Annotated in this window: 96 protein-coding genes, 1 tRNA gene and 1 pseudogene (1 of these 98 running past the window's edge); 57 read left to right on the top strand and 41 right to left on the bottom strand. The window is 56.4% G+C overall.

Annotation, left to right across the window (positions count from 1 at the left end; genetic code table 11):
* Positions 1 to 177 precede the first annotated feature (177 nt).
* The gene (locus tag ACR0NF_RS13605) at positions 178 to 1,170 is read left to right on the top strand and encodes a helix-turn-helix domain-containing protein (protein ID WP_480472018.1); all 993 of its coding nucleotides are present in this window, start codon (positions 178 to 180) and stop codon (positions 1,168 to 1,170) included.
* A gap of 178 nt (positions 1,171 to 1,348) precedes the next feature.
* Here the strand turns inward: ACR0NF_RS13605 and ACR0NF_RS13600 are convergent, their stop codons facing one another.
* A complete protein-coding gene (locus tag ACR0NF_RS13600; protein WP_480778418.1) occupies positions 1,349 to 2,284 on the bottom strand; it encodes a LysR family transcriptional regulator in 936 nt (311 codons plus the stop codon).
* A gap of 435 nt (positions 2,285 to 2,719) precedes the next feature.
* Here ACR0NF_RS13600 and ACR0NF_RS13595 point away from each other — a divergent pair, with 435 nt between their 5' ends.
* The 14 genes from ACR0NF_RS13595 to ACR0NF_RS13530 all read left to right on the top strand — a co-directional run bounded on the left by ACR0NF_RS13595 (position 2,720) and on the right by ACR0NF_RS13530 (position 18,226).
* Positions 2,720 to 3,721, top strand: a complete 1,002-nt coding sequence (locus ACR0NF_RS13595) for a Gfo/Idh/MocA family protein (protein WP_480472016.1) — start codon at positions 2,720 to 2,722, stop codon at positions 3,719 to 3,721.
* Positions 3,721 to 5,292 carry an acyl CoA:acetate/3-ketoacid CoA transferase gene (locus tag ACR0NF_RS13590; RefSeq protein ID WP_480472015.1) on the top strand — a complete coding sequence of 524 codons (1,572 nt, stop codon included), beginning with the start codon at positions 3,721 to 3,723 and terminating at the stop codon, positions 5,290 to 5,292. Before ACR0NF_RS13595 ends, ACR0NF_RS13590 begins: the two co-directional genes overlap by 1 nt.
* Positions 5,289 to 6,056, top strand: coding sequence for an enoyl-CoA hydratase/isomerase family protein (locus ACR0NF_RS13585; protein ID WP_480472014.1), 768 nt, complete (start codon positions 5,289 to 5,291; stop codon positions 6,054 to 6,056). The genes ACR0NF_RS13590 and ACR0NF_RS13585 overlap by 4 nt, the downstream gene beginning before the upstream one ends.
* A 3-nt stretch (positions 6,057 to 6,059) precedes the next feature.
* Entirely contained in the window at positions 6,060 to 7,583 is a 1,524-nt protein-coding gene (locus ACR0NF_RS13580) for an aldehyde dehydrogenase family protein (protein WP_480778417.1), read from the top strand.
* Positions 7,584 to 7,641: 58 nt separating this feature from the next.
* Entirely contained in the window at positions 7,642 to 8,892 is a 1,251-nt protein-coding gene (locus ACR0NF_RS13575) for an ABC transporter substrate-binding protein (protein WP_480472012.1), read from the top strand.
* 100 nt (positions 8,893 to 8,992) lie between these two features.
* On the top strand, positions 8,993 to 9,886 hold the full coding sequence (locus ACR0NF_RS13570) for a carbohydrate ABC transporter permease (RefSeq protein WP_480472011.1): 894 nt from the start codon (positions 8,993 to 8,995) through the stop codon (positions 9,884 to 9,886).
* A complete protein-coding gene (locus ACR0NF_RS13565; protein ID WP_068340098.1) occupies positions 9,886 to 10,767 on the top strand; it encodes a carbohydrate ABC transporter permease in 882 nt (293 codons plus the stop codon). The genes ACR0NF_RS13570 and ACR0NF_RS13565 overlap by 1 nt, the downstream gene beginning before the upstream one ends.
* A 6-nt stretch (positions 10,768 to 10,773) precedes the next feature.
* On the top strand, positions 10,774 to 11,886 hold the full coding sequence (locus ACR0NF_RS13560; RefSeq protein ID WP_480668001.1) for an ABC transporter ATP-binding protein: 1,113 nt from the start codon (positions 10,774 to 10,776) through the stop codon (positions 11,884 to 11,886).
* Positions 11,883 to 13,373: a GMC oxidoreductase gene (locus ACR0NF_RS13555; RefSeq protein ID WP_480668002.1), complete on the top strand. Its 1,491-nt coding sequence runs from the start codon at positions 11,883 to 11,885 to the stop codon at positions 13,371 to 13,373. Before ACR0NF_RS13560 ends, ACR0NF_RS13555 begins: the two co-directional genes overlap by 4 nt.
* Positions 13,370 to 14,128 (top strand): 3-ketoacyl-ACP reductase, encoded by a 759-nt coding sequence (locus ACR0NF_RS13550; protein ID WP_480668003.1) that lies wholly within the window; start codon positions 13,370 to 13,372, stop codon positions 14,126 to 14,128. The genes ACR0NF_RS13555 and ACR0NF_RS13550 overlap by 4 nt, the downstream gene beginning before the upstream one ends.
* A 16-nt stretch (positions 14,129 to 14,144) precedes the next feature.
* Complete coding sequence (locus ACR0NF_RS13545; protein ID WP_480778416.1) at positions 14,145 to 15,737, top strand: GMC family oxidoreductase; 1,593 nt, start codon at positions 14,145 to 14,147, stop codon at positions 15,735 to 15,737.
* Positions 15,734 to 16,042: a Dabb family protein gene (locus ACR0NF_RS13540; protein ID WP_480778415.1), complete on the top strand. Its 309-nt coding sequence runs from the start codon at positions 15,734 to 15,736 to the stop codon at positions 16,040 to 16,042. The genes ACR0NF_RS13545 and ACR0NF_RS13540 overlap by 4 nt, the downstream gene beginning before the upstream one ends.
* Positions 16,043 to 16,046: 4 nt before the next feature.
* Positions 16,047 to 17,216 carry a dihydrodipicolinate synthase family protein gene (locus tag ACR0NF_RS13535; protein WP_480778414.1) on the top strand — a complete coding sequence of 390 codons (1,170 nt, stop codon included), beginning with the start codon at positions 16,047 to 16,049 and terminating at the stop codon, positions 17,214 to 17,216.
* Between the two features lie 5 nt (positions 17,217 to 17,221).
* Positions 17,222 to 18,226, top strand: a complete 1,005-nt coding sequence (locus ACR0NF_RS13530; RefSeq protein ID WP_480778413.1) for a LacI family DNA-binding transcriptional regulator — start codon at positions 17,222 to 17,224, stop codon at positions 18,224 to 18,226.
* A 40-nt stretch (positions 18,227 to 18,266) separates the two neighbouring features.
* On the opposite strand, the gene ACR0NF_RS13525 is transcribed toward ACR0NF_RS13530, so the two are convergent.
* The 12 genes from ACR0NF_RS13525 to ACR0NF_RS13470 form a co-directional block, all read right to left on the bottom strand.
* On the bottom strand, positions 18,267 to 18,962 hold the full coding sequence (locus ACR0NF_RS13525; RefSeq protein WP_480472003.1) for an RraA family protein: 696 nt from the start codon (positions 18,960 to 18,962) through the stop codon (positions 18,267 to 18,269).
* A complete protein-coding gene (locus ACR0NF_RS13520; RefSeq protein ID WP_480778412.1) occupies positions 18,955 to 19,659 on the bottom strand; it encodes an alpha/beta fold hydrolase in 705 nt (234 codons plus the stop codon). Before ACR0NF_RS13520 ends, ACR0NF_RS13525 begins: the two co-directional genes overlap by 8 nt.
* 9 nt (positions 19,660 to 19,668) lie before the next feature.
* Positions 19,669 to 20,790, bottom strand: coding sequence for a cobalamin-independent methionine synthase II family protein (locus tag ACR0NF_RS13515; RefSeq protein ID WP_480472001.1), 1,122 nt, complete (start codon positions 20,788 to 20,790; stop codon positions 19,669 to 19,671).
* A 77-nt stretch (positions 20,791 to 20,867) separates the two neighbouring features.
* The gene (locus ACR0NF_RS13510) at positions 20,868 to 21,830 is read right to left on the bottom strand and encodes a cupin domain-containing protein (protein ID WP_480472000.1); all 963 of its coding nucleotides are present in this window, start codon (positions 21,828 to 21,830) and stop codon (positions 20,868 to 20,870) included.
* A 151-nt stretch (positions 21,831 to 21,981) separates the two neighbouring features.
* Positions 21,982 to 22,953 carry a nuclear transport factor 2 family protein gene (locus tag ACR0NF_RS13505; protein ID WP_480471999.1) on the bottom strand — a complete coding sequence of 324 codons (972 nt, stop codon included), beginning with the start codon at positions 22,951 to 22,953 and terminating at the stop codon, positions 21,982 to 21,984.
* Entirely contained in the window at positions 22,950 to 23,966 is a 1,017-nt protein-coding gene (locus ACR0NF_RS13500) for a LacI family DNA-binding transcriptional regulator (protein ID WP_480472896.1), read from the bottom strand. Before ACR0NF_RS13500 ends, ACR0NF_RS13505 begins: the two co-directional genes overlap by 4 nt.
* Positions 23,963 to 24,727, bottom strand: coding sequence for an SDR family NAD(P)-dependent oxidoreductase (locus ACR0NF_RS13495; RefSeq protein WP_480778411.1), 765 nt, complete (start codon positions 24,725 to 24,727; stop codon positions 23,963 to 23,965). The genes ACR0NF_RS13500 and ACR0NF_RS13495 overlap by 4 nt, the downstream gene beginning before the upstream one ends.
* Positions 24,727 to 25,776, bottom strand: coding sequence for an ester cyclase (locus ACR0NF_RS13490; protein WP_480471997.1), 1,050 nt, complete (start codon positions 25,774 to 25,776; stop codon positions 24,727 to 24,729). The genes ACR0NF_RS13495 and ACR0NF_RS13490 overlap by 1 nt, the downstream gene beginning before the upstream one ends.
* Before the next feature lie 3 nt (positions 25,777 to 25,779).
* Positions 25,780 to 27,108 (bottom strand): histidinol dehydrogenase, encoded by a 1,329-nt coding sequence (hisD, locus tag ACR0NF_RS13485; RefSeq protein ID WP_480471996.1) that lies wholly within the window; start codon positions 27,106 to 27,108, stop codon positions 25,780 to 25,782.
* Positions 27,109 to 27,117: 9 nt separating this feature from the next.
* Positions 27,118 to 28,065, bottom strand: coding sequence for an ester cyclase (locus ACR0NF_RS13480; RefSeq protein ID WP_480471995.1), 948 nt, complete (start codon positions 28,063 to 28,065; stop codon positions 27,118 to 27,120).
* Complete coding sequence (locus ACR0NF_RS13475; protein ID WP_480471994.1) at positions 28,065 to 28,601, bottom strand: ester cyclase; 537 nt, start codon at positions 28,599 to 28,601, stop codon at positions 28,065 to 28,067. Before ACR0NF_RS13475 ends, ACR0NF_RS13480 begins: the two co-directional genes overlap by 1 nt.
* Before the next feature lie 69 nt (positions 28,602 to 28,670).
* Positions 28,671 to 29,717: an ABC transporter ATP-binding protein gene (locus ACR0NF_RS13470; RefSeq protein ID WP_480471993.1), complete on the bottom strand. Its 1,047-nt coding sequence runs from the start codon at positions 29,715 to 29,717 to the stop codon at positions 28,671 to 28,673.
* A 285-nt stretch (positions 29,718 to 30,002) separates the two neighbouring features.
* Between ACR0NF_RS13470 and ACR0NF_RS13465 the strand changes: the two genes are divergently transcribed.
* The 4 genes from ACR0NF_RS13465 to ACR0NF_RS13450 all read left to right on the top strand — a co-directional run bounded on the left by ACR0NF_RS13465 (position 30,003) and on the right by ACR0NF_RS13450 (position 34,293).
* Positions 30,003 to 31,232: an ABC transporter substrate-binding protein gene (locus ACR0NF_RS13465; protein ID WP_480471992.1), complete on the top strand. Its 1,230-nt coding sequence runs from the start codon at positions 30,003 to 30,005 to the stop codon at positions 31,230 to 31,232.
* Between the two features lie 71 nt (positions 31,233 to 31,303).
* Positions 31,304 to 32,335: a carbohydrate ABC transporter permease gene (locus tag ACR0NF_RS13460; RefSeq protein ID WP_480471991.1), complete on the top strand. Its 1,032-nt coding sequence runs from the start codon at positions 31,304 to 31,306 to the stop codon at positions 32,333 to 32,335.
* Between the two features lie 2 nt (positions 32,336 to 32,337).
* Positions 32,338 to 33,222 carry a carbohydrate ABC transporter permease gene (locus tag ACR0NF_RS13455; protein WP_480471990.1) on the top strand — a complete coding sequence of 295 codons (885 nt, stop codon included), beginning with the start codon at positions 32,338 to 32,340 and terminating at the stop codon, positions 33,220 to 33,222.
* Between the two features lie 78 nt (positions 33,223 to 33,300).
* Positions 33,301 to 34,293: a nuclear transport factor 2 family protein gene (locus tag ACR0NF_RS13450; RefSeq protein WP_480668012.1), complete on the top strand. Its 993-nt coding sequence runs from the start codon at positions 33,301 to 33,303 to the stop codon at positions 34,291 to 34,293.
* A gap of 59 nt (positions 34,294 to 34,352) precedes the next feature.
* Here ACR0NF_RS13450 and ACR0NF_RS13445 read toward each other — a convergent pair whose 3' ends face one another.
* Positions 34,353 to 35,549, bottom strand: coding sequence for a nuclear transport factor 2 family protein (locus ACR0NF_RS13445; protein ID WP_480471988.1), 1,197 nt, complete (start codon positions 35,547 to 35,549; stop codon positions 34,353 to 34,355).
* 162 nt (positions 35,550 to 35,711) lie between these two features.
* On the opposite strand from ACR0NF_RS13445, the gene ACR0NF_RS13440 reads away from it, so the two are divergent.
* The 8 genes from ACR0NF_RS13440 (at position 35,712) to ACR0NF_RS13405 (ending at position 46,393) form a co-directional block, all read left to right on the top strand.
* Positions 35,712 to 36,389 (top strand): ester cyclase, encoded by a 678-nt coding sequence (locus ACR0NF_RS13440; protein WP_480668013.1) that lies wholly within the window; start codon positions 35,712 to 35,714, stop codon positions 36,387 to 36,389.
* Between the two features lie 15 nt (positions 36,390 to 36,404).
* Entirely contained in the window at positions 36,405 to 36,728 is a 324-nt protein-coding gene (locus ACR0NF_RS13435; protein ID WP_480471986.1) for an ester cyclase, read from the top strand.
* A 517-nt stretch (positions 36,729 to 37,245) separates the two neighbouring features.
* Positions 37,246 to 39,252 carry an alginate lyase family protein gene (locus tag ACR0NF_RS13430; protein WP_480778410.1) on the top strand — a complete coding sequence of 669 codons (2,007 nt, stop codon included), beginning with the start codon at positions 37,246 to 37,248 and terminating at the stop codon, positions 39,250 to 39,252.
* Between the two features lie 115 nt (positions 39,253 to 39,367).
* Positions 39,368 to 40,948, top strand: a complete 1,581-nt coding sequence (locus tag ACR0NF_RS13425; RefSeq protein WP_480778409.1) for an ABC transporter substrate-binding protein — start codon at positions 39,368 to 39,370, stop codon at positions 40,946 to 40,948.
* Between the two features lie 149 nt (positions 40,949 to 41,097).
* A complete protein-coding gene (locus tag ACR0NF_RS13420) occupies positions 41,098 to 42,663 on the top strand; it encodes an ABC transporter substrate-binding protein (RefSeq protein ID WP_480778408.1) in 1,566 nt (521 codons plus the stop codon).
* Between the two features lie 88 nt (positions 42,664 to 42,751).
* Positions 42,752 to 43,729, top strand: a complete 978-nt coding sequence (locus ACR0NF_RS13415; RefSeq protein ID WP_480471982.1) for an ABC transporter permease — start codon at positions 42,752 to 42,754, stop codon at positions 43,727 to 43,729.
* Complete coding sequence (locus tag ACR0NF_RS13410; RefSeq protein ID WP_480471981.1) at positions 43,726 to 44,676, top strand: ABC transporter permease; 951 nt, start codon at positions 43,726 to 43,728, stop codon at positions 44,674 to 44,676. The genes ACR0NF_RS13415 and ACR0NF_RS13410 overlap by 4 nt, the downstream gene beginning before the upstream one ends.
* Positions 44,677 to 44,680: 4 nt before the next feature.
* Positions 44,681 to 46,393 (top strand): ABC transporter ATP-binding protein, encoded by a 1,713-nt coding sequence (locus tag ACR0NF_RS13405; protein ID WP_480471980.1) that lies wholly within the window; start codon positions 44,681 to 44,683, stop codon positions 46,391 to 46,393.
* 297 nt (positions 46,394 to 46,690) lie between these two features.
* On the opposite strand, the gene ACR0NF_RS13400 is transcribed toward ACR0NF_RS13405, so the two are convergent.
* The 5 genes from ACR0NF_RS13400 to ACR0NF_RS13380 form a co-directional block, all read right to left on the bottom strand.
* A complete protein-coding gene (locus tag ACR0NF_RS13400; RefSeq protein ID WP_480668017.1) occupies positions 46,691 to 48,754 on the bottom strand; it encodes a hemopexin repeat-containing protein in 2,064 nt (687 codons plus the stop codon).
* 3 nt (positions 48,755 to 48,757) lie between these two features.
* Positions 48,758 to 49,114 carry a hypothetical protein gene (locus tag ACR0NF_RS13395; protein WP_480471979.1) on the bottom strand — a complete coding sequence of 119 codons (357 nt, stop codon included), beginning with the start codon at positions 49,112 to 49,114 and terminating at the stop codon, positions 48,758 to 48,760.
* A 479-nt stretch (positions 49,115 to 49,593) separates the two neighbouring features.
* Positions 49,594 to 50,391, bottom strand: coding sequence for an iron chelate uptake ABC transporter family permease subunit (locus tag ACR0NF_RS13390; protein ID WP_480668018.1), 798 nt, complete (start codon positions 50,389 to 50,391; stop codon positions 49,594 to 49,596).
* Entirely contained in the window at positions 50,391 to 51,131 is a 741-nt protein-coding gene (locus tag ACR0NF_RS13385) for an ATP-binding cassette domain-containing protein (RefSeq protein ID WP_480471977.1), read from the bottom strand. Before ACR0NF_RS13385 ends, ACR0NF_RS13390 begins: the two co-directional genes overlap by 1 nt.
* A gap of 2 nt (positions 51,132 to 51,133) precedes the next feature.
* Entirely contained in the window at positions 51,134 to 51,646 is a 513-nt protein-coding gene (locus ACR0NF_RS13380) for a Fur family transcriptional regulator (RefSeq protein WP_480471976.1), read from the bottom strand.
* 56 nt (positions 51,647 to 51,702) lie between these two features.
* Between ACR0NF_RS13380 and ACR0NF_RS13375 the strand changes: the two genes are divergently transcribed.
* Entirely contained in the window at positions 51,703 to 52,770 is a 1,068-nt protein-coding gene (locus tag ACR0NF_RS13375) for a zinc ABC transporter substrate-binding protein (RefSeq protein ID WP_480778407.1), read from the top strand.
* A 106-nt stretch (positions 52,771 to 52,876) separates the two neighbouring features.
* On the opposite strand, the gene ACR0NF_RS13370 is transcribed toward ACR0NF_RS13375, so the two are convergent.
* Entirely contained in the window at positions 52,877 to 55,285 is a 2,409-nt protein-coding gene (locus ACR0NF_RS13370; RefSeq protein ID WP_480778406.1) for a YbcC family protein, read from the bottom strand.
* Between the two features lie 14 nt (positions 55,286 to 55,299).
* On the bottom strand, positions 55,300 to 56,850 hold the full coding sequence (locus tag ACR0NF_RS13365) for an NADH-quinone oxidoreductase subunit L (protein ID WP_480471973.1): 1,551 nt from the start codon (positions 56,848 to 56,850) through the stop codon (positions 55,300 to 55,302).
* Between the two features lie 112 nt (positions 56,851 to 56,962).
* On the opposite strand from ACR0NF_RS13365, the gene ACR0NF_RS13360 reads away from it, so the two are divergent.
* From ACR0NF_RS13360 to ACR0NF_RS13350, 3 genes are all read left to right on the top strand, one after another.
* On the top strand, positions 56,963 to 57,853 hold the full coding sequence (locus tag ACR0NF_RS13360; protein ID WP_480471972.1) for a LysR family transcriptional regulator: 891 nt from the start codon (positions 56,963 to 56,965) through the stop codon (positions 57,851 to 57,853).
* Between the two features lie 366 nt (positions 57,854 to 58,219).
* Positions 58,220 to 58,296 (top strand) — tRNA-Pro (locus ACR0NF_RS13355).
* Positions 58,297 to 58,517: 221 nt separating this feature from the next.
* Entirely contained in the window at positions 58,518 to 58,934 is a 417-nt protein-coding gene (locus ACR0NF_RS13350) for a hypothetical protein (protein WP_480778405.1), read from the top strand.
* A gap of 437 nt (positions 58,935 to 59,371) precedes the next feature.
* Here ACR0NF_RS13350 and ACR0NF_RS13345 read toward each other — a convergent pair whose 3' ends face one another.
* Entirely contained in the window at positions 59,372 to 59,677 is a 306-nt protein-coding gene (locus ACR0NF_RS13345; RefSeq protein ID WP_480778404.1) for a tyrosine-type recombinase/integrase, read from the bottom strand.
* Positions 59,678 to 60,106: 429 nt separating this feature from the next.
* Between ACR0NF_RS13345 and ACR0NF_RS13340 the strand changes: the two genes are divergently transcribed.
* Positions 60,107 to 61,120, top strand: a complete 1,014-nt coding sequence (locus tag ACR0NF_RS13340; protein ID WP_480472888.1) for a nucleotidyltransferase family protein — start codon at positions 60,107 to 60,109, stop codon at positions 61,118 to 61,120.
* A gap of 171 nt (positions 61,121 to 61,291) precedes the next feature.
* On the opposite strand, the gene ACR0NF_RS13335 is transcribed toward ACR0NF_RS13340, so the two are convergent.
* Both ACR0NF_RS13335 and ACR0NF_RS13330 read right to left on the bottom strand, forming a co-directional pair.
* On the bottom strand, positions 61,292 to 61,597 hold the full coding sequence (locus ACR0NF_RS13335) for a hypothetical protein (RefSeq protein WP_480778403.1): 306 nt from the start codon (positions 61,595 to 61,597) through the stop codon (positions 61,292 to 61,294).
* A gap of 98 nt (positions 61,598 to 61,695) precedes the next feature.
* Entirely contained in the window at positions 61,696 to 62,811 is a 1,116-nt protein-coding gene (locus tag ACR0NF_RS13330) for a THUMP domain-containing class I SAM-dependent RNA methyltransferase (protein WP_480472861.1), read from the bottom strand.
* A gap of 298 nt (positions 62,812 to 63,109) precedes the next feature.
* Between ACR0NF_RS13330 and ACR0NF_RS13325 the strand changes: the two genes are divergently transcribed.
* Genes ACR0NF_RS13325 through nqrF form a run of 6 tightly spaced genes read left to right on the top strand, consistent with a single transcriptional unit; the run spans position 63,110 to position 68,970 of the window.
* Positions 63,110 to 64,453, top strand: coding sequence for a Na(+)-translocating NADH-quinone reductase subunit A (locus ACR0NF_RS13325; protein WP_480472859.1), 1,344 nt, complete (start codon positions 63,110 to 63,112; stop codon positions 64,451 to 64,453).
* A 5-nt stretch (positions 64,454 to 64,458) separates the two neighbouring features.
* Positions 64,459 to 65,667 carry an NADH:ubiquinone reductase (Na(+)-transporting) subunit B gene (locus tag ACR0NF_RS13320; protein WP_480472857.1) on the top strand — a complete coding sequence of 403 codons (1,209 nt, stop codon included), beginning with the start codon at positions 64,459 to 64,461 and terminating at the stop codon, positions 65,665 to 65,667.
* Entirely contained in the window at positions 65,660 to 66,475 is an 816-nt protein-coding gene (locus ACR0NF_RS13315) for a Na(+)-translocating NADH-quinone reductase subunit C (RefSeq protein ID WP_480778402.1), read from the top strand. Before ACR0NF_RS13320 ends, ACR0NF_RS13315 begins: the two co-directional genes overlap by 8 nt.
* Positions 66,475 to 67,128: an NADH:ubiquinone reductase (Na(+)-transporting) subunit D gene (locus ACR0NF_RS13310; protein ID WP_152460184.1), complete on the top strand. Its 654-nt coding sequence runs from the start codon at positions 66,475 to 66,477 to the stop codon at positions 67,126 to 67,128. Before ACR0NF_RS13315 ends, ACR0NF_RS13310 begins: the two co-directional genes overlap by 1 nt.
* Positions 67,128 to 67,736 carry an NADH:ubiquinone reductase (Na(+)-transporting) subunit E gene (gene nqrE / locus ACR0NF_RS13305; RefSeq protein WP_050603817.1) on the top strand — a complete coding sequence of 203 codons (609 nt, stop codon included), beginning with the start codon at positions 67,128 to 67,130 and terminating at the stop codon, positions 67,734 to 67,736. Before ACR0NF_RS13310 ends, nqrE begins: the two co-directional genes overlap by 1 nt.
* A gap of 10 nt (positions 67,737 to 67,746) precedes the next feature.
* Positions 67,747 to 68,970 (top strand): NADH:ubiquinone reductase (Na(+)-transporting) subunit F, encoded by a 1,224-nt coding sequence (nqrF, locus tag ACR0NF_RS13300; protein WP_170393981.1) that lies wholly within the window; start codon positions 67,747 to 67,749, stop codon positions 68,968 to 68,970.
* A 57-nt stretch (positions 68,971 to 69,027) separates the two neighbouring features.
* On the opposite strand, the gene tviB is transcribed toward nqrF, so the two are convergent.
* Together tviB and ACR0NF_RS13290 are read right to left on the bottom strand one after the other, a co-directional pair.
* Positions 69,028 to 70,311, bottom strand: coding sequence for a Vi polysaccharide biosynthesis UDP-N-acetylglucosamine C-6 dehydrogenase TviB (gene tviB / locus ACR0NF_RS13295; protein ID WP_480778419.1), 1,284 nt, complete (start codon positions 70,309 to 70,311; stop codon positions 69,028 to 69,030).
* 14 nt (positions 70,312 to 70,325) lie between these two features.
* Positions 70,326 to 71,339, bottom strand: a complete 1,014-nt coding sequence (locus ACR0NF_RS13290; RefSeq protein WP_480778401.1) for a GDP-mannose 4,6-dehydratase — start codon at positions 71,337 to 71,339, stop codon at positions 70,326 to 70,328.
* Positions 71,340 to 71,490: 151 nt separating this feature from the next.
* Here ACR0NF_RS13290 and ACR0NF_RS13285 point away from each other — a divergent pair, with 151 nt between their 5' ends.
* Positions 71,491 to 72,270 (top strand): metallophosphoesterase family protein, encoded by a 780-nt coding sequence (locus ACR0NF_RS13285; protein WP_480778400.1) that lies wholly within the window; start codon positions 71,491 to 71,493, stop codon positions 72,268 to 72,270.
* A 4-nt stretch (positions 72,271 to 72,274) separates the two neighbouring features.
* Here ACR0NF_RS13285 and ACR0NF_RS13280 read toward each other — a convergent pair whose 3' ends face one another.
* Positions 72,275 to 72,799: a CBS domain-containing protein gene (locus ACR0NF_RS13280; RefSeq protein ID WP_480472849.1), complete on the bottom strand. Its 525-nt coding sequence runs from the start codon at positions 72,797 to 72,799 to the stop codon at positions 72,275 to 72,277.
* 123 nt (positions 72,800 to 72,922) lie between these two features.
* Between ACR0NF_RS13280 and ACR0NF_RS13275 the strand changes: the two genes are divergently transcribed.
* The 7 genes from ACR0NF_RS13275 (at position 72,923) to ACR0NF_RS13245 (ending at position 80,212) form a co-directional block, all read left to right on the top strand.
* Entirely contained in the window at positions 72,923 to 73,108 is a 186-nt protein-coding gene (locus ACR0NF_RS13275) for a hypothetical protein (RefSeq protein WP_480471951.1), read from the top strand.
* A gap of 67 nt (positions 73,109 to 73,175) precedes the next feature.
* Positions 73,176 to 74,201, top strand: a complete 1,026-nt coding sequence (locus ACR0NF_RS13270) for an FAD:protein FMN transferase (RefSeq protein WP_480778399.1) — start codon at positions 73,176 to 73,178, stop codon at positions 74,199 to 74,201.
* Between the two features lie 15 nt (positions 74,202 to 74,216).
* Positions 74,217 to 74,447, top strand: a complete 231-nt coding sequence (nqrM, locus tag ACR0NF_RS13265) for a (Na+)-NQR maturation NqrM (protein WP_170692282.1) — start codon at positions 74,217 to 74,219, stop codon at positions 74,445 to 74,447.
* Positions 74,448 to 74,462: 15 nt separating this feature from the next.
* Positions 74,463 to 76,133 (top strand): sulfatase-like hydrolase/transferase, encoded by a 1,671-nt coding sequence (locus ACR0NF_RS13260; RefSeq protein WP_480668025.1) that lies wholly within the window; start codon positions 74,463 to 74,465, stop codon positions 76,131 to 76,133.
* Positions 76,134 to 76,217: 84 nt separating this feature from the next.
* Complete coding sequence (gpmI, locus tag ACR0NF_RS13255) at positions 76,218 to 77,735, top strand: 2,3-bisphosphoglycerate-independent phosphoglycerate mutase (protein ID WP_480778398.1); 1,518 nt, start codon at positions 76,218 to 76,220, stop codon at positions 77,733 to 77,735.
* A complete protein-coding gene (locus ACR0NF_RS13250) occupies positions 77,732 to 78,862 on the top strand; it encodes a murein hydrolase activator EnvC family protein (protein WP_480472840.1) in 1,131 nt (376 codons plus the stop codon). Before gpmI ends, ACR0NF_RS13250 begins: the two co-directional genes overlap by 4 nt.
* A 6-nt stretch (positions 78,863 to 78,868) precedes the next feature.
* Positions 78,869 to 80,212 carry a S41 family peptidase gene (locus ACR0NF_RS13245; RefSeq protein WP_480472838.1) on the top strand — a complete coding sequence of 448 codons (1,344 nt, stop codon included), beginning with the start codon at positions 78,869 to 78,871 and terminating at the stop codon, positions 80,210 to 80,212.
* Positions 80,213 to 80,243: 31 nt separating this feature from the next.
* On the opposite strand, the gene ACR0NF_RS13240 is transcribed toward ACR0NF_RS13245, so the two are convergent.
* From ACR0NF_RS13240 to ACR0NF_RS13230, 3 genes are all read right to left on the bottom strand, one after another.
* Positions 80,244 to 81,770, bottom strand: a complete 1,527-nt coding sequence (locus ACR0NF_RS13240) for an MFS transporter (RefSeq protein WP_480472836.1) — start codon at positions 81,768 to 81,770, stop codon at positions 80,244 to 80,246.
* 94 nt (positions 81,771 to 81,864) lie between these two features.
* On the bottom strand, positions 81,865 to 82,218 hold the full coding sequence (locus tag ACR0NF_RS13235; RefSeq protein ID WP_480472834.1) for a hypothetical protein: 354 nt from the start codon (positions 82,216 to 82,218) through the stop codon (positions 81,865 to 81,867).
* A 10-nt stretch (positions 82,219 to 82,228) separates the two neighbouring features.
* Complete coding sequence (locus ACR0NF_RS13230) at positions 82,229 to 82,990, bottom strand: DUF6478 family protein (RefSeq protein WP_480472832.1); 762 nt, start codon at positions 82,988 to 82,990, stop codon at positions 82,229 to 82,231.
* A 242-nt stretch (positions 82,991 to 83,232) separates the two neighbouring features.
* Here ACR0NF_RS13230 and ACR0NF_RS13225 point away from each other — a divergent pair, with 242 nt between their 5' ends.
* The 4 genes from ACR0NF_RS13225 to ACR0NF_RS13210 are packed head-to-tail and all read left to right on the top strand — an operon-like array spanning position 83,233 to position 89,477.
* The gene (locus ACR0NF_RS13225; RefSeq protein ID WP_480472830.1) at positions 83,233 to 86,328 is read left to right on the top strand and encodes an ABC transporter transmembrane domain-containing protein; all 3,096 of its coding nucleotides are present in this window, start codon (positions 83,233 to 83,235) and stop codon (positions 86,326 to 86,328) included.
* Entirely contained in the window at positions 86,318 to 87,214 is an 897-nt protein-coding gene (locus tag ACR0NF_RS13220) for a CPBP family intramembrane glutamic endopeptidase (protein ID WP_480778397.1), read from the top strand. The genes ACR0NF_RS13225 and ACR0NF_RS13220 overlap by 11 nt, the downstream gene beginning before the upstream one ends.
* A 59-nt stretch (positions 87,215 to 87,273) precedes the next feature.
* Positions 87,274 to 88,206, top strand: coding sequence for an acetyl-CoA carboxylase, carboxyltransferase subunit beta (gene accD, locus ACR0NF_RS13215; RefSeq protein ID WP_480472826.1), 933 nt, complete (start codon positions 87,274 to 87,276; stop codon positions 88,204 to 88,206).
* Entirely contained in the window at positions 88,203 to 89,477 is a 1,275-nt protein-coding gene (locus tag ACR0NF_RS13210; RefSeq protein WP_480778396.1) for a bifunctional folylpolyglutamate synthase/dihydrofolate synthase, read from the top strand. Before accD ends, ACR0NF_RS13210 begins: the two co-directional genes overlap by 4 nt.
* A gap of 59 nt (positions 89,478 to 89,536) precedes the next feature.
* Here the strand turns inward: ACR0NF_RS13210 and zapE are convergent, their stop codons facing one another.
* Positions 89,537 to 90,595: a cell division protein ZapE gene (zapE, locus tag ACR0NF_RS13205; RefSeq protein WP_480472822.1), complete on the bottom strand. Its 1,059-nt coding sequence runs from the start codon at positions 90,593 to 90,595 to the stop codon at positions 89,537 to 89,539.
* A 146-nt stretch (positions 90,596 to 90,741) separates the two neighbouring features.
* On the opposite strand from zapE, the gene ACR0NF_RS13200 reads away from it, so the two are divergent.
* Positions 90,742 to 91,983: an MFS transporter gene (locus tag ACR0NF_RS13200; protein ID WP_480472820.1), complete on the top strand. Its 1,242-nt coding sequence runs from the start codon at positions 90,742 to 90,744 to the stop codon at positions 91,981 to 91,983.
* Here ACR0NF_RS13200 and ACR0NF_RS13195 read toward each other — a convergent pair whose 3' ends face one another.
* The 6 genes from ACR0NF_RS13195 to ACR0NF_RS13170 form a co-directional block, all read right to left on the bottom strand.
* Complete coding sequence (locus ACR0NF_RS13195) at positions 91,984 to 92,895, bottom strand: ornithine cyclodeaminase family protein (RefSeq protein ID WP_480472818.1); 912 nt, start codon at positions 92,893 to 92,895, stop codon at positions 91,984 to 91,986. It lies immediately after the preceding gene.
* Positions 92,892 to 93,512, bottom strand: a complete 621-nt coding sequence (locus ACR0NF_RS13190; RefSeq protein WP_480472920.1) for an HAD family hydrolase — start codon at positions 93,510 to 93,512, stop codon at positions 92,892 to 92,894. The genes ACR0NF_RS13195 and ACR0NF_RS13190 overlap by 4 nt, the downstream gene beginning before the upstream one ends.
* Before the next feature lie 146 nt (positions 93,513 to 93,658).
* A complete protein-coding gene (locus ACR0NF_RS13185; RefSeq protein ID WP_480472816.1) occupies positions 93,659 to 94,114 on the bottom strand; it encodes a YaiI/YqxD family protein in 456 nt (151 codons plus the stop codon).
* Positions 94,111 to 95,571 (bottom strand): Si-specific NAD(P)(+) transhydrogenase, encoded by a 1,461-nt coding sequence (gene sthA / locus ACR0NF_RS13180; RefSeq protein WP_480472814.1) that lies wholly within the window; start codon positions 95,569 to 95,571, stop codon positions 94,111 to 94,113. The genes ACR0NF_RS13185 and sthA overlap by 4 nt, the downstream gene beginning before the upstream one ends.
* 3 nt (positions 95,572 to 95,574) lie before the next feature.
* A complete protein-coding gene (fghA, locus tag ACR0NF_RS13175) occupies positions 95,575 to 96,408 on the bottom strand; it encodes an S-formylglutathione hydrolase (RefSeq protein WP_480778395.1) in 834 nt (277 codons plus the stop codon).
* A 103-nt stretch (positions 96,409 to 96,511) separates the two neighbouring features.
* Positions 96,512 to 97,441: an AEC family transporter gene (locus ACR0NF_RS13170; RefSeq protein ID WP_480472810.1), complete on the bottom strand. Its 930-nt coding sequence runs from the start codon at positions 97,439 to 97,441 to the stop codon at positions 96,512 to 96,514.
* A gap of 148 nt (positions 97,442 to 97,589) precedes the next feature.
* On the opposite strand from ACR0NF_RS13170, the gene ACR0NF_RS13165 reads away from it, so the two are divergent.
* Entirely contained in the window at positions 97,590 to 98,207 is a 618-nt protein-coding gene (locus tag ACR0NF_RS13165; protein ID WP_480472808.1) for a TetR/AcrR family transcriptional regulator, read from the top strand.
* Positions 98,208 to 98,374: 167 nt separating this feature from the next.
* Complete coding sequence (locus ACR0NF_RS13160; RefSeq protein WP_480668027.1) at positions 98,375 to 99,049, top strand: tyrosine-type recombinase/integrase; 675 nt, start codon at positions 98,375 to 98,377, stop codon at positions 99,047 to 99,049.
* Positions 99,050 to 99,506: 457 nt separating this feature from the next.
* Here the strand turns inward: ACR0NF_RS13160 and ACR0NF_RS13155 are convergent, their stop codons facing one another.
* Entirely contained in the window at positions 99,507 to 100,088 is a 582-nt protein-coding gene (locus ACR0NF_RS13155; RefSeq protein ID WP_480778394.1) for a TetR-like C-terminal domain-containing protein, read from the bottom strand.
* 124 nt (positions 100,089 to 100,212) lie between these two features.
* Between ACR0NF_RS13155 and ACR0NF_RS13150 the strand changes: the two genes are divergently transcribed.
* Entirely contained in the window at positions 100,213 to 100,803 is a 591-nt protein-coding gene (locus tag ACR0NF_RS13150; protein ID WP_480472802.1) for a YceI family protein, read from the top strand.
* Positions 100,804 to 100,868: 65 nt separating this feature from the next.
* The gene (locus ACR0NF_RS13145) at positions 100,869 to 101,408 is read left to right on the top strand and encodes a luciferase domain-containing protein (RefSeq protein ID WP_480472800.1); all 540 of its coding nucleotides are present in this window, start codon (positions 100,869 to 100,871) and stop codon (positions 101,406 to 101,408) included.
* Positions 101,409 to 101,777: 369 nt separating this feature from the next.
* Here ACR0NF_RS13145 and ACR0NF_RS13140 read toward each other — a convergent pair whose 3' ends face one another.
* Positions 101,778 to 102,692: an NAD(P)-dependent oxidoreductase gene (locus ACR0NF_RS13140; protein WP_480472798.1), complete on the bottom strand. Its 915-nt coding sequence runs from the start codon at positions 102,690 to 102,692 to the stop codon at positions 101,778 to 101,780.
* Positions 102,693 to 102,743: 51 nt separating this feature from the next.
* Between ACR0NF_RS13140 and ACR0NF_RS13135 the strand changes: the two genes are divergently transcribed.
* A complete protein-coding gene (locus ACR0NF_RS13135) occupies positions 102,744 to 103,661 on the top strand; it encodes a LysR substrate-binding domain-containing protein (RefSeq protein ID WP_480472796.1) in 918 nt (305 codons plus the stop codon).
* Between the two features lie 82 nt (positions 103,662 to 103,743).
* Here the strand turns inward: ACR0NF_RS13135 and ACR0NF_RS13130 are convergent, their stop codons facing one another.
* Together ACR0NF_RS13130 and ACR0NF_RS13125 are read right to left on the bottom strand one after the other, a co-directional pair.
* The gene (locus tag ACR0NF_RS13130; RefSeq protein ID WP_480778393.1) at positions 103,744 to 104,139 is read right to left on the bottom strand and encodes a nuclear transport factor 2 family protein; all 396 of its coding nucleotides are present in this window, start codon (positions 104,137 to 104,139) and stop codon (positions 103,744 to 103,746) included.
* 245 nt (positions 104,140 to 104,384) lie between these two features.
* A pseudogene (locus tag ACR0NF_RS13125) lies at positions 104,385 to 104,726 on the bottom strand (tyrosine-type recombinase/integrase); the annotation flags it as partial.
* A gap of 136 nt (positions 104,727 to 104,862) precedes the next feature.
* On the opposite strand from ACR0NF_RS13125, the gene ACR0NF_RS13120 reads away from it, so the two are divergent.
* Positions 104,863 to 105,174 carry the 5' portion of an HAD family hydrolase gene (locus tag ACR0NF_RS13120; RefSeq protein WP_480778392.1) on the top strand. Its footprint extends 357 nt past the window's final position, so 312 of the gene's 669 nt are visible here — the first part of the coding sequence; its start codon is at positions 104,863 to 104,865; its stop codon lies off the right edge, out of view.

Raw genomic sequence — 105,174 nt, 5'->3', positions numbered from 1 at the left:
CGCGTCGACAACGCTTACGGCGACAGAAACCTCATCTGCACATGCCCCCCCATGTCAGAATACGAAGAAGCCGCAGAATAATACAACAAAACCCCGCCAAAATCGGCGGGGGTCATTTCCAAAACCAGAGGCAGCCCCGTGAAAGAGGCTGCCTCCATCAAGACCGACGGAGAAATCATGAAACACTACGTCGTAAGAAAGGACTACACAGGACGAGCCAAGACGGCAGGTATATCGCGGGAGCGTGTTCAGCATATCGATGTCATTCTGCGCAGCCATGCCGACAAGGCTTCAGCCGAAACAGTTCTGGAATTCTACCGCGCGCTAAACAAGCTGGTGGAAAATCACACTTATGTCGTCACCTTGCGCGTCCAGGCCGAAGATTCGGTTGGTGGGCCACTCTATTGGGCCGGGCGCATGGCGATCTTCTGGGGCGATTTCGACAATATCTGGAAACCGGTGGGGACGGAAAAGTCGTGGGTTTCGCAGGCCTTGAACCTATCGCCAAGATCTCTTCTCGTCGGAGGTGCGGTTATGCTTCTGACCCAGTCTGGCGGAACGGACCGATCAGTTGCTGCCATTCATCAGAGTTTTGAAGCCGCAGCGTTGGAGAGCGGGCTGAGAAATTGTGGCAACGCGACGCATATCTCGGCGGATGGGCGCACACATAGCGCCAATACGCGCCTGAGCGCATTGCGTCTTCTGGCAGAATTCGTGTCGATGGATCATGGCGAGTATCTGGCGGATACCCTGCGCCGGTATATCGGGCTTGTCGAACCAAACCGGAAATCCGAGAGCCAGGTCGCAAACCGGTTGATACGCCGCGCGCAAGGGGACAAGCTGGTCACGCTTGTAGTGGAAAAGATGTTGGACAACATTGAGGACCCGTTGAGCATCTCCGAGCTTTCAGGTTTGGTGGGTACATCCGTTCGTCAGCTTCAAAGACGGTTTCTTTGTAAAACGGGCGCCAAGCTGTTGGAGACTTATAAAGAGCTTCGGTTGGAACGGGCTTGTAGTCTGCTGAAATACACAGAATTGCCGGATATCGAAATTGCATCTGCAACGGGATTTTCATCGCGGGCAGCGATGTCGCGGGCGTTCTTCAAGCACTATAAGTCTCGGCCAGAGAGCGTCAGAAATCGGCGTTTTATTGGCAGCATGCGGGCTTGACGGCGATTAGCCTTTTGGACCCTCACACTTCAAAGAACCCAAGCCAGGAGCGTACAAAGAAACCTGTTCGGGCTTTTCAACGCTAAACGGAACCGATCTCTCCAAGTTGCCAAGGTGACTGGTAATGGAGGGTTGAAGTTTGGGCGATGATCAGGTTGAGAAGGGCGAGGTATAGGGGCTAATTGTTGAGGAATTCGACAAATCTCCGCGCAAGGCTTTGACGCCGCGAGGTGCCAGTCCAAACGGCTTGAATTGTGAGTTTTGGTAAAGACCATTCTGGCAGTATGCGTTGTAACCGATCGGTCGAAAGTTCTTCTGAGATCAAACTTACCGGAAGATTTCCAAAGCCTACACCTGCCAGCGTTCCAGCTTTGGCTGCTAAAATGCTTTGGACGCTGAGTTGGCTGACATTCAGCGTTATTTCCTGCACATCTTGCTTGCGTGTCAGTGAAAACACATCACCCACTGGTCCCATCGACACAAAGGGAAGCGGCTCAAGATCTTTGGGGACAGCAACAGGGCCATGGCGCAGGAGGAATTCGGGTGTGGCGACCAGCATATGCTGAACAGACCCGATCTTTTTTCGGGTCATGCTGGAATCCGGCAAGTCACCAATCCGTATGGCCAGATCATAGCGCTCTTCGACGAGGTCTTTGATCTGGTCAGAATAATCCAGCGTCAGCGCAACGTTTGGATGGCGAGCAACAAATTCCATTACTTTGGATTCGAGCGCGGGATCGGGAACAAATGCTGGCAAAGCAATTCGCAACGCGCCTGCGACATGATCGGAACCGGTTTCAATCTGTTCCAGGGCCAGTTCGATGCCGTCCAACCCCTGTTTCGCAGCTTCGAACAGGTTTCGCCCATTCTCCGATAGAGTCAGTTTCCGTGTTGTGCGATGAACCAGGACTTCTCCAAGTTCGTCTTCAAGTCGCGCGATATGATGGCTGATGACAGATGGCGCGACACCTAACCGCTTTGCGGCCTTAACGAATGCGCCTGTTTCTCCGACAGCGACAAATGCAATAAGGCTTTGGGCGTAACGATACATCCATTCAATGTATCGAGGAGTGCAGCCAGATAAAACGGGTTTCTCTATTAAAGCGAGTTTCAAGCTGACTGTCTTAACTCAACTCCGATATCTGAGAATACCTAACGGGCAGCGCTCTGTTCGTCGTGATCAATGCTGATCTTGGGGCGGTCAAGCAATGAACAGAGCAACGATTAGTGAGCCGATGATTTCCGACATAGTTGGTGCCTGGTGGCGCGTGCAGCATCGGATGTAGAGTAGATAAACTGGACGCGTTAAATGATCGCCTCACCGAGTTCCTTGTTAGCCCGATCACAAATCAGATGTTGCTTTGATGGGATGCAAGCCCGCGGCTTAGCTGCGAGTGATTGAGCAAACGCCGTTTTCATCGACATGATGTGAGTGATAATCACGGGTCTTCCGTGCAGTTCCATAAAAAACGAAAATCCCTGTATTGAAAAATATGGAACGTTCCAATAAGAATGATTCTGGAACGTTCCATATGTTGGGGGAAGAGAAATGGATTGGATTTTCGTTGGCGCGAGTACAATCGCTTCCGAGCATATGCTGAATGCGGTGCGCCAGCAGGCCGGCCACGATGTCAGATGGATTGTCAGCAATTCGTCTGATCGGGTGAGGGTCTGGGCTCAGGAGCATGACATTCCCAACGCAACCACCGATCTGAAAGAGGCGCTGACTGATCCGCGTACTAAGGCGGTTTACATCTCTTCGACCAATGAAAAGCACCACGGGCAGGCTTTGGCCGCTATTGCGGCGGGCAAGCACGTACTTTGTGAAAAACCTTTGGGCATGACGCAGGCCGAAGCCGTTGAAATGGTGCGTGCCGCCGATGAGGCCAGAGTGGCATTTGGAACAAATCACCACCTGCGTTGCTCAGGGAGTCATCGTGCAATTCGCGACCTGATCGATGATGGGCGTATTGGTGACGTTCTGTCACTGCGCATTCATCACGCTGTGCACCTACCGGGTCACCTGCAGGGGTGGCGTATTAACTCGGCCGATGCTGGCGGTGGGGTTATACCCGATATTGTTGTTCATGACGCCGATGTCACCCGATTCCTTTTGCGTGAGGACCCTGCTTCTGTTGTTGCGCAGATGGCTAGCTCTGGGATGGGGCAAGGGGTCGAAGACTCGTGCATGTCGGTCTGGACTATGCCGTCTGGCGCCATGGTCATGGCGCATGAGAGTTTCACGCACCCCCATGCTGGCTCTGGTCTTGAGGTTCATGGAACCAAAGGATCGATCTTTGCGCGTGGCGTGATGACCCAAAGGCCCGTTGGGCAAATTGAGCTGGTCACTGAAAACGGGCGCGAGGAAATCCCGTTCTCAGATCATTCTTTATACGTTCAGGGCGTCTCGGAGTTCGTCGGGGCCGCAGCAGGGCAGGGCCGTCCGGCCGCTGATGGCGCAGATGGGGTCAAATCCTTATCGGTGGCATTCGGCGTGCGCGAGGCCGCTGTCTCGGGGCGGCGTGTTGAAATAGATTACGGTGGTTTCTGATGTCCAAGCTTTGTTCCGCTTCCGAGGCCGTATCGCGTATTCCTGACGCGGCTGTCATTACGGTTTCTTCCTCTTCGGCGCTGGGGTGCCCTGATCTGGTGCTGAAAGCGCTTGGGCAGAGATTTCAAGCCGATGGGCATCCGCGCGATATCACGACGCTCCATCCCATTGCTGCAGGCGATATGTATGGCGTGAAGGGCATGGAGTATCTGGCGCAGGACGGGCTGCTGGCGCGTGTGTTGGCCGGATCTTATCCGTCCGGGCCGTCCAGTCTTGAGATGCCGGAGATCTGGAAAATGATCGTTGAGGATCGGGTGGCGGCGTACAATGTCCCGTCGGGGATTCTGTTCGACATGCATCGTGAAGCGGCGGCGCATCGCCCCGGCGTGTTAACGCAGGTTGGGCTAGATACCTTCGTCGACCCGGTGCGCGAGGGATGTGCGATGAACGCAAAAGGCGCCGCGGCACCGATTGTATCCCGCGCCGAGTTTGGCGATCAGACTTGGCTGCATTTCCCGAATATCAACCCCAACGTCTGCATCCTGCGAGCGACCACCGCCGATGAGTTCGGCAATCTCACCTATGAACATGAAGGCGCGTATCTGGGCGGACTCGAACAGGCAATTTGTGTGCGCAACCATGGTGGGTTGGTGATCGCTCAGGTCCAGCGTGTGACGGCTGCGGGCAGTCTGTGCCCGCATGATGTTCGTGTGCCAGGGCATCTGGTCGATCTCGTCGTGGAAGACCCCGACCAGAAACAGACCACCGAAACACCATATGATCCTGCGATTTCCGGTCAAGTCATGCGCCCGTGGGGCAGTTTTTCACTGGCAGAGCACGGGGTTGAGAAGATCATCGCCCGCCGGGCCGCCCAAGAACTCAGATCCGGTATGAGCGCTAATCTGGGGTTTGGCATCAGCGCCATGGTTCCGCGTATCCTGCTTGAAGAGGGGCACCCTCAGGCGGTCACGTGGGCGATTGAACAAGGCGCTGTTGGTGGGGTGCCTTTGACAGGTTTCGCGTTTGGCTGTGCCTCAAACGCCCATGCTTATGTGCCGTCACCGCAGCAGTTCATCTATTTCCAGGGTGGCGGTTTCGATATGTCGTTCCTGTCCTTCCTTGAGGTGGATGTCGAAGGGAATGTGAATGTCTCGAAGCTTGGAAAAAAACCTTATCTGACGGCTGGGTGCGGTGGTTTCGTCGACATTACGGCGCGGGCGAAGAAGATCGTGTTCTCGGGCTGGTTTGAGGCGGGCGCCGGGATTGAGCTGACCGAAGATGGTATCAACGTCGCAACGCCCGGCAAATTCACCAAGATGGTTGATCAGGTCGAACACGTCACCTTCTCTGGTCGTCGTGCGCGCGAAACCGGGCAGGACGTGCTTTACGTTACTGAGCGCTGCGTGATCCGCCTTGCCGACACAGGCCTGGTAGCGACAGAGATCATGCCGGGCATCAACGCCGAGCGCGACATTATCGCTGCCTCAGCAGGTCGCGTCAAAGTTGCTGAGAACGCGATACAAATGCCTAAATCGCTGTTCTTGGATGGCCCGATGGGGATGAAGCTGTGAGCGGGATCAGCTTTCATATTGAAGGTACAACGGCTGTCCTGACACTGGACAACGCTGCAAAGCTGAACGCGTTGACCGTTGAGATGCTTGAGGCATTAGAGGTCCGGCTACAGGAGGTCGAGCGTGATACCTTTATTCGTGCGCTTGTTCTGACCGGGGCAGGTGAGAAAGCATTTTGTTGTGGGGCAGACATTGGCGCCTGGGGTGGTCTGAGCCCGGCTGAGTTCGCCCGACACTGGGTACGGGACGGGCATCGCATTTTTGATCGTCTTGCCCGGATCGGCAAGCCGACCATCGCAGCGATAAACGGTCACGCCTTCGGTGGGGGACTCGAACTGGCCAGCTGTTGCGACCTGCGGCTGGTAGCGCCGTGCGCGACGCTTGCCTTGCCCGAAGCACGGGTCGGAATTGTACCCGGCTGGTCAGGGACACAGCGATTGACGCGTTTGATTTCCGAAAGTGCAGTGAAAGAGATGGCTTTGTTTGGACGCCGTATTGGTGCCGACCGGGCTGTTGCACTGGGATACGCCGCCGAGATCGCCGAGGATGCGCAGTCACGCGCGCTTGAGATCGCGGCCGAGCTGACCGACCTTTCGCCTCGCGCAACAGAGATCTCAAAAAACATGATCCACGCTGCGGTGGGTGAGGACACTCATGCGGTTGTCGAAGCTTTGGGTAGCGCCGCCATCGCCGCGTCTGCGGATCGCGAAGAAGGTGTGGCGGCCTTCATGGAAAAACGTAACCCTCAATTTTCGGGCCTGTAACGAATGAAAGACCTGACGATCAACCCTGCCATTCCCTTTGACATGCCTGCGCTGTTCGAGGGTCGTCATCTGATCAACGGCGAATGGCTGGACAGCGCCTCGGGCGAAACCTTCGAGAGGTGTTCACCTTCACATGGTTATGTGGTGAGCCGTTCGGCTTTGGGTGGCGAGGCGGAAACAGAAGCCGCCATCAAAGCCGCGCGTCAGACCTTTGACAGTGGTGTCTGGAGCCGCGCTTCTGGCAAAGAACGTGCGACCGTGTTGCTCAAGATCGCCGATTTGATCGAGCAAAACGTTGACCGCATTGCAGTGATTGAAACGCTGGAGAGCGGCAAACCGATCAGCCAATCGAAAGGCGAGGTTGGCGGTGCGGCAGACCTTTGGCGCTATGCGGCCTCACTGGCGCGCAGCACGCATGGCGACAGCCACAACACGTTGGGCGAAGACATGATGGGTGTGGTGTTGAAAGAGCCCATTGGTGTCGTATCAATCATCACGCCCTGGAATTTCCCGTTCTGGATCCTCAGCCAAAAGCTGCCATTTGCGCTGGCTGCGGGTTGCACCGTGGTGGTGAAGCCCTCTGAGATGACGCCTTCGACAACTCTGATGCTGGGTGAATTGTTGATTGAGGCCGGTCTGCCAGCAGGCGTTTGCAATATCGTGTTGGGGTATGGCGTTCCGGTCGGCAGCGTGATGTCCAGCCATAACTGTGTGGATATGGTCAGCTTCACTGGCTCGACCGCCGTGGGTAAGACGATCAGCGCTGTCGCGTCTGGCACGCTCAAGAAAGTGGCGCTGGAACTTGGTGGTAAAAACCCGCAGGTGATCTTTCCCGATGCGGATTTGGAAGCTGCCGCAGATGCTGTTGTATTTGGTGTCTATTTCAATGTCGGCCAATGCTGCAATTCCAGCAGTCGGATCATCGTGCATGAAGACATTGCCGAGGCGTTTCGAGACCGAGTTGTCGCCCTGTCTCGCAAAGTTAAATTTGGTGATCCGCTGGATCCGACGACACAGGTCGGCGCGATTGTGACACCCGAACATAACGCGAAGATCGACGCCTATGTCAAAGCGGCGAAAGACGCTGGCGCGACCATCGCGTTGGGCGGCGCTCCGCTTCAGGTCGAGGGTCTGGGCGATCAATTCTATCAACCGACGGTAATTTCAGACGTCGCGCCGGAAATGCCCATCGCTCGGGACGAGGTATTTGGCCCGGTCCTATCGGTGCTGACGTTCAAAACACTGGACGAAGCCATCACTCTGACCAATGATAGCGCTTACGGTCTGTCGGCAGGGGTCTGGAGCGAAAACGTTCACACCTGCCTGGAATTCGCCCGTCGTGCAGAAACGGGAACGGTCTGGACCAACACCTGGATGGACGGCTTTCCCGAACTTGCGTTCGGTGGCTTCAAACAATCCGGGCAGGGGCGGGAAATCGGACGTTACGGGTTCGAGGAATTTTTCGAGGTAAAATCAGTGGTCATGCGTATCGGCAACAGTCGTGCGCCATGGGTGTCACAAGACTAAGACGGGGTGCCGCAAAAGGGGCCCGCCAAGGAAGATCGCATTTAGGGAGGAAACAAGAATGCGTAATCTACTGAAGACCAAATCTCTGATCGTCGCCGGTCTGCTTTGCACGACCAGCCTTGCTCAGGCAGAAGAGGTTGAAGTTCTGCACTGGTGGACGTCGGGCGGCGAAGCTGCGGCGCTGAATGTGCTGAAAGATGACCTGTCTGGACAGGGCATCGATTGGACCGACATGCCCGTCGCCGGTGGCGGTGGTGAGCAAGCCATGACCGTTCTGCGTGCCCGTGTCACAGCCGGAAACGCACCCACAGCCGTGCAGGCACTGGGTTTTGACATTCTGGACTGGGCCGGTCAGGGCGCGTTGGCGGATCTGAACGATGTTGCGGCCCAGGAAGGCTGGGACGATGTCGTTCCGGACGCGCTCAAGGCTTTTGCCAAGCATGACGGCAAGTGGGTTGCGGCACCGGTCAACGTGCATTCGACTAACTGGGTATGGGCCAACAAGGCTGTTCTGGATGCCAATGGTATCGCTCAACCAACCAATTGGGATGAGTTTGTGGCCGCTGTCGAAGCGCTGAAAGCCGCTGGTATCACCCCGATCGCACATGGCGGTCAGGCCTGGCAGGATGCGACCATCTTTGATGCGGTGGCGATGTCCACGCTTGGCCCAGACGGCTACAAAGCAGCGTTCATCGATCTGGACGAAGGAACTCTGGGTGGTGACGCTATGAAAGAGGCCTTCGACCGCATGGCCTTTATTCGCGACAACGTTGACGAGAACTTCTCGGGCCGCGACTGGAACCTTGCAACGGCGATGGTCATCAATGGCGAGGCCGGTTTCCAGATGATGGGCGACTGGGCGAAAGGTGAGTTCCTGGGCGCGGGTAAAGTCCCGGGCGAGGATTTCCTGTGCTTCCGTTTCCCCGGCACGCAGGATCAGGTCACCTTCAACGCCGACCAGTTCATGATGTTCGATCAGGGTGGCTCGGTTTCGGCTGAACAGGCCGCCTTGGCCAGCGCGATCCTGTCGCCGTCGTTCCAGATTGCGTTCAACAAGGTCAAAGGCTCGGTGCCTGCGCGTACGGATGTGGATGGCAGTGATCTGGATGCCTGCGGACAGCAGGGCATGAAGGATCTGGCTGCGGCTGCATCATCGGGCAATCTGTTCGGCTCGATGGCGCATGGTCACGCAGCGCCTGCTTCGGTGAAGAACGCGGTCTATGACGTGGTCACCGCCCATTTCAACGGCGAATATGACAGTGAAACGGCAGTGGTCGAGTTGGTCGACGCTGTTTCGATTGCCAAGTGATCCTAACGTGATCCTCCCGATGGGGCGGCGGTGCAGCCGCCCTGTCACCTTAGGGGCGTGAACGCTCCGATCTTTTGCACTCGAACGAGGAGGGCGCGCCATGGCTGCTTCAGCCGACGCGGATTTCAAGACACGCCTTCAGAACTGGATACCCAAGCTGGTCCTGTCACCATCGCTGGCGATGATGCTGGTCTTTGTCTACGGCTTCATTCTGTTTTCGGTCTATCTGTCATTCACAGACAGCCGCATCCTGCCAACCTTCGGCTGGGTCGGTTGGGAGAACTACGACAAGCTGTGGCGGTTGAGCCATTGGGAGACCTCGCTGATCAATATGGGGATCTTTGCGAGCCTCTATATCGTGATCTGCACCTGCATCGGGCTTGGGCTGGCAATCTTCCTCGATCAGAAAATCCGTGGTGAGGGGCTGCTGCGTCCGATTTATCTATACCCCATGGCGCTGAGCTTCATCGTCACAGGCACCGCCTGGAAATGGTTCCTCGACCCCGGCATCGGTCTTGAGAACGTGATGCACACATGGGGTTGGACCAGTTTCGAGTTCGATTGGATCAAGAACCGTGATTATGCGATTTATACCGTCGTTCTGGCGGCGGTCTGGCAGACCAGTGGCTTCGTTATGGCCATGTTCCTTGCGGGTCTGCGCGGCATCGACAACGAAATTCTGCGGGCAGCACAGATGGATGGGGCCTCGAACTGGAACCTCTATCGTCGGATCATCATCCCCCAGCTAAGACCCGCGTTCCTGTCGGCCTTCGTTATTCTCAGCCACCTCGCGATCAAGACCTTTGACCTTGTAATCGCCCTGACCGGAGGTGGGCCGGGCCGTGCAACCGAACTGCCTGCGACGTTCATGTATTCCTACACCTTCACGCGGAACCAGATGGGGATCGGCGCGGCCTCTGCCACGATCATGTTGATGACCATTGCAGCGATCATGATCCCCTATCTGTATGCAGAACTGCGGGAGAAACGCTGATGTCTCAGGCAACTCAGGATACCGCAATTCGCACGGGCCGCGTCACGCGCACGCTGATCTATCTGGTGCTGCTGCTGTTCGGTCTGTTCTATCTGCTGCCGCTTTATGTGATGCTGGTGAACTCGGTCAAACCGTTGGAAGAGATCACCGGCGGTGGCATGATGAACCTGCCGCAGGTGTTCACGATAGAACCCTGGCTGAAGGCCTGGTCCTCGGCTCAGATCGGAGTCGATCCAACCGGGTTGAAGCCCTATTTCTGGAACTCGATCAAGATGGTGGTTCCGGCCGTGATCGTCTCGACCATCCTCGGAGCTCTGAACGGTTATGTGCTGACCAAATGGCGCTTCAAGTATGACACCATCCTGTTTGGCCTGATGCTGTTTGCCTGCTTCATCCCATTTCAGATCGTCCTGATCCCAATGGCACGGATGCTAGGCATCATCGGTTTGGCGGGCACGACCTGGGGTCTCGCGTTGGTCCACGTGGTTTACGGGATAGGTTTCACCACGCTGTACTTCCGTAATTACTACGCCGTGTTCCCGACCGAATTGATCCGGGCGGCGCAGATCGATGGCGCGGGCTTCTTCCAGATCTTCTGGCGCATCCTGCTGCCCAGTTCCGGGCCGATCGCCGTGGTGTCGATCATCTGGCAGTTCACCAATATCTGGAATGACTTCCTGTTTGGTGCGTCTTTTGCGGATGCAAATAGTCAGCCGATGACGGTGGCGCTGAACAATCTGGTGCAGTCGTCAACCGGTGTGAAAGAATACAACGTTCATTTCGCAGGCGCCATTCTGGCCGCCATGCCAACTCTGCTCGTCTACATCGTGGCCGGTCGATATTTCGTCCGCGGCCTGATGGCGGGTTCGGTGAAAGGATAAGACCTGATGGGTTTTCTGGACATAGATAATGCGACCAAATCCTATGGGTCGGTCGAAGTTCTGCACAAAGTCGATATCTCGGTGCAGGAAGGGGAATTCCTTGTGCTTGTCGGCCCCTCGGGCTGTGGCAAGTCGACTTTGCTGAACATGATTGCAGGGCTCGAAGAGATCACCAGCGGAGAAATTCGCATCAAGGATCAGGTGATGAACGGGGTGCACCCCTCCAATCGTAACATTGCAATGGTGTTCCAAAGCTACGCGCTTTACCCGAACATGACGGTCGGACAGAACATCACCTTCGGGTTGGAGATGCATGGCGTTCCGAAACCTGAACGGGACAAGGCGATGCAAGAGGTCGCCAAGTTGTTGCAGATCGAGCAGTTACTTGATCGAAAGCCCGGTCAGCTTTCCGGCGGACAGCGCCAGCGGGTTGCGATGGGGCGGGCGTTGGTGCGGAATCCGGATGTGTTCCTGTTCGACGAACCGCTGTCCAACCTCGACGCCAAGTTGCGTGTCGATATGCGGACTGAGATCAAGAAGCTGCATCAGAACCTTGGCACAACCATCGTCTACGTCACCCATGATCAGATCGAGGCGATGACTCTTTCCAGCCGCATCGCGGTCATGAATGGCGGGTACGTGCAACAGCTGGGTACGCCCCAGGAGATCTACGACGCCCCCGCAAATATCTTCGTGGCGACCTTCATGGGCTCACCTGCGATGAACGTGGTGCCTGCGAAAGTGGCTGTTCTGAACGGTCGTCCGCATGCCGAGGTTGCTTTGCACGACGGGTCAATGGCGCAACTGCCTTTCAGCCAGGATAACCTGTCTGCATGGGATGGGCGTGAGATTCTGCTGGGCATTCGTCCAGAGACGATTACCGACATGGATGGCGCAGATCGTAAATCGACGAACATCGCGCAGATGACCAATCGGATTGTTGTTACGGAACCCGCAGGCTCTGACACCTTTGTGTCGATGACACTTGGAGGGCAAGACGTGATTGCAAGGATGCGCTCGGATGCCGAGGTGGCACCGGGTCAGGACTTCCCCTTTGCCGTAAACATGGAAAAGGCGGTGGCCTTTGATCCTGAAAGCGAGATGCGGATCGCCCTGTGACACAAGCCGACATCATAATCATCGGGTCCGGGATTGGCGGGGCAACGCTCGCTGCTGCGCTGGCCCCGTCGGGTCGCCGCATTCTGATCCTTGAGCGAGGGGAGCATCTACGCCCCTCGCCTCAGGATCGGGATCCAAAAGCGATTTTTGGTGATGGCTGTTTTCGTCCGGACGAGACCTGGCTTGACGGAGAGGGTCGGCCGTTCAACCCTGGGAACTACTATCGCGTCGGCGGCAACTCCAAGTTCTACGGAGCCGCTTTGATACGGTATCGGAAGGAGGACTTTCAGCGCCGTCAGCATATGGGAGGTGAAGCCCCCGGCTGGCCGATTTCCTACGAGGAGCTGGAGGCCGACTATACGGCTGCTGAACAGCTCTACGATGTGCATGGAACGACTGATGAAGATCCAACCGAGCCCGAGCATAGCGCGAACTATCCGCACCCTCCGGTGCCGGATGAGGCAGACATCGCGGATTTGCGGGATAGCTTGCGCCGTTGCGGGTTGACGCCATCCTCTGTCCCTTTGGGCGTGGATATCGAAACATGGCTCGCCGCGGGCCAAACCACATGGGATGCGTTTCCAAACACTTGCGGTGGCAAGATGGATGCGGAAACGCGGGCGCTTGCGCAGGCTCTGACCTACAAGAATGTCGATCTTCTGACCAAAGCATCTGCCCAAAAACTGATCGCCGGAGACGACGGACAGATAACCGGTGTTGAGGTCGAGGGGCAGGGTACGTTTGCGGCCCCATTGGTCGTGTTGTCCGCAGGGGCGGTGCAATCCGCAGCCCTGTTGTTGAATTCTGCCAATGAAAATTGTCCGACGGGTCTGGCAAACCGCTCGGATCAGGTGGGACGGAACTTTATGAACCATAATTGTTCAGCCGTGCTTGCCCTGCATCCATTTCGCAGGAACCGGGCCATCTATCAGAAAACACTGATGTTCAATGATTATTACAATGGTGATGGCAAGGGTGGCTTCCCGCTCGGTAATATCCAGATGCTGGGCAAGATCACGGGCCCCATTCTAGCGGCGCAGACCCGTTTGCCGGGTCTGATTGCAAACCTGATCGCGAACAGAAGCTTTGATTTCTATGCGATGTCTGAAGATCTGCCAAACCCAGAAAGCCGCGTAACAATTAACCGGGGTCAAATCTGTCTCGACTGGAAACGGTCGAACTGGGCTGCGCATGAAGCACTAGTTAAGAGACTGAAATCCCATCTGCGGAGGGCGGGTTTCCCGATTGTGTTATCGCGGCCCTTTGATCGCCGAACACCTTCTCATCAATGCGGCACGGCGCGTATGGGGGCGGACCCGAAAGGCAGTGTCGTTGACATCTACTGCCGCAGTCACGACCACAGGAACCTGTTCATCGTTGATGCCTCGGTGCTGCCGACATCTGCTGCGGTAAATCCGGCGTTGACCATTGCTGCACTGGCACTTCGAGCGGGCCGTCACATCATCGAGACGGAGTTCGCAGCATGACCGGAATCGCCTTGGTCACAGGGGGGCAGCAAGGCATTGGTCTTGGTATCTCACGCGCGTTGATTGCGGCTGGGTACAAGGTGGCGTTGGCTTCACAGTATGCGATTGACGCACCGGTGGTGCAGGAGGCTTTGACCGAGCTTGGCGCAAACGCTTTCTATGTTCAGCATGACGTGTCTGACATCTCGCGCGTTCCGGCACTGCTGGATCAGATCGAGGCTGAAGCGGGTCCTGTCACGACGCTGATCAACAATGCAGGCGTCGGTGCACCTGTGCGCGGTGACATGCTGGATCTTAAGCCCGAGAATTGGGACTTCGTCCAGAATATCAACACGCGCGGCGCATTCTTTCTGGCGCAAGAGGTGGCGCGGCGCATGTTGGAGCTGCCGCAGGACATCTATCGCTCGATCATATTCGTGACCTCGGTCAGCGCCACGATGGTCTCAATCGAACGCGCTGAATATTGCGTATCAAAGGCGGCCGCTGCGATGATGGCGCAGCTTTTTTCCGTTCGCCTTGCGCCCCACGGGATCGGAGTTTTTGAGCTGCGACCCGGTATCATCGCCACCGAGATGACGGCGGGTGTCCGTGACACATACACCGATCGGATCGAAGGCGGTCTGGTTCCTGCAGCGCGCTGGGGCGTGCCCGAAGATATCGGGTCCGTCGTCATACCGCTTGTTCAGGGGCATATGCACTTTTCCACCGGCACCACCATTGCGGTGGATGGTGGCCTGTCAATTCCACGTCTTTAGATCAGGACACATCAGAATGTCTGAAGGGTATGATTTCATTGTCATCGGGGGCGGCTCGGCCGGTTCGGTCATTGCCGCGCGCCTGTCCGAAGAGCCTGCAGCGAAAGTATTGCTGCTCGAGGCCGGATCGACGGACCGCCACCCGTTTTTTCACTTGCCGGCTGGTTTTGCCAAGATGACCAAGGGCATTGGCAGCTGGGGCTGGTCCACCGTTCCGCAAAAACATATGCAGAACAAGGTCTTCAACTATACTCAAGCCAAGGTCATCGGGGGCGGTTCTGCGATCAATGCGCAGATTTATACGCGCGGGGCAGCGCAGGATTACGACGACTGGCGGCAAATGGGGTGCGAGGGCTGGAGCTATGCCGACGTGCTGCCCTATTTCAAGAAGTCCGAGGACAACGATACCTATGACAACGACTTCCATGGCAAGGGCGGGCCGATGGGTGTGTCGATGCCGGCAGCACCTCTGCCGATTTGCGATGCCTATATCAAAGCCGCTGGGCAGCTCGGCATTCCCGAAACGCGGGACGTAAATGGCGCAAAGCAGGACGGTGCAGGGTATTACCAATTGACCCAGCGCAATGCGCGGCGCTCGTCCGCTGCGATGGCCTTTATCGCACCGAACCGTAGTCGATCCAACCTGACCGTGCGCACCGGGGCTCAGGTCCGTCGTATCATGGTGGACAAGGGTCATGCGATTGGCGTCGAAATGATGAGTGGCGACAGGATCACCGCCGCGAAAGAAGTCATTCTATCCTCGGGTGCCATCGGATCGCCGCGTTTGCTGCAGCTATCGGGGATTGGTCCGGCTGACCATCTGGAAAGCCTTGGTATAAACACGATCCATGACCAACCGCAGGTTGGCGCGAACCTTCAGGATCATCTGGATCTCTATTCGATCTGTGAGGTTACCGGACCGCATACCTATGACCGATTTGCCAAGCTGCATCTCTCGGCCCTGGCCGGGTTGCAATACATCTTCACCCGGAAAGGCCCGGTCGCTTCAAGTCTCTTTGAAACGGGTGGTTTCTGGTATGCTGATCCCGATGCCCGATCCCCGGATATCCAGATGCATCTAGGCCTTGGCACCGGCATCGAAGCGGGTGTCGAGGCCATGCCAAACGGTGGCGTCACGCTGAATGCCTGCTTCCTGCGGCCCCGCTCACGCGGTACCGTGCGATTGCAAAGCGCTGACCCTGCGGCGATGCCCTTGATCGACCCCAACTATTTGGCCGATCCTTATGATCGCGAGATGTCCATTCGAGGCCTGAAACTGGTGCAGAACATCCTCGCGCAGGACGCGCTGAAGTCATATATCTTGGCCGAGCGTCTTCCGGGGCCGGGTGTGCAGACCGAACAGGAATATTTCGACTTCATCTGCGCGCATTCCAAAACCTCGCACCATTGCGCAGGCACCTGTCGTATGGGCAGAGATGCCGAGGCGGTATTGGATCCGCGTTTGAGGTTTAATGGGATCGAAGGGCTTCGTGTTGCGGATGCCTCGATCATGCCGACAGTCAATTCTTCGAACACCAACGCCCCGACCATCATGATCGGCGAGAAAGCCGCTGACATGATCAAACAAGATCAAGGTATCTTACAATGATCCGCCATATCGTACTGACCAAGTTCCGCCCTGATGTCACGGAAGAGACCGTTGAAACAATCTACGCAGGGCTCGCAGACCTGTCCGAGACCCTGCCAGGCGCAAGCGGATTTACCGGTGGCCGCAGTGAAAGTCCTGAACAGATTGAGCGCGGCTATATGCACGGTTTCGTAATCGATTTTGAAGATTGGGCGGCGCTTGAAACCTATCAAAACAATGAAGCCCACAAGGCGTTGAGCGCACAGCTAGTCGAAAATGCCGTCGGCGGGATCGACGGCATTCTGGTGCTGGATCTGGAGGTGTGAGGCGATGACTCTGATACTGCCAAATCTTGACGGGCAACTACAGCCGTACACTCTGAGCGGAACGCCATTGGTGCCACGTGCGCCTAAAGTGCCGCTGACACGCACGGCCTTTGCCGCCGCGCATGTGGTCTCGGACCCGCTGGCCGAGCGGAACCCCTGGGATGGACGCCCCGCAGTGGATTGGGATGCCACGCTGCAATTCCGACAAGGGCTTTGGGATCAGGGTCTGGGGCTGGCCGAAGCGATGGACACGGCGCAGCGGGGCATGGGCGTCGATTGGGAAACTGCGCTGGAGCTAATTCAGCGCACGATGCAGGCGGCCCGTGCGCACCCGTTGTCGCCCCGTGTTGCATGCGGGGCAGGGACCGATCATCTACCGCTGAGCGCGCTGAACACTGCGGGTGAGATTTTGTCCGCCTATGAGCATCAGGCCGAAGCGATCGAGGCCGTAGGCGGCCAGTTGATCCTGATGGCATCGCGTGCTTTCCCGGCAATTGATGCCGGGCCACAGATCTATCATGACGTCTATCGGGCGTTGATCGATGGGGCGGCTGAGCCCGTGATCTTGCATTGGTTGGGAGATATGTTTGATCCAGCGCTAATGGGCTATTGGGGCCACAGGAACGTCGCAGCGGCCAGCGATTTTGTTCTGAACCTGATCAATGAAAATCCGGACAAAGTAGACGGGATCAAGATATCTCTGCTGGATCAGACCCATGAAGAAGCCTTTCGCACCCGGCTTCCGCCCAACGTGCGCCTCTATACTGGTGACGATTTTAACTATGCCGACCTGATCGCCGGAGATGGTACGCATTTCTCGCACGCTTTGCTTGGTATCTTCGCGGCGATTGCACCGGCGGCAAGTCAGGCACTTGAGGCGCTCGCATTGGGTGAAATGGACCGCTATCAGGCGTTGTTTGCGCCGACGGTGCCCCTGAGTCGCGAGATTTTCAAAGCACCGACTCAGTTCTACAAGGCTGGGATCGCCTATCTGGCCTGGCTGAACGGCGCGCAGTCTCACTTTGTCATGCCCGGCGGTTTCCAGTCCAGTCGTGACATTTGCCACTATGCAGAGGTCTTCCGGCTTGCGGACAGGGCTGGTTTGCTCTCGGATCCGGAACTGGCTAAAGCACGGATGATCACGTTGCTGAACCTGCACGGAGTTGAACAATAATCTGAATGCGAAGACCGACGATCATAGATGTGGCCAGAAAGGCAGGCGTTTCGAAATCGACGGTCAGTCTTGTCCTGCAAGGCAGCGCTCAGGTGAAGTCCGAAACCCGGACGCTGGTGCACGCTGCCATGAAAGAGATCGGTTATGTCTATAACCGGTCGGCTGCAAATCTGCGCTCGACCGGAACCGCTCTCATTGGTTTGGTGATCAACGATCTGACCAACCCGTTCTTCACGGAGTTTGCGACATCATTGCAGATGGCGTTGGGCTCTCGTGGCTATGCGGTGGTCGTAGCCAACACCAATGAAGACCCCGCGCTTCAGGATCAGGTCATTGGCGCGATGCTGGAACATGGCGTGTCGGCTTTGATCGTGTCCCCGGCTTATGGGGATGTATCCCGAACATTTGCCGCCGTTGAACGGGCGGGCATACCTCTGATGCAAGTCCTGCGTCAGGTCGAGAGCAACACAAAAACTTTCCCATTCATTGCGCCGGACTATACCGAAGGCGGGCGCATCGCGACGCGACACCTCATTGAAACCGGGGCAAAGAAAATTGCGTTTGTCGGCGGGTTGGAAGGGCGTAAGGTTACTCATGAAAGGTATTCTGGATACCTGGAAGTGATGGAAGAAAACGGTCTGGCCCCGCTCGTATTAACTGGCCGCAGCAGCCGCGTGTTTGGGCATACCGCGGCCGTTCAGCTGTTCGCAGATCAGCCAGATTGCGACGCAGCAGTTTGTTTCAATGATCTCGTTGCATTCGGGATGATCAACGCCTGTCACGAAGCCCAAAGACAGATTGGTGCGGATTTTCAGATGATCGGGTTTGACGACATCGCAGAGGCTTCGGAGTATTGGCCTGCGCTCTCCACAGTGCATTGCGGTGTTCATGGGTTTGGAGAGAAGATTGCCGATATGATTGTTGGCTGGCTACAGGGCACAACCAAACCCCAACCTTGCCTGCGTACACCGGTACGGCTCGTACTCAGGCAGACGACGCGCGGTTCTTGAGCCGGGAAAGTTCAGAAATTGGGCGCTGTCACCAAGCAGATCAGGTGCGCGCCTTTTCGAATGCGGACCAGGCGGCTTCGAACGCGGCAAAGTCGAACCCTTCGGCGCGGGCAGGTTCCAACACCAGCTTTTCGGTCTCAAGCAGTTTGTGGATCGCATCGGCCAGCCTAGGGATGTCTTTCTCAGGGATCACCAATGCACCGTGACGGTCGGCGTGGATCAGATCGCCATCTTCAACCATCATGCCGAACACGGTGACCGGAGTGCCGATTTCGCGGACATGAACAAATGCGTGGCTGGGCCCCACAGAGCCGGCGATGACGGGGAACCCCTCGGGCAGGTCACCCAGATCACGCATCACGCCATTGGTCAGCGCGCCGGACAGGCCAAAGCCTTTGTGAATGGTGGTGTTGATTTCACCCCAATAGGCACCAATGGCGTTTTCGCCATCCACATCCTCGACGACCGCGATACCGGGGCGGGGGCCTTCGGCCATGTGGCGGTAATAGTCCATGCGGCGGGTTTTTATGATATCGACGGGCTCAGATGGGGGTTCGACAGCCGCGATCTTGGCCGTGCGGGCATATCCGACGACTGCTCCGGCATCTGGGTCGCTGCACAGTACAGTGCCACGCGTGAACTGGTCGAAACCGCGCCCGCCTTGGGCGACCTCGATCGCGTTGCAGACGGTCGGTGTATCTACCGATTTCAATAGAGTCAGCAATTCATCATTCATCGTCAACATCCTTCAGCCAGCGGCGCAGGGCCTGCGTGGTTTCAACCGATTTCTCAAGTGTCGGCAGATGCCCTGCATTCTCGATGATAACCAGCTCGGATCGCGGTAGCAGATCGTGCATCAACTCATGGCGAGAGATCGGGCAAAGCTTGTCTCCGCGTCCGCACAGTACCAACGCAGGTTTGTCGAAACCGCGCAGCGTTGCGGTTTGATCGGGCCTGTCGCGCAATGCGATTGACTGCTCGCAGAAGACATCCGGTCCGAGCTCCAGCGCCATCTCCATGCACAAATCCAGTATCTCGGCCCGGTTTTCACCATCGCTGAGATAGTTGGGTTTCATCTCGTCCCGCATCACATTTTCAAGCCGTCCGGCACGCGCAGCTTCCATCTGAGGTCCACGGCGTGCCTGGACTTCGGGCAATTCTGCGAGCGGGTTTGTGTCCATCAGCGCCAGTCCGACAATGCGGTCGGGCGCTTGCCGCACGATCTCCATGGCGACAATGCCACCCATGGACAAACCGCCCAGCGCAAACCGTTCCGGCTGGGTCGCGAGGATTTGCGCAGCCAGCCCGGCCATCGTATCGCTACCCGACAGTTCAGGCACCGATACAGCACGTTCGGCCGAGAGCGCTTCGATCTGAGGTGCAAAAAGCCGGGCGTCACACATCATGCCTGGCAGCAGAACAAGTGGAGTCATCTCTTTTCCCTAAACGGACGCGGCGCCTTCCGACAGGGCAGCAAGCTTGGCATAGGCAATGGAAGGATCAACGGCACCGAACCCGGCAAAGGTGCCAAAGCCGCAATCACTACCTGCGATGACTCGTTCGGCTCCGACGATGTCCGTAAATCTGGCGATACGTTGGGCCACAAGTTCCGGATGCTCAACAAAATTCGTCGTGGTGTCGACGACCCCGGGCACCAGCACCTTGTCATCCGGGATATCCGCTTTGCGATCCCGGAACACTGTCCATTCGTGCCCGTGGCGCGGATTTGATGTTTCAAACAGAACATAGCGCGATTTGGTCGCCATCAGAGTGTCAAACATCTTGGACATCGGGATATCGCACAGATGCGGACCTTCGTAGTTACCCCAGCAAATGTGCACGCGCACCTTTTCAGCCGGCACATCCGAGAGCGCGTGGTTCAGTGCATCGACATGCATCTGCGCCACTTTGATGAACTCATCATCCGACAATTCAGTGAACAACATGTGCCGCGACAGGGCCAGATCCGGACAATCTAACTGCAGGTCCAGACCAGCGGCCACGATGGTCTCATATTCCTCTTTCATCGCATTGGCGAGTGCGGCCAGATAAGCTTCGCGCGATTTGTAGAAATCGTTCTGCAGGAATAGTGAGATCACGCCGGGGCTGGCGGCGTTCATGAAGCCGCGCTTAATCCCGTGTTCCGCCATCGCGCTTTTGAGGTTGGCGATGTCCTTCTGCAGTTCATCCTGCCCTTTGGATCGGACCTCGCCCGTGCACATGGGGCGCGCGTATTGAGGTGTTCCGCCCGCATCGGCCAGCCGCTGCAGAAAACTCGGGAACATTTTTAGATCGGCTGGGGCATTGCGGGGGCTATCGCCCGAAAAGCCGGTATAACGATCTTTCACATAAGTCGCATAGCTGATCTTTGAGGTCTCACCGTCTGAGACAATATCGATCCCGGCATCCTTTTGCTGTTTGACCGTCTCTGAGACAGCGGCGGTAATACAAGCATCGAAAGCGTGCGTGTTATAAGACTCCCCGCGTTCGCGGGCAAAGATGAAGTCCACCACTTCCTGCGTGCGTGGCAGGCTGCCCACATGGGTTGTCAGAACTCGGGTCATCTTCGTCTCCTCAGTCTTGTTCCTTGTGGCAGTCTCATCGGGCGGGACCGGCTTTCTTCCGACCACCGCCCGGTGGGTCAAATGCCGATCCAGGTCGCGCCCGCTGGATCATCCGTTGCGGTGATGCGATACAAACCCGCCTGGCCTGTCATCGAGGGTGCCACGCTGTAGCGTTCGCCGGGCAGAACCAGCGCGGTGTCGCCACCGGACAAAGTGGTCACCACATCGTTGATAGCGATCCGCCAATGGCCGATGGCAGGCATAAGGACCACCGGCTTCACAGCTTCGACCAGAGTATCCACGCTGGAGCCGCGGGTCAGGAAATCGACCTCAAACCCGGGTTTGTCCCTTATGATCCCATTCTCGCCGATCACAATAGCGGGTTTGTCGGCGGCAAGCGCCATCAAGTCCCAATAGCGCGCGACGTATTTTCCGACCACATCTTCGACAGGAACCTCGGGATATTCCTTGAGCTGTTCGTCGCTCAGCAGCGGCATGGGTCGTACGTTGTGCGGCAGTTCCTGACCCTTCTTCGAGTCATAAAGCACTCCGTTATCGCCCAGCATAAGCCCGTGTGCCTGTGCGTCTTCGATGACCTGAGGCGCCCAAGTCACCCCTCCGCCCGCATCGTCACCGCCGAGGATCGACATAATCATTCCATAGTCCTGGCCAACGTTTTCAAACCCGCGGAAGATACCGGTCGGGATGTTGAAAATGTCACCTTCCTCGGCGATGAACTCGCCCGCTGTGCCGTAACGGCCCCAGAAGAACCGCCAGCGGCCTTTGGCGACAAAGAAGACCTCGGCCGTGGTATGACTGTGCAATGAGTTTCGGCATTTCGGGGGCTGCCCCGCTGCGCCAATGTTAAAGCCGATCTTGTCTGTAATGTGGACGTGCTGGTCGGGGCTTTCCGATACGCCGCCACCGACGATGGTGAAGTTCTCTTTCTGATCCGATCCGGGTGTGTGGGCGTCGATAAAGGCGGTTTTACAGGGCTGAAGCTCGCCATAGCGAACGATGCGGTTTTGGATGGTGCTCATGATGCTATCTCCTTGGTTTCGGGGGTTTGTGGGATCAAACCCCATGTCCCGGAGGTCGGTTGTTCAACCGCCGCGCGCGCAGGCTCGCACGGTGCGCGTGAAAGCGCTTCGCGGCTTGGCTGGCATCGAGATATGCACCCGCCTGGATCAATCAGACATCTCCAGTTTGCAGTAGGATCTGTTTCCAGATTGCAACTTCGTCATAGAGGCTGAATTCCCGACGCAGGCCCCATGGGCCGTATTCTGCATGGGACATGCCCATCACGTGTACTTTGACCCCAGTTGGCCGACCGAAAGCGCCCCAACCATCGTGGGTGCCGTCCAAAGACCAGCGCACCGAAGCTCTTGGCGGCATCATATCGCCGTCCATGCCGATCTGATGGTGGATTTTGAACGTCGCATTCGGGAACGAGGACCGCAGACCAATCCAGAACTCGCTGACCGCTTCGCGTCCAATGGCTTGTTTTGAACCAGCGTACTCACCGATCACGGCGCGATCATAATCAGCAAGAATATGGTTGAAATCCTTGTCCATGATGCGCGTCAGCGTCTCGGCATAGCGTGCGCCCCATTCGTTGTTGTTGCCGGTCCCGTGATAGCCACCGTCCACATCAATCTCAGGCGAAAAGGGGCGGCTCGCCTTTTCCGGACCGCCTTCTGAGGCGATCAGGTCGCGTGTATAATCCTCGGGCTCCAGACCTAGTTGGCGTACAAGTCCGCCATAATCGCGCACCAACCACTCGTCATAGATCGTTTCGCCTTTTGCTGCGCAATCCGCGATCACCCGGACCACCCACTTCTTGCCGCTGGCTTTCCCGAACTGACCATCCTGCAGATGGGTCGCAGTTGTTAGAAGCCGGTGAGAGGACAAGTGACCGTGTTCATCCGAGTGGGACCAGATTACATCTTCACCGTATAGCTGGCGATCCGGGAATTCATGGCAGGTCGCCATCGTTGATGCGATCACAGTCTGATTGCCATGGCTGATACCCATCGGGGTGCGCACCGGGATCTCAGGCGCATAATAGCGGTTTAACGTCTCAGTTCCGCGATCTTCCCAGATCTCTTTCGTGATCCCGAGAATGTAGTCCGGAAAGTCTTTCCATTTGTTCGCATAGGTCATGGGGTAAAGCCCTTTGGTTTTCGGGCCGAACCGCGCATTTTCAGCGGGCCGGGTATTTGAATGGTCTCAGATGCGGTGCCATCCTCGATGCGCGACAGAAGAACATCGACTGTGGCAGAAACCATTTGGTTGATTGGTTGCCTGATGGTCGTCAAGTCGTAGGCCGGCCAGGCGGCCATAGGCACGTCGTCGTAGCCGACGACGCTAATGTCACCAGGAACAGACAGGCCAAGTTCGAACCGAACAGTATCCATAACGGCAAACGCCATGTGGTCATTGCCGACAAATATCGCGTCGGGCCGATCCGAAGCGCTGCACAGCTTGCGCGCGATGGTCGAGGCGGTTTCCTGATTGTACTTGCCGTCTTCGATTGCGAATGGTTCAAGGCCGTGCTCTTTCAGTCCGTCCACAAACCCCCGCATGCGATCCACACCTGTCGAGGACTCCTGCCAGCCTGAGATGTGCGCAATCTTCTTATGGCCACCGCCCGCCAGGAAATGCGCGACAGTGCGCCCGCCCTGTATGTTGTCTGATGTGACCTGTGCCAGATTACCGGAAACCTGGCCCCGATTGAACATGACCACAGGGATACCTGCGTCGTCGCAACGCTTGGCGATATCGTTGGACATGTCGACCGAGGCTGTGATGATGCCGTCGACCTGAAAAGACAGCAGATCCTCGACGATCTTGGGTACGCTTTCGTCATTCTTGGCCATGAACAGCAGGATATGATAGCCGCGCTCCTTCAGCGCTCGATCGAGGTATTCCAGTGCCATTGGATAGAACTGGTTCTCAAGATAGGCCACAACCACGCCGATGATCCGGCTTTTTCCGGTGATCATTGCTCGCGCCAGCGTATTGGGTCGATACCCAAGTTCTTCGGCGGCTCTTTTGACTTTCTTGCGCGTTGCGGCTGATGCTGAAGCACCGGGGGTGAACACTCGGCTTACCGCTGATTGGCTGACACCCGCAAGGCGGGCAACGTCGAAGGATGTAACTTTCTCTGCCATCAGTCTGCCGTCCATCCGCCATCGATCAACAAGGAAGTGCCGGTGACAAGGCTTGAGGCATCCGACGCCAGGTAGAGGGCAGCACCGGTGATGTCACTGAGCTCGCCCACGCGGCCAAGCTTGATTTTTTCCTCGATCCAGGCCCGTCTTTCAGGAATGGCCAGTGTTTGTTCCCCCAAAGGCGTGCGGATGAAGGTTGGTGCGAGCGTGTTTACGCGGATGCCCAGTGGCCCCCATTCGATGGCCATAGCTTTGGTAAATCCTTCGACCGCGTGTTTGGTACCGCAATAGACCGCGCGATCAATGCCGCCAACCTGGCCCATCTGGCTGGTGATGTTGATCAGGCTACCGGATTTTTTCGCCGCGATCAGGTCGCGCGCCACCGCGCGGGTCAGAAAGTAGGCCCCTTTGAAATTCAGATCGCTGACCGTATCAAAATCAGCCTCGGAGGTTTCCAGCGCCGGGCTGTGCCGGGCGATACCTGCTGAGTTGATCAGGATGTCAAACGGACCGTTAGTGCCCACAGCAGCCTCGGTTGCAGCGATGTCAGCTACGTCCAAGGCAAGTGTGTTTGCATTCCAGCCCTTTGCTGCGAAAGCGTCGGCAAGATCGGTCAATTTGTCTTCGCGCCGCGCAGCCAGTGTTACCTCTGCCCCATGGCTGGCCAATGCGGTGGCGCAGGCCAGTCCGATGCCCGAGGAGGCTCCGGCCACAAGGGCGCGTTTGCCATCTAGGCGAAAGGACGGTGCAGGGGGCAAGTTCATCAGATATCTCCAACTGGGAAGGGCACGCGGCCCGGGACACGGGCCTTATTGAACTCGCGCAAACGTCGGAAGACGTCCACCCCCAATTGCCGATAAGCGTCCAGTATATCGACCATGACCCAGTTCTCGCGAATGCGCCCATCGGCGATCCGCCAGAAGTCGAGGCTGCGCATGGTGATTTTCTTGCCAGATGGTGCGATGCCCAACCACCCGTCATGTGTGACTGTTTGCACCATGTCGGGCCATCCCGTGACAGCGACGTAGGGACCGTCGCCAAAGAAGTGATAGGTGATCTCGTCCAGATACTGCCCGCGATCCGGCATGCCGGAAAGGAAGGGGATCTGGTGCCAGTTGCGGAACCCTAGAATGCCCCGGCAGGTACCGATTCCGGCCGGGCCGTACCAATTCATGTTCTCATGCCAGAATCGCGACATCTCCATCACTTCGGGCCCGCCCTGCGACGGATGCCGTTTCATGTGGTCCAGCATATCCACGATCAGGTCGCGGCTGGCTTTGCTGTCAGCTTCAGCATGCGGTCCGTGAGACAGGCCATCACTCGTTGCGGGGCCGGGAATAAAGATCTCGGCCCCAAGCGATGGAGCCATCGGCCAGGCACCGACCTGCATCATCACCTCGGGCAAGTCCCAGATCATCTGCATCTCGGTGATTTTGCCGTCCACGATGCAGTAATACTCGTGAAACCGCATATGAACCAAGTGACCCGAAGGCGGGATATCCAGCAATGGACCCACAAAGGTGCCAACGTAGTGCCCGCCGCAGCCGACCCAGTTGTTGCCGTGCTCATCTTCGCCAGCCATGATCAGCCATTCGCGCCTTTCGGCGTCAGGCCATGCGTGTCGCAACGGGGTCAGAACGTTGTCGAAAAACGCTGCCGGTCCGATCTGATCGCCGAAAGGATGACAGCAATGGAACACCGCATCCGGAGAACAGAGCGTGTCCAACGCGCGCCGAATGGCCGCGTCGTCCCAGTCGTATAACGCCATCCGCATCGGTGCCAGAAATTCGCGGTTCGTCATGTGGATGGACATGGATTACTCCGCAGCTTCAACCGGAACAACGGGCGCGCCATAAGGCACGTTGCGACCTCCGTAGCGGCGCACGCGAATGTTGCACTGTTCTGCGTGCCCGACAAAACCTTCCAGCATACACAGGCGTGAGCCATATTCGCCGATCAGCGCTGCGGCCTCATCAGTGGTTACCTTCTGATAGCTGTGCGTTTTCAAGAATTTACCGACCCATAGCCCACCCGTATAACGGCCTGCCTTCTTCGTGGGTAACGTGTGGTTGGTGCCAATCACCTTATCGCCATTGGCGACGTTCGTGCGGGGGCCGAGGAACAACGCCCCGTAAGAGTGCATGTTGTCCAGATACCAGTCGTCGCGATCAGTCATGATCTGAACGTGTTCATAAGCCATGTCATTGGCGACCTGCAGCATTTCCTCATGCGTATCGCACAGGATTATGTCGCCATAATCTTCCCACGAAGCCGACGCGGTTTCGCGCGTTGGAAGGATTTTCAAAAGCCGGTCAATCTCGGACAAGGTGTCCACGGCTAGGCTGCGCGAATTGGTAATCAGGCAGGCGGGTGAGTTGTACCCGTGTTCCGCCTGACCCAGCAGATCGGTGGCGCACATCTCGGCGTCGACCGTCTCATCTGCGATCACCATGGTTTCGGTCGGACCCGCGAACAAGTCGATGCCAACGCGGCCAAACAATTGCCGTTTGGCTTCAGCAACAAAGGCGTTGCCTGGACCGACGATCATGTGAACCGGATCAATGGTTTCAGTCCCTATCGCCATTGCGCCTACGGCCTGAATTCCGCCTAGCACGTAAATCTCATGCGCACCGCCCATATGCATTGCGGCGACAATCGCGGGGTGTGGCGCGCCATCGACCGGAGGGGCCGAGGCGATGATGCGTGGCACACCCGCCACCTGCGCGGTCAGCACGGACATATGGGCTGAAGCCACCATCGGGAATTTACCGCCAGGGACGTAGCAGCCAACTGACCGCACCGGGATGTTGCGATGGCCCAGAATGACGCCCGGCAGGGTTTCGACCTCGATATCCGTCATCGAGGCCCGCTGCGCCTCGGCAAATCGGCGGATCTGGGTCTGGGCGAACTTGATGTCCTCCATATCCCGGGTCGAGACCTTCTGCATCGCCGCCTCGATCTCGGAGGCATTCAGGCGAAACGATGCCGGGCTGTATCCATCGAACTTTTCGCTCAGCTCCCGGACGGCTGTGTCACCGCGATTTTCAATGTCGGACAGCGTCCCTTCGACAACTTTGCGCACCTTGGCGTCATCTTCGGCGCGCGCTTCTGAGGGTTTGCTGGTTTTTAGGTGTTCGATTGTCATATCAGCCTCCTAGGCCGTAGGATGTGCGCTATATTCAACGGGTGCTTCGAAGCCCCAGCCTCTGCCACGGAACACATCGCCCCCTAGTTGTTCGACGATGCTGGCAAAATCGACCCGCACAATGTTCTCGGCGATTCTGGACCCTTCGATGCGCCAGAAGTCGATGTAAGGGACGCGGATTTTCTGCCCGGTGGCCTTGATGCCCATGAAGTCACGTTCAAGCGTGGCATGGCAGGCCCCAAAACAAGCGGCCCAGTCGCCGTCTTGCATGAAATGAGGGGTCACGAAATCCCGGTTCCCGAAAAACTCGCGGAACGGCGAATACCAACCGCTTTCAAACTCTTCGAGGCCGTGTTTCAGGCCGCAGCCGTAGTTGGCATCCCAAACGAAATCCTCATGGAAGAATTCCGAGACATCGACGTCAGAACGTTGTAAGGCCGCTTCCATCGCCTGAACAACATCAAGCGGGCGTGCAGAAGCGCCCTGGCCCTGCTTTCCCCGCCACAGGCGTGCGACAGGCGGGTCAAGCCGATCCCAGCCCTTGCCTTCAAACACGTCCCATCCCAACTGGGCGGCAACGCTGGCCAGATCGACATTCACTTTGTTATAGGCGATGCGCCCGTCGCGAACCTGCCAGAAATCCACATATGGAATACGCAGCGGGCGACCCGTCGCCGGGATACCCATGAAGTCACCGGCATGGGTTGCATGGCAGGTGCCGATACAGGCCGCCCAGTCGCTATCCTCAAGCCACACCGTTGTGTCAAACTGGCGATTGCCGAAGGCGGTGCGGAAGGGCTCCTGCCATCCTTTCTGGAACTCATGGAGACCGGATTTGCGGCCGCACCCGGAATTACCGTCCCAGACAAAGTCTTCGTGAAACCAGGGCGACATGTCGGTCTCGGACCGCCCGAGCGCCTGTTCCATGCCTTTTACCAGTTCCAGGACGGATGCCATCATGCGCCTCCGTCGGGCCGTGGCGGCGTCGCCTCACCTCGATCGTAAGATTCCCAACCCATTCCGGCGAACACATCATGCCCCAGCTGAGCCAGCACATGCGGAAAATCGACCATCACCCAGTTGTCGACAATTTTCCCATCCACGACTTTCCAGAAATCCATATACCGGATCTCGACCCGTTTCCCGGTCGGTGCAAGACCCATGAATTCACCGGAATGAGTTGCTTCTTGACGGCCAAAGGCCGCGGCCCACTCTCCCATGTAGAGGCGGGCTTCATCGACGCAGATCTTGTCCGAAAACGCTGCCTGAAACGGGCGCTGCCAATTGTCCTGGAACTCTTTCAAGCCGTTTTTGGTGCCACAGCCGGTATTGCCCATCCAGCGAAAGCCTTCGGAAAAGAATTCTCCGATGTCGCTGATACGGTGATCATTCAGGCCATCTACCATCCCTTCGATGACAGCACGCGTTTCCGCGGTCTTGTTCATGTCCGTATCGCGGCTGAGCACGGCTTGTTCAGGGCGAGACCCCTTCATGGCAGCATTCTCCTATCTGGCTGACCTGTAAGCACTTTTGGTCACGTGGCGGCTTGCGCCGTGGTCGCCTCAGTCCAGGCGTTCCCCTGAGTTGGCATCGAACAGATGGCAAACAGATGCGGGAATATTCACGTTCACTGGTGTTCCAATCTCGGCCCGGTAATCTTTGCCCGCACGAACCGAGGCAATCGTACCCCCAAGTTTCAGGGTCACAATCGTTGCGTCGCCAAGCAGCTCTAGTGAATACAGCGGGGCAGCGGATGTCCCATCAGGGTCGAGGTTGGCGTCTTCGGCGCGAAAGCCCAGCGTCGTCTTGCCCTGGTGATTGGTCTGCAGACCCTCGATCCGGACATTTTCGCCGGTGAATACGCCGTTCTTCACTTCGCCTTCAAGCAGATTCATTGCAGGGCTGCCGATGAAGCTGGCTACGAATGTATTTGCTGGCGTGTCATAGATGTCAGTGGGTGTGCCCACCTGCTGAACCACCCCTTTGTTCATGACGACGACCCGATCTGCCAGCGTCATTGCCTCGATCTGATCATGGGTCACGTAAATTGTCGTGACCTGCAGTTCGTGGCTGAGGTTCTTGATCTGATGGCGTGTGGAAACACGCAGTTTGGCGTCGAGATTGGATAGCGGTTCATCCATCAGGAACACGTTCGGTTCTCGCACAATAGCTCGTGCCAGGGCGACCCGCTGTCGCTGACCGCCGGATAACTCGGCCGGGCGGCGATGCATGAATTCAGTGAGTTCGACCATCTCGGCTGCTCGTTCGACGCGCTCGTCATGGGTCGCTGGGTCCGTTTTCCGAACCTTCAGGGGAAAGCGGATATTCTCGTAAACATCCAGATTGGGGTAGAGCGCATAGCTCTGGAACACCATCGCTACGTCACGATCCTTCGGGTCCAGATCGTTCACAACTCGACCGTCAATCGTGATCTCGCCTTCGGTGACATCTTCCAGTCCAGCGATCATGCGCATTGTTGTCGTCTTGCCACAACCAGACGGGCCGAGCAGCACCAGAAACTCTTTATCCGCGATTGTCAGGTCAAAGTTGTGCACGCCAATAAATGACCCCCACCGCTTTGAAATGTTCTTCAGCTGAATCTCGGCCATGTCTGCTCCAAGCATTGCATGCGTTCTCAAAATTGTTGCCAAAGATTCGGAAAAATAGCAAGCGTAAGTTTTCTATGCCGATGCGTTCATCGCAAACTTTGACGGCAATATCAGTTATAAATTCAAGTAAATCATGATTATGCTGCGCTCAAAAGGATTAACTTGTCATATGAGAATAAATTGTCATAATGATGAATGCGAATGCACAACAGATGAATAGAAGTCAAAACAATAAGACTTGGCAGGTCGGCGCCTGCACATGAACCAACCGGAGGGTTTATAACAATGAATCTGATTAGAAACTTCGCTGCTGGTGCAGTCGCGGCCATGATGGCCACGGCTGCCTATGCAGAGTGTGAAATCGCCAGTGGCAACGTCAATGTCTTGGCGAATGACTTCCCGGCGCTCAAGGCGATCACGTCCACGGCGGCAGAATGCGCGGGCGGTGTCACTGTCGGGGCAAACCACAACAAGGATTTCCGTAACTTCCATGTTCAGGCGCTGACGGCCAATCCGGCCGAGTACAGCTCGGTTGTGGTTGCGAACTCGTCAATTGTTCCGCTTCTCAACGAAGGCCTGATCCGCCCGCTGGATGACTTGGTTGCCAAACATGGCCAGGCTCTCAGCAAGAACCAGTTGATCACCATTGACGGTAAGATCATGGCGATTGCCTTCATGGCTAACGCGCAGCACCTCTTCGTGCGTCAGGATATTCTGGATCAAGTCGGCAAACCCGTGCCCACGACTTGGGAGGAGGTTGTCGAAACCGGTAAGGCAATCAAGGATGCGGGTATCATGGAGCACCCGTTTGCCTTCCTCAGCATGTCCGACTGGAACCTGGGTGAAGAGTTCGTGAACATGTATCTTGGTCACGGCGGTGAATTCTTCAAGCCTGGCACAGCAGAGCCAGCAGTGAACAACGAAGCGGGCGTCGCGACCCTGAACATGATGAAAGAGCTGGTGTCGCTGTCGAACCCCGACTTCCTGACATACAACACCGCAACTGTTGTTCCGATCTGGAAATCTGGTGATCTCGCCATTGCCCAGCTTTGGGGATCCAGCGGCGGCGAGCTTCTGGGCGGTGAGGGCGCTGCCGAAGGTGTTGCTGAAAACACTGTTTTGGCTGGGGCACCAACCGTTGCAGGCGGTGATACTCCGTCCTCCACGCTTTGGTGGGATGGGTTTACGATCTCAAAAAACATCTCTGACGAAGATGCCGAAGCGACCTTTATCGCGATGATGCATGGTATCTCACCCGCGATGGTCGAGGAGAACAACGATGCCGCAGTTTGGCTGATGGATTCCTACAAGCCTGGCCCGGCTGCAGTAGGCGTTGCTGCGACGGCTACAGGCGGGGCCGATCCTTACCCGATGCTGCCATACATGGGCTTGCTGCATCAGGCGTTCTACGAAGAACTGCCCGACTTCCTGCAGGGCAATGAAAGCGCCGAGCAGACTCTGGCAGACATCGAAGCCGCCTACATCGCGGCGGCCAAAGAGGCCGGCTATTTGTAAGAGCCATGCCCGAGGCGGGTCGTCCCGCCTCGGCTTCCCCCAAGCCGCGAAGCTGACATAGGTGCCGGGTTATGAAACATCGCACTTTCTTCTGGTTCATCTTGCCATCATTGGCCGCGATGATCTTTTTCATTGCCTTGCCCATCGTATCGGTGGCGGTGCAGTCTCTGTTCGTTGAGCACGAGCAAATCATGATCGAGGTCGAAAACTGTGGACCGTTCAAATGCGAAACGGTTTTGCAGGTCGACAATGAGGCGACAGCCGCGCTGCAGGCAGAGGCGCCTCTGGGCCGATTTAACGGTTTGGGAACCTATACAAACCGGAAACATCTGGCGTTTGAAGAAGTCAGCGTAGCCTGGAGTGAAACCGAGACAATCGGCGACTTCATGGGCGAGTTGCTGAACTTGCCCTTCTACAAAGCCCTGATCTTTACCCTGACCTACACCGCTGTCGTGACCCCGTTTGTGATCGTGCTGGGTTTAGGTGTGGCGCTGGCCGTGAACAATCTGCCACGTTTATTGAAGGGGCCGACCATTTTTGTCTCGCTGCTGCCTATGATTGTGACGCCGCTGATTGGCGCACTTATCCTGTTTTGGATGGTGGATGCGGACGGGATTATCGGCGCAACTTTGCAAAAGATATTCGACGATCCGAACCTGTCCCTGAAGGCCTCAACGCCGCTGACTTGGATTATGCTGATCGTCTACGGGATCTGGAGTTCGACCCCCTTCAGCTTCATCGTCTTCTACGCTGGTTTGCAGACAGTTCCGAAAGAAACGCTTGAGGCGGCTAAGATTGACGGCGCCTCGCGTTGGCAGGCCATCCGATATGTGGTCATTCCTTATATGGCGCCGTTGGTGGTGTTTATCACCCTGATGCAGTTGATGGATAATTTCCGCGTGTTTGAACCCATCGTCGCGTTCTCGGCTTCGGCCAAGGCAACGTCGTTGTCGTGGATCATCTTCAATGACCTGCGAGGTGGCGACGTCCAGCTGTTCGGCTCTGCCGGAGCAACGTCTTTGCTGACAATCATCGGTATTTCCATCCTACTCACCCCTGTGCTGATCCGCACATGGCGCGACTTTAACCGGAAGAGGGCCTGATCATGTCAACATCAGTCGCTGACAGACGTTCCAAAGGATTGATCTGGTTCACCAGCAGCTTCGTGGTTCTGTGGATTCTCATTGCTGCTGGGCCTTTCCTTTGGACTGTTTGGGGGTCGTTTAAAGTTCAGGCCGATTTCTTTTCCAAAGCTGACTGGACCAACGCCGTCTACGGTGTGATGACCACGGCTGAAACCGGCAGCGCGTTTACGGGTGGCGGGTATCTTGGCGCATGGGTTGAGCAGGAGTTCTGGCGCAACTCGATCAACACGGCGATTGTCGTATTCTTCACGGTCATCATTTCGCTGACCTTTGGCACCTTGGGGGGCTATGCCCTTGCACGCTCAGGTTTCAGATACGCGTTTTGGCTGCTGATGGCGGCGCTGGTTTTCCGGGCCATGCCTCATATCACGCTAGTTTCGGGCTACCTGCTGCCGTTCTTTGAGTGGAACGTCTGGGGTAAGCTGGGGACAACGGTTATCGTTCTGGTGGCGATCAACCAGCCGTTTACGCTCTGGATGCTGCATTCGTTCTTTTTGAACATCCCCAAGGACATGGACGAAAGTGCCATGGTGGATGGTTGCACGCGGTTTCAGGCGTTTCGGCATGTCATCATCCCAGTGATGTGGCCGGGTGTGATTACCACGGGTTTGTTCAGCTTCCTGCTGGCTTACAATGATTTTGCAATTGGCGCGGTTCTGTTGAGTTCTGAAAACCAGACCATGGTTCCAAAAATTGCGAGTTTCCTTGGAACGGTGCGCGAAACCGGGGACGTGATGTTCGCTGTCGCTGCAGCGGTCAGCGCGCTGATCCCATTGTTCTTCCTTGTTCTGTTCTTCCAGCGGCAGATCGTCAGTGGCCTCACGGCCGGTGCGGTAAAAGGCTGAATTCGACTGATGCAGATCCGGCCAATCTGGCCGGATCTTTTTTTGTGTTCTCGAACGAGCGAAAGATACGCGTGACACATGACTACTCTGCAATCCGCCAAAGCGCTTGTGCGCAACTACTATGCCGCAATTGACCAGGATCCGGTTGAAGCGGTCAGGACTTATTGTGCGCCGGATGCGCTCTGGCGTGGGTATCACCCGTTCAATGAAATCCACAACCCGGAGGACGTTGCCGCGACCTTTTGGGTGCCGTTGAAAACGGCGGTCACGCGTATGCAACGTCGGCTTGATTTGTTCATGGCGGGCGAAAACGGGCTTGAAGATGGTGGTATCTGGGTCGCTTCCATGGGTCATCTCATGGGGCTTTTCGATCAGCCTTGGCTGGACATTCCGCCGACAAACAAGATTGTCATGCTGCGCTATGCCGAGTTCATTCGCGTCGAAGGGGACAAAATCACCGATACCGCGATGTTCTTCGATATCCCGCATCTAATGATGCAGGCGGGCCTCAACCCATTCCCGCCTCAGACTGGAGCGCAGCTGGTTCAGCCCGGCCCGATGACTCATGACGGAGTGATGTTTGACGAGCAGGACCCTGCCGAAGGCGAGAAAACCCTGCAGGCCATCGAGTTCATGATCAATGATATCCGCGATTGGAAGGGTCGGGAGGAAGAGGGGTTGCTGACCGAATTGCCGCGCAGCTGGAACGACGACATGATTTGGTGGGGTCCGTCAGGCATCGGTGCAACTTATACGATCGAGCGCTACGCCAAACAGCATGCGGGTCCTTTTCGCGAAGGGTTTACGGATCGCATTTTCAACGGCCACGTTGCGCGCATAGCCGAAGGAAGTTTTGGCGGGTTTTTCGGCTGGCCGAACCTGACATTGACCCCTTCGGGCGGCTTCATGGGTATGCCGGCCACCGGCAAGCCAGCCGATATGCGCGTCATAGACATGTACCGCAGATCGGGTGACAAACTGACCGAGAACTGGATCTTCATCGACCTGCTGCACTTCTGGAAGCAACAGGGTTTGGATGTCCTTGCGCGCCTTCCTTATATGCGCGGATAGCCAAATTAAAACGCACCCCGTTCAGGGGTGCGTTGTCATAGGTTTGTTCTTGGGCTTCTCTATTCGCCCAAGATTTGCATCAGAATTCCAAACTCATTGAAAACAGTCCATTCTTTCAGGACTTTGTTGTCTTTGATCTGCCACTGGGTGATGCCCCAGATATGCGCTTCTTTCCCGGTCGGTTCGCCATATGGCCCATTGCCACGATGGGCGCCAACACCGCCCCAGCGCACCGAGACCAAATACCCGTCTTCTGCGTTGCCCATCCAATAGATGTCATCGACAGAGATCCGGATGTTCGGGAACATCGCAATCATCGACATTATATGAGAGCGCAATTGGCCAACGCCTCGGTAGACCCGACTGGTCGAACCTTCGAGCACGATGTCTGGCGCATAGACCCGGTCCATTGCACTGAAATCACGGCGATTCCAGATGCTCTCGAATGCGGCGTGTGTGAATTCACGTACGTTGCCGTCGATGACATCCGGGATCGCGGGTCGCTTTGGAAAGCCTTGGCCGTCCATGCGGTTTGTATCGCTTGCAGCATAGTTTGGGGCAAATGGGCCCTGCGCGCGTTGCGAGGCTATGCAGCGCGCGGTTTCTCCGACATCAAGGCCCATTTGCTGGATCAATGCGGCGGTATCATAAGCGACATGCTCGTCATAGATCTCGTTGTCACGGGCTACACAATTCGCGATACATAGCAGGCGCAGCGGGCGATCGGTCGGAGGGCCAAACCGTGAATACCCAGTATTGGTTCCGAGGATCATAGTCCGGTGAGACGTGTGAAAGCTGACGTCATCGTTGCCGGCCCAGATGACCTCGTCCGCGACTAGACGAACGTCGGGGATGGCATTGTTGGTGTGAACCGTATCTGCAACAATCTTGTCGCGACCATATTGTAGTCCGACATCATCCCACACGCGGCAGTCATGGCTATAGGTGTCGTAGATATAGCCAATGTCCTTTTCCTCCCAGATCTGGTGGGTGATGCGGACAATATAGTCGACGATGTTTTTGAAACGCGGCTCGAAACCCCGCATGGATTGGGTGGTCACGTGATCGGGTTCTTTGTCCAGAAATTCCCGTGTGCCACCACGTCGATAATTTTCGAGAGAGATTGAAAAATCTGATGGCATATGCGCATCGCCAAGCGGGCGAAACCGGATATGTGTGCTTGTCTGGCTGTTGCTATCGCTTTTGATCTGGCGTGCAGCAACGGGCTTTCCAGCAGCTTCAGCTTCCTTAGTCATTGCAAGCCTCGAATCGTTAAACCGCATACGTATGCTAGATAATATCAAGGCAAGATGCATATAAATACAGTTAAATTAGGAGAATATTTAGTTTCCATAGTTGTTAGGCGAGTATCATGCATATAGTATCGCATACGATTTCAAATCGTGGTGGCAGACGCTATGGAACTGCAAAGCGCAAAACAACTGGTGCGAGACTTCTATCGGGATCTTGATGCGGCCGATGCGCAGAACGTGTCCGCCGCAATGACCAAATACACCGGTGCAAACTTCAATTGCCAGTGCAGCTATCCCTTCAACGATATGGGTGGCGTCGAAAGCTTCGCGACCGAGTTTTGGGTCCCGTTCAAATCCGCCTTCGCTCCGGTTCAAAGGCGCGAGAACATCTTTTTCGCAGGCAGGAACCGGCTCGATGATTATCAGACACTTTGGGTGTGCTCGATGGGTCATCTATTGGGGCAGTTTCAACAGCCTTGGCTAGGGTTGGAGCCAACCCACAAGATGGCCTTTCTGCGGTATTATGAGTTTTTCCGCATTGAAAACGGTAAGATCGCTGAATCATCTCTACACATCGATGTGTTCGGAATGATGATACAGGCAGGCAGCAAGGTCATCCCTCAGCCTACAGGCGTGTATACGATTACTCCGGGTCCTCAAACGCAGGATGGCCTCTTGTTCGGACCTTGTCCTCCGGAACAAGGTGAAGCGTCCCTGGATATACTCTACCGCATGCTAGATACGCTCATTTCATCCGGCGTACATACAACCATCGAAGACCTGAAAAAGGATTGGGCCGATGACATGTTGTGGTGGGGGCCCGCGGGTATCGGGGCTTCATAAACCCATGGAGGGTATATGAAGGGCCATGTCCTACCGTTCGAAGATGGGCTCGAATTCGTGCGGCACAACGGTCATGTCACGCGCATCGGAGAGGGCAATTATTGTGGCTTCTTTGGCTATCCCAGTCTGACCATGAGGCCCAGAGGTGGTTTTTTGGGGCTTACGAGTGTTTCTGATACCGAGGCCGACATGCGGATTGTTGATCTCTACCGATGTAAAGATGGGAAGCTGGCCGAAAACTGGATCTTCATCGACCTGCTTTGGTTCTTGAAACAACTGGGCATTGATCTGTTAGAGCGTCATCGCCAGATGACTTTACCAGCACATGAGATGTGCTGACCAATCTAATGTTGATCTGAAATTTTCCTCGCTGCATTCGCTCGTTGCATAAGCCTGAGCTGGAGTACGCTGGCGGTTCTGCAGATTGCGTGCTGTTGCTTGTTTGATCGGGTAGAGGTTATGGGGAGAGGATTGAATTCCCGCTGTAACGCATCGCGCCGCACTGCCGGGTAGAACGTTTAGAATGGCAGTCTATCCCGTGACGAAAAGTCAGAACAATGTAACTGGTAAACCCCCTCTGTCCTTGAAGGAGCGCGAGCGGCGCAAACGGCTGCGCAATCGTGTTTTGATTCTGCTCTCGCCGGTTCTTGTCCTGCTTTCACCGATACTGCTGCCGATATTCTTCTTTGTGTGGCGCCGTAAGAAAAAGTCACCTCGACGATCCACGAAAAAAATGGGGGATGTTGCCGGCAATTTGTCATCGGTGGAACCGGTGCAATCTGATGAGGCAGAGGAAAGGCTGATTGAAAGTCGACCTGACACCTTCGCCCTGTGCCGGGTAATTGGAAACGATCTTGTGCCACGTCACAAGGCCGGTCAATCGCGGGAAAATGTCAGTTTCATTCTTGAAAACGAGCCGGAGCTGAAGGACTGCACGAAGCTCTGGATACTGAATCGGATCGTCGATCCTGAAGCAGAGGCTGAGCTTATAGTCCTGCTTGAGGCACATAATCAGAAATATCTGCGCATTCCTTTCGATCCGACAGCGCTGCAAACAATCGGATATGATTTTGCGCCCTTCGAAGACCCGATGGTTTTCGCCGACGGAACGCTTGAACGGCTGGATGGTGAAACCCGAAACAAAATGATTACGCAGGCTTACCGGGCGCGCAATAACTACGTGATGAACAACAACGGCGCGCGCAATCAGGCGCTGGAGTTCTGCTTGGAACACGCCAAGTGGGCGCTGCCATTTGATGGGAACTGTTTCTTTACTCAGAGCGCCTGGGGGGCTGTGCGCGAAGACATCATCTCTCAGCGAGATAAGCGGTATTTCTGTGTGCCGATGGCACGCATGCAGAACAATGAGGAGCTGCTTCAGGACTCTGCCAAACCCGAGGCAAACGAAGAGCCGCAAATGGCCTTTCGATGTGACGCGCCACTTCGGTTTGATGAAGAGCACCCTTATGGGCGGCGTCCCAAGGTCGAACTGTTTGTCCATCTGGGCATACCCGGACCCTGGCAGGACTGGCCCCTGGAGAGCTTCGATCTTCCGCCTCGCAAGGTCAGCGCGGAAGGCCATCGCGTGGGATATGCCGGGTGGGTGGCGCGTTTGTTTTCCGGACAGGCCAAGTTGGAGCAAAAAGGGGTTAAGACCCTTATCAATCGCGGCACCGCCAGGAATGAGGCGATCTGCGCCACGTTGGACATGCTTGAAGCGCGTCGCATGGAAGGGACCCATATCGACGGCGCAACCGTGTTTTACGATCAGGCCCGGCTCGACGCGTTGACGGATGCCGATCTGAACGCATTACGGGACGCAGCCGAGGACGCTCTGACCCGTGGTCCATTTTCGGTCACCGATAAACCCGAACCTGGCCCCAGCGGGGACATTCACGACTATTTTCATCCATCGCCCTACTGGTGGCCCAACCCAAAGAAAAAGGACGGACGGCCCTATGTGTTCCGGGACGGGGAACGAGTGCCTGGCACGCAACTATACGAGCAAGAGAGTGACCGGTTTGACCGGACGCGGTTGCAGAGACTCTTTGACGACTCGATTGCTTTGGCGCTGACTGCAAAGCTCACTGGCGAAGACCGCTATGCGGATCATGTTACGCGTTTGGTTGAAACCTGGTTTATCGATCCGGCGACCAGAATGAACCCGAATCTGGACTACGCGCAGGTCCGGTTAGGGCACAAAGGCGACAAGGGGTTAGCGCACGGCCTGATCGAAACAAAGGATTTCTACTTCTTCCTCGATGCGGTGCGGATGCTGGGCGATTCAGAAGTCAGCGCGGGGGTGCGCGATTGGTGCGCCGAGTTCTTTGCGTGGTTAACCGATAGCGATCAAGGGCAGGGTGAGCGTCGGGCGAAGAACAACCACGGTACGTGTTATGACCTGCAGGCGGCGTCTCTGGCGTCTTTCCTGGGGGATAAAACCGCATTGCAGCGGATTAACCTGCGAGCACAGGCGCGGATTCTCGGCAGTATTACCGATGACGGTGAACAGCCTCATGAAATGACCCGTACGCTGACCCAGCATTATTGCGCGTACAACCTGCAAAGCTGGATCAACCTATTTAATCTGCTGGAAGGGACCGGGTTGCAACCCTGGAGCAGCGATGCGGCAGAGAGGTTGGTTGTCGCCATGCGTCAGCTGCTCAAACAATCCGTCGAAGGCTGGAAGCACGAGCAGATCGAACCCTTCGAGTTCGCGCGCCTGGTCCCCATTGACGCAACGTTACGGCATCGGACCGGGCAGGGGATCCTTCAGTCTGAAGAAGCCCCGGCCTGCTATTATCCCCATGACGGTATCCCGCCTTTCTGGCGTCTGGCGCGTGGCTATGGCAGGCCTCTTTGATCACAATCGGGTGTTGCAACTCGAAAAATGATCTGGATGATGCGTTGGCATGAGTACCGGAAAATCCGGTCAGCCGCAGTCAAATGCGGTCAAAACAACACAGGGGAGACGACGTATGTCATTCAAAACACTTATGCTTGCCGCAAGTGCCACGGCGATGATTGCAGCCGGTGCTTCGGCCGAGACTCTGCGATGGGCCCGTGCCGGTGACGCATTGACGCTGGACCCGCACGCCCAGAATGAAGGCCCGACCTCGGCCATGGCGCACCAGATCATGGAAACGCTGGTGATGCGCGATCACTCCGGTGCGCTGGTTCCGTCGTTAGCGACTGAATGGGCACCATCCGAAGAAAACCCGAATGTCTGGGTGTTCAAACTACGCGAAGGCGTCACCTTTCACGATGGTGCCGGATTTGACAGTGAGGACGTTGTCTTCTCGCTGAATCGCGCGATGACGCCGGATTCGGATTACAAGGAACTGTTAGCCTCAGTGAAAGAGGTGCGCGCGCCGGACAAGTTCACGGTTGAGATCGAAACTGACGGTCCGAACCCGATCATGCCCAACAACCTGACCAACATGTTCATGATGGACAAGGATTGGGCCGAGGCGAACAATGCTGTGAAGGTTCAGGATTATGAGGGCGGTGAAGATACCTTTGCGGCCAAGAACGCAAACGGAACCGGCCCGTACAAGCTGGTCAGCCGCGAACCCGACGTGAAGACCGTTTTGAGCGCCAATGAGAACTATTGGGGTAAGGACGAGTTCCCGCTTCAGGTGACTGAAATCATCTATACGCCAATCCAGAACGCCGCGACCCGTGTTGCCGCCCTGCTGTCGGGCGAAGTGGATTTCATTCAGGACGTACCGGTGCAGGATCTTGAGCGTGTGGCCGGAACCGACGGTCTGGATGTGCGCACAGCGCCGCAGAACCGGGTGATCTTCTTCGGCATGAACATGGGTGATGCCGATCTGTCCTCGGATAGTGTTGACGGCGCGAACCCGCTCGCAGATGTCCGGGTGCGTCAGGCGATGTCCAAGGCAATCAACCGCGATGCGATCAAACAGGTTGTGATGCGTGGCCAGTCTGCTCCGGCGGGCATGATTTCACCCCCGTTCGTGAATGGTTGGGATGCGGGTATGGATGCGTCGTCATCGACCGACATCGAGGGCGCCAAGGCGCTTATGGCCGAAGCAGGCTATCCTGATGGTTTCTCGCTGACGTTGAACTGCCCGAATGACCGCTACATCAATGATGAGGCGATCTGTCAGGCGGCGGTCGGTATGCTGGCCCAGATCGGGATCACCGTGAATCTGGATGCCAAACCGAAGGCGCAGCACTTCCCGCTGATCAACAATCTCGAGACCGACTTCTATATGCTGGGCTGGGGTGTTCCGACCTATGACTCGGAATACATCTTCAACTTCCTGGTACACTCAAAGGGTGAGAAATACGGCTCGTGGAACGGCACGCGCTATTCCAACCCGGATCTGGACGCCAAGATCGTAGCATTGGCCTCGGAAACTGATCTGCCCGCACGTGATCAGCAGATTGCGGACATCTGGCAGGTTGTTCAGGGCGAGCAACTTTATATCCCGATCCACCATCAGGTGCTGAACTGGGGTATGAAGTCCGGTGTCGGCACCATCGTTGAGCCGGAAGACTCGCCGAAGATCAAATACTTCGAAATGAACTAAGGCATCTCTCAGGATGCAGGGCAGGGCGCGATTTCGCGCCCTGCTTCCATGTCTCCGATGGTAACGGGCGCGTGATCTCAATGTGAGAATTCCTTTACGCACCAGCCAAAAACCACGAAGCTCTGATCCATAAACAGGGAGTAATCGTCATGATCCTCAGGAACAGCGCCATCGGCCTGACTATGTTGCTGGCCGGTACCGTGCAAGCAGCCGAGTTCAAATGGGCCTCGACCACTGATCCTCAGACCATGGACCCGCACGCGGTCAACTCGGCCCCGGTGCTCGGGTTTCTGAACAATGTCTACGAAGGGCTCGTCCGTCGCGGCAAGGATATGAGCGTTGAGCCCGCATTGGCCGTCAGTTGGGAAGCGATTGGCGACGGTGAAGGCTGGCGTTTCAAACTGCGCGAAGGTGTGACCTTTCATGACGGCAGCAGCTTTGACGCGCAGGATGTATTGTTTAGCTATGAGCGCGCCTCGGGCGAGGCTGCAGACACGCGCAGTTGGTTTGCGCCCGTCAGCGACGTGATCGTGGTTGATGACTACACTGTCGATATCATGACCACTGCACCCAACCCGCTGTTTCCGTCGTCGATTGCAAATTGGATGATCGTGGATCAGGGCTGGACCGAAGCCAACGATGCGGTTGTGCCCGACAAAGAGACCGGCAATTACGCAACGATCAACGCCAATGGCACAGGTGCGTTCAAGGTGACCGAGCGGGAGCCGGGGCTGAAGACGGTGCTGGAACCGTTTGATGGCTGGTGGGGTGAGGTCGAACACAACATTACCCGCGCCGAGTTCAACCCGATCCAGAATCCCGCCACCGCCGTTGCTGCATTGCTTTCAGGCGATGTCGATATGATCAATCCGGTGCCGATTCAGGACGTGGCCCGACTGCAGCAGAATGCTGAGGTCGATGTCATTCAGGGTATCGAAGCGCGCGTGATCATGCTGGGCTTTGATCATGAGGCCGAAGCTCTGAAATACACCGATGATGCGGGCAAGCCGAACCCGTTCCGTGATGCGCGCGTGCGCCAGGCAGTGGCTCAGGCGGTGAATGTTCATGCGATTCTGGCCACCATTATGCGCGGCAATGCCGAGCCCGCCTCGCAGCTCGTTAGCCCCGCCATGAGCGGATATTCCGAGGCCAACGCGGATCGTCCCGCGTTTGATGTCGAAGCCGCCAAAGAACTGTTGGCCGATGCAGGTTACGCCGACGGGTTTTCGTTCGGACTGAAATGCCCCAATGACCGTTATCTGAATGATGAGGCTGTCTGTCAGGCTGTTGTTGGCATGCTGGCCCAAATCGGGATCACAGCGGAACTCGACGCTATGCCGGTGCGCAACTACTGGCCGGAACTGCGCGAGGACAACTACGATATGTACCTGCTGGGGTGGAGTCCGGGCACTTTTGACGCCGAGCATCCGGTCCGGTTCCTTGTCGCAACCCCGAACGAAGAGAAAAAGCTGGGCAGCTGGAATTTTGGTGGTTTCTCGAATGCACGTGTCGATGAATTGCTGCCGATGATCCAGTCCGAGTTGGATCAGGCCAAACGTCAGGCCATGCTGGATGAGGTCACGCAGATCTATCAGGACAAACAGGTCTACGTGCCTATGTATGTTCAGCCGCTGGTCTGGGGAACGCGCAGCAATGTCGAGGTCACGCAGCGCCCGGATAACTTCTTCCTGCTCAGATGGGTGACGGTGAACTGATCAGCGGCAACGTCGCGTCGGGCTGATAGCGCTCTCTTGACCATCTGGTCAAAGGCGGCCTAGAGAGACCGATCAACGAGGGAAACGAATGTTCGCATATATCGTCCGCAGGATGTTCCAGTCCGTGATCGTGCTTTTGGTCGTGGGGCTGGTTGCATTCTCGATGTTTCGCTTTGTCGGCGACCCGATCGACAACATGCTTGGTCAAGAGCGCACGCAAGCTGACATCGACCGTCTGAGGACCGAGCTTGGGTTGGATCAACCCTTTGTGGTGCAATATGCCAAGTTCCTGCAAGGCGCGGTTCAAGGTAATTTCGGCGTCTCCTATCGACAGGGGCGTCCAGTGTCGACAATTCTGGTCGAACGGGCTCCGGCGACGCTGGAGCTTGCCTTTGTCTCGGGCTTTCTCGCGATTACGATTGGCATCGGTCTCGGTGTCTTCACGGCGATCCGACGACAAGGAATTGCTGCGAATGTGATCATGACGGTTTCCTTGATCGGGGTTTCGCTGCCTACGTTCCTCATAGGTATCCTGCTGATCTATGTCTTCTCGGTCGAGCTTGATTTGTTGCCCAGCTTCGGGAGGGGCGAGACCGTTATGATTGGCAGTTGGTCCACCGGGTTTCTGACAGCGTCCGGTTTGAAGGCGTTGATATTGCCCGCGATCACGCTTGGCCTCTATCAGATGACACTGATTATGCGACTGGTCCGCTCCGAAATGCTGGAGGTGCTGCGCGCTGATTACGTCCGCTTTGCCCGCGCTCGGGGACTGTCGGATCGGGTGATCAATTTCCGCCATGCGCTGAAGAATACTCTGGTGCCGGTGATCACCATCACGGGTCTGCAACTGGGGTCGATCATCGCCTTCGCCATCATTACCGAGACGGTGTTCCAATGGCCCGGGGTGGGTCTGTTGTTCATCAACGCGATCCAGTTCGTGGATATCCCGGTCATGGCGGCATATCTGATGCTGATCTCGGTGATGTTCGTGACGATCAACCTGATTGTCGATCTTCTTTATTATGCCATTGACCCGCGCTTGCGTGTCGACGCGAGGGCCACATGACCGACACGATGGAAACCTCGAAATCAGCTCCCAAATCGCGCATGGCGAAGTTTTGGGACAGCGACTTTGCCTGGTCGTTTCGACATTCTCCGGTGGCTGTAATTGCATCGCTGGTCGTGGTCGTTCTGGTGCTGGCGGCAGTCTTTGCCCCGTTGATCGCGCCGTATAATCCGTTTGACCCCGCAACGTTGAACCTGATGAATGGATTCACACCGCCCGGTACGCCCAATGCGTTCACGCAAGAGACCTTCCTGTTGGGCACCGATGATCAGGGGCGCGATGTGTTTTCGACCATCCTCTACGGCTTGCGTATCTCGCTGTTCGTGGGCGTCTCTGCCGTGTTGCTGGCGCTGATCATCGGTGTCATCCTGGGGTTGATCGCGGCATATTTCGGCGGCTGGATCGAGACACTGATTATGCGGATCGCCGATGTTCAGCTCACTTTCCCGGCCATTCTGGTGGCGATGCTGATCTTTGGAATCGCGAAGGGGATCACTCCGCCGGAATACCGTGATGAAATGGCAATCTACGTCCTGATCATTGCGATTGCCCTGTCGGATTGGGTGCAGTTCGCACGAGTCGTCCGTGGTGCCGCTCTGGTCGAGAAAAACAAGGAATATGTGCAAGCTGCGCGGCTGATCGGGCGTGGATCGTTCCCGATCATGTTCCGCCACATCCTGCCGAATGTGCTCAGCCCGGTTCTGGTCATCGCCACCATCTCGCTGGCACTGGCCATTATCGCCGAAGCCACGCTGAGCTTTCTGGGTGTTGGCGCACCGCCGACCCAGCCGTCGCTGGGTACGCTCATCCGGATCGGGCAGGGGTTCCTGTTCTCGGGTGAGTGGTGGATCCTGTTCTTCCCGGCCTGCACGCTGCTGGCCCTTGCCCTGTCGGTGAACTTGCTGGGTGACTGGCTGCGCGACGCGTTGAACCCCAAACTGCGGTGATTTCATGAGCCTTCTGACCATCCAAGACCTCACCGTTGAATTCCCGACCCGTCGCCAGTTGTTCACGGCGGTGGATCACGCCAGTCTTTCCGTCGAACCTGGTGAAATCCACGGGCTCGTGGGCGAATCCGGGGCCGGTAAATCCACCATCGGTGCCGCCGTTATGGGCCTGCTGGAGCGCCCAGGACGCATTGCAAGCGGGCAGATCAAGCTGGGTGGTGACCAGATTAGTGGTATCGATGCCGAGGCGATGCGCAGTCTGCGTGGCAAGAAGATCTCAATGATCTTTCAGGACCCGCTGACCTCGTTGAACCCGCTGTTTACGGTGCGCGAGCAACTGGTTGAAACCATTCAAGCGCATCTGGGCGGGTCCGAGGCTGAAGCAACCAAACGCGCGCGCGACCTGATTGACCGCGTGGGCATTCCCGATCCGGATACCCGGTTGGACCAATACCCGCACCAGTTCTCGGGCGGGATGCGGCAGCGCGTGGTGATTGCGCTTGCCTTGTGCACTGAACCGGATGTGATTATCGCGGATGAGCCCACGACTGCGCTGGATGTCTCGGTCCAGGCGCAGATTCTGGACCTGATCAAGGAACTGGCGCAAGAACGTCAGGTTGGGGTCATCCTGATCACCCATGATATGGGCGTGATCGCTGATACGACCGACCGGGTAACCGTGATGTATGCGGGCAAGGTGGTCGAAAGCGGTACGACCGCGCAGGTGATGGGGCAGCCACAGCACGAATACACCAAGTCCCTGATTGCCGCCGTGCCGCGCCCGACATTGAAGCTGCACCGTTTCCCCCAAATCAGCTATGGTGGTCGTGAGACGCGCTTTGCCATCGAGGATATGGCGCGTCACTGGCCCAAGGTGGACAACGACACCAGCAAGCCGGTTTTTGAGATCCGCAACCTGACCAAGAAGTTCCTTCAACAGCGCGGGTTGCTGCCGTGGGATCGGACCTATTTTACAGCCGTAGATAATGTCAGCTTTGATATTCAGGCCGGAGAGGTGTTCGGCGTGGTCGGCGAGTCCGGTTCGGGCAAGTCCACCGTCGCGCGGATGATCGCGGGGCTTTATCCGGTAGATGGCGGCACTATCGACTTTCAGGGCCAGCGGGTCAGCGACCTGAGTAATCGTGCGGTTCAGGACGAATACCGCAAGAATATCCAGATGATCTTTCAGGATCCGTATTCCTCTCTCAACCCTCGGATGCGGGTGGATGAGATCGTGGCCGAGCCGATCCGCCATCACCGGCTGATGGACGGCGCGGACATCAAACGACGCGTGGATGAGCTGCTGGATCAGGTGGGGCTTGGGCACGAGGCCGGTCAGAAATACCCGCATGAGTTTTCGGGGGGGCAACGCCAACGTATCTCGATCGCCCGCGCGCTGGCCACACAGCCCCGTTTCCTGATCTGCGATGAGCCGACCAGCGCGCTGGATGTCTCGATCCAGGCACAGATTCTGAATATCTTGAAGGATCTGCAGGAGCATCTCGGTCTGACGATGCTGTTTATCAGCCACGACCTGCCAGTGGTGCGCCAGATGTGCGACCGGGTGGCCGTGATGAAGCAGGGCCAGATGGTCGAGATTCAGGAAACCAGCGACTTGTTCGCCAGCCCGCAAACCGATTACGCGCGCGAGCTGCTGCGGTTGATGCCCAAGCTGGACGACCTCTCAACCGACGGTCTGGGCGCGCGCGAGGGCTAGAGGCGACAACGAAGTCAGATTGGCTTCCAACCTCTTAGGTGCTCTTGACACTCGGATGGCCGTATCTCAGACGTCAACTGCCCTAAGGTGATGCCATCAACTTATTATGGCCTGCCGACGGCAGCCGAGCCTCGATCAAAGCCACCTAGACACTTTCTCGGTGATCGAAAGTATCGGTGCGGTTGTGTATGCGTTTTTCAACCGATGTTCGCGGCCACATTTGCCAGAACAAACGATCTGGGCAATCAACAGACAACCCAGACCTCGTTAAGATTCACCACGAAACGGGTGTGGACCTCAACCGACGACACCAATACCCAAGCCAATCTCATGCTTCTCGGGGAACGGCATCCAGTTCTTGTTGATCCAGCGGGGATATCCGGGATCCACATTCCACCCCGCAGAGGGATTGATGCGAATGTACTGGGTGCCCCGGAACGCATAGATCCGTTGGTTCGTTTCGCTCCAAAGGATGGCTTCGATACCCTGGTTGAAATGAGAGGGCCAGCCCGGCCAGTTGCCCGCAATGGGTTTTGGATAACCGTCATCGACTTGCCATCCGTTGTTCGGATCAATCCGCAGGTATTGGTTGCCCTTAAAGAAATAAACTTTGTCGTTGGGCACACTCTCCAGAACGGCGTCAACGCTGTTTGCAAATGTCCCGTCAACTCCGGGCCAGTTGCCTGCTATGGGCTTGGGATAGTCCGCGTCCACGCGCCAGCCGTTTGAAGGATTGATCCGGATATACTGATCATCCTTGAAGAAATAGACCCTGTGGTTTTTGCGCGTGTAGGTCGCAGCGTCGAGGTCATAGAAAGACTCGGGAACGCCCGGCCAGTTGCCCACGCAGTTCCCGTCCATCTGCTTCGGATAGTCCGTGTCCAGATCGAAGCCAGTATAGCGCGCATAGTAACCCTTTGAGAACATGTAGATCTTGTCGTTGGGGAAGCTGTAGAAACCAGCACCTAGCCCCGTCAGGAATGCACGCCAGCCAAGATGGGCATGTGTAAAATCGCAAGCCTGGCTAGGGGCACCCGAACGCATGACACAAGACACCAATGGATCTGCACAATTGGCGCAGTTGCCATTGACGTCTTTGATAAAGCGCCCGTGTATCGAGGTGCAATTACAACCTGACGATCCGTATTCATCTGGCGCACCGAATATGTGTCCCGTCTCATGTGCAAAAACGCGGTCAATCGACGTCCAGTCAAGGAACGATATCGCGCCCGGGGTTCCCCCCTTTCGCATCATCACGCGTTTGCCGCCGGCATATGCGGCCCAAACGGCTGGGAACTTCGTGAAGAATGCAACATAGCCATATTGAGCTCCGGCACCATTCTGGAAGAAGTCTGATATCTGGTTGATACCGTCCCCACCCGGATCGAAGCCGAGCTGGGTTAAGGCCGGATCGCGCCACAGCGCTTCGGCTTCGCCTGCGCTCAATCCGATTGGCTTGGGATATCCATCATCGACTTGCCAGCCGTTTGAAGGGTCAATCCGCACATACCGTCCGACGATCCTGGCCCAGCCTGTGTTGTCGTCCGTGAAAAGATAGATCTTTCCATTGGGCTCACCCCACAGCGCTGCGGCTGGTCCTTTGCCCGAACCGGTAAAGACCTCATCAAGACCCGGCCAGTTTCCGGCGACCGGTTTGGGATAACCGGCATCCATGTTCCAACCATTCGCGGGATCAATGCGCACATACTTTGGTGGCTCGCCCGGATATTTCTTGAAGAAATAAACCTTGTCATTCGCTTTCGCATAAAGACACGAGTCAAACCCTGCGGCAAACTCTGCATCGAGTCCGGGCCAGTTCCCGGCAATCGGCTTGGGATAACCCGAGTCTACTTGCCAGCCATTTGAGGGATCGATGCGGATATACTCATCGCCTTTGAATACATAGATTTTGTCGTTGGGATCACTCCACAGCGCGGCGCTGATACCTGAGGTGAAATTGGCGGGCCAGCCTGGCCAGTTGCCTGCGATCGGTTTGGGATAACCCGAGTCCACTTGCCAGCCATTTGCTGGGTCGATGCGAATGTACTGGCTGCCCTTGAAGCAATAAATCTTGTCATTCGGATCGGACCACAGCAGGGCGTCGGGGCCACGATACCAGGTTTCGGGCCAGCCCGGCCAACGGGCACCCTCCCACGGTACATAGCCAGAGATATTGACGTTGAGATGGCCGTAAATCCATTCGATATTGGCAGCCGGCTCATTGGATGCCAGATCTTCAAGACCTTCCTGCACCTCTGCCGCGATATGAACGCGCTCCTCATCGGTGATGCGATATTCATCGGTGTTTCCGACATAGACGATGCCAACCGAAACGGTGTTGATCAGACGCTCGTTTGCCATGGCTCAATCCTCCTCCATGCAAGGAGCGGAATAGATCTCCTGTTCTTCCGGAGATTCACCCGGCGTTTGACTGGCCTTCATTTCGCGGTATTTTTTTGATTGCCGCAACTGCAGCGCCTTGAGGAAAAGCAGTTCTTGCCCATCGTCTTCGCCAGCAACTTCCGGGGAGACCTTGTCGGGAGAGAGCAATTCGGTTCCCGGTGGCAGGCGATCTTTCAGACCTTTTTCGTCATCAGGAACACCAACGATCATGAAGCGGCTGCCGCTATCATGGACAACTCTAATCCCAAGCTGTTTGAGTCTGGATTTCAACAGGCGACGGTCAGCGCGTTTTTCAGCGCAAATCACCATATTCGACATGATTATTCTCCTGCAGTTTAAATAAATTGAATTCAAAATCAATAAATTAGCCGCTGTTCCATACAACAGCCAGTGCCGCGGAAAAGCGGTCAGACGATCAAATCAGATCTGAAACATGCGCCACCAACAGTGGCTTGCAGACGCAAGTCTGGGTGTCATCAGGCACACCTTACTCAACCCTAGTATACACGAATTTGCCTTCAAATTCACCAGAATCGAGTTTTCTGAGCTCCTTAGGAGACAACGGACAAAGGGCGCGATCAAACTAACTGATCTGACACCAGAAATTGTCGATGACGTTGACGGCGAAATATCGCCTGCGGTGCCTGTCAATTGAGAGTGGCATGCAGTCTGGTGCGATTTATGTAGAGGGCGCAGGCATTCGCCCCACTATTTCTCAGTTGAGGGCAATAGCAGTTTGCAGCTTGCTGGTAAGCAAGCTCTCAACTCGGTTGCAAACGCCAGTGATTTGGCATGACCTAAGTGTTGCGCCATCCCCGCCACCCAAAAAGGTTGAAGCCTGCAAACAACAGGGCCGCGACACAGACTATCGAAGGACCCGCCGGTGTATCAAAGACGTATGCGGCCCTTAATCCGGCAACGGCGGAAAATGCGCCGATTGCCGCAGCAATCAAGGCCATTGCCTCGGGTGAGCGTGCCAGGCTGCGTGCCGCCGCCGCCGGAATGATCAGCAACGCTGCAATAAGCAAAACGCCGACGACCTTGATCGCAACCGCCACGGTGACGGCGAGAGACAACGTCAGGATCAATCGCTCACGCTTTGGATCAAAGCCACTGGCGTATGCGAGCTCTTCATTTAACGTTGCCGTAAGAAGTTGAGACCAGCGCCAGGTGATAAGGGCGACAACAAGCGCTGCACCGCCCCAGATCACAACCAGATCCGAGCGTGACACTGCAAGAATGTCGCCAAAGAGATACGCCATAAGATCGATGCGCACACCAGACAGGAAGGAGACCGCTACGAGCCCGAACGCAAGCGAGGAATGCGCAAGGACCCCCAGCAGTGTGTCGATCGCATAACCACGGCCAGCCAAAAGCGTTACCGCCAGCGCCATGACAAGTGCCGCCGCCAGCGCACCCGCAAAGATCGACATCTGGAATGTAAGCGACAATGCGACACCAAGGATCGCAGCGTGTGCTGTAGCATCACCAAAATACGCCATCCGGCGCCATACGACAAAACATCCAAGCGGTGCGGCAGCGAATGCGACGCCGATACCAGCCAGCGTCGCGCGGGTCATAAAGTCATCGAACATTATTCTGCTGCTTCCTGAGAGTGTTCGCAGTGGTCGTGATCATGGTCATGATCATGACGATAGAGGGCCAGTGCACCCCCGGTTCCAGATCCGAACAGCGCCCGATATTCTGGGGCCGAGGCCACAACAGCAGGGGAGCCTTCACAACAGACATGACCATTGAGGCAAATCACCCGGTCCGAAGCACTCATGACAACATGCAGTTCGTGACTGACCATCAAAATGGCACAACCCGTATCACGCCTCACCTCTTCGATCTGACGGTAAAACGCCGCTGATCCGGGCTGGTCGAGCCCCTGCGTCGCCTCGTCCAGCAGCAACACATCAGGTCGGTTAATCAAGGCGCGGCCTAGCAATACACGCTGAAACTGTCCACCGGACAATTGCGACATCTGGCGCTTTAAAAGATCAGGGACGCCTGCGGAATTGAGCGCCTCTTGGCACTGTTTGCGAGAGACGTGAGTTGTCAGACGCATAAATCTCTCGACCGAGATTGGCAGCGTTGGATCGATATGAAGTTTTTGCGGCACATACCCGATTTTCAACCCAGGTTTCCGCGAAACCTTACCCACCGAGGGTTCGGTGGCACCGATGACAGCGCGCAGCAGACTGGTTTTACCCGAGCCATTCGGACCGACGATCGTTACGATCTCTCCGGGTTCGATTACCATATCCACGTGACGAAGCACGGTGTTCGCGCCATAGCGCACGCTGAGGTTTTCAACTGTGATCAGGCTCATTTCTACGCCTTTTGGGTGCAGTCGGGGCAGATTCCCTCAGCTTCTACAACTGTGCGTTCGATCTCGAAACCCGCCGCGCGTGCTGCAGCGCCCAATGCTCCCTTCGCGGGCGCAGATTGTGCTTCGGCGACGGCATCGCATTTTCTGCAGATCATGAAAGCAGGCGAATGCGTCGCGCCTGGATGAGAGCAGGCGACAAATGCGTTCAAACGTTCAACCTTGTGAACGAACCCGTTCTGGACAAGAAAATCGAGCGCGCGATACGCCACGGGCGGTTGCGATCCAAAGCCTTCATCGCGCAGGCGATCCAGAATTGCATAAGCTCCAAGCGCGCGGTGTTCCTGCAACAGCATCTCAAGAACTTTGCGCCGAACCGGGGTCAGGCGCAGCCCTTCTTCCTTGCATCGAGTTTCCGCTGTGGTCAGTGCGGTCTCAACGCAATTTTTGTGGTCATGTTCCTGGAACCCGACCGGAGCCGTATCTTCGGTCGAAACAGGGTGCGTCTCACTTGTCATGTTATTCCATATCATGTATGCCGCTCTTAATGTTATAAAATCACACAGAGGGTCTGATGTCCAGAAAGCTTCTTTCACTATCGATCACAACCGCATTGATGGGCGGGACGGCCATGGCAGAGGTGCCCAACGTTGCAGTAGATATTGCGCCGGTGCACTCGCTGGTCGCCCGGGTCATGGAAGGTGTCGGAGCGCCCGATCTGATCATGCAGCCTGGTGCCTCTCCGCATGAATACAATCTGCGACCTTCGGAAGCTGCCGCCTTGCAAGAGGCTGATATCGTTTTCTGGATTGGTGAAGACCTGACCCCATGGATGGAAGGCGCGTTGGAAACACTTGCCGACGGCGCGACTGTTACATCTCTGCTTGAGGCGGACGGCACCGTACTTCTCGATTTCCGCGAGAACGCATTGTTCGAGGCACACGAAGACCACGATGACCATGGGCATGACGAGCACGCCGAACAAGAGGAACATGATGACCACGATCGTGACGATCATGGTGATGAGCATGCTGAAGGCGAAGAGCATGACGAGCACGAAAATGAACATGCCGACGAGCACGAAGATCACGCGGAACATGATGGCGATGATCATGATGGTCATGCACACGGCGAAAATGACCCGCACGCTTGGCTGTCCCCTGCAAACGCTGAAATCTGGTTGAACGTGATTGCATCACAACTGTCGTCGACAGATCCTGACAACGCCGGTACCTACTTTGCCAACGCCGCAGCTGCGCGGGAGGAAATGGCGGCTCTGTCTGCCGAGATCACCGCAACACTTGAACCGGTTCGTGGTAGCAACTTTATCGTTTTCCACGACGCTTATCAGTATTTTGAAGATGCGTTTGACTTCCCGGCCGCGGGTGCAATCTCAATCGCCGACGCTTCGGACCCAAGCCCGGCCCGTATCGCAGAGATTCAGACCCGTCTTAGGGATGAAGGTATCGACTGCGTTTTGGCCGAACCGCAGTTCAACCCCGGAATTGTTTCAACCGTTCTGGAAGGAACCGAAGCCAATACCGGTGTCATTGACCCGCTTGGTTCTGACCTCGAACCCGGAGCATCACTCTACCCACAGGTCATCCGCAATATGGCCCAGACATTGGCCGATTGCCTGTAACTTCTGGCCCGGCGGTGTCTGAATAATCCGCCGGGCCGCATACCATTAGAGGCATCATGGGATCCCAGCGTTCAAGTGCTGGTTACTATAGAAGCGCGAAGCCCCGCTACTCGGCGGCTATTGCCTGTGCCTCGTCGACATGCTCATTAAATTTTGTCCACTTCAGGTCACCGCGATAGCGCCAGGTCAACTTGCCCTCCTCATCCATAGCAATCAGGTGAAGCCAGCCATTGTCGAACAGTTCACGCACGCCGGGATGACGAGCCAGAATGTCTGACATCGCCTCTCGCGGGGCTTCGATTATGACAGACAGGCGCAGCGGATCGTGTTGGTATGCAGCGCCATCGTGGACGGACTGCCAAGGTAACCCAGGACGCGGAGAGCCTGTGTTGCCCTCTAGAACTCCGATACCGCCAACTACGTTGTGCAGCAGTTTGTTACCACCTCCGAACAGGTTCGGGGCAACGGTCGAGCCATAATACTGCAAGCTGATCCAGCTGGCGACGACAACCGGTGCGGTCATTATCAACTCCAGCACATTGAATTCATCATCCCTTCGCCAATCGTAGTTGTGCAGGAACGCTTTGCCGGACAGATCCACTCCATCCGTGCGGTTCCGCGGAGCTGCGACAAAGGCACGGCATCCTGCAAGGCCCCATTCCGGACGAGTCTCGGCCCAGTCTCGTGCCCGCTTTAGAATTCTGTCGGCGCCATCAGCACGGGGCAGACGGTGCATCCGCTCTGCACGGGCGAGGTTTCCCGCTGCATCCAGCCATGTTTTCAAAAGCGCGAGTTTGTCGGTCGGTACTCCAGCAGGCAGGTCCAGTTCGTACACCAAAACCTCATCTGTGGTTGTGTTATGTAGCGCCGGCAGAAAGACGGTGTCAGAAGGGATGTCGACGCCATGGTCACGCAGACCAAGCTTCACGTCAGGCTCGTTCAATAGTGCCGCCAGAAGACGGGCATTCACATCCCCGGCATAGCCACCGCATGCACCGCACTGTAACGCACTTTGATGCGGGTTGTTGGTAACGTCGGCGCCATGACCGGCCAGCATCACAATCGGTGCGAAGCCCTTTGTAAGCGACATCGCCGACAACACGGATTTCGCCAGTTCAACCCGAGTTTTCAAGTCGATGGATGGGTCCAGCTGTGGTGCCGGGTCAGCTTTCGCTTTACTCCCCAAACCTAGCGAGTCTCGTATCAGTTTTCCGGCATAGAGGGGGCCGGTTGCTTCGACGAAGGCAAATGACGAGACGGCGGCCAATTTGAACCGTCCCCAGGCGCGTTTGGCCCGAGCGGTATAGCGACGGCTTAGATCAGCTTTCTCTGACTCCGCCGCGCAGGATGACATGCCAGCTTGTAAAAGAACCGGACCGCGTAGTTCGGTCACATCAGAACCTGCCGCTTTGTGTGCGCTAGCAAGGCCGAAGAACCCAGCGAACCCAATCGTTTTTATCTTGGCATCCTGCGCTTCAAAGGCCCGACGAAAAACCTCTGAGCGGACATCGATGCAAAAGGCCGCCTGCACCTCGGGGCGGCCCTGTGCATTACGTGGTTTCCCACCAAGCAGAGTTTTTGCAAGCAGGCGCTGCTGTGCCCGCTCGGATGCATCCTGCAGCACAGTGTCGATCACAAGTTCTTTCGACGGCGTGACCAGGGTTCGGTGTGCTGCAATAACTTCAGCCCAACGCCCGGCAATCTGTTCTTCGTAGAAATTAAATAACGCCTCGTCGAAGACCATACGTACAGCCAGCAGCTCGGTCACCGTGCTGTCACTCGCACCTTCAAGTTCAGCTTGCCACAGGAAATAACGCCCGTACTGAGCCCATCCGCCGAGCGTCATCAGCCAGCGGTGAAAAGCGGTCTTCGCGGCACCCATATCAACGCTAAGCCGTTCCGAAGCCCGGCCGATGGCGCGCCAGTGCGAGCGATTTGTATCGGTCACGAAAGCGCAGAAACCGGACAACCCATGGATCTCGGGCGTCAGATCCCGCGATGCAAATTCACGCCATGAATGAAAGGTACCCCGCGTGTTGGACTGCGGCCAGTACGCTTGGCCCTGATCAAAATGACTGGCCGCCCATGCGCCGATGCGGTCGTCAATCAAACCCGGCCAATCGAAACCCGAGACTTCCGCTGCCAGCTCAGCAACTGTCGGCAAGGCTTGGGCGTCATCTGTCTCGACCTCCAGAGCTTCCCAAATGTCCTGCAATTTGGGTGCATTGAATTGATCCTCGACCGCAGTGACGGCATCACTCAGATCCGTCTTGGTGATGTCACCAGCCTTCAGCAGCGCAGCCCAATGTGACCGTTGAGGCATTATGCGGGCGCCACCCGTCCGTGCCAGGCGCGCGGCAGCGACGGCCAGTGGTTCGCCTGTCTGACCCAAGAAGGGATTCACCGCTACATTTGCCGACAGTGGGAAAAGCGGTGGGATTGCTTTTGCGGCATCGTTGGCTTCGGTCACAAGTTCCAGCAGCGCGGCGGGGTAAACTTCGAGTTTTGCAAACATGGACTCTGTTCCTTTCAGGCTACTGACCGCCTGGACCAACTGTCCAGAAGCTTGTCGAAAACCGCATTGGCATAAAGGCCGTTGGTTAGGTGGACGCGAAGGCCGGCAGCAGTTGGATGCATGGCCCATAACGGGAAGGTGGCTTGGGCAACGGCGACGCCGCCAAAACTTACAAGCGCCAGTATGATAAGCGCCCATTCCAGCGGGCCGGGGTAGGGGGGCTGCGGCAATGTACCAGCTGTCAGGTGCTGTACGATGGCTTGCAGCAGGAAGTAACTGACTGAGGTGACAAGGGCGAAAACGGCGGTGCGTTGCATCAGTTCGCGCGGGGCCGAGTCTGCAAATCCTTGCGCCAGCAAGTAGGCGACACCAAAGATCAGGATTACACCAAGGGCGATGATCTGGATCGACTTGCCGTCAAATCCGATGATCGTACCGACAAGGCCATAGATCACGATTGCAAAGATGAACGCCTGCAAAACGTTCCGTGCACTTGGCACTGCAGTCGGTCCCGGGCGACGGATCGCAGCGACGTTGCGCACAGCCTCACCGGAACTCAGGAAGGCATGCGCCTTGTAGAGCGAATGCGCCACGATATGCAGCAGAGCCAGCGGGAACAGCGCAAGGCCGCATTGCAAGACCATGAAACCCATCTGCGCAATGGTCGACCACGCGAGCGAAGTTTTGACCGCCGACTGGGTCAGCATAACCAATCCGCCAAACAGCGCGGTAAACCCGCCCAGCATAACAAGTAGCGCCATCACCCCCGGGGCAAGTAGCATGACATCTGCAAACCGGATCAGCAGGAACCCACCAGCGTTGATAACACCTGCGTGTAGAAGTGCGGAGACTGGCGTCGGAGCCTCCATCACCTCGGTCAGCCAACCGTGTAGCGGGAATTGCGCAGATGCCAAGACGGCCGCGATGGCAATCAAAAGCGCCGCGGTCATTGACATCCAATTCGCCTCAACCATCGCAAGGATGGTTTCGATATCGCTTGTCCCGGTCGCGGCAATCAAGAGAATGAAAGCCGCTACCAATGTGCCTTCGCTTAGACGTGCAACAACGGCTTTCTTACGTGCTGCACGTCGCGCTGTCTTGCGTTCGGGATAAAACAACAGCAGCCGTTTCAGTAGCAGGCTGATTGCCATCCACGCTGCAAAAAGCTGAAAGAGATTGCCCGACATGACCAAAAGCAGAACTGCGGCCAAGGTCGCTGCCATCCAGCTTGTGAACGCGCCCTGATGCTGTTCCCCGTCCATATATGTCTTGGAATAGCGCAGCACGATCCAGCCAATAAAGCTGACAAGCACGAGCATGATCGAACTCACCGCGTCAAGGCGTATGGACAAACCGAACCCCATGAACCCGATCAGAGCAGATGTGCCGGGACCTTTTACAACCAGCAACGCAGCAGTCAGAGTCGCAATTGCAAAGGCCACAAATGCGGCCACCTCTGTTAGTATCGGCACCGTCCCGGGCCGCTTCCCCGGATGTTGTGCTGCGTGAATTGCAGCCGCAATCAGCACCAGAGGGCTGAGCAGGGGCAAAAAAAGATAAATCATGATCGCGTTCCTTCAGTTCTCGAGGCCAGAAGCCGTTGAGACTGACTAGGGCAGCTATTCTAACAATAAAAATTCATTGTTATTTTAATATCGTTCGATATTTTAGAACGTAATGCCATTGAATTATCATCATCTCCGGTATTTTTGGGCTGTCGCCCATGACGGGAATCTGACCCGAACTGCGCAGCGGTTAAACCTGTCGCAGTCAGCGCTTTCGGTTCAAATCAAGCAACTGGAAGAACGCCTTGACCATGCGCTGTTCGAGCGTCGCGGACGGCAGTTACATCTGACCGAGGCTGGCCGTATCGCACTGGATCATGCAGATGCAATTTTCTCGACTGGGCAGGAACTTGTCGCAACGTTGAGTAGCACCGTGCAGGACCGGAAAGCCCTGCGTGTCGGTGCGCTTGCAACCTTGTCGCGCAATTTTCAGGTCGGGTTTCTCAGGCCCATTCTCTCGCGCATCGACGTCGAAGTTATCCTGCGCTCTGGCAGCCCGACCGAATTGCTCGAGGGGTTGGAAACGTTGAACCTGGACATGGTCCTGATGAACCGCCCACCGCCGGACGACAGTCTGACACCCTATGAAACACACCATATCGGAGAACAAGCTGTCAGCATCGTCGGAACCCCGGAGCGACTGAAACAGGACCGCCCGATCAAAGAGCTACTGAGCAATCAGCCCTTCATTTTGCCGACAACCGACAGCAGCGTGCGCACTGCATTCGATGCAATGGCCAGCCGCCTGTCCGTCCGGCCTCAGATCGCTGCAGAAGTAGATGACATGGCGATGATGCGCCTGTTAGCGCGCGAGGATATCGGGCTTGCTCTGGTCGCACCAATCGTGGTGACGGATGAGCTCAATTCAGGTCGCCTCAAGGAGGCCACCGACCATCCGCGCATCAAGGAAACCTTTTACGCCATAACATTAAGGCGCCGGTTTCCGAACCCCTTGGTCCAGGACCTTCTGGAACAGAATTCTGTGTCTTCTTTTCTGGCCTGAGAGCGCAGAATAACACAGGAACGTCTTGGTATTTTCATCAATTGTCGTGGCTTGAGAAGGCGTGATTTCCCAAGTGTCTTCCTAGTCGCAACACATTTCGTCGTGCATCTTGCCGAGTTCCTGAGCCGTTGTCCTCAATGTCGGGCTCAATACTGCGCTCTAAACACTTTGCCGCAATGCAACTGCCGTTCATCATTCATGCGAACCAACAAAGCCAATAACGCCTATCTAACCCAGAAACCGTCATTCCGATGGAGCGTAGATCAGCCCTTCACTAACATTCAAACTGTGCTGTGTAGACGGGGTTGATCACTAAAAAACCCTCTTGCACATCCAAACCCTCGGGTATAGATCACCCGCCACGGTCGGAGTGTAGCTCAGCCTGGTAGAGCACTGTCTTCGGGAGGCAGGGGTCGGAGGTTCGAATCCTCTCACTCCGACCAAATCAACTGCTTGATGTGTAACGCATCTTCGTCAGTTCTAGGTTACAGCACGCACCGAAGTGCATATGTCTGTCACTCTCTCGTCAATCGCATCCTCGCGTTGCCCGTTCTACGGAGCAAGCAGTATGGCAACCATTAGGAAGCGTGGAATCAAGTGGCAGTGCATCGTTAGACGTAACGACAGGACGGCTAGCAAATCATACGGTAAACGCAGCGACGCAGTGAGGTGGGGCAATACAGTCGAAGCAGACAGGCCGATGATGGAACGGTTGATGCGTGACGGTGCATTGAACGGCTGGAGCGGTGATGCGCAGCGCCTGTTCGACGAGATCAGCAACCGACCGGAGTGGGCGCACGAGCAAGCCGCTGCAGGCTTGGCTCAGTTGGTGCAGCTCGGACTGATTGCGCTGCCAGAGAGTGACGTGCCAGTGGTGCACCCAGCGCACTTCGGTCAGATGCCAGCCGGGATGGTCAGTAGTGCGGCGCAAACGATGGACACGAACGCAGAGCGGTCTACGCTTCTAAACGACGATGGGACTATCGAAGGGACGAAGATCGAGAACGCTCCGGAACCCGGTACTACACAAGGTAGCAAGCGGAAGAAGCCGCGCTCACTGTCGAAGAACCAGCGTCTGTAACGCCGTGTTGAAGAACGTGATCTTCGCATCGCAACACTGATTGCAGACAACGAGGCGAAGAACGCTCGTATCGCAGAGCTGGAACTGATGTTGATTGAGGTTGCGCCAGACATCGATGCAAGGCGGTTCAGCGACATCGAACTAGAAGCGCTGCCAGCGAGAGAGAATCGCGAGAAGGTGCAGAGATGACCAAGAGCAGCAAGGCAGAAGTAAACCGCAGGAACCGCCACAGCAACGAGCCAGCACCGGACGCCGTGATCAGACTGTCAGACGCAGTAGCGTTGCGTGCGTTCACAGAGTTATCGGACAACGCGACGGTGTTCCTGAACGGGATGTTGAAGGTTACAATCCGAACCGGGAAGTCAGATGCCTGTCTGGCAGAGGCATCGGCGGTGACGAAGTTGTCCCGATCAATTGCTGTTGATGCGGTTCGTGAGTTACAAGATTGCGGTTTTACTCAGGTGTTCCGGGCTGTAGCGAGCATAGACGGGCGCGGTGATCCGCGAGTCTGAGTGGCTGAGAAACTGGGCTATCTCCTCCTTCGGAATGCCTGCCTCGGCCATATGGGCAGCGGCCGCGTGCTGGAGCACGTGAGGCGAGACATCAAGCAACCCAGCAGCGACCGCCGTCGCTTTGAAGCTCTTCTTGATGGGCTTCACCGGGCCACCTGCCCATTCAATTACATAGTCGGAAAACGCGGCCTTTGGCGCCTCCACAAGCGCAGCGCGCAAGCTCGCAGTCATAGGAACAATAGCGTCCCCCTTTCTCTACCCTTCACCCCTACGAAGGTTGATCTGACCTCGCTCAGGCGCTCGTTGGTTGTTAGGTCTTCCTCATGGTCAGACATGAAATTCACCACCTCCCGAAAGTCGCGTTGATCGCTGCGTGTAACCTGCTGATTATCCTGGGATCGGTATTGTTTGAGGCCTCACGGATCGCCTGGAGCCAGCCAATTTCGTTTCTATTAACGGGTTCGCCAAATACTTCCACAACCGCCTCAGCTGCTGCCCGGCCAATCGCCTGTTCCAGCGCAAACTGCATGTCTTCTCTTTAGCGATACTAAGGTTGGGGATGTGCGGAAGGAAACGCGGGATGTTCAACATCTTTATTTTTTGTTGAACATCAGGCATGCTCAACAAAAATTGAATCTGTTGAACACAGCGGGGATAAAGATGTTCACGCACCACTCATCCATAGCGCATGCTGCCTATCACGACCTTCTGCGGTCCTTGCAGGACGATGCTGTTTCGGACATCCGGGGCATCCCCACGCGTGTCGAACGAAACGGTAGGACCTACTGGTATGACACTTACCGTATCGGCTCTGATGTCAAGAAGCGCTACATCGGTGAGGACAGCGAAGACTTGCAGGGAAGGTTGGAGCAGCACAAGGCTTTGAAGGCTCGCCAGGAAGAGCGACGCCGTAGCCGGACACGCCTCGTGCGGCTTCTCAGAGCTGAAGGTTTTCTGGGCTTGGATGCGGCGACAGGCAGCATGCTTTCGGCGATGGCGGCGTCCGGTGTATTTCGTCTCGGAGGCACCATTGTGGGCACCCATGCCTTTCGCCTCTACGAAGGTGCCTTGGGTGTCCGTTTCGACATGGATATGGCGGCTCACACCGATGACATCGACATCGCTAGCTTCTCAAGATTGTCACTGGTGCTGGAGGATGCCGCATTCCCACCACTTGAGAATGTGTTCGGCGATTTTGACTTCGCTCCGCAGCCCAGTCTCAAGGCTGGTCGCACCTGGCGCTGGAAACAGACGCGCGGCGATACACTCGTCGAGTTTCTCACGCCATCCTTCGGTGAGGATGAAAGTGTGCGCGAACTGCCTGCTTTGGGTGTGGATGCACAAGGGCTGCACCATTTGAACTACCTGATCGCAGAACCGATCAAAGCTGCTGTCACTTACCGTAGTGGCGTATTGGTGCAGATCCCGCAGCCCGAGCGTTATGCCATCCACAAGCTGATCGTTGCAGATCGTCGTCTCGGTGAAGAAAGCCTCAAGGCTGAAAAAGATCGGCGTCAGGCAGCGTTCCTGATTGACGTGCTTGCTGAAGATCGGCCCGATGAGTTGCAGGACGCCTACGAAGATGCTCTCTCTCGTGGCCCTAAGTGGCGCTCCCGGATCAAAGCCAGCCTGAGCCGGATGCCAAAGATACAGCGCCTGCTACAAGAACAGTAAGGAGCGCGCGATAGTAGACAGTTCTCCTTGGTTCAATGAACCTGTCGAACCGGGGCAGGACTGGTTGGATTGGTAAAGCTGCCTGAAAATTAGCGCTTCTATGACCTAAAATCAATGGCTTGGCCATCTACACCGATCTTCGGGAGGCAGGGACCGGAGGTTCGAATCCTCTCATTCCGACCAATAAAACAAGGCGCCCACAGGGCCGCCTGCCCATTCCGCTACGTAGTCGGACAAAGCTGCCTTTCGTGCCTCCACGAGGGCAGCACGTAGGCTCGCCTCTACGAAGTTGCCTTGGGTGTCCGTTTCGACATGGGTATGACAGCTCATACCGATGACATCGACATGGCGGATCCTCCGTTTTCCCAAATACAACGCGGACGACTTCAGCGAGGGAGGATCGACGGCAAGCACCTCTTCTACGGTATATTTAGTGGTCCATCGCGCTTCTTCCTCGGTCGGGGCTGTATTACGCACCCCCGGTCTTATGGAAGCGAACCACTGCGGTTGGAAAGGACCATTTGGTGCGAAACAGAGACTAAACAATGTCGATAACAGTAGGTTTCTCTACGACGTTAAGTCAGCGGATCAGTACGATATAGGCGAATTTTGGTGCCGCCATGGTCAACGATCGGTCCCGGTGGCAACATCGGAAGGCGGGTGGCGCGTGCAAGTCCCGGGGTTGTGGTAACGATGCCGACGCGCCAGCCCAGGAAGCGGCTCATTAATACCTTTCCCAATGTGCCATAAAGCGAGCGCAGTCGCTTTTCATCGCCAATTCTGGCCCCGTAAGGAGGATTCACGATCACGAGGCCTTCAGGTCCTTCAGGTGGTTTGATGTCGCTGATCGAGCGGTGTTGAAAACGGGTGACATTGGAGACACCGGCGCGATCTGCGTTGGTAGTTGCGGCCTCAATGGCGCCTGCATTGCGATCAGAGCCGAAATAGATCGACTCCAGTGCGGGTGCTGCCGGATTTTGTCGCAGATCCTGCCAGGTATTCCGGTCAAATGATGCCAGATATTCGAACGCAAAGGTGCGGGTCCGACCGGGATTCAGGCCGAGAGCAATCTCAGCCGCTTCAATCGGGAAGGTGCCAGATCCGCACATGGGGTCTAGAACCGGTTCGGATCCGTCAAACCCGCATTCGCGCAAGAACATTGCGGCCATGGTTTCGCGCATTGGGGCTTTTGCAACGGCGGGTTTATGGCCGCGCTTATGCAGTGGCTCGCCTGAACTGTCGACTGAAAATGTGCAGATATCCTTTTCGATTCGCAGCAGAACCCTTATGGGAGCTTCGGTTGAGATCGGAGCGCCCAGCGTTTCGGATATCGCCCTCTCGACACGCTGACGCGCTGCGCCCGCGTGATAGATGCGGGATTTCCGACTGGTGGCTTCGACTTTGATCGGTACGTTCGGGCGAAAATGTTCTGCCCATGGAAACTTGCGCGCTCGTTTGTCCAGCTGCGCCAGATGAACCGCTGGGAAACTGCCCAGGCGAACCAGAACCTTGTTTGCCCCACGCAGCTGCAGATTTGCGCGCCAGACCTCGGGCCAGTCACCGCGGCATGTCACGCCTCCGGGGGTGATGCGTGCGCCGGCAAAGCCGCGTTCACGAGCTTCGGCGCATAAGGGGGCTTCGAGGCCCGGTGTGGCGACAAGAAATATCTCGAGATCTTCAGTATTTTCCATCTCGGATGCTTACACCGGATGATCTGCGGACGCGACTGGCAAATTCCGCGACGCAATTCGCTGGCATTTTGACGCAATTCCAACGAAAGTGGTGCCTGCATGCCAGTTTCAGCGGTAACAGGTTTGCGTTTCGAGCCACGCTTGCGTAAAGGAGCGTGGATTGAAGTTGCGCCTGCGCGCGCGACCGGTGTCTTGGATGCGTGTCAACGCATCGCGCCCCATTGCCGGGTGCGGACATACCAAAGCAACAGCCCGGATTTCGGGGCGCAGGGAAGAAGGCTTGGAAGAACAGAGCGACATGCAGACTTTCAAACTCAAAAAAGGGCTAAACCTGCCGGTTGAGGGCGCGCCCGAACAGAAAATCCAGCCGGGGCCCGAGTTCTCGTCGGTCGCGGTTCTGGGAGGAGACTATATCGGTCTCAAGCCCAAAATGCTGGTGCAAGAGGGCGATGCGGTCCAACGTGGCACTCCGCTATTCTGTCATAAGGATGCGCCTGATGCGATGATGGTTGCGCCGCTGACCGGCAAGGTCGTGGCGATCAATCGCGGGGCGCGCCGAATATTGCAGAGTGTCGTGATCGAGGTCTCTGATGCCAATGATGGTGGCGTGGATTTCTCGGGCATCGGAGACTCCGAGACCGCCGAAGGTGTCGCGGCCAAGCTGTGCGCCGCCGGGCTGTGGACGTCTTTCCGCACACGCCCCTATTCGAAGATGCCTGAGCCGGGCACCAAGCCCGCTGCGATTTTCGTGACCGCGATGGATAGTGATCCGCTGGCAGGCGATGCGGCATTGATCATTTCAGATGCCGGTGAAGCGTTTGCAGAAGGTCTCGCAGCCGTCTCAAAGCTGACTGAAGGCACGACTTATCTGTGCCAGCAAGAGGGAGCATCGGTTCCCGGAGCAGATTTACCGGGCGTTGAAGCTGCTGCGTTTTCCGGGCCGCACCCCTCGGGTCTGGTGGGAACGCACATTCATTTCCTCGAGCCACTGGCCGGGGACAAGCAGGTTTGGACCGTTGGCTATCAGGACGTGATCGCGATTGGTCGCCTGATGCAGACCGGTCATCTGGACCAGAATATCGTGATTGCGCTGGCAGGGCCGGGGGCACGTCAACCGCGCCTGATCCGCACCGTGATGGGCGCATCGACCGATGACCTGACCCGAGACGAAGTATCTGTCGACGGTACCGCGAGGATTATCTCGGGTTCGATCTTGTCCGGGCGGCATGCTGAAGGGCCGACAGCCTATCTCGGCCGTTTCGCGCGACAGATCAGCATTATTCGTGAAGACCATGATCAAATCCCGATGGGTTGGATTCGTCCGATGCCGTCCAAATACTCGGTACAGCCTGTTTTGGGCTCGGCCTTTGCCAAGAAGCTCTATGCGTTCACCTCGAACCTGAACGGTGGCCGCCGCGCCATGGTGCCGACGGGCGTGTTCGAAGAGCTGATGCCGCAGGATTATCTGCCCACACAATTGCTGCGCGCGCTCTTGGTGATGGATACCGATACCGCGCAGGCACTGGGTGCGTTGGAGTTGGACGAAGAAGATCTGGGCCTTGTGGGCTTTGCCTGCCCGGCAAAATATGAATACGGGCTGGCGCTGCGCGACTGCCTCACCAAGATTGAAAAGGAGGGCTGATCCACATGGGTTTGCGCAGCTTCTTCGATCGGATTGAGCCGAACTTTACCAAAGGCGGCAAGTACGAGAAGTATTTCCCCATCTATGAGATGGTGGAGAGCTTTATCTACACTCCGAAAACCGTCACGACTGTCGCGCCGCATGCGCGCTCTTACGTAGATATGAAGCGGATCATGACCTATGTCGTGATCGCTACGATCCCTTGTATCCTTTGGGGGATGTACAACACCGGCTATCAGGCGAATTCAGCCATTGCCGCGTTGGGACCAGATTCAGCGACCGGCTGGCGGATTGCGATCCTGCAGATGTTCGGGATCTCGCTGAACCCTGACAGCATATTCGCCAATGTGATGCATGGATTGATGTATTTCTTACCGATTTACATCACCACGTTGGTGGCAGGCGGTATCTTCGAGGTCATCTTCGCCACCGTAAGGGGCCATGAGGTGAACGAAGGTTTCCTTGTTACTTCAATGCTTTACACACTGATTATGCCTGCGACCGCGCCTTTGTGGCAGGTTGCATTGGGGATCATATTCGGTGTCGTGATCGGCAAGGAAGTGTTTGGCGGCACAGGTAAAAACTTCCTGAACCCAGCTCTGGTGGGGCGTGCGTTCCTGTACTTCGCCTATCCCGCACAAATGTCGGGAGATTCGGTCTGGACCCCGGTTGATGGCTTCTCCGGCGCGACCGCGTTGGGCATTACTGCGGCTGAGGGCGTTCAGGCGCTGGCGGCTGATGGGATCACCTGGGCCAACGCCTTCTTCGGGCAAATCCAGGGCAGCTTTGGTGAGACATCGACGCTGGCTTGTATGATCGGTCTGGCCTTCCTGCTGACGACCAAGATTGCCAATTATCGCCTGATCGTGGGCTGTCTGGCAGGTACGATCGGCTTCACGCTGCTGCTGAACCTGATCGGATCGGACACCAACCCGATGTTCGCGATGCCCTGGTACTGGCACATCGTTCTTGGGGGCTATGCCTTCGGCTTGGCGTTCATGGTAACCGAGCCCGTCTCGGCCAGCCACACCAACATGGGCCGCTACATCTATGGCGCGCTGATCGGTATCATGGTTGTGATGATCCGCGTCATCAATCCGGCTTTCCCCGAGGGTATGATGCTGGCAATCTTGTTCGGAAACGTTTTTGCGCCGCTGATCGACTATTTCGTCGTCCAGGCCAACATCAAACGGAGGGCGCGTCGCCATGTCTGATACGCAATCCAACGAACCCAAAGGCGCGATCGCCAAATTTCTAGCGGCTTCGCCGGACTCGGTTGGCAAGACGATCTTTATTGCCGTAGCCGTCTGCCTTGTTGCCTCGATGGTCGTGTCCGCCGCTGCGGTCAGCCTGCGCCCGGTGCAGGAAGTCAACCGACTGAAGGATAAACAGGTCAACGTTCTGCAGGTCGCCGGCATCTACGAACCGGGCATTGACGTGACCGAGGCATTCGCCGCCTTTGAACCGCATGTACTGGAACTGTCTACCGGTGATTTCGTAGACGATCAGTTCGACCCGACCACCTTCGATGATATCGCCGCTGCCAGCGATCCAGAACTGAGCGTCGCTCTGGATGACGACCCGGCTGGGATCGGACGCAAGTCTAATTACCGCGTGATCTATCTGCTGCGTGATGATGCAGGCGCACTGGACAAGGTAATCCTGCCGCTTCACGGTTATGGCCTGTGGTCTACGCTCTATGGCTTCATCGCGCTGGAAAACAACGGCAACGATATCTTCGGCCTTCAGTTCTATCAGCACGGCGAGACACCCGGTCTGGGTGCCGAAGTGGACAACCCACGCTGGAAAGCGCTGTGGAACGGCAAGAAGCTGCGTGACGATGCAGGTGATCTGCAGATTACCGTTGCCAAGTCGCAACCTGCTGCAGGCCCCGATTTCTATGTCGACGCGCTGGCAGGTGCCACGCTGACCTCGGTCGGTGTCGATAACCTGGTGAAATTCTGGATGGGCGACGCGGGCTATGCTCCGTTCCTGGCCAAACTGCAAGCAGGAGAGCTCTGATGTCTCAGACCAAGAAAGAGATGCTGGTCGACCCGCTTGTCGACAACAACCCGATCACGCTGCAGGTGCTGGGCATCTGTTCGGCGCTGGCGGTGACCTCGTCACTGCAGGTATCGATGGTGATGGCGCTGGCGGTGATCTTCGTGACCTCGTTCTCGTCCTTCTTCATCTCATGCCTGCGCAATCAGATCCCGGGTTCGATCCGGATCATCGTGCAGATGGTGATCATCGCGTCTTTGGTGATCCTAGTAGACCAGATCCTCAAGGCCTATGCATTTGAAATTTCCAAAACACTGTCGGTCTTCGTCGGCCTGATCATCACCAACTGCATCGTGATGGGCCGCGCCGAGGCCTTTGCGATGAAGAACCCCCCGGTCGCGTCTTTCATCGACGGTATGGGCAACGGAATGGGCTATGGCCTGATCCTGCTGCTGGTCGGCTTCATTCGTGAGCTGTTCGGGGCCGGGTCGCTGTTCGGTGTCACCATTCTGGAGACCGTCAACAATGGTGGCTGGTACGTGCCCAACGGCATGCTGCTGCTGCCCCCGTCGGCGTTCTTCATCATCGGTCTGATCATCTGGGCCTTCCGCACATGGAAGCCGAACCAGGTGGAAGAGCGTGAATACAAAATCCAGCAGGTAGAGGCCCACTGATGGAAGGTCTGATTTCACTGGCCGTAAAGGCCATCTTTGTCGAAAACCTCGCTCTCAGCTTCTTCCTTGGGATGTGTACCTTCATCGCTGTGTCGAAGAAAATCTCGACCGCGCTGGGTCTGGGCATCTCGGTCATGGTGGTGCAGGCCATCACTGTGCCTGCCAACAACCTGCTGCTGAATTACTTGCTGAAACCGGGGGCCCTAGCTTGGGCCGGGTTCCCCGATGTGGACCTGACCTTCCTTGGCCTGATCTCTTATATCGGCGTGATCGCGGCGATGGTTCAGATCCTTGAGATGGTGCTCGATAAGTACTTCCCGCCGCTCTACAACGCGCTGGGTATCTTCCTGCCGCTGATCACGGTGAATTGCGCCATCCTGGGTGGTTCTCTGTTCATGGTCGAGCGGGACTACAACTTTGCTGAGGCGGCGACCTACGGTCTGTCTTCGGGCTTTGGCTGGGCGCTGGCGATCACTGCGATGGCGGGCGTGCGCGAAAAGCTGAAGTACTCTGACATCCCCGACGGTCTGCAGGGGCTCGGCATCACTTTCATTACCGCGGGACTGATGGCTATGGCCTTCATGTCCTTCTCGGGCGTGAAACTGTAAGGAGGGCGGAATGGAAACCTTTGGCTTAGGTGTAGCCCTTTTCACCGTTATCGTTCTAGGTCTGGTCGCCATCATCATGGCGGCGCGGTCCAAGTTGGTCTCGACCGGGAACGTGAACATCACCATCAATGGTGAGAAGACCATCTCGGTTCCTGCCGGTGGTAAGCTGCTGCAAACGTTGGCAGCAGAGAAACTGTTCGTGCCCTCCGCCTGCGGCGGTGGCGGTACATGTGCACAATGTCGCGTGCGCGTGCATTCCGGCGGCGGATCGATCCTGCCGACCGAGGAAAGCCACATCACCAAGCGCGAGGCGTCTTGTGGTGACCGGCTATCCTGTCAGGTAGCGGTCAAGCAGGATATGGACATCGAAGTTCCCGAAGAGGTCTTCGGCGTCAAGAAATGGGAATGCACCGTTCGCTCGAATGAGAACGTAGCAACATTCATCAAGGCTCTGACGCTGGATCTGCCTGAAGGCGAAGATGTGAACTTCCGCGCCGGTGGTTATATCCAGATCGAAGCGCCTGCGCACCAGTTGGCCTATACCGATTTCGATGTTGAAGAAGAGTATCGGGAAGACTGGGATCGCTTCAATCTGTGGCAGTACAAATCCGTCGTCGCCGAACCGATTGAGCGCGCCTATTCGATGGCCAACTACCCGGACGAGAAGGGCATGATCATGCTGAACGTCCGCGTGGCTTCGCCCCCTCCGGGGTCTGAAGGTATCCCGCCGGGTCAGATGTCGTCGTATATCTTCAACCTGAAACCGGGCGACAAGGTCACAATCTCGGGCCCGTTTGGCGAGTTCTTCGCGCGCGAGACCGAGAAAGAGATGGTCTTCATCGGTGGTGGTGCCGGTATGGCCCCGATGCGCAGCCATATCTTTGACCAGCTCAAACGTCTCGAGAACCGCAACCGCAAGATCAGCTTCTGGTATGGTGCGCGCTCGAAAAAAGAGATGTTCTTTGTCGAAGATTTCGACACTCTGGCCAAAGAATTCGACAATTTCGAGTGGCACGTTGCCTTGTCGGACGCGCAGCCCGAGGATGACTGGAAAGGCTACACTGGCTTTATTCACAACGTTCTGTTCGAAGAATATCTGAAGAACCACCCCGCGCCGGAAGATTGCGAATACTACATGTGTGGCCCGCCAATCATGAACCAGTCGGTCATCAACATGCTGCTGGATTTGGGCGTGGACCGCGAAGATATCATGCTCGACGATTTCGGCGGGTGATACCAAAAAACCGGCGCTTCAGGGCGCCGGTTTTTTCTTCTCGGCTACGGTGAAGGATTACAAACGCAGATCACTTGCCTCTATCGGCAAGCAGGATTTGACGTCGAATAAAACGCTTTGGTCTTTACCATATCCTCGAATTTCACTTGGATCGAGCGCCAGGTATTCGCGATGCGCAACGGCCACCACGACACCGTCATACGTTCCGGAATGGGCCTTATCGATCAGCGATATACCGTATTCATCGAACGCGGATTGAGGGTCGGCATGCGGATCATGCACATCCACCGCAACGCCGTAGTCCTGCAATTCAGTCACGATATCGATCACTCGCGTGTTGCGCAGATCGGGGCAGTTTTCCTTGAAGGTTAGCCCCAACACCAACACGCGCGCCGCGCTGACATTGATCCCTTCGCGGGTCATCCGTTTGACGAGTTGTGATACGACATAACTGCCCATGCCATCGTTCAGGCGCCGCCCTGCCAGTATGATTTGAGGGTGATGACCAACGGCTTCGGCCTTGTGGGTCAGGTAATAGGGGTCGACGCCGATGCAATGCCCGCCGACCAGTCCGGGTCGGAAGGGCAGGAAATTCCATTTGGTGCCCGCCGCGCGCAGCACGGCGTCGGTGTCGATCCCCAGACGACCAAAGATCATCGCCAATTCGTTCACCAGCGCGATGTTCAGATCACGCTGCGTGTTCTCGATGACCTTTGCGGCCTCGGCGACGCGAATGCTCTCGGCTTTGTGGGTCCCGGCGGTGATGATCCGCGCGTAAAGGGTATCGACCAGATCCGCGACCTCGGGTGTGGAGCCAGAGGTGACTTTGCAGATATCGGCGATCCGATGAGTTTTGTCACCGGGGTTAATCCGTTCTGGACTGTACCCCGCAAAGAAATCGCGATTGAATGTCAGGCCCGAGACCTGTTCCAGCACCGGCACGCAATCATCTTCGGTGGCGCCGGGGTAAACGGTGGATTCGTAAATCACTAGATCGCCGGGCTTTAGCACTGCGCCAACCGTTTCAGATGCGCTGAGCAAAGGGGCAAGATCAGGCTGTTTGCCCGCAGTAATCGGCGTGGGGACCGTCACGATGAAGGTATCACATGTGGCTAGATCCGCCGCGTCGGTGGTGAAGGTCAATCCATCTGCCGCGCTCAGCTCAGCAGGTTCAACTTCAAGCGTCGTATCTTCTCCGGCACGAAGCGCGGCAATCCGCTCGGCATTGATGTCGAACCCCAGCACTGGCCCGATCCTGCCGAAAGCCACTGCCAGCGGCAGGCCGACATAGCCGAGGCCGATCACAGCAATCTTGCGGGCATTCGGGTCGGTTTCAAACATGCCGGTCACTCAGATCATCTCCCGTAATATTCTCGGAACCACTTGACGAATTGCGCAACGCCGTCCTTGAAGTCGGTCTGCGGACGATAGCCGGTCAGGCGTTGCAGCAATGCGCTATCAGCCCAAGTCGCCGGCACATCGCCCATTTGCATGGGCATGTAATTCCGGATGGCTTTCTGGCCAATCGCGTCTTCGATGGCTTCGATGAAATCCATCAGACGCACTTTATCGCCGTTCCCGATATTCACCACACGATGCGGTGCGACGGGGGACAGGCTGTCTCCTTCTTCGATCTCATCGCGGTCCGAGGGGCGCACGGGGGGCACGTCGATCAGTAGCCGGATACCACGCACGAGGTCTTCGACATTGGTGAAATCGCGATACATATCCCCATGATTATAGATGTCGATCGGACGACCATCGAGGATCGCATCCACGAATTTGAAAAGCGCAAGATCGGGGCGTCCCCAAGGCCCGTAGACCGTGAAGAATCTGAACATGGTCGTCGGAAGGTCCCAAAGGTGCGCATAGGAATGCGCCATCGCCTCGTTTGCCTTCTTGGTGGCGGCGTAGATCGTCAGCTGATGATCGGCTTTTTCAACCTCGGTGAACGGCATCTCCTCATTTGCCCCATAAACCGAAGAGGTCGAGGCCATCAGCAGGTGGTCGACCTTATGCAGTCGGGCGACCTCCATCACGTTGAACGTACCCACAACGTTCGAGTCGATGTAGCTGCGTGGGTTTTCCAGGCTGTAGCGCACGCCTGCTTGCGCTGCGAGATGTACGATGATCTCGGGCTGGAACTCATCAGCGATTTGCATCAGCTTTTCGTGATCTTCCAGCAGGGCTTCGGTTGCGGTGAAATTCGGGTTTTGCAGCAACATCTGATGCCGGCGATGCTTGAGGCTGACATCGTAATAATCCGTCATTCCGTCATAGCCATGTACGCGAAACCCTTCGGACAGCAGCAGTTTGGCCAGATAATAACCGATAAAACCTGCCGTACCCGTGATCAAAACCCGTTTCATGTATCGTACACCGTTGTTCGGAACCTGCCTCTCAGGGATACTTTCCTCGTCGGATCGTCAAGCGGATATTTCAGGTTTCTGATGGGCAGAGGCATTGGGATCAGGATTTGGCGATTGCTGCAACCGGCTTACCGAGTTAGGCATCTGGCCGATGCTGCCGAGATGGATCAAAATTCTTCTGCGCCCGGAATCGGTGCAGACGCAGGGGACTGACCTGTCGACACTGGCCCCTGAGGGCCGGTTTTATGCGGTTGGCGATATCCATGGCAGGCTTGATCTTTTGCAGAGACTTCTGGCCGCGCTGGACGATGCCGTTCCGGTGGTTTTTTTGGGCGACTATGTTGATCGGGGCGATTACAGCGCCCAGGTCTTGCGCCATTTGCGTCATCTCAGCACCAGCCGCCACGGCAGGGCGATCTGCCTGAAGGGCAATCACGAAGAGATGTTGCTGAGCTTTCTCGACAACCCGGCCAAGTTTGAACGCGTTTGGATGCATAACGGAGGAACGCAGACGCTGGCCTCGTTCGGTCTGACCAGCACGCTGGATCTGGGGCCGGAAACTAAGGCCGAGAAGTTGAGACACGCGATGGGTGAGCCCTTGTTGGAGTGGCTGCGGGAACGCCCGCTGCACTGGACCTCCGGCAATACTACCGCGGTTCACGCGGCAATGGACCCAACAAAACCGGTCGAGGCGCAGATGCCTCGGACCTGCCTGTGGGGCCATCCGAATTTCCCCGCGAAGGCGCGCAGGGACAGACAGTGGGTCATTCACGGGCACACAATCATTGATGAGCCATGCGTGCGGGGCAGGGTCGTTTCAATTGATACGGGCGCGTTTGCGACAAACCAGCTTACGGCGGCCGAAATCTCGGATGGGACCATCCGGTTCATTTCGACCAACCGCTCAGGGATCGTATGTAGCTTGGCCTGAGCCTTTAGCCGACGATCATCTGCTTCATCTTGAGCGCTTCGTACTCCAGCTCTTTCAGGCGGAAATGCACCACGTCTCCGATGGTAATAACGCCGCGCAGGTTGCCATCGGTTAGCACCGGCATGTGGCGGAACCGTCCTTCGGTCATGGTTTTCAGCACATCGTTCAGAAGATCTTCGGGGGCGCAGGTTTTGACCTCGGTCGTCATCAGATCAGACACCGATTGCGGCAATGTCTGACCCGGTGTCTCGGCCATACGGCGTACGATGTCACGTTCAGACAAAATGCCCTGCAGTGCGCCGTTCTGGTCCGTTACAACCACGGCACCGATATGTTTGTCGCGCAGGATATCGACAACCGAATGTATCGTGTCGTTCGGGCGCACCGCAAATACTGCATCCCCTTTGCCTTCCAGCAGTTTCGCAACCGTCGAATGGGTCTGTGACAGGTTGGTTTCAACCGACTGACTGCGGGTTGTCGACGCGGCCTTGTCGCCACGTGTAGGGGGCTGGTAAGAGCTTGGGGCCATGGGCGGTCTCCTCTGTCTTGGGATATCTCTGTTCTGTCCACCTTAACGAAGGGGCAGCCGCTGTATAGGGTGCAAATTTGCAGACCGGCGTAACCCGGCCACTTTACAAGGAAATTCGATCACGTGAGCGAACTGTACCTGACCCCGCCCATAGCCGCGTTGATCTTCTTTTTTGTAGTTGTCTGCGGACACAATTTTCGCATGGCCTGGAAGCAGCAACTCCCCGGCTGGCAGAGGCGTGCGTGGGTGTTCGGCGTCCCGGCGGCAATCGGGCTTTTTATGCTGGCCTTTCTGCCGCTCAAGATATGAAGCCGGTTTGACTCTGCGCATGGCCACTGGCATACGCCGGGCACGGATTTTCCCAGGAGATCGCCCGATGCGCCATCTGATTGCTCTGGCTTCGCTGCTTTTTGTGACCGGCTGCCTGTTCGATACCGAACCTGATGTAGTTTCGCTGTCGGGTGAGACGATGGGAACGACGTTCAACATCACCGCAATCGGTGACGATCTGGACGAAGCGGCGCTTGGCGAGGCGGTGCAAGAGACGCTGGCGCAGGTCAATGCGCAAATGTCCAATTGGGACCCAAACTCCGAGGTTTCGACCTTTTCCGCCTCAGCCAGCACGGATCCTATGCCGGTTTCTGATGAATTCGCGCTGGTCGTGGAGGCCGCCAACGAGGTTCATGCCAAATCCGAAGGCACGTTTGACGTCACCCTCGGCCCGTTGATCGAACTCTGGGGTTTTGGTCCGCGCAAGCCCGAGGATCCGGTACCTGCAGATGCTGAAATCAACGCCGCTCTGGATCAGGTTGGTCAGGCGCGCCTGCTGACTCTGGATCGGGCGTCGGGGACGCTGGCCAAGTCTGAACCGGGTGTAGGGATTAACTTGTCTGCCATCGCCAAGGGCTACGGGATTGATGCGGTTGCCGCCCGGATTCGCGAAGCGGGGATCGAGAATTACATGGTCGAGATCGGAGGCGATCTTGTGGCCATGGGCGAGAATGACAAGGGTGAGACCTGGCGGATCGGTATCGAAAAGCCGGAGGCCAGTGCTCAGGCCATTCAGTTGATCGTATCTCTGGATAATCTCGGCATGGCGACCTCGGGCGATTACAAGAATTTCTTCGAACAGGATGGCGTTCGCTATTCCCACATCATCGACCCGACGACCGGGCGCCCGATCACGCATCGCACCACTTCGGTTACGGTTCTGGCAGACAGCGCGATGATGGCGGATGCATGGGCGACGGCGATGCTGGCCTTGGGGCAGGAAAAGGGCATGGAACTGGCCGAAAAGCATAAACTTGCCGTGTTCTTCATCTCGCGGGATGTGACAAGCGGGGAAGAAGCCTATATCACCGTACAAAGCAGCGCGTTCAAGGATGCGCTGGGGACCAACTGACCGGTAGGAACCGTTATGAGCACCTTTATTCTGGCCTTTTTCCTGTTGCTGATCGTCATGGTTGGTATGGCGCTGGGTGTGATGCTGATGGGCAAGACCATCAAGGGCAGCTGCGGTGGCCTGAACGCGATCTCTGGTGCCGATAAATGTGTGGTCTGCCAAAAGGATGTCGATCCCGACAGCCCTCTGCGCGACCAGTTGCAGTGCAAGCGTGCGAAAAAGATGCTGCAACAGATGGAAGGCTAGGATACCCCTCTTGGCATGAGCAAAGCCAGGAACATCCTCTTCATTATGTTCGACCAATTGCGCTGGGACTACCTCAGCTGCTACGGACATCCACATCTCCATACCCCGAATATTGACCGGCTCGCTGCGATGGGCGTGCGTTTTGACCGCGCATACATCCAGTCTCCGATTTGCGGCAGTTCCCGTATGTCGACTTATACCGGCCGCTATGTGCATTCGCACGGTGCGTCGTGGAATGGTATTCCGCTGAAAGTCGGTGAGATGACCATGGGCGATCATTTGCGCAAGGCGGGGATGGGTTGCTGGTTGGTCGGCAAGACCCATATGCGCGCAGATGCCGAGGGCATGGCCCGTTTGGGGCTTGAGCCCGACAGCCTGATCGGTGCGCGCGTAGCCGAATGCGGGTTTGATGTATTTGAACGCGATGATGGGATGCGCCCCGAGGGACCCGATGGTTTCTATGATCCCGGTGGGGCTAAGAAGTACAACGAATATCTGAAGGACAAAGGTTACGACAGTGACAATCCCTGGCACGATTTTGCCAATTCGGGTCTGGATGCAGATGGCAATGTGCTGTCGGGTTGGTTTCTGAAAAACTCATCCGAGGCGGCCAATATCGCCGAGGAAGACAGCGAAACGCCCTATCTGACCTCTCGTGGAATTGAGTTTATGGACGGCCATGAAGGGCCGTGGTGCTGTCACCTCAGCTATATCAAGCCGCATTGGCCTTACATCGTGCCGGAACCCTATGCCTCGATGTACGGCCCCGAGCACGTACTGCCGGTGGTTCGGTCCGAGGCTGAGCGGCAGAATGCGCATCCAGTGCTCAAGGCGTTCATGGACACGAAAATTGGCCAGACATTCTCACGTCAGGATGTGCGCGAGGCTGTGATCCCGGCCTATATGGGCCTGATCAAACAGGCCGATGATCAGATGGGGCGGCTATTCGACTGGATGGAGCAGACCGGGCGGATGCAGGACACCATGATCGTGCTGACCTCGGACCATGGGGATTTTCTGGGCGATCACTGGATGGGGGAGAAGACCTTCTTCCACGATGCCTCAACCAAAATGCCGCTGATCATCTATGATCCATCACCCGAAGCTGACGCGACACGCGGCACCACCTGCGACGCGCTGGTCGAATCCATCGATCTGGCCCCCACCTTTCTGGAGGTTGCAGGCGGAGAACCCGCCGGACACATCCTCGAAGGGCATTCGTTGCTGCCGATTCTACATGGGCAATCCGACAACACCCCGCGCGATGTCGTTATCTGCGAATACGACTATTCTGCTTCGCCCATTGCCCAGATGCTGAATGCTTCGGTGCGGGATGCGGTCATGTTCATGGTCGCAAACGAGAAATGGAAGCTGGTCCATTGTGAGGGTGGCTATCGCCCGCTTTTGTTCGATCTGGAGACTGATCCAGATGAACTGACCGATCTGGGCGAAAGCGATGAGCACGCAGACATTATCGCCGAGATGTATGACTATCTATTTGCCTGGGCCCGCCGTCCGTCTCAGCGCACAACCCGGTCCGAGGAGCAGCTGTTGAACATGCGCGGATCGAGCCGTGGAACAGGCGTAGTGATTGGTATCTACGACGAAAACGATATGCCGCTTGAGCTGACCGTGAAATACCGCAACCGTAAGGCACGGCCATTTGGGGATTACAAGGCAGATTAATTCTGCCCTTGCAGCGCCGAAAGACGGTTCAACCTTGCGCGGGCAGGGGGTAGAAGGTGGCAACACTGCACCCGGAGAGCTTTCATGACCGCCCCCAAACCCGTTGTCCTGTGTATCCTTGATGGTTGGGGCCTGTCTGAAGACACCAAAGCCAACGCACCCTATCTGGCCAATACCCCGAACTTTGATGCCCTTATGGCGGAAGGTCCTCGTGCGCAGCTGATTACGCATGGGCCGGATGTGGGTTTGCCCAGCGGTCAGATGGGTAACTCCGAGGTTGGTCACACCAATATCGGGGCAGGGCGCGTGGTCGCGATGGATCTGGGACAGATTGATCTGGCCATCGAAGACGGCTCGTTCTTTGACAATCACGCGCTGCAGGACTTCATCGCTAAGGTGAAAACTGCAGGTGGGGCAGCCCATCTGATGGGTTTGGTTTCGGATGGTGGAGTACACGGGCATCTGGATCACATCGTGGCCGCCGCCAAGGCCATCACCGATGCGGGCATCCCGGTCGTATTGCATGCCATTACGGACGGGCGCGATGTGGCTCCGAAATCAGCCTTTACCTATATCTCGGAGCTTGAAGACCGTTTGCCCGAAGGAGCAAAGATCGTCACCGTCTGCGGCCGCTACTTTGCCATGGATCGAGACAATCGTTGGGAGCGGGTGTCCGAGGCGTACAACGCCATCATCAAAGCGCAGGGCAGGGTGGAAAACACCGCCCATTTTGCCGTGGATCATGCCTATAACCAATCGGAAACGGACGAGTTCATCACGCCCACGGTGCTTGAGGGCTATGCGGGGCTGAAAGATGGTGACGGCTTCTTCTGCCTGAACTTCCGCGCCGACCGCGCCCGCGAAATTCTGCGCGCCATCGGTGAGCCCGGCTTTGCCGATTTCGACACCGGCCCGCGCCCAGAACTGTCGGCGCTGCTTGGCATGGTCGAGTATTCCGATGGCCACAATGACTACATGACCACTGTTTTTCCCAAGCGCGATATCGTGAATACTCTGGGCGAATGGGTCGCAAAACAGGGCTTGCGCCAGTTCCGGTTGGCCGAGACCGAGAAATACCCTCATGTCACCTTTTTCCTGAACGGCGGTAAGGAACAGGCTGAAGGGGGCGAGGACCGCTTTATGCCCAAGTCGCCCAAGGTGGCGACTTATGACATGCAGCCCGAGATGTCCTCGGTCGAAGTGACCGAGAAATTCGTCGGAGCAATACATACCGGGTATGATCTGATTGTCACCAATTACGCGAACCCTGATATGGTCGGCCACACGGGCGACCTGCAAGCGGCGATTGATGCCTGCGAAGCCGTTGATCAGGGTTTGGGGCAAGTGGTTGCCGCCTTGAAACAGGTCGGTGGCGCGATGATCGTGACTGCGGACCATGGCAATTGCGAAATGATGGTCGATCCGCAAACAGGTGGCCCGCACACCGCGCATACGCTAAACCCGGTGCCTGTCGTTTTGGTCGGTGGTCCTGAGGGCGCAGGTTTGCGCGATGGACGGCTGGCCGATCTCGCGCCGACGCTACTGCAGCTCATGGAACTACCGGTGCCTGCTGAGATGACCGGGCAAAGCCTGCTGACATGAGGGTATTCTGGCTCAGCCTGACATTGCTCTGGCCGTGGCCTGCGATGGCTCAAGACAGCCCGTCTGAGGCCGCGTTGGAGGCTGCGCAAATGCTGGAGCAGGCCTCGATTGCTCTGTCGGAGGCTGACTCGGCCCGTGACCGCGTGCGTGCGCTGACCGAAACGATCCAGGCCTATGAGGTTGGGTTGACGGCGATGCGCGACGGTTTGCGCCGAGCGACGCTGCGTGAAGCCCAATTGACCGCAGAACTGCAGGCGCGCGAACAAGATGTGGCGCGATTGCTGGGCGTGCTGCAAACCATTGAAACGACCGCTCCACCAGTGCTGATGCTGCACCCGTCAGGGCCCTTGGGGGCAGCACGAACCGGAATGATGCTGTCCGAGGTCACACCGGGCCTGAACGCACAGGCCCGGGCGTTGGCGGCTGATCTGCAAGAGGTTCAGACGCTACGGCAGCTTCAGCAAAGCGCTGCGGATACGCTGACCGAGGGCCTGTCAGGCGTGCAGGATGCTCGAACGAAGCTGAGTCAAGCGATTGCAGACCGCACCGACCTGCCGCGCCGTTTTGTCGAAGATCCGGTGCGCACGGCCATTCTGATTTCATCGACAGAAACACTGGATGGGTTTGCCAGCGGCCTGTCCGAGATTTCAGCGGGCGAAATTGCGGTGACCACTGCCGATATCGCTGATCTCAAAGGCCAGATCGCGCTGCCGACGCAAGGTGTGATCCTGCATAGAGCGGGTGAGACGGATGCCGCAGGGGTCACGCGTCCGGGGTTGGTGCTGGGCACGCGCCCGCGCGCACTGGTTGTGTCACCGACGGCTGCGACGATCCGCTATCGTGGCCCTCTGCTGGATTTGGGGAATCTGGTGATCCTGGAGCCTCAGCCTGATCTGCTTTTTGTGTTCTCTGGCCTGCAAGAGGTCTATGGTCAGCCCGGACAGGTGATCCCCGAGGGTACTCCGGTCGGTCTGATGCCCGGTGAAACACCGGGAATCGGCGCTATTATGTCAACAAGCAGTGATGGCACTGGAACTGACCGGTCAGAAACGCTCTATATAGAGGTAAGACAAGACAACAGCCCCGTGGATCCGGACAATTGGTTCCGGACGGACAAGGATGGATAGACGAGTATGAAGAAATTTGTGATGGCCGGTCTGGCCGGCACCGTGGCAGGGATTATCGCAACCACTCAGATCGCAGGCCCCTTGCTGGCTCAAGAGGCTGAAAACAAGGCCAGCGTTTATGAGCAGTTGGATCTGTTTGGTGACATCTTCGAACGCATCCGCGCGCAATATGTCGAGGAAGTGGAAACCGAAGAACTGATCGAAGCAGCGATTGATGGGATGCTGACCTCGCTGGATCCGCATTCCAGCTACCTGTCTCCGGATGATGCGGAACAGATGCGCGTGCAGACGCGCGGCGAGTTTGGCGGGCTGGGGATTGAAGTCACGCAGGAAGATGGTTTCGTGAAAGTCGTCTCTCCGATCGATGACACCCCGGCGGATGCCGCAGGTATCGAAGCGGGTGATTTCATCACCCATGTGGATGGTGAGAGCATTCTGGGCCTGACACTGGACAAGGCGGTCGATCTGATGCGCGGACCGGTCGGGTCCGAGATCGTGATCACCGTAGTGCGTGAGGGCGAGGCTGATCCCTTCGATGTCACTATTATTCGCGACACTATCAAGCTGACGGCCGTTCGGGCCCGCACCGAAGGGACCAGTGTTGTTCTGCGTGTCACCACCTTCAATGACCAGACTTATCCCAACCTTAAATCAGGACTGGAAGAACAGATCGACGAGGCTGGCGGTATCGAAAACGTCAACGGTATCGTGCTGGATCTGCGCAACAATCCGGGCGGTTTGCTGACCCAGGCCATCAAGGTTTCGGACGCGTTTCTGGATGAAGGTGAAATCGTCTCGACCCGGGGCCGTGACCCCGAAGATGGTGAGCGTTTCAACGCCACGCCCGGCGATCTGACCGGTGGCAAACCAATTGTTGTTCTGATCAACGGTGGTTCGGCTTCAGCCTCCGAGATTGTTGCGGGTGCGCTGCAGGATCATCACCGCGCGATCGTCGTGGGCACCAAGAGCTTTGGCAAAGGCTCGGTCCAGACAGTCATGCCATTGCGCGGCGACGGGGCGATGCGTCTGACCACGTCGCGCTATTACACGCCATCGGGTCGCTCGATCCAGGCGCTTGGCGTCAGCCCGGACATCATCGTGGAACAGCCGCGTCCGGCGCCCGCAACCGAGGAGGAAGAGGAAAGCAATGCTCGCACCCGGTCTGAGGCCGACCTGCGGGGCAGCCTGAACAACGACAGTTTGAGCGAGGATGAGGTTCGTCAGATCGAAGAAGATCGTGCCAAGGCGGAAGCAACGGCAGAGCTGCGCGAGCAAGACTATCAACTGGCCTATGCCATCGATATCCTCAAGGGCCTGTCTGCCTTTAATCCGGCAGGTCCGTCGCAGTAATGCATAGAGGGCCGCATGCATTGCGGCCCGTTTAGCCTTCGACTTTGTGCAGCTTCTTCTCGTCCAGCATCAGGGAGAGTATGATCCCGATCGAAACCGAGATCGCAGAGAACACGAAGGCCATATTCATTCCACTATCAAAGGCTGTCGCTATGGCGGCCTTTACCTTTTCAACTTCACCAGACCCCAGTTTTTGCAGCACGGCCTTTGCCGAGTCGGTCGTCAGAGTACCGCCATTGATCGCTTTTTGATCCGCCTCTGACATGTCGATACCTGCGGCGGCAAGCTGATCACGCAAGCTGGACAGGCTGACGACATACATTATCGCCGTTGCACACGCGACTGAAATGGCCCCATAGACAAGATGAGTCATGAAGCTCAGCCCTCCCACCAGGCCCGCCCGTTCGGGTTTGACGGCGCAGACTGCGGCAGTGCCCGAGGGGCCGACCGTCAGCGTTGCTCCGAGCCCCATAAGTGCCATGCCGGGCAAGATCTGAAAATACCCCCAGCTTTCGGGTATGATGATCACGCTCGTCGCACCAACAGTTGCGCAGACATATCCCCAGAACAGCAACCGTTTTGGCCCGAAATCATTGTAAAGCGTGCCCGAAACGATGGAGCCAACCGCGAGCAATACAGTCAACGGAGCCAGTCCCAGGGCCGACTGGAATACCGACCATCCAAGCACCTTTTGCATGTATTGCGGGAAATACAGCAAGGCCACAAAAGCCGCCGAGACGTTGAACATGTTCAGGCCAAGAGTGATCAGAAACTCTCGGTTCTGCATCAGTTGTGGCAACAACAGCGGTTCCTTGACGCGCTTTTCGATCTTCGGGAACAGGAAGAACAGCACCGCGCTGACGAAGAACAGCAGCAAAAGCGGAACCGAGGTCCAGCCCCAATCCGCACCGACATCCAACCCGTAGAGCAAAAGCAGCACTGCGAAGGACAGAATGCCCATCCCGGCAAAGTCGATATGTTCACCTTTCTTATGCTGGGTCTCGCGCTCCATCAGTAGTATCGCGGTGGCCATCGATATGCTGGAGAAAATGACATTTGCCAGGAAAAACAATCGCCAATCGCCCAGATTGACTGCTGCGCCACTGATCAATGGGCCAAAAACATTGCCGGTTGTTACCCCTGCCAGAATGAGGCCCATCACCAACGCGCGGTGCTCTTCTCTCGATACTTTGGTGGCCCCGAAGGCCAGCGTGCAGGGCCAGACACAGCCCGCCCCGATCCCTTGCAAGGCGCGGGCGCCAATCAGGTAGTCCAGGCCAGGGGCGACAAAGCAAAGGATCGACGCGAAAAGGAAAATCGAAAGACCGATGATCATCACCTTGCGGTGTCCATACATGTCGCCTAGCCGGCCGCCAGCGACCATGGTCATGGCAAAAAACAGTGCATAAATATTGAGGACCCACTGCGTACTTGTGATATCTGCGTCGAAGCTGTTCTCGATTGCCGGGACCAGCATGAGCGCGCCGGTGAAATCGATCCCGATCCCAAAGCCTGTCACCATTAAGGCAATAACTTTGATGATGCTCTTGCGGTCCATGGGCCCCCCAATCCGCGCTAAATTACTCCATGATGCACGGATGGGGCTGAAAAGATAGGGAAACGGCCCGGTGTGTTTGAGATCAGGACGAATCCTAGGTGGCCTGAGACCGCCGGAATGCCCGTTTCAACATATCCAGTTCAGCGCGCAGCAGCGCCATCTCGGCACGCATGTCGTCAGCGGCCGGCGTGCCTGCGATGATTGTGAAATCCCCAAGCTTCTGATCTGTGGTTGCATCAAAGATGGCGATGCAATGGACCCCTTCAGACAACGCTGCAAGGGGCACTGGAATGCGCAGGCTCCACCCGTCCGCTTCGGAGGAGAGTTCGACATCCGGTACGGGCTCGCCAAGGTAGCGGACATCGATCTGCGGTTCACTCTCGGAGCGTAGATGCCCTTGCCACAGAGCATTTTCGAAACGGATCGGAGTCAGGATCGGTTGCGTCATGTCATCCCCCTTACAGATCGGCTCGATGGTGGCGACAGAACGTCAGATCACGTAGAATAACGCGGTTCATCGCGGGTTGCTCCAGAATCAGATCCAGCCATAGCTTTTCTATTCTGCGCTCGTTCAGGTGCAGATGCGCCAGATCAAAATCCACTGCGGCCTCGGGTCGGGACAAATCGAGTTGACGCAGAACCTGTTCGGTGTTCGGGCCATGCTGGATGTTGAGGCGGGCGAATACAACGGCTGGTCGTTCACTTTCCACCACCGTATCGACGCGCATAAGATGTTGGCCGGTCAAATTCGTCGCTGCGTCGGCAGGAAGCTCTACCGACAATGACAGGAAAGACCCTTGAAAATCAAAAACTTCTATCGCCATACTAAAAGGCGCGAGGTCCTTGTCCCGCCGGTTTCGGACTTGTTGCATCGCTATTTCAGACTGGTCGCAGTCATGAAACAGGGTCATTTGCTCATCCATCCGCGCCTTGCGCGGAGCTGAGGCCAGGCCTTTGCGGTCCGATGGCAGTTTCCACAGATTGGGTCTCCAGGACCAATCTGTACCCAATGGTCGCGGAAACTGGTCGGAACCGATCATGGGCTGAACCAGACGACCATCGGCTGCGCGCGTCAAAAGGTCGAGTTGCTTGCGCAACTGACGCGCATCGTCGCGCTGGCGTCGAAGTTCAGACAACGAAGCCTGATCCGCGCGTTGCGCGGCATCGCGCCACCGGGTCAGCAGCTTGCGTTGCAGATATCGGTCCAGAAGTTTGCCCATCGCCCCATATTCCAAAGCTATCCTCTTCTTTAGTCAAAGACCGCACGCGGGACAAACACGTCTTGTGCCGATCTGTCCAAAATTTGATCCTGGATCAGCGATCATAAATCAGGTCGAAAATCGCAGGATACGCGCCCTGTCATTCTTGCAATAGGTCAAGCCGAAGCGTACCTTCGGCTCTCTGATCGTTGGGATGTTGTGCAACGTCTTTGGATCATTCAGTTTCAAGGCGAGGCAGGTGTATGGAACCCACCTTATTTTCATTCATCTGGAAATACTCAAAAAAGCAGCAGATGGTGCTGTTGGCGCTGACAGTTTTGTCGTTTCCCTTCCTCTATGCGTCGCTTGAACTGCCAAAGCAGATCATCAATGACGCGATTGGTGCGCCCGCCGATACGGTGACGGTATTCGGGATCACCGTGACTCAGATTCAATATCTGATGATCCTCTGCTTTGCCTTTCTTGCCACTGTTATTGTCAGCGGTTTGATGAAGATGCGCATCAACACGATGAAGGGCATTCTGGCCGAACGCATGCTGCGCCGTCTGCGATTCACACTGATCAGCCGATCCATGCGGTTCCCGAAGTCTTATTTCGCCACCACCAGCCAGGGTGAGCTGGTATCGATGATCACGTCCGAAGCCGAGCCAATGGGTGGCCTGATGGGGGACGCAATCGCGCAGCCAGTTTTCCAGTTCGGCCAGATGATGACTATCGTCACCTTCCTGTTCATGCAAAGCGTCTGGTTCGGGTTGGCCAGTATTGCTCTGATCCCGTTACAGGCGTGGCTGATCCCCAAGCTGCAGCGGCAGATCAACTTGCTGAACAAGGACCGTATCCAAGAGGTTCGCCGCCTGAGCTCTGAGATCGGTGAAAGTGCCGCCGGTATCAGCGACTTGCGCACCAATGGCGGCTGGCGCTATCGCCTGGCGCAGTTCAGCCACCGCCTGGGCACCTTGTTCGAGATCCGGTTCAAGATCTACAACAAGAAATTTTTCATGAAATTCCTCAACAACCTGATCACGCAGATGACGCCCTTCCTGTTTTATTCGGTTGGCGGTTATCTGGCGATTACGGGTGAGGTGACGGTGGGTGCGCTGGTCGCGGCTTTGGGCGCGTACAAAGACCTCAGTGGCCCGTGGAAAGACCTTCTGACCTATTACAATCAAGTGCAAGATATGTCGCTGCGTTGGGAAATCGTGACCGAGCGCTTTGCGCCTTTAAACATGATCCCCGAGCGCCTGTTCGAAGGCGTTCCAGAGACAATCCCACATCTGATCGGCAATGTTGAACTGCGTAATGTGACCGTGCGAGACGATGACGGGAAGACCATTCTTGAAGACATCGATCTGACCATTCCCCATGGCGCACGTGTTGCCATCCAGTCGACCCACGCTGCCGAACGTAGCGCATTGGCGCAGTTGCTGACGCGTGAATTGTTGCCGGTGCAGGGCGAAGTCGTCATGGCGGGTCACAACCTGAACGACCTGCACCAATCCGTGATTGCCGCCAGAATCGGTTACGCCTATTCGCGTCCCTATCTGTTTGACGGCACGTTGGGCGACAATCTTTTGATGCCGCTTCGCACGCACCCTCAGCATGAAAAAGACGCGCTGAAGCTACCCAGTCGCCGCCAGATCGAGGCGGTCCGGGCAGGCAATCCACCCGATTCACTCAGCGACGAGTGGATTGATCCGGGCTTGGCAGGGCTCGACGATATCGAGGATATCCGCGACTGGTGGTTCAAACTGGTCGAAGCGATGGGCATTGATGAGTTCATGTTCCGCCGAACCTTACGCTCCCGCTTCGATCCCGAAGTTCACCCGGAGTTGGCGCAAGAGATCGTCAATCTGCGCGAAACCGTTGCAGCCCGCCTGCAGGAGCGCGGCTTGGATCAGTATGTTTATCGCTTCGACCCGGATCTCTTTAACCCTGCGGTGCCTTTGGGCGGGAACCTTCTGTTCGCATCGCCGTCACACGATATCTCAGCCGATTTGTTGGCAGGTGACGGACGGTTCATGTCGATGCTGGCTGCTCACAAACTGGATGATGATGCGTTGCGCATTGCCGATGCGGTTTTGCAAACGCTGAACCAAACCTTTGGTCGGGATGGTGCAGATCACCCCCTGTTCTTGCGTTTGGGCCTGTCTAAGGACATGTATCACCGCCTTCTGGATATTGAGGAACAGCGCAATTCCAAAGGTGACGAGGCAATAAGTGTTCAGGATCGAGCACTTCTTCTGACCGTGCCTTTCATGCTGACCGCGGAACAGATCGGCCCCAGCTTCCCAGAGGAATATAAGGAAAAGATTCTTTCCATTCGCCACAGTCAGGCCGAAAGATTGCGCAGCGCTATGGACGGATTGTTTGTCCCGGTCTCACCTGATCTCTATGTCCCGCGGCTGACAGCAATGGAAAACGCGCTTTATGGCCGGGTTTCGATCATGGCTGGCGCTCATGTAGAAGAGATCGAAGACCTTGTGGCCGAAGTGCTCAATGAAGCCGGATTGCGCCGTCGCGCGGCGGCAATCATTTATGATCTGCCTTCGGGGCTGGGCGGAAATAATTTGCCGACGGTGTTTCAGGAGCGTGCCGCGTTTTCGCGTGCCGGGATCAAGCGGCCCGATATTCTGATCCTCGACAAGGCGCTTGCCAGCCACGATTCGGAAAGCCGCTTGCGTACCCGACTGAAACTGCGCGAGCTATTGCCCGACTCGATCATGATCTTCATGGAGGATCATTTTGCCCATCCCGAAGCCTACGACCTGTTTGTCGAGGTCAAAGACGGTCGCATCGACGGCGTGTCACGCGTACGACCGGAAACTGAAGATAGCTCCTCAGATGATCTCAGCCGGAAGCTCAAGATCATTTCTTCGACCGAGTTGTTCTCGCGCCTTGATGGTCGCAACCAGCGCCTGCTGGCGTTCTCGGCCCAATGGTATGAGGCCGCGGCGGGTCAAACCATATTCGCACGCGGCCAGGCGCCGGACGCGGCCTATCTGTGTATCTCGGGTGAGGCCAGTCTGAATCTGTTGGACAAGGATGGCGCGGTCGAAACGCTCTCGACGGTCGAACCCGGACGTCTGATCGGAGACCTCGCGATCATCACAAATGAACCACGACAGCTGGATCTGGTGGCGACTACGAATTGCGCATTCCTGAGAATCGGTGCTGAAGAACTGCGCGCGGTGATCGAAAGCGACGCAGGCGTCGCGGTCAAACTTCTCGAAACAGTGGCAGGTTATCTGTCATCGGCAGCGGAGCGACTGTTCCACCCTGGCACCACAACCGGACAAGAGGCGACCACGCAGCACGTCGAGCAGCCGAATGACACTTGATTATCAAAGGGCCTATGACCCCCATCAGGTTCTATTAACCGAAGCTCGGAAACGCCCCGAGCTTTGGCGTCTGATCGTTGGGATGGTCATTGTCGCTGCGGTTGTGCTCATCCTGAACACGATACTGTTCACCATGATCGCAAGTCTGGGATCCACCAAATGGGCGCGCGATTTCCTGAGCGGAACGTCCCCGGCGGCGCTTTTGGTCATTCTGGCCAGTTTCATCTTTGCCATTTTGGGGGTCGCACTCGCAGCAAGATGGGCCCAACGTCGCTCGCTCGCGACTGTGATCGGGCCGCAAACGGTGGCGATACGGCAGTTCTGGCGTGTCTTGCATGCGTTGGTGTTGCTCGGTGTGGTTCTATTGATCTTGCCGCCTTATGATCTGGGGGCACCGCTGGTCGCCAATTTGCCGCTGTCCAAGTGGCTGATCTTACTGCCTCTGTCGGTTATCGCGGTCTTGATACAAACCAGCGCCGAAGAAATACTGTTCAGAGGCTACCTGCAACAAGGTCTGGCGGCGCGGTTCCAATCGCCGCTGATCTGGATGGTCCTGCCTTCGATTTTGTTTGCGGTCGGGCACTACAGCCCGTCGACAGCTGGTGACAATGCTCTGCTGATAGCCATCTGGGCGCTGGCTTTCGGGGTATTGGCTGCCGATCTTACCGCCAGATCTGGCACTCTGGGCCCGGCAATTGCCTTGCATTTCTTCAACAATTTTGCGGCACTGCTTGTGATTTCGTTGCCGGACAGCCTGAGCGGCCTGGCGCTGTATCACCTTCCGTATGAGGTCTCGGATACGCAGGCCATCCGACCCTGGCTGCTTGTCGACTTCGGGCTCATGATTGTGGGATGGCTCGCTGCGCGACTAGTCCTCAGGCGCTGATTGCAATTCCTGCGCCAGCGTCTTATTTGACGTCAACGCAGTCTCAGCAAGGTTCCGACATGAACTGGATCACAAACTACGTCCGCCCTCGGATCAACTCGATCTTCTCGCGCCGCGAAGTGCCCGAAAATCTTTGGCATAAGTGTGACGAATGCGGAACGATGTTGTTCCACCGCGAGCTGGCGGAAAACCAGAATGTCTGTACCCAGTGTGGTCATCACATGGCGATCACGCCGCGCGACCGTTTCACGCATCTGTTTGACGGCGGTATTTTTACCGAAGTGAAGGTCCCCGCGCCCAAGGATGACCCGCTGCAGTTCCGCGATCAGAAGAAATATCCCGACCGGATGAAGGCTGCGCAGAAAAAGACCGGCGAGAAAGAAGCGATGCTGGTCGCCACGGGTGAGATCGGACGTACTCCGATCGTGGCGGCGGCACAGGATTTCTCGTTCATGGGCGGCTCAATGGGCATGTTTGTGGGAAATGCGATCATCGCCGCAGCACAAGAGGCGGTGAAGCTGAAGCGCCCGCTTATCCTGTTCTCGGCAGCTGGCGGGGCGCGGATGCAGGAAGGCATCCTCAGCCTGATGCAGATGCCGCGCACCACGGTGGCGGTTGAAATGCTGAAAGAAGCAAACCTGCCTTACATCGTCGTGCTGACCCATCCGACTACGGGCGGCGTCACCGCGTCTTATGCGATGTTGGGCGACGTGCATATTTCGGAGCCGAATGCGCTGATCTGTTTCGCTGGCCCTCGTGTGATTGAACAGACTATCCGTGAAAAACTGCCCGAAGGCTTCCAGCGTGCTGAATATCTGCTGGATCACGGCATGCTGGATCGCGTCACCAAGCGCACCGAAATGCGCGAAGAGCTGATCACTATCACCCGAATGCTGATGAACCAGCCCCCGGCGGTCAAAGGTGATCTGCCGGCACCCGAGCCGGAAGCTGCAACAGAAGAAGCCCCCGCCGAGGACACGGCAGAAAAATGACCAACCAGAGTTCGGACGCCATCCTTGATCGGATGATGGCGCTGCATCCCAAGATCATCGATTTGACCTTGGACCGCGTCTGGCGTTTGCTGGCGGCACTCGACAACCCGCAGCTCAAACTGCCTCCGGTGATCCATATCGCGGGAACCAATGGCAAGGGCTCAACCCAGGCCATGATCCGCGCAGGGCTTGAAGGGGCAGCGTGCGCGGCCCATGCTTATACCTCGCCCCATCTGGCGCGCTTCCACGAACGCATTCGGCTGGCCGGAGAGCTGATTTCAGAGGCCGATCTGACGACGGTGCTGGATGAATGCTATGCTGCTAATGGCGGCGAGAACATCACCTATTTTGAGATCACCACCTGCGCCGCCTTGCTGGCTTTTGCGCGGACGAAAGCGGACTATACGCTGCTTGAGGTGGGTCTGGGCGGGCGTCTTGACGCCACAAATGTGATTGAACAACCCAAAGTAACGGTGATCACCCCGGTCTCGATCGACCACGAACAATTCCTCGGCAATACACTGGGCAAGATCGCGGCTGAAAAGGCCGGGATCATCAAACCGGGCGTGCCCTGCATCGTCGGTCCCCAGGAAGATGAAGCTTTGGAGGTCATCGAATACACCGCCGCCCGGCTTGGTGCGCCGCTGATGGTGCACGGTCAGCACTGGCATGTGCACGAGGAAAACGGTCGCCTCGTCTATCAGGACGAAACCGGCCTTCGCGACCTGCCGCTGCCCAATCTTCTGGGCGCGCATCAAATCCAGAACGCGGGTGCCGCGCTCGCAGTCCTGCGCCATCTGCAAATGGGAGACGCCGCCTATGAGGCCGCTGTCACCAAGGCCGAATGGCCCGCCCGGATGCAGCGCCTTCAAACGGGTCCGCTGATCGATCAGGCCCCTCAGGCTGAGCTTTGGCTGGATGGGGGGCACAATGCCGCCGCCGGAATCGCCTTGGCGGATGTATTGTCGAAGCTGCCTAAAAAGCCGACGCATATGATCTGCGGCATGCTCAATACAAAAGATGTTACAGGTTATCTCGCGCCTCTGGCCGCGCAAGCCGATACCCTCACCGCCGTCTCAATCCCGGGCGAAGCCAACACCCTCAGCGCCGAAGACACGGCCATGGCTGCTACAAAAGTCGATTTGCCCGCCTCGACGGCAGGCAGCGTAGCAGAAGCGCTCAGCGCGATCACCGCGAAAGACCCGCAAGCCCGTGTTCTGATTTGCGGTTCGCTTTATCTGGCGGGCAATATCCTGCGCGAGAACGGCTAAGGCTTCATCTGGCCAGAATACCTCGGGGGAGTCGCCAAAGGCGACGGGAGCAGTGCCCCCTACCGCCCCCAATCCTGATCCTGCATCTCACGTAGACGCGACGCTGTACGCTCAAACTCGAACGTTCCTTCACCTTCGACATACAGCATCTCGGGCTCCGCCGCCGCTGAACAGATCAGCCGCACTTTGGCTTCATAGAGCGCGTCGATCAGGGTCACAAAACGCTTGGCTTCGTTGAAATTGTTACGGGAGAGCCGTGGAACATCTTCCAGCACCAGAACCTTTACCGCCTCAGCGATGGCAAGATAGTCTCCGGGTCCCAGCATACGTCCGCAAAGATCGTAGAACGATGCTCGCGCCACTCCGTTTCGAAACGCGGGCAGAACAACTTCACGACCTTTGACCTGCAACGACAATGGCTCTGCGGGACCGCCGGATAGATCTTTCCAAACACCCCTGATCTTCTCACGTGCTTCTGGTCCAATGGGCGAGAAGTAGACCGGAGATCCCTCCAGTCGGTTTTGGCGATAGTCGGTCGGCGAAATCAGTTCCCAGACTTCAAGCTGCTCTTTGATATGCGCGATAAAAGGCAAGAAAAGCTGCCGGTTCAGCCCATCTTTGTACAGATCATCCGGATGCCGGTTCGAGGTCGTGACCACCACGACCCCACCCGCATGCAACATGTCGAACAACCGCCCAACGATCATGGCGTCGGTGATATCGGTGATCTGCATCTCATCAAAAGCCAGTACTTTGGCAGATTTCACAACCGCATTGGCCACCGGAGCCAAGGCATCCTCGATGCCATCTTCGCGGGCCTTGTGCAGCCCGGCGTGGATTTCTTGCATGAAGGCGTGAAAGTGTACGCGGCGCGCTGGAATATCGCCAAGTGTTTCAACGAACATATCCATCATCATGGATTTGCCACGCCCAACACCGCCCCAAAGATACAGACCCTGGGGTGGGGGCGGGGCCTTGCGGAAAAAACCACGCTTGACCGGTTCAGCCAGAGCCACCCGGATACGTTCAAACCGGGGTAGAACGGCCTCTTGCGCGTCATCACGCGTCAGCGTGCCATCCGCGATGCGCGCCTCGTAAAGCGATATCAAATCCGTCATATCCCGAGCCATAACGTTCGGTTCACCCGTTGAAAAGAAACCTTTTTCCGAACACATCAATTTTGCTGAACCGATACCACAAAACTCCTGAATTGACGGGTCTTGAGTTCACAGTAATCTGAGCCCTCAACAAAATCGGAGCCTTCATGCCCCAATCCGCACGTCTGCTGAATCCGATCCTGATCGTCGGGTGTATCATCATCACCGTCAGCTTCGCGGTGCGTGCGTCCTTTGGCGTATTTCAGATTCCCATCGCAGATGAATTCGGCTGGCTGCGCACCGATTTCTCGATGGCGATTGCCATTCAGAATCTTGCCTGGGGGATCGGGCAGCCGATCTTCGGGGCTATCGCCGAAAAGATCGGGGACCGGCGCGCCATCGTGCTGGGTGCTCTGACCTATACAGCGGGTATGGTTCTGAGCGCGTGGTCCGTGACGCCGTTCGGACATCAGATGTATGCGTGGCTTGTGGGGTTTGGCATAGCGGGAACCGGCTTTGGCGTGGTGCTGGCTGTCGTGGGGCGGGCCTCGTCCGATCAGAACCGCTCAATGTCGCTGGCCATCGTCACGGCGGCAGGCAGCTTTGGGCAGGTCATCGGCGCACCAACGGCTGAATGGTTGTTGAGTTTCCTGCCTTGGCAACAGGTCTTTCTGATCTTTGCCGCAGCGATCCTCGCACTGGTGCTGACTTTGCCTTACATGCGCGCGCTCAAACCCGCTGCAAAGAGTGAGTTGGAAGAAAGCATGAGCCAAATCCTTGGCAAAGCTCTTCGCGATCCGTCTTACGCGCTGATCGCCATCGGATTTTTCAGCTGCGGCTATCAGCTGGGCTTTGTCACCGCACATTTTCCGGCCTTCGTGACTGAAATGTGCGGCCCGATCCAGCCCGGAGGGCTTCTGCATTCAATTGGCATCACAACCACCTCGGCCCTCGGAGCGATTGCGATTTCCCTGATCGGTCTTGCGAATATCGGCGGGACCCTGTTGGCGGGCTGGGCCGGAAATCACTTTCCCAAGAAATACCTGCTGGCAGCGGTTTATACCGGCCGCACCATCGCGGCGGCCGCCTTCATCATGTTTCCGATCACACCGCTGACCGTGATCGCGTTCTCACTGGCTATGGGCTCTCTGTGGCTCGCAACGATCCCGCTCACCTCGGGCCTTGTCGCGCATCTGTTCGGTTTGCGGTACATGGGGACCCTGTATGGCATCGTGTTCCTCAGCCATCAGATCGGTAGTTTTCTGGGCATCTGGCTGGGTGGGCGCATGTATGATCTCTATGGAGACTATACGCTGGTCTGGTGGATTGGCGTCGGGATCGGAGCGTTCAGCGCCATCGTCCACCTGCCGATCCGCGAGGACCGCTCTGGCGTGGTCGCCGCAGCCTAATCAGGCCTGCTGATACTTGTCGATGATATAGCGGCTGGTCATCAGATCCAGATGCGCTCCGCCACCATTCTTGAATATCGTAATACTGGACGGGTCGGGCGAGAATTTCTCCAGCGCGTAGTAGTCTGCGATCAGGTCGTTGCCTGAGATCGCCCCCTCGGCAAGAGGGGTTTTGATCTCGCCAATGTGCTCAACCGTCGAGTCAAAGCTGTCCATGTAAATAGACCCACGCTGAAGCGCAGCGTCATCCGTCTCGCGCATGTCTGGCCTGTAAGCTCCAACAAGGTTCAGGTGCTGGCCGGGACGCAACCATTCTCCGCGGATGATGGGCTGAGTGCTCATCGTTGCGGTCGCGACGATATCTGCGCGATCTACGGCGTCCGGCAGGTCATAGGCAACGTCGACATTGTCAAACTTTTCGGCAAGGGCCTCGGCCTTCACGCTCGTCCTGTTCCACAAAGAAATCCGCGCGTGGGGGAAACCCGCTGTAAACGCCTCACACAAGGAAGCCGCAACTGGTCCGGCACCTAGGATCAATATGCTGCTGCTATCCGGGTTCGCCAACCGTAATGCCCCCAACAGGCTGTCACCGGCGGTCTTCCATTTGGTCACCAGAAAGAAATCAATCAATGCTGCAAGCCGACCATCCGCGTCGTCATACACACTGACCGAGCCGTCGATCACGGGTCGCCCGATCTGAGCATTACCCGGGAATATGGTTGTCGACTTGACCGCGATACCCAACCCGTCCACCCAGGCCGAACGCGACAGAAGGGTGTCGTCGCCTCGGTAGAGGAACGTATCTTCTATCTGTGCCTTCGGTCTCTGATGTCCCTTGGCAAGCGCTTCGGTCAGCTCAATCCAATCCAGATTGGCTTCTCCTTCTGCGAACGGTATCTGAAGAATGTTCACCGTGCCTGATCCTCCGATAACAGACCTTCGGCGACCAATCGCTCTGCCCAGCCTTGTGGCGTGTGGAAATGATGGGTCTGCCAGCCGCGCGCCCGCGCCGTTTCGATGTTGTCGATGCGATCATCAGCAAATAGCAGCGTCTCTGGCGCCAAACCACAATCGGCTTCCACCATTTCATAAATCGGCTGGTGCGGCTTGACGGCTTTCATCCGGCCCGAGACATATTGCCGGTCGAATTCGTTCAGAAACGGATAAACAGTGGTGGCATAATCGAAATTCTGCACCCCGAAGTTGGTCAGCGCAAAAACTGAAACATCGTTCGCACGCAGTGCCCGCAACAAGCGAACCGAATGCGGTATTTCGGGCGTTGCAAGTTCGATCCACTTGTCATGCCACATGCGAATTTCATCGCGCCATTTGGGGTACTTCTCGGCCCAGTCATAGATTGTGTCGGTAAAATGATGCCCCTGATCGACAAGATCATTCATCCCATGCAGATCAACCTCGGCAAACATAGCGCGACGGCGCTCTTCGCCGATGACCTTGTCGTAATAGCGTTCGGGTTGCCATTCGATCAGCACGTTCCCGATGTCGAAGATGACGGCTTCGATGGCCATGATGCGATCCCGCTCAAACTGCTCCAGTGCACATGGACTGAACCAATCCCAGGGCCGATATGCAAGCGCCAACCGCAGCGCGGAACGCGCTGCCTGGCCCAACGGAAGGCGATGCATCTTTGATGCGTCTCCGATCGGCGGGAGCGTTACCGACGCAACGCCGCCCGGATTTCCCGCTCGAGCGCGTCCAGAAATCGTGATCTGTCTGCCTTGCCAAAGGGTTTGCCCCCACCCCCTGCGCCCAGCGGGTTCGCCGCACGCAAGTCGGCCATCAGGTCGCGCATCGCCAGTTGCTGACCGATATTGGCCGCCGTGAAGGCCTCGCCATTGGGGCGCAGCACCCGCGCTTCGGCCTCGACGCATTTGGCAGCCAGCGGAATATCCGAGGTCACCACCACATCGCCCGGCCCACAGCGTTCAGCGATCCATTTATCCGCCTCGTCAGCGCCTTCGGACACGATGACGACCTGAACCAAGGGGTTAGCCGATGGACGCAGCCCTCCGTTCGAGACCAGAGCCATCGGCACCTGGTGCCGGGTTGCGACCCGCTCGGCCTCGGCCTTCACCGGACAGGCGTCGCCGTCGATATAAAGCGTCGTCACGCCTCTTTGGCCTGTTTCGCTGGTTTGGCCTTGGGCGCCGCTTTGCGCACCTTGAACTCTTCGGGGATCGGCATCCGATTGAACGCGTCCAGACCCGCGATCTTGTAAGCCTCGGCCAGGGTCGGATAGTTGAATGTGTTCTGTACGAAATAGTCCACCGTACCCTTCAGGTTCAGCACCGCCTGCGCGATATGGATCAATTCAGTCGCACCCTCACCAACGATCTGTACGCCCAAAACCCTGCGGGTTTTCAGTGAAAACAGCATCTTGAGCATCCCATGCTCCAGCCCCATGATATGCCCGCGTGAGGTTTCTCGGAACCGGGCTACGCCTACCTCATAAGGGATGCCGCGCTCCTGCAGTTCTTCTTCGGACATGCCGCAGGTCGAGATTTCGGGAACCGAATAGATGCCATAAGGATACCACGGGCTTTCCGGAAGGGTGGGGGTCTCGAGCGCGTGACAAGCCGCAACACGCCCCTGCTGTAGAGACGTGGAAGCCAGCGAAGGATGCCCGATTACATCACCCGTTGCATAGATATGCGGCACCGAGGTCTGATAGGTTTTCCGATCCACGCTTATGCGGTTGCGGTGATCCGTCTCGATCCCCACAGCGTCCAGGTTCAGGGCCGAGGTTGCCCCCATTCGCCCGGCTGCAAACAGCAGCATCTCGGCACGCACGTGGCGACCATTGTCCAGAGTGATCTCGACATGCGTGCCCGCGTCTTCAATCTTTTTGACGGCCGAGCCCAAGCGCAGATCGACGCCATTCTCGCGGATCTGATGGGTGAAATCATGGATCAGCGTCTTGTCGATGAAATCCAGAAACGTCTCGCGCGGTTCGATCAAGGTGACCCGAACGTCAAGCGCCGAGAACATAGTGGCATATTCGACGCCAATCACGCCGGCACCAATCACGCAGAGCGAACGCGGGATCTCCTCCATCTCGAGGAAATCGTCGCCATCAACGACGGTCTTGCCGTTGAATGGCACATAATCGGGCCGATAGGTCTTGGTGCCGGTGGCGATCAGGAACTTGGCCGCAGTAAGTCGCGTAGTCTCGCCCGCGTCCGTGGCAACTTCGACCTCGTGCGGGCCGGTGAATGTCGCCAGCCCGTTTAGGGTTTCAACGTGGTTGCGATTGAACTGATGTTCAAGCACATCTACCTCATGATCGAGTGTCATGTGCAACCGGGCTTTCAGGTCCTCAGCGCGGATCTGATCCTTCACTCTGTAGGAACGTCCGTAGAAACTGCGCTCGCGCCAGCCCGAAAGGTTCAACACAGTCTCGCGCAATGTTTTTGAGGGGATGGTGCCGGTATGCACCGAAACCCCGCCGAACCGGTCCTTGCGGTCGATCACCAGCACGCGTCGCTGCAATTTGCCAGCCTGAATAGCCGCCGAACGGCCCGAGGGGCCTGACCCGATTATGATCAGGTCATAGTCATATTTACTCATGCCTCAGTCTCCGTACAGCGCTTCGGCGTGGAAAGTGACGTGATCCTCCATGAAGGTGGACACGAAGTAATAGGAGTGATCATAGCCGGGCTGCAGACGATAAGTGGCCTGCTGACGACGCTCGGCGATTGCCTGCGCCAGCGCTTCGGGGCGCAGCAGATCCATGAATTGATCATTTGCACCGGTATCGATCAAGATCGGGCCATCAAAACCAACACTACGCATCATCAGCGAGGCGTCATGTTTTTTCCATGCGGCCTCATCTTCACCGAGATAAGCGCCCAGTTGCTTGCGGCCCCAATCCGAGCCCGTCGGGTTCGATATCGGCGCAAAGGCCGAGACCGAGCGGAACCGGCCCGGAAGGTTCATCGCAAGCGTCAACGCACCATGCCCGCCCATGGAATGCCCGGTGATTGCCTGACGTTCGGGGTCGATTGCGAAATTCTCTGCCAACAGCGTGGGAAGCTCTTCGGCGATGTAGTCCCACATATTAAAATGAGGCGCCCAAGGTGCCTGCGTTGCGTTAACATAGAACCCTGCGCCTTGACCCAGATCATAATCCTCATGATCTGCCACACCTTCGCCGCGCGGCGAGGTATCAGGGAACACCAGTGCAATGCCTTGTTCGGCGGCCCAACTCTGAGCGCCTGCCTTGGTCATGGCGTTTTCATGCGTACAGGTCAGCCCCGACAGATACCAAAGTATCGGAACCGGGCCGTCCTTCGCTTCGGCGGGAAGAAACAGACCGAATATCATATCACATTTGCAGGCCGAGGAGGCATGGCGGTAGACGCCCTGCACACCACCGAAACAGGCATTTTCCGAAAGGGTTTCCATCAGGCTAGTTCCTCGCATTGGGTTTGTGCCATGGCTAACGTCCTGCGGCGTTGGCGTAAAGTCCGAGCGCCTTTAACGCGAGTATTTTTCGGGAAGGTGAAGATCAGAACGTACTGACCCAGCCGATCACGAAAGGCACGGTCACGATACTCGCGATGGTCGACAGCAGAATTGCAGCCGAGGCGCGTTGTGGGGCCACACCGTAATGCGCCGCAAGCATATAGACGTTGCCCGCCACCGGTAGCGAGGCTGCCGCAATCGCAACCATGGCCGGGAAGGGCGCAACCGGGATCAGCCAGATCACTATGACCGCCACGAAAAGCGGGTGCAGCACCAGTTTGCAGAAACTCAACCAGCCTGCGATCTGTATGCGCTCTGCGGATTTATCGGCCAGCGATGCTCCGATTGCAAATAGCGCACCTGGTGTGGCCGCTCCGCCCAGAATGGTCAGAAAGTCGTTCAATGGCGCGGGCATGGGGACGCGCAGAGCTGACCAGATCAATCCAGCCGATATCGACAGGATCATCGGGTTTTTCAGCAACCCGCGGCCGATCAGGCGCAAGGTGCTGGCGCTGATCCGGCCTTCGCGCCCGCCGTTGATCAGAATTACGATCAGCGATGAAAACACCACAAGATCCACGGTTAGGACCAACATCACCGGACCAATTGCAGCCTCAGAGAATAGAAGCGCCAGCATTGGCAGCCCCAGAAACCCGACATTCCCGATTGCTGCGCACTGCGCCTCGACCGCAGCGGTCGGAATGTCCAGTCTGCGCAGATAAGCCACAAGCGTTGCCAGCGCATAAACGCCGACGGTGCCCAGAAGATACCCGATGACCAGTCGGCCATCGAAGATCTCGGCAAAGGGCAACGTGGCGGCAAAGCGGAACAACATTGCCGACAGCGCAAAGAAGAAAACGAACTTAGTTAGGTAAGCCGTTGCTTCAGGAGGAAAGAATCTGCTGCGCCCCGCGCAATAGCCCAGGCCGATGATTGCAAAAAAGGGCAGGGTGCGCAGAAAAATCTCGACCATGCGAAAGTCGTAGCACGGTTTTTTGCGACGGCAAGACCGCGAAGACGTAGCTCATCGATATTCGCGACAAATTCGCGAATCTGGCGAAAATCATTGAAACTGAACCGACCGGTTTATACTGTGACGGGCAAGCAAATCAGGAGCCATCATGACCCAAGCCGCCACCATTCTGCGCACAGGCCGAAAATTCGATCAGGTTCTGCGCGGGGCTCGAGAGGTCTTCATGGCGGATGGTTTCGAAGGTGCAAGCGTCGACGACATCGCGCGTGCAGCGGGCGTGTCAAAGGCAACACTTTATAGCTATTTCCCCGATAAACGACTTTTATTCACCGAGGTTGTTCAAACCGAGTGTCGACTGATGTCCGAACGGATCATCGCCATGATCGACGAATCCAAACCTGCACGCGAAGTGCTTACAATCGCGGCAACACAGCTTACCGCTTTCCTCGTATCAGAGTTTGCGCAGCAAGTGTTCCGCATCTGCGTAGCCGAACGCGACCGATTTCCCGACCTTGGCAACGCCTTCTATGAGGCCGGGCCGCAGAATGGTCAGCAGAAGATGGCTGAATACCTGACCAAGGCTGTCACCAAAGGCGAGTTGGCCATCGAGGATGTGAATATTGCAGCCGAACAGTTCTCGGAACTCTGCAAGGTTCGCTTGTGGGGCAAAGCGGCATTCGGTATTCAAAGCAGTTTCTCACAAGACGAAATCGACGAGATTGCGTTGCAAGCGGTTGATATGTTCATGGCCCGTTACGGCGTCTAATCTGAGAAAGTTGTGGTGCGGGTGGAGGGGCTTGAAACCCTATATGTAGGTGTCTCAAGAAATCTCAGATAGAGAATAACTATATGAAAATGTTCAACTTACCTCCTACATCCGATCTCAATTAATCTCGACTAACGGCAGCACATACCATACTTAAGGGTGGACCAATGGGTGGGCTGGTAGAGGGCTATAAGGCGAAGAACAAATTTAGCGTGCGTGGCGTTATTGCGTTAGAGGCTGGAAAGCACTGCGATGGCGCTGGGCTCTGGCTTGTGAAGGCAGATACCAAAAGCGGTAAGTGGGTCCTTAGACTGACGGTTTTCGGTAAGCGACGGGAAATGGGCCTCGGGCGGTGGCCGTATGTTGGCTTGGCGGAGGCGCGGGAAACAGCTGACGCAGCCCGACGCGAACTGCGGGAAGGCCGAGATCCGATCAGAGAGCGGCAGAAACGACGTTTAGAAGCCCAGCGCAACTTGCTTCTGTTTAGAGACGTCGCTCGGGATGCGTTTGAAGCGCGGAAGTCTGAGTTGCGGGGTGGTGGAAAAGCGGGGCGTTGGTTTAGACCGCTGGAGCTACACGTCATACCCAAACTTGGTCATTTGCCAGTTGATGAAATTACTCAGATTGATCTGCGGGATTGCCTTGCGCCTATCTGGCATGAGAAAGCCGAGACTGCTCGCAAGGCGTTGAGCCACCGATTTCAGGAGCTCATTGTAAAGCACACAACGGAAACCCCAGTGTCCAACCAGGTCATATTCACGACTTCAATGATGAACCCTGAACTTGAGTTAGAAGACTATGTAATTGGCCCCCACTATACTGAGGACAAAAAAGACGCTTAATTTCGATTTAGCGACGTTGACGTTGTCTCTGGCAAGGCCACTTCAAGGATCAGGGTCTTAGGCGACTTTCCAGAACTAGTGCCACAAGCTAACTCAATTAGCAATTGACGGCTTCCCCACGACGTCGGCGCGGCGCTTGAACTCCTTGTCAAGGCGCTCGATCGGGTTTGGGCCGGTTGGACGTGTCGTGGCAAGCGGGGCAGGGGCTTATGCTACCTCTGCTCCGAGTTCTGCAACGAGCCCAAGGTACAAATTGCTGCACCGTGCATCAATGTCGGCAGTGCGCAGAAAAGCTGACTTTTCAAACCCCGGCGGACGATCATAGCAAACGTTTACCAAGACCCTTTGGAGCAACCGCTATAAGAAACTGGCTGGATATGCTTTTGATCATAATTTGCTGTTCTGCCGAAATCTCGCGCCTGTTGCAGGTCGCTTTGATTGCAAAGTCAGGCGATGGTCACTGTCCCGAATTGGTTTTCACGATACTGCAAAGCAAATCGACATGTTTGTCCAGCCATTCTTCGTCCAGTGCCTCGTGACGTATGAGTTTGCGGAAATAAGGTGTAGCGACTGCTAGTTCTATGAGTTGGTCGACCGGAACGTCGGCGGTGATCTCACCGCGGTCTATTGCGGCTGCAAATACTGCTTCAACACTCGCGAACCTGTCTTTCATGAATTCTGTTATCACTAACCTTGCTTCTGTATCGGTGGACGCAGCAGCGACCACCTGAGGTGCAATTTGACCCCATGGTGTGTCATTCAAGGCTCCCATCAGTACTCCGAGTAACCAGCGCAGGTCAGATCGCAGCGGGCCATCGGTTTTGGGTGGTATGTTCGGCGGTGTTGCGATGCGCCGGAATGCTGCATCACGCAGACTACGCGCATCTGACCAGTGCCTGTAAAGTGTACTGCGCGAAATGCCCGTTGCCTTTGAAACTGCGCCATGAGTTACGTGCAGCACGCTTTCATCCATCAGTATCTTTTGCGCAGCATCAAGTGCGGCCTGTCGTGTGGCGATCAGCCTGGGATCTTCTTTCAATCGCCCCTCCTATAGAACATCTTGTTGCGCTATAGAACATTTTGTTCTATAAGTATGGCAAGCTAAAAACTAAAGCTCAATACTCGATTCCGCGAACACGTCTTTTCAAAATGGGAGCGTATCAATGTTCAAAGTGGCAGCAACCCCGGTGGCGGTACTCTTATCGATGGGAGCGACAACCGCATTGTCCGAGAGCGGCACTTACGAGCTGGATCCTGGACACAGTCAGGTATTGTTCAGCTACAACCACATCGGGTTCTCAGAAACATATGGAATGTTCTCAGGTTTTAGCGGTGAGATTGAGTTCGACGAAGATGATCCGTCTGGGTCATCTGTCACAGTGTCTATGCCTGTGAAATCCATGATCACGGGCTGGGGCGCTCGTCTGCAACACTTCATGTCCGATGACTTTTTCAGTGCGAGTGACAGTGACATGGTCACATTCGCCTCGACCAACATCGAAGTCACCGGCGACAATACCGCGAATATTTCTGGCGACCTGACTATGAATGGCGTCACCAAACCCGTTGTTCTGGAAACAACGCTTAACAAGTCAGCGCCATACCCGTTTGGCCCAAAAGAGGGCACTCCGACCTTGGGGCTGGCGGCCACGACAACTATCGTGCGGTCTGAATTCGGACTTGGGGCGTTTGCACCTGCGGTGAGCGACGAAATAGAGCTCTTGATCAATATCGAAGCGTTAAAAGCTGAATGATGTGTGCAGGGGCACCGATACGGCACTGAGCACTCAATCTTTACTTTTGACGGGCTGACAACAAAATGAATGTGTTCCTGAGACAACTGGCGGTTGCTACGACAGCAGTGGCTTTGACGTGCCCATTGGCATTCGCGCAGGAGCGCTTCTTGCCGGAGCGCACCTCGCCGCGTCCTGAAACGACAAGCGGCGTACCGCATACTCAGATCGGTGTCGAAATTAATGCCGAATTGGCCCAGCTATTGCTGGAGCGGGTTGCGCAATTCCCGGGGGTCACACCTGGCCCAACACGCATATCACTTCCTGGCGCAGTTGGTTTTCAGCTTGATCCCGAGATGCTGCTGTCTCAACCGAACTCTATCGTCGGTGGGTTTGAGTTTGCGCATATGCATCCTGATGGCAGTTTGCACGCTTCGCTGCACCCCGCAATGGCGCGACGGGCAATTGAGGCTGGCTGGGCCGTAGCTCACCCTTGGGCCGATCAACGCCCCGGATGGAGCGGCTTTGTCATGATATATACACCGACCACGCCAGAAGAGTTGGATGTCGTCATCGACCTGGTAGAAAGTTCGTACACCTTCATCACTGGCAACTCCTTGAGTTAAGCACGTGTTGCCCGAAAGTGTGCCGGGGCGCCCGCTTCCTGTCAGAGAGCAGTTTCAGCCACCTTGTTTCTCGCGGTCAATTTCTTTCTCAAATTTGCCATGGCAAAGCGCCCGATACGTTCAAGCCATTCGCATCAATGGTAGCTCCCGTCCCGCGCAGTTGAATTAGCAAAGCCCAGCGTCGAAGGTTCACTTCGGGGCTGTACTGCAGTCCTACAGACAAAAAATGCGGATGGCCGCAAAATCCGCGACTTTCCCATTCGTAGATCTCGGGATTTTGCGGTCGCAGCGTATGGCCGGTTCAACGGGCCGCGCCGCAGCATCTCGACCGGGTGGTGGAGGTCGGCTTTGGGCCGGAGCCTTTTTGCATCAGGCATCCGTCATATGCTGGACCAGTGAGGTCAGCTGTCTGTTGCCGTAGCCATCGTCCCAAGCCGTTTTGGTGCGGTCATGCATCAACTGGATGAAATCAGCGGGCGCGTTAAGTGAGAGATAGGTCTTCAACGCATCCTCTTGCGCCATCGCGTAAACCTTCAGGGAGGCTTCCGCACTATCGTAATCCTCAAACGGAACAGTTCTGGCAAAGAGATCATGGTAGTCATTAACCAGTTTGATCGTGGCAGGGAGTTGGTCGGCATAAACCTGCATCGGGATGCCCGCTTTTTGGCAGACAAGTGCACCGTAGATCATTCCAAACATGAACCCCTGTCGAACCGTGAAGAGGCCGGCAAAGAGCGCGGCAAGTGCCGTTGGCTTCTCTCCAACATGGGCGGACTTTCCACCCAATTCTCTGATGATACTGCCATAGCGGTCCCAGGTTCCAGCACTGCCCACCGTGAGGATTGTGGTTTCGTCACCTCCAATGCCGGAAGGGTAGGCATTGATCATGCCCAGCATGTAGCCAGCACCCTGTCCCTCGAGGATGATGACCAGTCTATCGGCATCCGAGGTATCGCCCGTGCTCATGTCGCAGATGGTCTTACCCATTAGCGAAACACTCAGCCCGTTGACCAGTTCAACAGTTTCCCTGTGGCTCTTGATACAGATGATGACAAAATCAGACGCCGCAATCGCATCATTCAGTGAAGAGCAGATCGTGGCTCCAGCCTCAGCAAAAACCTCTGCCTTTTCCGACGTACGGTTCCAAACGCTGACATCGTGGCCTGCCTTGAGCAGGCAATGCGCCAGCGCTGAGCCCATATTGCCCAGTCCCAAAACAGCAATTTTCATGATGTTTGCCTCCTGTGGTCGCCAATGAATTACTACACCAGCATGCGACGGCATCGGAGGATCACATAGTTGAAAATTTTTCTATATTGTTAGATGATCTTACTTATGGATTGGCGCACGCTTCCCTCTTTGACATCTCTCAGAGCCTTCGCAGCCACTGCCGAGTTTCGAAATTTGACCCGGGCGGCAGAGGCACTGAACGTGACCCATTCCGCAGTCAGCCAGCAAATCCGTGGGCTCGAACAACATCTCGGCACTCGGCTTGTCACCCGTACCCGGCATGGCATTTCTCTGACATCGCAAGGCGAATTCCTGTCGGCTGGCTTGCTTGAAGCCTTCGCTGAAATGGCCTCCGTGACCGAGAGCGTGTCGAGTGCAGAGTCGGTTCGACCGTTAGTGGTCAGCGCAACTCCGATGTTTTCAAGCGCGTTCCTCATGCCGCGTCTGTCGACGTTTATTGACGAATTCCCCAATATCGAATTGAGGATCGATTCAACGATCCAGGCTGTCGACCTCAAGTCGGGCGGAATTGATATGGCCATTCGATACGGAACAGGTCGCTGGCAAGGGCATGTCTCGCAGATGCTGCTACCAGGCTGTCTGACGGTCGTCGCGTCCCGCGAACTAATCGGAAACCGGGTGCTCACGAATCCTGCAGAATTGCTTGATTTCACGCTTCTTCAGGAACAAGCGTCAGTCGAGTTTGACCTGTGGTTAGAAAAGGTCGGAATTCCGACCGATGCCGACCGAAGGGTAGTCCGCGTGCCGGGCAATATGCTGCTGGATGGCATCCGTCGCGGTGATGGCATCGGGGCGACGGTACCCGCTTTTGTTTCTGACGAGCTGAAATCGGGACAACTCGTGGCACTTTTCGACGATCCAATACCTCAGATCGGCTACTACCTTGTCACTTTGTCTGGACCGGTTCGACCAGCGGCAAATCTGTTCATGCAGTGGCTCTCCAAATCAATTACCGAATATGAGAAAAGCCTTTTCCGATGGACGCCTTCTCACTTGCTGTAGGCAGTAATGAGCACCGACTAGAGTTAAACTGAATTGCCGTATATGACTGTGCGTACAGTGCGCGAATTGGCGCCGGATATGGTCATGTTCCCGCAACTTGGCGTTCATAATCCACACCATCATACCAACCGAGCGATTTGGTGACGTTCAGGTTGTCGTCTAAGTCCCACTCTTCCCAGCCCGAGAAACGAACATGGTTACCAGTCTCTTTATGATGGCCTTCGAAAGTCCACGCATAGACCATGTGGTGATCGGCGACGAGAACCGTGTCGAGGTTAAGAACGAGGTCAGGGAAGTCAGCCATAAATCCCGCCGCCATGTTGCCAATCTCCGTCCGGCTCTCCATCGGGTCGCCACCGTTCATTATCATGACTGTATGTTCAGCATATCTTCCGGCGACATCGCCAGGCGCCCGGTTTGTCCAAGCAGCGCAATGATCTTGAGCTATGCGGCGGGCGGTTTGTACATCGGGTGTCATCTATATCTACATGTCCTAATAATCGCGAAAATACATGGTTGCAGAAACGTTAGTCGGGTCTCTGAAAGCAATCAAGTTTGCTTAACAGCGCTTCTCAACGATGGCAGGTTTGTTCATCTCGCGGCCATCCGCTCATTGAAATTGCTGCGCTTTGAACGAACGGCGGTTCTCGGAAAGCCAATGGGTGGATTCTGAGAGATATCTAATGTCGTCTGTGGGCCGCCCGTGAAAGCGACCCAACTGCACTAGATTTCAATGGCTTCGGCAATAGCTAGAGCGTCTTCAAGTTCAACGCCCAGATATCTAACAGTGCTGTCCATCTTCGTATGTCCGAGAAGCAACTGCACGGCGCGCAGATTGCCCGTCTTCTTGTAGATCTGGGTTACTTTGGTTCGCCGCATTGAATGCGTTCCATAGGCACTAGCCTCAAGGCCGATCGAAGCCACCCAATCCCGGACGATCCGCGCATACTGGCGGGTGGAGATGTGGAGACGCTCATGAAAACGACCCGGCCACAGGTACTCTGAGCCGATCATGAGCTCATCCTCCATCCACTTCTCGACAGAGGCACGCGTGCCTTCGGAAACCCGACGTTGACACGCTATCATATCACAGGCCGCTGCGCCGTTTCCGAGGTTCGTTGTGAGCCCAAGATTGTCGTTTGACTTGACCGAAATTTGTCGGTGAACGAGAAGACCATGAGTTGTAATCAAAGGTTGTTTCATGACTTTGCCCGCAGTGATTTTTGATATGGATGGTCTTTTATTGGATACCGAGAAGGTTTGCCTTGAGAGCTTTGTTGATACTAGGCGCGCATTTGGCCTCTCTGATAGTCCAGATACATTCCTAAAGTGTGTCGGTTTGCGGGGAGATGAACCAGACCGGATTATCCGTGATAGCCTGAAAGGCAAGGTCGGATTTGACCTGTTCCTCAAAGAATGGGACCAACGTATTGACACTTCACTTGAGCAAGAAATCCCGGTCAAATTTGGTGCTCTTACACTTGTTCAAACACTTGCCAAAAAAGGACATTCT

The organism is Ruegeria sp. CF4, assembly GCF_056537345.1.
Note: the sequence above shows the minus strand (reverse complement) of the source record. Positions and strands in the feature narration are given on the sequence as shown.

What these genes read in the sequence shown, in the direction of transcription:
- ACR0NF_RS13420 (WP_480778408.1), top strand. Translation starts at nt 41,098, where the DNA reads ATGATCCTCAGGAACAGCGCCATCGGCCTGACTATGTTGCTGGCCGGT.
- ACR0NF_RS13365 (WP_480471973.1), bottom strand. Translation starts at nt 56,850, where the DNA reads ATGATTTATCTTTTTTTGCCCCTGCTCAGCCCTCTGGTGCTGATTGCG.
- ACR0NF_RS13435 (WP_480471986.1), top strand. Translation starts at nt 36,405, where the DNA reads ATGAAGGGCCATGTCCTACCGTTCGAAGATGGGCTCGAATTCGTGCGG.
- ACR0NF_RS13405 (WP_480471980.1), top strand. Translation starts at nt 44,681, where the DNA reads ATGAGCCTTCTGACCATCCAAGACCTCACCGTTGAATTCCCGACCCGT.
- ACR0NF_RS13135 (WP_480472796.1), top strand. Translation starts at nt 102,744, where the DNA reads ATGGATTGGCGCACGCTTCCCTCTTTGACATCTCTCAGAGCCTTCGCA.
- ACR0NF_RS13290 (WP_480778401.1), bottom strand. Translation starts at nt 71,339, where the DNA reads ATGAAACGGGTTTTGATCACGGGTACGGCAGGTTTTATCGGTTATTAT.
- ACR0NF_RS13470 (WP_480471993.1), bottom strand. Translation starts at nt 29,717, where the DNA reads ATGGCCGAGATTCAGCTGAAGAACATTTCAAAGCGGTGGGGGTCATTT.
- sthA (WP_480472814.1), bottom strand. Translation starts at nt 95,571, where the DNA reads ATGAGTAAATATGACTATGACCTGATCATAATCGGGTCAGGCCCCTCG.
- ACR0NF_RS13540 (WP_480778415.1), top strand. Translation starts at nt 15,734, where the DNA reads ATGATCCGCCATATCGTACTGACCAAGTTCCGCCCTGATGTCACGGAA.
- ACR0NF_RS13515 (WP_480472001.1), bottom strand. Translation starts at nt 20,790, where the DNA reads ATGACCCGAGTTCTGACAACCCATGTGGGCAGCCTGCCACGCACGCAG.
- ACR0NF_RS13520 (WP_480778412.1), bottom strand. Translation starts at nt 19,659, where the DNA reads ATGACTCCACTTGTTCTGCTGCCAGGCATGATGTGTGACGCCCGGCTT.
- ACR0NF_RS13245 (WP_480472838.1), top strand. Translation starts at nt 78,869, where the DNA reads ATGAAGAAATTTGTGATGGCCGGTCTGGCCGGCACCGTGGCAGGGATT.
- ACR0NF_RS13260 (WP_480668025.1), top strand. Translation starts at nt 74,463, where the DNA reads ATGAGCAAAGCCAGGAACATCCTCTTCATTATGTTCGACCAATTGCGC.
- ACR0NF_RS13495 (WP_480778411.1), bottom strand. Translation starts at nt 24,727, where the DNA reads ATGAACTTGCCCCCTGCACCGTCCTTTCGCCTAGATGGCAAACGCGCC.
- ACR0NF_RS13570 (WP_480472011.1), top strand. Translation starts at nt 8,993, where the DNA reads ATGGCTGCTTCAGCCGACGCGGATTTCAAGACACGCCTTCAGAACTGG.
- ACR0NF_RS13455 (WP_480471990.1), top strand. Translation starts at nt 32,338, where the DNA reads ATGTCAACATCAGTCGCTGACAGACGTTCCAAAGGATTGATCTGGTTC.
- ACR0NF_RS13445 (WP_480471988.1), bottom strand. Translation starts at nt 35,549, where the DNA reads ATGACTAAGGAAGCTGAAGCTGCTGGAAAGCCCGTTGCTGCACGCCAG.
- ACR0NF_RS13150 (WP_480472802.1), top strand. Translation starts at nt 100,213, where the DNA reads ATGTTCAAAGTGGCAGCAACCCCGGTGGCGGTACTCTTATCGATGGGA.
- ACR0NF_RS13310 (WP_152460184.1), top strand. Translation starts at nt 66,475, where the DNA reads ATGTCTCAGACCAAGAAAGAGATGCTGGTCGACCCGCTTGTCGACAAC.
- ACR0NF_RS13475 (WP_480471994.1), bottom strand. Translation starts at nt 28,601, where the DNA reads ATGAAGGGGTCTCGCCCTGAACAAGCCGTGCTCAGCCGCGATACGGAC.
- ACR0NF_RS13530 (WP_480778413.1), top strand. Translation starts at nt 17,222, where the DNA reads ATGCGAAGACCGACGATCATAGATGTGGCCAGAAAGGCAGGCGTTTCG.
- ACR0NF_RS13415 (WP_480471982.1), top strand. Translation starts at nt 42,752, where the DNA reads ATGTTCGCATATATCGTCCGCAGGATGTTCCAGTCCGTGATCGTGCTT.
- fghA (WP_480778395.1), bottom strand. Translation starts at nt 96,408, where the DNA reads ATGGAAACCCTTTCGGAAAATGCCTGTTTCGGTGGTGTGCAGGGCGTC.
- ACR0NF_RS13380 (WP_480471976.1), bottom strand. Translation starts at nt 51,646, where the DNA reads ATGACAAGTGAGACGCACCCTGTTTCGACCGAAGATACGGCTCCGGTC.
- ACR0NF_RS13235 (WP_480472834.1), bottom strand. Translation starts at nt 82,218, where the DNA reads ATGACGCAACCGATCCTGACTCCGATCCGTTTCGAAAATGCTCTGTGG.
- ACR0NF_RS13550 (WP_480668003.1), top strand. Translation starts at nt 13,370, where the DNA reads ATGACCGGAATCGCCTTGGTCACAGGGGGGCAGCAAGGCATTGGTCTT.
- ACR0NF_RS13560 (WP_480668001.1), top strand. Translation starts at nt 10,774, where the DNA reads ATGGGTTTTCTGGACATAGATAATGCGACCAAATCCTATGGGTCGGTC.
- ACR0NF_RS13370 (WP_480778406.1), bottom strand. Translation starts at nt 55,285, where the DNA reads ATGTTTGCAAAACTCGAAGTTTACCCCGCCGCGCTGCTGGAACTTGTG.
- ACR0NF_RS13160 (WP_480668027.1), top strand. Translation starts at nt 98,375, where the DNA reads ATGGGTGGGCTGGTAGAGGGCTATAAGGCGAAGAACAAATTTAGCGTG.
- ACR0NF_RS13590 (WP_480472015.1), top strand. Translation starts at nt 3,721, where the DNA reads ATGTCCAAGCTTTGTTCCGCTTCCGAGGCCGTATCGCGTATTCCTGAC.
- ACR0NF_RS13145 (WP_480472800.1), top strand. Translation starts at nt 100,869, where the DNA reads ATGAATGTGTTCCTGAGACAACTGGCGGTTGCTACGACAGCAGTGGCT.
- ACR0NF_RS13325 (WP_480472859.1), top strand. Translation starts at nt 63,110, where the DNA reads ATGCAGACTTTCAAACTCAAAAAAGGGCTAAACCTGCCGGTTGAGGGC.
- ACR0NF_RS13225 (WP_480472830.1), top strand. Translation starts at nt 83,233, where the DNA reads ATGGAACCCACCTTATTTTCATTCATCTGGAAATACTCAAAAAAGCAG.
- ACR0NF_RS13580 (WP_480778417.1), top strand. Translation starts at nt 6,060, where the DNA reads ATGAAAGACCTGACGATCAACCCTGCCATTCCCTTTGACATGCCTGCG.
- ACR0NF_RS13360 (WP_480471972.1), top strand. Translation starts at nt 56,963, where the DNA reads ATGCCATTGAATTATCATCATCTCCGGTATTTTTGGGCTGTCGCCCAT.
- ACR0NF_RS13130 (WP_480778393.1), bottom strand. Translation starts at nt 104,139, where the DNA reads ATGACACCCGATGTACAAACCGCCCGCCGCATAGCTCAAGATCATTGC.
- ACR0NF_RS13595 (WP_480472016.1), top strand. Translation starts at nt 2,720, where the DNA reads ATGGATTGGATTTTCGTTGGCGCGAGTACAATCGCTTCCGAGCATATG.
- ACR0NF_RS13315 (WP_480778402.1), top strand. Translation starts at nt 65,660, where the DNA reads ATGTCTGATACGCAATCCAACGAACCCAAAGGCGCGATCGCCAAATTT.
- ACR0NF_RS13385 (WP_480471977.1), bottom strand. Translation starts at nt 51,131, where the DNA reads ATGAGCCTGATCACAGTTGAAAACCTCAGCGTGCGCTATGGCGCGAAC.
- ACR0NF_RS13210 (WP_480778396.1), top strand. Translation starts at nt 88,203, where the DNA reads ATGACCAACCAGAGTTCGGACGCCATCCTTGATCGGATGATGGCGCTG.
- ACR0NF_RS13565 (WP_068340098.1), top strand. Translation starts at nt 9,886, where the DNA reads ATGTCTCAGGCAACTCAGGATACCGCAATTCGCACGGGCCGCGTCACG.
- ACR0NF_RS13575 (WP_480472012.1), top strand. Translation starts at nt 7,642, where the DNA reads ATGCGTAATCTACTGAAGACCAAATCTCTGATCGTCGCCGGTCTGCTT.
- ACR0NF_RS13490 (WP_480471997.1), bottom strand. Translation starts at nt 25,776, where the DNA reads ATGTCCATCCACATGACGAACCGCGAATTTCTGGCACCGATGCGGATG.
- ACR0NF_RS13340 (WP_480472888.1), top strand. Translation starts at nt 60,107, where the DNA reads ATGTTCACGCACCACTCATCCATAGCGCATGCTGCCTATCACGACCTT.
- ACR0NF_RS13450 (WP_480668012.1), top strand. Translation starts at nt 33,301, where the DNA reads ATGACTACTCTGCAATCCGCCAAAGCGCTTGTGCGCAACTACTATGCC.
- ACR0NF_RS13165 (WP_480472808.1), top strand. Translation starts at nt 97,590, where the DNA reads ATGACCCAAGCCGCCACCATTCTGCGCACAGGCCGAAAATTCGATCAG.
- ACR0NF_RS13220 (WP_480778397.1), top strand. Translation starts at nt 86,318, where the DNA reads ATGACACTTGATTATCAAAGGGCCTATGACCCCCATCAGGTTCTATTA.
- ACR0NF_RS13140 (WP_480472798.1), bottom strand. Translation starts at nt 102,692, where the DNA reads ATGCCGTCGCATGCTGGTGTAGTAATTCATTGGCGACCACAGGAGGCA.
- ACR0NF_RS13465 (WP_480471992.1), top strand. Translation starts at nt 30,003, where the DNA reads ATGAATCTGATTAGAAACTTCGCTGCTGGTGCAGTCGCGGCCATGATG.
- hisD (WP_480471996.1), bottom strand. Translation starts at nt 27,108, where the DNA reads ATGACAATCGAACACCTAAAAACCAGCAAACCCTCAGAAGCGCGCGCC.
- tviB (WP_480778419.1), bottom strand. Translation starts at nt 70,311, where the DNA reads ATGTTTGAAACCGACCCGAATGCCCGCAAGATTGCTGTGATCGGCCTC.
- ACR0NF_RS13605 (WP_480472018.1), top strand. Translation starts at nt 178, where the DNA reads ATGAAACACTACGTCGTAAGAAAGGACTACACAGGACGAGCCAAGACG.
- accD (WP_480472826.1), top strand. Translation starts at nt 87,274, where the DNA reads ATGAACTGGATCACAAACTACGTCCGCCCTCGGATCAACTCGATCTTC.
- ACR0NF_RS13200 (WP_480472820.1), top strand. Translation starts at nt 90,742, where the DNA reads ATGCCCCAATCCGCACGTCTGCTGAATCCGATCCTGATCGTCGGGTGT.
- ACR0NF_RS13250 (WP_480472840.1), top strand. Translation starts at nt 77,732, where the DNA reads ATGAGGGTATTCTGGCTCAGCCTGACATTGCTCTGGCCGTGGCCTGCG.
- ACR0NF_RS13240 (WP_480472836.1), bottom strand. Translation starts at nt 81,770, where the DNA reads ATGGACCGCAAGAGCATCATCAAAGTTATTGCCTTAATGGTGACAGGC.
- ACR0NF_RS13285 (WP_480778400.1), top strand. Translation starts at nt 71,491, where the DNA reads ATGCTGCCGAGATGGATCAAAATTCTTCTGCGCCCGGAATCGGTGCAG.
- ACR0NF_RS13545 (WP_480778416.1), top strand. Translation starts at nt 14,145, where the DNA reads ATGTCTGAAGGGTATGATTTCATTGTCATCGGGGGCGGCTCGGCCGGT.
- ACR0NF_RS13460 (WP_480471991.1), top strand. Translation starts at nt 31,304, where the DNA reads ATGAAACATCGCACTTTCTTCTGGTTCATCTTGCCATCATTGGCCGCG.
- ACR0NF_RS13345 (WP_480778404.1), bottom strand. Translation starts at nt 59,677, where the DNA reads ATGACTGCGAGCTTGCGCGCTGCGCTTGTGGAGGCGCCAAAGGCCGCG.
- ACR0NF_RS13410 (WP_480471981.1), top strand. Translation starts at nt 43,726, where the DNA reads ATGACCGACACGATGGAAACCTCGAAATCAGCTCCCAAATCGCGCATG.
- nqrE (WP_050603817.1), top strand. Translation starts at nt 67,128, where the DNA reads ATGGAAGGTCTGATTTCACTGGCCGTAAAGGCCATCTTTGTCGAAAAC.
- ACR0NF_RS13320 (WP_480472857.1), top strand. Translation starts at nt 64,459, where the DNA reads ATGGGTTTGCGCAGCTTCTTCGATCGGATTGAGCCGAACTTTACCAAA.
- ACR0NF_RS13525 (WP_480472003.1), bottom strand. Translation starts at nt 18,962, where the DNA reads ATGAATGATGAATTGCTGACTCTATTGAAATCGGTAGATACACCGACC.
- zapE (WP_480472822.1), bottom strand. Translation starts at nt 90,595, where the DNA reads ATGACGGATTTGATATCGCTTTACGAGGCGCGCATCGCGGATGGCACG.
- nqrM (WP_170692282.1), top strand. Translation starts at nt 74,217, where the DNA reads ATGAGCACCTTTATTCTGGCCTTTTTCCTGTTGCTGATCGTCATGGTT.
- ACR0NF_RS13440 (WP_480668013.1), top strand. Translation starts at nt 35,712, where the DNA reads ATGGAACTGCAAAGCGCAAAACAACTGGTGCGAGACTTCTATCGGGAT.
- ACR0NF_RS13480 (WP_480471995.1), bottom strand. Translation starts at nt 28,065, where the DNA reads ATGGCATCCGTCCTGGAACTGGTAAAAGGCATGGAACAGGCGCTCGGG.
- ACR0NF_RS13170 (WP_480472810.1), bottom strand. Translation starts at nt 97,441, where the DNA reads ATGGTCGAGATTTTTCTGCGCACCCTGCCCTTTTTTGCAATCATCGGC.
- ACR0NF_RS13425 (WP_480778409.1), top strand. Translation starts at nt 39,368, where the DNA reads ATGTCATTCAAAACACTTATGCTTGCCGCAAGTGCCACGGCGATGATT.
- ACR0NF_RS13330 (WP_480472861.1), bottom strand. Translation starts at nt 62,811, where the DNA reads ATGGAAAATACTGAAGATCTCGAGATATTTCTTGTCGCCACACCGGGC.
- nqrF (WP_170393981.1), top strand. Translation starts at nt 67,747, where the DNA reads ATGGAAACCTTTGGCTTAGGTGTAGCCCTTTTCACCGTTATCGTTCTA.
- ACR0NF_RS13505 (WP_480471999.1), bottom strand. Translation starts at nt 22,953, where the DNA reads ATGACCTATGCGAACAAATGGAAAGACTTTCCGGACTACATTCTCGGG.
- ACR0NF_RS13400 (WP_480668017.1), bottom strand. Translation starts at nt 48,754, where the DNA reads ATGGCAAACGAGCGTCTGATCAACACCGTTTCGGTTGGCATCGTCTAT.
- ACR0NF_RS13375 (WP_480778407.1), top strand. Translation starts at nt 51,703, where the DNA reads ATGTCCAGAAAGCTTCTTTCACTATCGATCACAACCGCATTGATGGGC.
- gpmI (WP_480778398.1), top strand. Translation starts at nt 76,218, where the DNA reads ATGACCGCCCCCAAACCCGTTGTCCTGTGTATCCTTGATGGTTGGGGC.
- ACR0NF_RS13535 (WP_480778414.1), top strand. Translation starts at nt 16,047, where the DNA reads ATGACTCTGATACTGCCAAATCTTGACGGGCAACTACAGCCGTACACT.
- ACR0NF_RS13230 (WP_480472832.1), bottom strand. Translation starts at nt 82,990, where the DNA reads ATGGGCAAACTTCTGGACCGATATCTGCAACGCAAGCTGCTGACCCGG.
- ACR0NF_RS13395 (WP_480471979.1), bottom strand. Translation starts at nt 49,114, where the DNA reads ATGTCGAATATGGTGATTTGCGCTGAAAAACGCGCTGACCGTCGCCTG.
- ACR0NF_RS13510 (WP_480472000.1), bottom strand. Translation starts at nt 21,830, where the DNA reads ATGAGCACCATCCAAAACCGCATCGTTCGCTATGGCGAGCTTCAGCCC.
- ACR0NF_RS13390 (WP_480668018.1), bottom strand. Translation starts at nt 50,391, where the DNA reads ATGTTCGATGACTTTATGACCCGCGCGACGCTGGCTGGTATCGGCGTC.
- ACR0NF_RS13190 (WP_480472920.1), bottom strand. Translation starts at nt 93,512, where the DNA reads ATGGCCATCGAAGCCGTCATCTTCGACATCGGGAACGTGCTGATCGAA.
- ACR0NF_RS13280 (WP_480472849.1), bottom strand. Translation starts at nt 72,799, where the DNA reads ATGGCCCCAAGCTCTTACCAGCCCCCTACACGTGGCGACAAGGCCGCG.
- ACR0NF_RS13270 (WP_480778399.1), top strand. Translation starts at nt 73,176, where the DNA reads ATGCGCCATCTGATTGCTCTGGCTTCGCTGCTTTTTGTGACCGGCTGC.